The organism is Methylobacter sp. sgz302048, from assembly GCF_052162025.1.
In the GTDB taxonomy this organism is placed as follows: domain Bacteria; phylum Pseudomonadota; class Gammaproteobacteria; order Methylococcales; family Methylomonadaceae; genus Methylobacter.
This window is the reverse complement of the sequence record NZ_CP197401.1, coordinates 1,019,440-1,134,782: the sequence shown is the minus strand read 5'-3', so window position 1 is coordinate 1,134,782 and position 115,343 is coordinate 1,019,440. Positions and strand designations below refer to the sequence as shown.

At 48.3% G+C, this 115,343-nt stretch carries 99 protein-coding genes, 3 tRNA genes and 1 riboswitch (2 of these 103 only partly in view); of the genes, 35 read left to right on the top strand and 67 right to left on the bottom strand.

Features of this window, described 5'->3' with window-relative positions; translation table 11 throughout:
* Positions 1-322 carry the 5' portion of a UvrD-helicase domain-containing protein gene (locus ACTNE6_RS05505; RefSeq protein ID WP_442498898.1) on the bottom strand. Its footprint begins 2,603 nt before the window's first position, so only the first 322 of its 2,925 coding nucleotides appear in the window; it begins with the start codon at positions 320-322; the stop codon falls past the left edge of the window.
* Positions 323-735: 413 nt separating this feature from the next.
* Here ACTNE6_RS05505 and ACTNE6_RS05500 point away from each other — a divergent pair, with 413 nt between their 5' ends.
* Positions 736-1,974, top strand: coding sequence for an aminotransferase class I/II-fold pyridoxal phosphate-dependent enzyme (locus ACTNE6_RS05500; protein WP_442498897.1), 1,239 nt, complete (start codon positions 736-738; stop codon positions 1,972-1,974).
* A gap of 77 nt (positions 1,975-2,051) precedes the next feature.
* Here ACTNE6_RS05500 and ACTNE6_RS05495 read toward each other — a convergent pair whose 3' ends face one another.
* Both ACTNE6_RS05495 and ACTNE6_RS05490 read right to left on the bottom strand, forming a co-directional pair.
* A complete protein-coding gene (locus tag ACTNE6_RS05495; RefSeq protein ID WP_442498896.1) occupies positions 2,052-2,240 on the bottom strand; it encodes a DUF6726 family protein in 189 nt (62 codons plus the stop codon).
* A gap of 359 nt (positions 2,241-2,599) precedes the next feature.
* The gene (locus ACTNE6_RS05490; RefSeq protein WP_434482991.1) at positions 2,600-2,821 is read right to left on the bottom strand and encodes a hypothetical protein; all 222 of its coding nucleotides are present in this window, start codon (positions 2,819-2,821) and stop codon (positions 2,600-2,602) included.
* 374 nt (positions 2,822-3,195) lie between these two features.
* On the opposite strand from ACTNE6_RS05490, the gene ACTNE6_RS05485 reads away from it, so the two are divergent.
* Positions 3,196-4,509, top strand: coding sequence for a hypothetical protein (locus ACTNE6_RS05485; RefSeq protein ID WP_442498895.1), 1,314 nt, complete (start codon positions 3,196-3,198; stop codon positions 4,507-4,509).
* Between the two features lie 2,095 nt (positions 4,510-6,604).
* Complete coding sequence (locus ACTNE6_RS05480) at positions 6,605-7,468, top strand: right-handed parallel beta-helix repeat-containing protein (protein WP_442498894.1); 864 nt, start codon at positions 6,605-6,607, stop codon at positions 7,466-7,468.
* Between the two features lie 340 nt (positions 7,469-7,808).
* Here the strand turns inward: ACTNE6_RS05480 and ACTNE6_RS05475 are convergent, their stop codons facing one another.
* The 25 genes from ACTNE6_RS05475 to ACTNE6_RS05355 form a co-directional block, all read right to left on the bottom strand.
* Positions 7,809-8,726 (bottom strand): DHHA1 domain-containing protein, encoded by a 918-nt coding sequence (locus ACTNE6_RS05475; RefSeq protein WP_442498893.1) that lies wholly within the window; start codon positions 8,724-8,726, stop codon positions 7,809-7,811.
* A 252-nt stretch (positions 8,727-8,978) separates the two neighbouring features.
* Positions 8,979-10,445, bottom strand: a complete 1,467-nt coding sequence (locus ACTNE6_RS05470; RefSeq protein WP_442498892.1) for a GTPase — start codon at positions 10,443-10,445, stop codon at positions 8,979-8,981.
* A 2-nt stretch (positions 10,446-10,447) separates the two neighbouring features.
* Positions 10,448-11,686 carry a YcjF family protein gene (locus tag ACTNE6_RS05465; RefSeq protein ID WP_442498891.1) on the bottom strand — a complete coding sequence of 413 codons (1,239 nt, stop codon included), beginning with the start codon at positions 11,684-11,686 and terminating at the stop codon, positions 10,448-10,450.
* A gap of 354 nt (positions 11,687-12,040) precedes the next feature.
* Positions 12,041-14,440, bottom strand: coding sequence for a tetratricopeptide repeat protein (locus ACTNE6_RS05460; RefSeq protein ID WP_442498890.1), 2,400 nt, complete (start codon positions 14,438-14,440; stop codon positions 12,041-12,043).
* Positions 14,441-14,775: 335 nt separating this feature from the next.
* Positions 14,776-16,326, bottom strand: coding sequence for a VPLPA-CTERM-specific exosortase XrtD (gene xrtD, locus ACTNE6_RS05455; protein WP_442498889.1), 1,551 nt, complete (start codon positions 16,324-16,326; stop codon positions 14,776-14,778).
* 15 nt (positions 16,327-16,341) lie between these two features.
* Positions 16,342-17,442, bottom strand: coding sequence for a WecB/TagA/CpsF family glycosyltransferase (locus ACTNE6_RS05450; protein WP_442498888.1), 1,101 nt, complete (start codon positions 17,440-17,442; stop codon positions 16,342-16,344).
* 165 nt (positions 17,443-17,607) lie between these two features.
* Positions 17,608-18,846 carry a glycosyltransferase family 4 protein gene (locus tag ACTNE6_RS05445; protein WP_442498887.1) on the bottom strand — a complete coding sequence of 413 codons (1,239 nt, stop codon included), beginning with the start codon at positions 18,844-18,846 and terminating at the stop codon, positions 17,608-17,610.
* A gap of 21 nt (positions 18,847-18,867) precedes the next feature.
* Positions 18,868-19,797 carry a glycosyltransferase gene (locus ACTNE6_RS05440; RefSeq protein WP_442498886.1) on the bottom strand — a complete coding sequence of 310 codons (930 nt, stop codon included), beginning with the start codon at positions 19,795-19,797 and terminating at the stop codon, positions 18,868-18,870.
* Between the two features lie 62 nt (positions 19,798-19,859).
* Positions 19,860-20,882 (bottom strand): acyltransferase family protein, encoded by a 1,023-nt coding sequence (locus tag ACTNE6_RS05435; RefSeq protein ID WP_442498885.1) that lies wholly within the window; start codon positions 20,880-20,882, stop codon positions 19,860-19,862.
* Between the two features lie 58 nt (positions 20,883-20,940).
* Positions 20,941-21,084, bottom strand: coding sequence for a hypothetical protein (locus ACTNE6_RS05430; protein WP_442498884.1), 144 nt, complete (start codon positions 21,082-21,084; stop codon positions 20,941-20,943).
* Between the two features lie 273 nt (positions 21,085-21,357).
* Positions 21,358-22,341 carry a glycosyltransferase gene (locus ACTNE6_RS05425; protein ID WP_442498883.1) on the bottom strand — a complete coding sequence of 328 codons (984 nt, stop codon included), beginning with the start codon at positions 22,339-22,341 and terminating at the stop codon, positions 21,358-21,360.
* A complete protein-coding gene (locus tag ACTNE6_RS05420) occupies positions 22,328-22,885 on the bottom strand; it encodes a serine O-acetyltransferase (RefSeq protein ID WP_194971573.1) in 558 nt (185 codons plus the stop codon). The genes ACTNE6_RS05425 and ACTNE6_RS05420 overlap by 14 nt, the downstream gene beginning before the upstream one ends.
* A gap of 8 nt (positions 22,886-22,893) precedes the next feature.
* Complete coding sequence (locus ACTNE6_RS05415; protein WP_442498882.1) at positions 22,894-23,841, bottom strand: glycosyltransferase; 948 nt, start codon at positions 23,839-23,841, stop codon at positions 22,894-22,896.
* Between the two features lie 146 nt (positions 23,842-23,987).
* The gene (locus tag ACTNE6_RS05410; RefSeq protein ID WP_442498881.1) at positions 23,988-24,590 is read right to left on the bottom strand and encodes an acyltransferase; all 603 of its coding nucleotides are present in this window, start codon (positions 24,588-24,590) and stop codon (positions 23,988-23,990) included.
* 258 nt (positions 24,591-24,848) lie between these two features.
* Positions 24,849-25,946: a glycosyltransferase family 4 protein gene (locus ACTNE6_RS05405; RefSeq protein ID WP_442498880.1), complete on the bottom strand. Its 1,098-nt coding sequence runs from the start codon at positions 25,944-25,946 to the stop codon at positions 24,849-24,851.
* Between the two features lie 82 nt (positions 25,947-26,028).
* Positions 26,029-27,426, bottom strand: a complete 1,398-nt coding sequence (locus tag ACTNE6_RS05400) for a hypothetical protein (protein WP_442498879.1) — start codon at positions 27,424-27,426, stop codon at positions 26,029-26,031.
* Between the two features lie 56 nt (positions 27,427-27,482).
* A complete protein-coding gene (locus ACTNE6_RS05395; protein ID WP_194971567.1) occupies positions 27,483-28,424 on the bottom strand; it encodes a glycosyltransferase family 2 protein in 942 nt (313 codons plus the stop codon).
* Between the two features lie 153 nt (positions 28,425-28,577).
* Positions 28,578-29,936 (bottom strand): oligosaccharide flippase family protein, encoded by a 1,359-nt coding sequence (locus ACTNE6_RS05390; protein ID WP_442498878.1) that lies wholly within the window; start codon positions 29,934-29,936, stop codon positions 28,578-28,580.
* A gap of 454 nt (positions 29,937-30,390) precedes the next feature.
* Positions 30,391-31,665, bottom strand: a complete 1,275-nt coding sequence (locus ACTNE6_RS05385) for a right-handed parallel beta-helix repeat-containing protein (protein WP_442498877.1) — start codon at positions 31,663-31,665, stop codon at positions 30,391-30,393.
* 318 nt (positions 31,666-31,983) lie between these two features.
* The gene (locus ACTNE6_RS05380; protein WP_194969419.1) at positions 31,984-32,913 is read right to left on the bottom strand and encodes a CpsD/CapB family tyrosine-protein kinase; all 930 of its coding nucleotides are present in this window, start codon (positions 32,911-32,913) and stop codon (positions 31,984-31,986) included.
* Between the two features lie 784 nt (positions 32,914-33,697).
* Complete coding sequence (locus ACTNE6_RS05375; protein WP_442498876.1) at positions 33,698-35,413, bottom strand: GumC family protein; 1,716 nt, start codon at positions 35,411-35,413, stop codon at positions 33,698-33,700.
* A gap of 8 nt (positions 35,414-35,421) precedes the next feature.
* Positions 35,422-36,675 carry a hypothetical protein gene (locus tag ACTNE6_RS05370; RefSeq protein ID WP_442498875.1) on the bottom strand — a complete coding sequence of 418 codons (1,254 nt, stop codon included), beginning with the start codon at positions 36,673-36,675 and terminating at the stop codon, positions 35,422-35,424.
* A 30-nt stretch (positions 36,676-36,705) separates the two neighbouring features.
* On the bottom strand, positions 36,706-37,248 hold the full coding sequence (locus tag ACTNE6_RS05365; protein WP_442498874.1) for a polysaccharide biosynthesis/export family protein: 543 nt from the start codon (positions 37,246-37,248) through the stop codon (positions 36,706-36,708).
* Between the two features lie 111 nt (positions 37,249-37,359).
* On the bottom strand, positions 37,360-37,905 hold the full coding sequence (locus ACTNE6_RS05360; RefSeq protein ID WP_194969415.1) for a VPLPA-CTERM sorting domain-containing protein: 546 nt from the start codon (positions 37,903-37,905) through the stop codon (positions 37,360-37,362).
* A gap of 41 nt (positions 37,906-37,946) precedes the next feature.
* Positions 37,947-38,035, bottom strand: a riboswitch (cyclic di-GMP riboswitch).
* Between the two features lie 336 nt (positions 38,036-38,371).
* Positions 38,372-39,787 (bottom strand): undecaprenyl-phosphate glucose phosphotransferase, encoded by a 1,416-nt coding sequence (locus tag ACTNE6_RS05355; RefSeq protein ID WP_442498873.1) that lies wholly within the window; start codon positions 39,785-39,787, stop codon positions 38,372-38,374.
* Positions 39,788-40,491: 704 nt separating this feature from the next.
* On the opposite strand from ACTNE6_RS05355, the gene ACTNE6_RS05350 reads away from it, so the two are divergent.
* Together ACTNE6_RS05350 and ACTNE6_RS05345 are read left to right on the top strand one after the other, a co-directional pair.
* Complete coding sequence (locus ACTNE6_RS05350) at positions 40,492-40,728, top strand: hypothetical protein (protein WP_194969414.1); 237 nt, start codon at positions 40,492-40,494, stop codon at positions 40,726-40,728.
* A 149-nt stretch (positions 40,729-40,877) separates the two neighbouring features.
* Positions 40,878-42,821, top strand: a complete 1,944-nt coding sequence (locus ACTNE6_RS05345) for an acetoacetate--CoA ligase (protein ID WP_442498872.1) — start codon at positions 40,878-40,880, stop codon at positions 42,819-42,821.
* 147 nt (positions 42,822-42,968) lie between these two features.
* On the opposite strand, the gene ACTNE6_RS05340 is transcribed toward ACTNE6_RS05345, so the two are convergent.
* Positions 42,969-43,880 (bottom strand): hypothetical protein, encoded by a 912-nt coding sequence (locus ACTNE6_RS05340; RefSeq protein ID WP_442498871.1) that lies wholly within the window; start codon positions 43,878-43,880, stop codon positions 42,969-42,971.
* Between the two features lie 146 nt (positions 43,881-44,026).
* Here ACTNE6_RS05340 and hppD point away from each other — a divergent pair, with 146 nt between their 5' ends.
* Genes hppD through maiA form a run of 4 tightly spaced genes read left to right on the top strand, consistent with a single transcriptional unit; the run spans position 44,027 to position 47,812 of the window.
* Positions 44,027-45,079, top strand: coding sequence for a 4-hydroxyphenylpyruvate dioxygenase (gene hppD / locus ACTNE6_RS05335; RefSeq protein WP_194969412.1), 1,053 nt, complete (start codon positions 44,027-44,029; stop codon positions 45,077-45,079).
* Positions 45,079-46,194: a homogentisate 1,2-dioxygenase gene (locus ACTNE6_RS05330; RefSeq protein WP_442498870.1), complete on the top strand. Its 1,116-nt coding sequence runs from the start codon at positions 45,079-45,081 to the stop codon at positions 46,192-46,194. The genes hppD and ACTNE6_RS05330 overlap by 1 nt, the downstream gene beginning before the upstream one ends.
* Complete coding sequence (locus tag ACTNE6_RS05325) at positions 46,164-47,171, top strand: fumarylacetoacetate hydrolase family protein (RefSeq protein WP_442498869.1); 1,008 nt, start codon at positions 46,164-46,166, stop codon at positions 47,169-47,171. The genes ACTNE6_RS05330 and ACTNE6_RS05325 overlap by 31 nt, the downstream gene beginning before the upstream one ends.
* Positions 47,162-47,812 (top strand): maleylacetoacetate isomerase, encoded by a 651-nt coding sequence (gene maiA / locus ACTNE6_RS05320; RefSeq protein ID WP_442498868.1) that lies wholly within the window; start codon positions 47,162-47,164, stop codon positions 47,810-47,812. The genes ACTNE6_RS05325 and maiA overlap by 10 nt, the downstream gene beginning before the upstream one ends.
* Positions 47,813-48,144: 332 nt before the next feature.
* Here maiA and ACTNE6_RS05315 read toward each other — a convergent pair whose 3' ends face one another.
* From ACTNE6_RS05315 to ACTNE6_RS05290, 6 genes are all read right to left on the bottom strand, one after another.
* Entirely contained in the window at positions 48,145-49,797 is a 1,653-nt protein-coding gene (locus tag ACTNE6_RS05315) for a hypothetical protein (protein ID WP_442498867.1), read from the bottom strand.
* A 12-nt stretch (positions 49,798-49,809) separates the two neighbouring features.
* Positions 49,810-51,555 carry an alpha/beta fold hydrolase gene (locus tag ACTNE6_RS05310; protein WP_442498866.1) on the bottom strand — a complete coding sequence of 582 codons (1,746 nt, stop codon included), beginning with the start codon at positions 51,553-51,555 and terminating at the stop codon, positions 49,810-49,812.
* An 18-nt stretch (positions 51,556-51,573) separates the two neighbouring features.
* Positions 51,574-53,331, bottom strand: coding sequence for a GMC oxidoreductase (locus ACTNE6_RS05305; protein WP_442498865.1), 1,758 nt, complete (start codon positions 53,329-53,331; stop codon positions 51,574-51,576).
* Positions 53,332-54,075: 744 nt separating this feature from the next.
* Positions 54,076-54,510, bottom strand: coding sequence for a hypothetical protein (locus ACTNE6_RS05300; RefSeq protein ID WP_442498864.1), 435 nt, complete (start codon positions 54,508-54,510; stop codon positions 54,076-54,078).
* A gap of 142 nt (positions 54,511-54,652) precedes the next feature.
* Positions 54,653-57,085, bottom strand: coding sequence for an SAM-dependent methyltransferase (locus ACTNE6_RS05295; RefSeq protein ID WP_442498863.1), 2,433 nt, complete (start codon positions 57,083-57,085; stop codon positions 54,653-54,655).
* Positions 57,086-57,721, bottom strand: coding sequence for a protein-L-isoaspartate(D-aspartate) O-methyltransferase (locus ACTNE6_RS05290; protein ID WP_442499672.1), 636 nt, complete (start codon positions 57,719-57,721; stop codon positions 57,086-57,088). It lies immediately after the preceding gene.
* 392 nt (positions 57,722-58,113) lie between these two features.
* On the opposite strand from ACTNE6_RS05290, the gene ACTNE6_RS05285 reads away from it, so the two are divergent.
* Together ACTNE6_RS05285 and ACTNE6_RS05280 are read left to right on the top strand one after the other, a co-directional pair.
* The gene (locus tag ACTNE6_RS05285) at positions 58,114-59,478 is read left to right on the top strand and encodes a cryptochrome/photolyase family protein (RefSeq protein ID WP_442498862.1); all 1,365 of its coding nucleotides are present in this window, start codon (positions 58,114-58,116) and stop codon (positions 59,476-59,478) included.
* A gap of 17 nt (positions 59,479-59,495) precedes the next feature.
* Positions 59,496-59,999 carry a lipocalin family protein gene (locus ACTNE6_RS05280; RefSeq protein WP_442498861.1) on the top strand — a complete coding sequence of 168 codons (504 nt, stop codon included), beginning with the start codon at positions 59,496-59,498 and terminating at the stop codon, positions 59,997-59,999.
* 63 nt (positions 60,000-60,062) lie between these two features.
* On the opposite strand, the gene ACTNE6_RS05275 is transcribed toward ACTNE6_RS05280, so the two are convergent.
* From ACTNE6_RS05275 to ACTNE6_RS05255, 5 genes are all read right to left on the bottom strand, one after another.
* Positions 60,063-61,109: a methyltransferase domain-containing protein gene (locus ACTNE6_RS05275; RefSeq protein ID WP_442498860.1), complete on the bottom strand. Its 1,047-nt coding sequence runs from the start codon at positions 61,107-61,109 to the stop codon at positions 60,063-60,065.
* Between the two features lie 191 nt (positions 61,110-61,300).
* Positions 61,301-62,098, bottom strand: coding sequence for an ethanolamine ammonia-lyase subunit EutC (eutC, locus tag ACTNE6_RS05270; RefSeq protein WP_442498859.1), 798 nt, complete (start codon positions 62,096-62,098; stop codon positions 61,301-61,303).
* A complete protein-coding gene (locus ACTNE6_RS05265) occupies positions 62,095-63,477 on the bottom strand; it encodes an ethanolamine ammonia-lyase subunit EutB (protein ID WP_442498858.1) in 1,383 nt (460 codons plus the stop codon). The genes eutC and ACTNE6_RS05265 overlap by 4 nt, the downstream gene beginning before the upstream one ends.
* Before the next feature lie 250 nt (positions 63,478-63,727).
* Positions 63,728-64,117, bottom strand: coding sequence for a DUF427 domain-containing protein (locus tag ACTNE6_RS05260; RefSeq protein WP_442498857.1), 390 nt, complete (start codon positions 64,115-64,117; stop codon positions 63,728-63,730).
* 67 nt (positions 64,118-64,184) lie between these two features.
* On the bottom strand, positions 64,185-64,565 hold the full coding sequence (locus ACTNE6_RS05255) for a VOC family protein (protein ID WP_442498856.1): 381 nt from the start codon (positions 64,563-64,565) through the stop codon (positions 64,185-64,187).
* 274 nt (positions 64,566-64,839) lie between these two features.
* Between ACTNE6_RS05255 and ACTNE6_RS05250 the strand changes: the two genes are divergently transcribed.
* From ACTNE6_RS05250 to ACTNE6_RS05240, 3 genes are all read left to right on the top strand, one after another.
* On the top strand, positions 64,840-65,400 hold the full coding sequence (locus ACTNE6_RS05250; RefSeq protein ID WP_442498855.1) for an arsenate reductase ArsC: 561 nt from the start codon (positions 64,840-64,842) through the stop codon (positions 65,398-65,400).
* 325 nt (positions 65,401-65,725) lie between these two features.
* Positions 65,726-66,601 carry an IS982 family transposase gene (locus tag ACTNE6_RS05245; protein ID WP_442498854.1) on the top strand — a complete coding sequence of 292 codons (876 nt, stop codon included), beginning with the start codon at positions 65,726-65,728 and terminating at the stop codon, positions 66,599-66,601.
* Between the two features lie 301 nt (positions 66,602-66,902).
* Entirely contained in the window at positions 66,903-67,637 is a 735-nt protein-coding gene (locus ACTNE6_RS05240) for a DUF4410 domain-containing protein (RefSeq protein WP_442498853.1), read from the top strand.
* Between the two features lie 123 nt (positions 67,638-67,760).
* Here the strand turns inward: ACTNE6_RS05240 and ACTNE6_RS05235 are convergent, their stop codons facing one another.
* Positions 67,761-69,086 carry a hypothetical protein gene (locus ACTNE6_RS05235; RefSeq protein WP_442498852.1) on the bottom strand — a complete coding sequence of 442 codons (1,326 nt, stop codon included), beginning with the start codon at positions 69,084-69,086 and terminating at the stop codon, positions 67,761-67,763.
* 421 nt (positions 69,087-69,507) lie between these two features.
* Here ACTNE6_RS05235 and ACTNE6_RS05230 point away from each other — a divergent pair, with 421 nt between their 5' ends.
* From ACTNE6_RS05230 to ACTNE6_RS05220, 3 genes are all read left to right on the top strand, one after another.
* Entirely contained in the window at positions 69,508-69,921 is a 414-nt protein-coding gene (locus tag ACTNE6_RS05230; RefSeq protein WP_194969392.1) for a hypothetical protein, read from the top strand.
* Between the two features lie 140 nt (positions 69,922-70,061).
* A complete protein-coding gene (locus ACTNE6_RS05225) occupies positions 70,062-70,394 on the top strand; it encodes an ASCH domain-containing protein (protein WP_434484120.1) in 333 nt (110 codons plus the stop codon).
* Between the two features lie 93 nt (positions 70,395-70,487).
* Positions 70,488-72,227: a L,D-transpeptidase family protein gene (locus tag ACTNE6_RS05220; protein ID WP_442498851.1), complete on the top strand. Its 1,740-nt coding sequence runs from the start codon at positions 70,488-70,490 to the stop codon at positions 72,225-72,227.
* Positions 72,228-72,245: 18 nt separating this feature from the next.
* Here the strand turns inward: ACTNE6_RS05220 and ACTNE6_RS05215 are convergent, their stop codons facing one another.
* The gene (locus tag ACTNE6_RS05215; protein ID WP_442498850.1) at positions 72,246-72,761 is read right to left on the bottom strand and encodes a YcbK family protein; all 516 of its coding nucleotides are present in this window, start codon (positions 72,759-72,761) and stop codon (positions 72,246-72,248) included.
* A 295-nt stretch (positions 72,762-73,056) separates the two neighbouring features.
* The gene (locus ACTNE6_RS05210; RefSeq protein WP_442498849.1) at positions 73,057-73,752 is read right to left on the bottom strand and encodes a metal-dependent hydrolase; all 696 of its coding nucleotides are present in this window, start codon (positions 73,750-73,752) and stop codon (positions 73,057-73,059) included.
* A 116-nt stretch (positions 73,753-73,868) separates the two neighbouring features.
* Between ACTNE6_RS05210 and ACTNE6_RS05205 the strand changes: the two genes are divergently transcribed.
* Together ACTNE6_RS05205 and ACTNE6_RS05200 are read left to right on the top strand one after the other, a co-directional pair.
* A complete protein-coding gene (locus ACTNE6_RS05205; protein ID WP_442498848.1) occupies positions 73,869-74,273 on the top strand; it encodes a CoA-binding protein in 405 nt (134 codons plus the stop codon).
* A gap of 656 nt (positions 74,274-74,929) precedes the next feature.
* Positions 74,930-75,082, top strand: a complete 153-nt coding sequence (locus ACTNE6_RS05200; protein WP_194969386.1) for a hypothetical protein — start codon at positions 74,930-74,932, stop codon at positions 75,080-75,082.
* 108 nt (positions 75,083-75,190) lie between these two features.
* Here ACTNE6_RS05200 and ACTNE6_RS05195 read toward each other — a convergent pair whose 3' ends face one another.
* The 4 genes from ACTNE6_RS05195 to ACTNE6_RS05180 form a co-directional block, all read right to left on the bottom strand.
* The gene (locus ACTNE6_RS05195; RefSeq protein WP_442498847.1) at positions 75,191-76,339 is read right to left on the bottom strand and encodes a methyltransferase; all 1,149 of its coding nucleotides are present in this window, start codon (positions 76,337-76,339) and stop codon (positions 75,191-75,193) included.
* 48 nt (positions 76,340-76,387) lie between these two features.
* Positions 76,388-76,954 (bottom strand): elongation factor P-like protein EfpL, encoded by a 567-nt coding sequence (efpL, locus tag ACTNE6_RS05190; RefSeq protein WP_194969384.1) that lies wholly within the window; start codon positions 76,952-76,954, stop codon positions 76,388-76,390.
* Between the two features lie 176 nt (positions 76,955-77,130).
* Positions 77,131-77,439 (bottom strand): (2Fe-2S) ferredoxin domain-containing protein, encoded by a 309-nt coding sequence (locus tag ACTNE6_RS05185; protein ID WP_194969383.1) that lies wholly within the window; start codon positions 77,437-77,439, stop codon positions 77,131-77,133.
* Between the two features lie 67 nt (positions 77,440-77,506).
* Positions 77,507-77,950, bottom strand: a complete 444-nt coding sequence (locus ACTNE6_RS05180; RefSeq protein WP_194969382.1) for a ferritin-like domain-containing protein — start codon at positions 77,948-77,950, stop codon at positions 77,507-77,509.
* Between the two features lie 135 nt (positions 77,951-78,085).
* Here ACTNE6_RS05180 and ACTNE6_RS05175 point away from each other — a divergent pair, with 135 nt between their 5' ends.
* Positions 78,086-79,246 carry a PQQ-dependent sugar dehydrogenase gene (locus ACTNE6_RS05175; protein WP_442498846.1) on the top strand — a complete coding sequence of 387 codons (1,161 nt, stop codon included), beginning with the start codon at positions 78,086-78,088 and terminating at the stop codon, positions 79,244-79,246.
* 107 nt (positions 79,247-79,353) lie between these two features.
* Here ACTNE6_RS05175 and ACTNE6_RS05170 read toward each other — a convergent pair whose 3' ends face one another.
* Together ACTNE6_RS05170 and ACTNE6_RS05165 are read right to left on the bottom strand one after the other, a co-directional pair.
* Complete coding sequence (locus ACTNE6_RS05170) at positions 79,354-80,649, bottom strand: dicarboxylate/amino acid:cation symporter (RefSeq protein ID WP_442499671.1); 1,296 nt, start codon at positions 80,647-80,649, stop codon at positions 79,354-79,356.
* A gap of 32 nt (positions 80,650-80,681) precedes the next feature.
* The gene (locus tag ACTNE6_RS05165) at positions 80,682-81,188 is read right to left on the bottom strand and encodes a C40 family peptidase (protein ID WP_442498845.1); all 507 of its coding nucleotides are present in this window, start codon (positions 81,186-81,188) and stop codon (positions 80,682-80,684) included.
* Between the two features lie 245 nt (positions 81,189-81,433).
* Here ACTNE6_RS05165 and ACTNE6_RS05160 point away from each other — a divergent pair, with 245 nt between their 5' ends.
* From ACTNE6_RS05160 to trxC, 3 genes are all read left to right on the top strand, one after another.
* On the top strand, positions 81,434-82,498 hold the full coding sequence (locus ACTNE6_RS05160; protein ID WP_442498844.1) for an NAD(P)-dependent alcohol dehydrogenase: 1,065 nt from the start codon (positions 81,434-81,436) through the stop codon (positions 82,496-82,498).
* Between the two features lie 356 nt (positions 82,499-82,854).
* Positions 82,855-83,355: a HugZ family protein gene (locus ACTNE6_RS05155; protein WP_434484131.1), complete on the top strand. Its 501-nt coding sequence runs from the start codon at positions 82,855-82,857 to the stop codon at positions 83,353-83,355.
* A gap of 77 nt (positions 83,356-83,432) precedes the next feature.
* Positions 83,433-83,864, top strand: a complete 432-nt coding sequence (gene trxC / locus ACTNE6_RS05150; RefSeq protein ID WP_442498843.1) for a thioredoxin TrxC — start codon at positions 83,433-83,435, stop codon at positions 83,862-83,864.
* A 147-nt stretch (positions 83,865-84,011) separates the two neighbouring features.
* On the opposite strand, the gene ACTNE6_RS05145 is transcribed toward trxC, so the two are convergent.
* The 5 genes from ACTNE6_RS05145 to cysS form a co-directional block, all read right to left on the bottom strand.
* A tRNA-His gene (locus tag ACTNE6_RS05145) sits at positions 84,012-84,087 on the bottom strand.
* A 23-nt stretch (positions 84,088-84,110) separates the two neighbouring features.
* Positions 84,111-84,187, bottom strand: a tRNA-Arg gene (locus tag ACTNE6_RS05140).
* Positions 84,188-84,191: 4 nt separating this feature from the next.
* Positions 84,192-84,268 (bottom strand) — tRNA-Pro (locus ACTNE6_RS05135).
* A gap of 206 nt (positions 84,269-84,474) precedes the next feature.
* Positions 84,475-85,104, bottom strand: coding sequence for a methenyltetrahydrofolate cyclohydrolase (gene fchA, locus ACTNE6_RS05130; protein ID WP_442498842.1), 630 nt, complete (start codon positions 85,102-85,104; stop codon positions 84,475-84,477).
* Between the two features lie 98 nt (positions 85,105-85,202).
* Positions 85,203-86,597 (bottom strand): cysteine--tRNA ligase, encoded by a 1,395-nt coding sequence (cysS, locus tag ACTNE6_RS05125; protein WP_442498841.1) that lies wholly within the window; start codon positions 86,595-86,597, stop codon positions 85,203-85,205.
* A gap of 186 nt (positions 86,598-86,783) precedes the next feature.
* Between cysS and ACTNE6_RS05120 the strand changes: the two genes are divergently transcribed.
* The 5 genes from ACTNE6_RS05120 (at position 86,784) to ACTNE6_RS05100 (ending at position 92,062) form a co-directional block, all read left to right on the top strand.
* Complete coding sequence (locus tag ACTNE6_RS05120; RefSeq protein ID WP_194969374.1) at positions 86,784-87,362, top strand: peptidylprolyl isomerase; 579 nt, start codon at positions 86,784-86,786, stop codon at positions 87,360-87,362.
* Positions 87,363-87,438: 76 nt separating this feature from the next.
* The gene (lpxH, locus tag ACTNE6_RS05115) at positions 87,439-88,164 is read left to right on the top strand and encodes a UDP-2,3-diacylglucosamine diphosphatase (RefSeq protein ID WP_442498840.1); all 726 of its coding nucleotides are present in this window, start codon (positions 87,439-87,441) and stop codon (positions 88,162-88,164) included.
* 459 nt (positions 88,165-88,623) lie between these two features.
* The gene (locus ACTNE6_RS05110) at positions 88,624-90,477 is read left to right on the top strand and encodes a methanol/ethanol family PQQ-dependent dehydrogenase (protein WP_442498839.1); all 1,854 of its coding nucleotides are present in this window, start codon (positions 88,624-88,626) and stop codon (positions 90,475-90,477) included.
* 145 nt (positions 90,478-90,622) lie between these two features.
* Positions 90,623-91,099: a hypothetical protein gene (locus ACTNE6_RS05105; protein ID WP_434484138.1), complete on the top strand. Its 477-nt coding sequence runs from the start codon at positions 90,623-90,625 to the stop codon at positions 91,097-91,099.
* Positions 91,100-91,192: 93 nt separating this feature from the next.
* Positions 91,193-92,062, top strand: a complete 870-nt coding sequence (locus tag ACTNE6_RS05100; protein ID WP_442498838.1) for a quinoprotein dehydrogenase-associated putative ABC transporter substrate-binding protein — start codon at positions 91,193-91,195, stop codon at positions 92,060-92,062.
* Between the two features lie 45 nt (positions 92,063-92,107).
* Here the strand turns inward: ACTNE6_RS05100 and malQ are convergent, their stop codons facing one another.
* From malQ to glgC, 3 genes are all read right to left on the bottom strand, one after another.
* Positions 92,108-93,568, bottom strand: coding sequence for a 4-alpha-glucanotransferase (gene malQ, locus ACTNE6_RS05095; RefSeq protein ID WP_442498837.1), 1,461 nt, complete (start codon positions 93,566-93,568; stop codon positions 92,108-92,110).
* 21 nt (positions 93,569-93,589) lie between these two features.
* Positions 93,590-95,284 carry a glycoside hydrolase gene (locus ACTNE6_RS05090; protein ID WP_442498836.1) on the bottom strand — a complete coding sequence of 565 codons (1,695 nt, stop codon included), beginning with the start codon at positions 95,282-95,284 and terminating at the stop codon, positions 93,590-93,592.
* A gap of 96 nt (positions 95,285-95,380) precedes the next feature.
* Positions 95,381-96,661, bottom strand: coding sequence for a glucose-1-phosphate adenylyltransferase (glgC, locus tag ACTNE6_RS05085; RefSeq protein WP_194969367.1), 1,281 nt, complete (start codon positions 96,659-96,661; stop codon positions 95,381-95,383).
* Between the two features lie 107 nt (positions 96,662-96,768).
* On the opposite strand from glgC, the gene glgB reads away from it, so the two are divergent.
* The 3 genes from glgB to ACTNE6_RS05070 are packed head-to-tail and all read left to right on the top strand — an operon-like array spanning position 96,769 to position 101,274.
* Positions 96,769-98,946, top strand: a complete 2,178-nt coding sequence (glgB, locus tag ACTNE6_RS05080; protein ID WP_442498835.1) for a 1,4-alpha-glucan branching protein GlgB — start codon at positions 96,769-96,771, stop codon at positions 98,944-98,946.
* A gap of 19 nt (positions 98,947-98,965) precedes the next feature.
* A complete protein-coding gene (gene glgA, locus ACTNE6_RS05075; protein WP_442498834.1) occupies positions 98,966-100,411 on the top strand; it encodes a glycogen synthase GlgA in 1,446 nt (481 codons plus the stop codon).
* Positions 100,412-100,464: 53 nt separating this feature from the next.
* The gene (locus ACTNE6_RS05070; protein ID WP_442498833.1) at positions 100,465-101,274 is read left to right on the top strand and encodes a hypothetical protein; all 810 of its coding nucleotides are present in this window, start codon (positions 100,465-100,467) and stop codon (positions 101,272-101,274) included.
* A 277-nt stretch (positions 101,275-101,551) separates the two neighbouring features.
* Here ACTNE6_RS05070 and ACTNE6_RS05065 read toward each other — a convergent pair whose 3' ends face one another.
* Positions 101,552-101,851, bottom strand: a complete 300-nt coding sequence (locus ACTNE6_RS05065; protein ID WP_442498832.1) for a hypothetical protein — start codon at positions 101,849-101,851, stop codon at positions 101,552-101,554.
* 357 nt (positions 101,852-102,208) lie between these two features.
* Positions 102,209-102,520 carry a hypothetical protein gene (locus ACTNE6_RS05060; protein WP_194969362.1) on the bottom strand — a complete coding sequence of 104 codons (312 nt, stop codon included), beginning with the start codon at positions 102,518-102,520 and terminating at the stop codon, positions 102,209-102,211.
* A 400-nt stretch (positions 102,521-102,920) separates the two neighbouring features.
* Here ACTNE6_RS05060 and ACTNE6_RS05055 point away from each other — a divergent pair, with 400 nt between their 5' ends.
* The 3 genes from ACTNE6_RS05055 to ACTNE6_RS05045 are packed head-to-tail and all read left to right on the top strand — an operon-like array spanning position 102,921 to position 108,699.
* A complete protein-coding gene (locus tag ACTNE6_RS05055; RefSeq protein WP_442498831.1) occupies positions 102,921-104,396 on the top strand; it encodes a TolC family protein in 1,476 nt (491 codons plus the stop codon).
* The gene (locus ACTNE6_RS05050; protein WP_442498830.1) at positions 104,393-105,580 is read left to right on the top strand and encodes an efflux RND transporter periplasmic adaptor subunit; all 1,188 of its coding nucleotides are present in this window, start codon (positions 104,393-104,395) and stop codon (positions 105,578-105,580) included. Before ACTNE6_RS05055 ends, ACTNE6_RS05050 begins: the two co-directional genes overlap by 4 nt.
* Positions 105,577-108,699 carry an efflux RND transporter permease subunit gene (locus ACTNE6_RS05045; RefSeq protein ID WP_442498829.1) on the top strand — a complete coding sequence of 1,041 codons (3,123 nt, stop codon included), beginning with the start codon at positions 105,577-105,579 and terminating at the stop codon, positions 108,697-108,699. Before ACTNE6_RS05050 ends, ACTNE6_RS05045 begins: the two co-directional genes overlap by 4 nt.
* 281 nt (positions 108,700-108,980) lie before the next feature.
* Here the strand turns inward: ACTNE6_RS05045 and ACTNE6_RS05040 are convergent, their stop codons facing one another.
* The gene (locus tag ACTNE6_RS05040) at positions 108,981-109,643 is read right to left on the bottom strand and encodes a protein-L-isoaspartate(D-aspartate) O-methyltransferase (protein WP_434484150.1); all 663 of its coding nucleotides are present in this window, start codon (positions 109,641-109,643) and stop codon (positions 108,981-108,983) included.
* A complete protein-coding gene (gene surE, locus ACTNE6_RS05035; RefSeq protein WP_194969356.1) occupies positions 109,640-110,395 on the bottom strand; it encodes a 5'/3'-nucleotidase SurE in 756 nt (251 codons plus the stop codon). Before surE ends, ACTNE6_RS05040 begins: the two co-directional genes overlap by 4 nt.
* Positions 110,396-110,469: 74 nt before the next feature.
* On the opposite strand from surE, the gene ACTNE6_RS05030 reads away from it, so the two are divergent.
* Positions 110,470-111,036 (top strand): Smr/MutS family protein, encoded by a 567-nt coding sequence (locus ACTNE6_RS05030; protein WP_442498828.1) that lies wholly within the window; start codon positions 110,470-110,472, stop codon positions 111,034-111,036.
* Here the strand turns inward: ACTNE6_RS05030 and ACTNE6_RS05025 are convergent.
* From ACTNE6_RS05025 to eno, 6 genes are all read right to left on the bottom strand, one after another.
* Positions 111,033-111,860, bottom strand: coding sequence for an undecaprenyl-diphosphate phosphatase (locus ACTNE6_RS05025; protein WP_194969354.1), 828 nt, complete (start codon positions 111,858-111,860; stop codon positions 111,033-111,035). The genes ACTNE6_RS05030 and ACTNE6_RS05025 overlap by 4 nt on opposite strands.
* 14 nt (positions 111,861-111,874) lie before the next feature.
* Positions 111,875-112,903, bottom strand: a complete 1,029-nt coding sequence (gene truD, locus ACTNE6_RS05020) for a tRNA pseudouridine(13) synthase TruD (protein ID WP_442498827.1) — start codon at positions 112,901-112,903, stop codon at positions 111,875-111,877.
* 50 nt (positions 112,904-112,953) lie between these two features.
* The gene (gene ispF / locus ACTNE6_RS05015; protein WP_442498826.1) at positions 112,954-113,427 is read right to left on the bottom strand and encodes a 2-C-methyl-D-erythritol 2,4-cyclodiphosphate synthase; all 474 of its coding nucleotides are present in this window, start codon (positions 113,425-113,427) and stop codon (positions 112,954-112,956) included.
* Positions 113,424-114,116, bottom strand: a complete 693-nt coding sequence (ispD, locus tag ACTNE6_RS05010) for a 2-C-methyl-D-erythritol 4-phosphate cytidylyltransferase (RefSeq protein WP_442498825.1) — start codon at positions 114,114-114,116, stop codon at positions 113,424-113,426. Before ispD ends, ispF begins: the two co-directional genes overlap by 4 nt.
* 71 nt (positions 114,117-114,187) lie before the next feature.
* Positions 114,188-114,457: a cell division protein FtsB gene (gene ftsB / locus ACTNE6_RS05005; RefSeq protein WP_442499670.1), complete on the bottom strand. Its 270-nt coding sequence runs from the start codon at positions 114,455-114,457 to the stop codon at positions 114,188-114,190.
* 68 nt (positions 114,458-114,525) lie between these two features.
* Positions 114,526-115,343 carry the 3' portion of a phosphopyruvate hydratase gene (gene eno, locus ACTNE6_RS05000; protein WP_442498824.1) on the bottom strand. 463 nt of this gene lie beyond the right edge of the window, so the window shows 818 of its 1,281 coding nt (coding positions 464-1,281); its start codon lies beyond the right edge, outside the window — the gene reads right to left on this strand; its stop codon occupies positions 114,526-114,528.

Sequence of the window (115,343 nt, the reverse complement as noted above, 5' to 3'; positions counted from 1 at the left end):
GAATAATGGTCTGATAGAAACCTTTGATGTAGTTTTGGGTCCGCCGGTTTAATTCGACTTGGAGACTGCCTGCCTTTTTCTTTGAAATGCCGCCAAAGCGAATAATCTGACCGTCTTCCAGATGAATTGCCAAGGCATCCCAAAAATAGCCTCGCTCAATTGCTATGCCGGGCGCGATCTGCAGGAACGGGATTGTATGGATCTCATTGCCCGATAACACGATGCCCTGCCTGGCGACCGACAATGAACGGTAAGTCAAGGCGTGCGCGGCGAATGTCCTGGCTAAAAAGCCGGTTTGATAAGGTGTGAGGTTATTATCCAAGCTTGATTTAAATATTAAAAAATTCAACTAATTACTATTATTTCATTGGATAGTCCTTATTAACAGTAATAGGTTGTCTTTATTCGATATAACCGGCTTCATTCAAAACACGGTTATTTCCTCAATCCAGAGTGATTGTTAAGTTTGAGTTAAGTTTCATGACTTAACCTTGCATCTGTCACAGTCCTCTTCCGGGCTGCCTATCACACTCCAAAATTTTAGTTCAGCCGAAGTTGACTGTGGCGCAATCTTAACAATCCGTTGATCTCAGGAAAAACCTGATGCTGCAGCAGATCAGCAAAGTTATCTTCATGCCCCTGCCTATGTTTGAAGTTTGTCACAAAAAAGCAAATTTACTATACCCTCAGACCGCAGGATCAGTAAAAATAATGCCCTTCAGTTAGGACTATGTAATGGCTATTAAATCAAGCTGGGTCACCGATTTTGACGAAATAATAACAGCAGGCGCTCATCATGGCCTGGCTCAACATACGACTGAAGACGCGTTTTACAATGGCAGGACTATCTGCCTGAACGGCAGGCATCTGGTCAATTTCGCGCTCTGCAGTTATTTGGGACTGGAACTGGATAAGCGGCTTAGACAAGGCACTATCGATGCCGCTATGCGCTTTGGCACTCAGTTTGCTGTTTCAAGGACCTATCTCTCCGCCACGCCTTATCGGGAACTGGAATCACTGCTGGAGCAACTGTTCGAAGGCCATGTGCTGGTCACGCCCACGACGACACTCGGCCATATAGCCGCCCTCCCCGTCCTCATTCAAAAAGGCGATGCGATCCTTATCGACCAGATGGCGCACAACAGTGTTCAAACGGCTGCGAAACTCGTGCAGGTGCAAGGCGTTCCGGTCGAAATCCTGCCCCACGGCAACCTGGAGTTCCTGGAAGAGCGCATTAGCGCGCTGAGTTCTGAATACAACCATATCTGGTATCTGACAGACGGCATTTACAGCATGTTTGGCGATCTGGCCCCCGTGGGCGCCTTAGGCGCGCTGTTGCAGCGCTACGAGCAACTGCATCTGTACTTTGACGACGCGCATGGCATGAGTTGGACCGGCAAGCATGGCCGGGGTTACGTCCTCGATAAAATGCCCATTCAGGAACGCATGGTAGTCGCCACGTCTTTGTGTAAAGGATTCGCGGCCGGAGGCGGCGTGCTAATCTTTCCATCGGCCCAGATGCATCGCCAGGTTAAAAACTGCGGCGGCCCCATGATTTTCTCGGGCCCTATGCAGCCGCCCATGCTGGGCGCTGCGATTGCTTCGGCCCGCATCCATCTGTCGCCTGAAATTCAACGCCTGCAGAAGGAGATAAAAGATCGCATTTCGCTGTGCAACCTTCTGCTCAAGGAATACAATCTGCCTTTAGCGCCCCCATCGCAATCGCCCATTTTTTACATCAAACTGGGGCATCCTATTGCCGCCGGTTACATGGCCAAACGTCTGCAGGAAGAGGGCTTTTACACGAACCATGCCGTTTATCCGGCCGTCTCGCATCGCAAATCGGGCATCCGATTTACGTTGACAAGACATCTTGCTGCCGAAGATATTCACAGTTTTGTCAAGGCGGTCGCCCGCAATCTTCCGCTGGCGCAGGATAAAGAAACCATAAAGAGGTTGAGTCAGGAGTATTAACCCCGGTTATTAGGGCCAATACTCCTCCTGAAACTTGTGTTGAAATCAGTGCTGTCAAATACTGTTTCAGCTATGAATCAAATTGGAACATCATCAACAACTTCGGCCGCTTCATCGATCCCATCATGCGCAGTGTTGCCCACAACCGGTACGATCGAAACCACGGCGGCGCCTAAACGCATCGGTACCGACACTATTTTAGTCAAAACACAGCCTTGCATAACACTCGCCATGGCCAACAATAATACGATGTTCTTTATACTCATTTTTAGTCTCCAACGATTTATTAATGATAGTTTTCCATTCTTGATTTTCAGCAAAGAAAAATAGTTCAGATTTGAATTCATTTAAATTTTAAGTAGATATGCTTGCGCAAGTCCTGTCAGTACAGCAGTTGTAAGTTGAAGGAAATTTATCAGCTGCGCAGTCTAATGTATTTTTGGCGGTTCTGTTGCAATAATGTTTAGCCTGACGGTTTTGAACGCTATGGAGAGAAATTGACTAGCCAACTTTGGCCAGGTTGCCTTCGAAGCAAAGGCTTCTGCATTTGTTTTAGATTCCTTCCCGAGTGCCTGTCTTTCAGCTTTTTGACAAAAAACAGGATAAAAATATGCCAGCGTTATCATCACCATCGCTCGTCAGCCCATTTTTTTATCCCGGCTTCCGCATCGTCCAGCAGCGCTTCAATGGAATCGTAGCCTCTTTTACCCTGCCAGATAGCTCCGCCCTCGTCAAATGCAAAAACGATGATTTTCATATCAACGATATACTCCAGGCTTAATCCGCCGCCATTGTTAATCAGATCGGTAATATAAGGATATTTATAAGCATTTTTAATATAGCTCATGGCTATCGCTCCTTGTTGCACTGTTTTAGGAATTAACCTGAGACCATTGGCTTGTCATATTTTGCATAGTCGGCTGCCGGTATTTTTTTTGCCGGCCGTCCGCTCCAGTTCTTCAAAACTGGCCGGATAATGATGCTGTGACTGGCTTTTTTGCAACTGGCGCGCTCACCTTTTTTGGAGCGCATCGGCTACGGCTTGACGAAACGCTAACAGTTACACGATGTCGATAGAAGCAGATAACTTGATCATAGCAGCACTCTAGCAGCCACCTCGCTCCCGTTAATTGGGGGCTTTTTTTGCGGCCAACAGATAAGCTTGGCTTAGTGCTGATATGGAATATCAAACAGTAAAGACACCGTAGGAAAGCATCGCCGATGCGCAGTTTTGCCTGCCTGATGATCTTATTTCTTGCACTCGCGACGGCGGTTGCAAATCCGCAAGAAGAGGCCAGAACCATGCCGGATTCCCGTGTACGAGAAGCTATCGAGCTGATGACCGGTTTTGCGGAACGCACAGGGCTGAGCTCCGAGCGCCCTCAGCGGCGCTACCTGTGGACAGACGCCTTCGCGGTTTGCAATTTTCTTGGCCTGTCGCGGGCGACCGGGGAAAAGCGCCACACAGAACAGGCTCTGCGCCTGGTTGATCGCGTGCATCACACGCTGGGACGACACCGTGCTGATGATTCGCGCGCGGGCTGGATCGGCGGATTAAACGAGCGCGCGGGGGAGGAACATCCGACCCGCGGCGGGCTTCGGATCGGCAAAGAGCTTCCCGAGCGCAGTCCCAATCAGTCCTTCGACGAGCGACTGGAATGGGACCGCGACGGCCAGTACTTTCACTATCTGACCAAATGGATGCACGCGCTCGACCAATTGACGCGTTCGACAGGAAATCCGCAGTTTAATGACTGGGCACAGGAACTCGCTGAAGCAGCGCACCATGCTTTCACTTATCTCCCCTCCGCAGGCGGTCCGCGACGGATGTATTGGAAGATGAGCATCGACCTGAAGCGCCCGCTCGTCTCCTCTATGGGCCAACATGATCCGCTGGACGCATATATCACATACATTCAGCTTCAATCCACTGCTGCCGGGCTCCCGCAAGCGGGCGACGGCCCCAGGCTCAACGATGAGATCCGGCAGGCTAAAGCCATGATTGCAGCGGATGATTTAAGAACAACCGATCCGCTCGGGATTGGCTGCCTGCTAATGGACGCCTACCGCCTGGAGCAATTGCTGCGGCAAGGAAGTATGGCGGACCTGCACCTTCTTGAAGCCATGCTCGAGACAGCGCTCAAAGGTTTGCAATATTACGCCGCGAGCGGCGAATTGCAGCTACCGGCGGCGTATCGGCTCGCCTTTCGCGAACTCGGCCTGGCGATCGGGTTGCAAGCAGTGCGCCTGATGGGAGAAGCGGCCAGCCGCGATCCGATTCAGCCGCACACAGCCGATGGCGTGCGCTTACGGCTGCATAAACTCGTGCGCCTGCGGCTGCGTGAGCTGATGGAGTACGTGCCCTTTGGCGAGAGGATCGAGTCTTTCTGGCGCGATCCCGAACACAGGCAGTCCCTGGCCTGGTCCGAGCATCGCGATATCAATGAAGTGATGTTGGCGACCAGTCTGGTGCCCGAGGGGTTCCTTGTCTTGCCGCCGCCCGATTTAAGCAGCCTCGACCGCGGCGGCCGGTAAAAGACAAGACTTGCGCCTTATCGTTTTGCCTCTCCGTCGTTTCTTAAGTGCATGCTGCTCAATATAAAATAAGCCACAATCTAACAATGGCGCCTTCTATGAAGATTAATTCGGTTGTTCTCAGAAACTGAATCCGGTACTCATCTGAACACCATCCTTAGCTTTATGAAAAATCGAAATTGGGATTGACTGAAGAAGTGAAGCTCAACTATCACTGCATATAAACCCGATACTTATGCAATAGCGCTTCTTTATGAATTCTTTGCAATGCTGGATCAGCTTATGAAATCCAGCATAAACTCAGCACTAAGAGAGCACAGAAGCATAACGGCGTAACACTCGAAAAAAGGCCGATTAATTTTTTTTCTTTTGTATTTAGCGATCAGGAAACGGAGCAACACGGAGAATTGACGGTACATAAGCTGGCATTTTTAAACTACTAATCGTCTATTATGTCTGCCAATAATTACATTTTGATGACAGTTGTGAGCCCACAGATAAAAAGTGCAACGGTAATTCCAATAACTTTTCTTGTTTTGTTTATGTCTTGAAGCCTTGATACAAAGGTTCGTAGCTAATCCGACACCCCATGCTGAATCCTAACGGCGCCGGCATGGTTCGTTTTTAAGATCAACCGGGCTCACTATATTTGTCAAAAAATTACATTGTTATCAAACTGTAACAAACTCACTGTAATATATAAATCGAAGGCTTTTGAAGTCGCCATGGATTGACTAAGCATTTGCTTTCAGACCTACTATTTAGCCCCGATCAGGGGCTTTTTTTATCTTGACTTGGTTATGCCGATATAAGTAGCAATGGTTAATTGGGCAATTTTAAAAATTCTCACAATCAATGTTCTTGTGTGTTGGATTGTTCTTATTGGGTCTTGTGTTGCACTGGGTGAGATCGATGTTATTGCATCGTTTGTAAATCAATCTTCTTTGCCAGATCGCCAGCAAAATTACTTGTTTTAGTCTACGGTCCCCGATTTTTTTCTCCCTCCGATAGCAGTGGCAGGCACGGACCACGGCTTGATGGCGTCTTCGCCGCCGCGATCGGCCGAGGATATGCACGACCTTGTACGGAATACCGCCACAGTCATTTCCAGGTATCGCCGGTGAGCCAGGCAAACGGCACTTGAGCTACTACGACTTGCTCGGTCATGTGCTGTGCCAACCAATGGGGCTGAGCGGACTTGTTATCCAATTGATTACCCGCTACTGCATGGCTTGTCGGCCAAAGTGCCGACCGACCTTGGCAAACCCGGCCTGGCCGGGCGCGAACTGTCTGGTCAGGGTGTCCACCATGCATCTCGTCAATATACTGAAGCAAAGGACATTTCAATTATACAGGCAGCGTCAATATTCCTTAATTTGCAACTGTAAGATTAGCACTATTGCCGCGAAAAGTTTTCAGACAGCAATTTATCGTTCAATGTACGGTTGCGCACAGACCTCAGCAATATCCGCATTTTATCTTCTGATCGTACTCGGGCTCATCGCTAGGTACACATCAAGTTACATACTGATTTTAGTAGCCAAACCTAGACCACATGACAATGTGCAGTTAGACACTGTTTTTTCAGATTACATTGACCCAATGATATTTTTATATAGAGGAAACAATTATGAAAACAATTGGAAAAGTATCGAATACGGTAGCTGCAAAGCCATTGACGGTCATTGATATGAATATGATTGAGCTTGCCATTCTTAAGCTGATTCGGATTGTTATAGCAAAGAAACATCTATTGTCTTTTAAGGCAGGCTTATTGTTGCTTTGCCTGTTTTCCAGCCCAGCCCATGCACAGAATTATTACGTCTGCAATAATGGCTCAGACAGTAATACAGGTTTATCGATTTTTGAGCCATGGGCGACGTTTGATTTTGCCATGTCAAGATTCGGCACCTTGAACGCCGGGGATAGTATTTTGTTTTGTAGGAACGGGACATTCACTTCATCCTTTCCCAGATTATTCAATCAACATTGTGCTTTGGATGCGCCATGTACCCTAGCTGACTATATACCGCCCAGAATAGCTCCTACATCCGCCCGATTACCTGTTATTAAAAGCAGCGGCGCCAATGGGGTATTGAATTTTCAGGATGGCGGCAATGCCGATCATGATGAAGGCTATGTCGTTAGAAATCTGTCGCTCAAGGGAACCGGTACCGGAAATGGCATTTTCCTGTTCAACGACGTGGACTATGTCACAATTGAGGGCGTTACAATTGATGGCTTTGATATTGGCATATACTCGGCGAGCGCTAATCCGCCCAATCCCGGCGCCAACAAAGTCAATGAGAATATCGTGTTAAGGAACTCGACGATTATTAACAATAAGAACCAAGGCTGGCTGGGCGGTTGTGATGATTGTGTCATAGACAATAATAAATTCACCAATAACGGCTTTGGCCAGAAAATATTTAACCATAACATTTATATCTCCGGGGCCAATAACTCCGGCATTACCATTTCTAACAACATTTTAAACAAGTCGGCTTTCGTTGCCGGCAAATGCGCGGGCGTATCCCTAGTGGTTCATGGGGTCGTGCAGGATCTGACCATTAAAGACAATACGGTTTTTGAAGCTTTCGGCGCAGCTGAACAGACCTGCTGGGGCATCAGTGTCGATCCCGGCTATGCGACCGAAGAGTCTTTCAGCAATGTGATAATTACAGGCAATAAGGTGACCAATGTCGGCAATGTCGGTATCGGTTGCGCTTCCTGCACGGATTTACAAATTTTAAACAATATCATTACGCACTCTCAGGATTTTAGTTTTACAGGCATTAAGGTGCCCGTCAGAGCCGAGGATACCGTTAAATCGGATCGGATCCTGATCACTGGCAACTACATTGAACTTCAGGATCCCAATCAAAGAGGCAAGCAAGGCATCGTAGTGACTTCTACCGGCGATGTGAATGTCGGATCTAATGAAGTTATCTTTCACTGATATGGTTCTCGCTTGATGCGGGACAAACGCTTTTTCAACATTTTCTTGTTTGCTCTAGTACTCAGTCAGTATTGATATGTCTGTAAATAGGCTTGACGTAAATCCACTCATCCTTCGACAAAGCCTTTAGTCCTGAGCGTAGCCGAAGGGGCAGGACGAACGGATTTACTTTTACCCGTCAAGTAAGGATTGACTGAGTACTAGGCATAGGTGAGATGCATGATGAACGCCATGACCAGACAATTCGCGCCCGGCAGGCCTGGCTTGCCAAGGTCGGCCAGCACTTTGGCTAACAAGCCATGCGGTAGCGGGCACTAAGTTACATATTGGCTTTGTAGTATTAACTGCCCTTCCTCTTGATAAACGGATTGTCATCCAATACAAAGCCGGCGGCATTCTTATGCCCGCCTCCGCCGAAAGCTTGCGCCAGATGACCGACATCGTAATCGCCGATGGAGCGAAGTGAAAACTGCCATTTTTGCTTTCTGCCGTCATATTGATAAGTCATGCCGAATGTCCCCGATTTCTCGGCCAAAACGTGCCCGAGCTCGCTGGAGAAAGAGGATGACGCATTAACGGCCAGCCCTTTTTGCCCGTTCAACATGACCGGGTGCGCAATTTTCTCCAGCCTTTTTACTATCTTCTGGTGGAATTCGACGTACATTCTGCCAATTTGCAGAAGCTCATCCAGATCGATCGTACCCATTTCGGGCAACGTCATCGGCATCCGTTCGTAAAGCGCACTGGTTATTTCGCGTGTACCGGCTAATTTGAATTTCCAGAGGTCGCGATCCTCGATGTGCAGCAGGACTTTTGGCGGCTGACGTTCCGGGAAAAAATGTTGCCACGCCAGTACGCAGCCGCTTCGGGCCATATCAAAATATAAGGCAAGGTTTTCCGGCAGAGGCTGAGCCATGACTCTAGATTCAGACCGCGTCTCATGGGCTTTCGAAACGGAAGGGTCCGCGGAGAAACTTCTGTGAAAAAAAACCTCGCACTGCTCCATGGCGGTAATATGGTGATCGATCAGGATAATCTGGCCGGCCTGCCTCGAGGCAGCAAGCAATTGTTCGGGCGGATAGGAGAAATCCAGTATGTAAATCACAGCTCCCGCTTCAAAGGCCGGGAACTCATCACCATGGCGTGCAGGAATGTAACGGGCATGGTTGCCCAGCTTGCAAAAAGCGCTCCAGGCGGCGCCTAGCCCATCCAGGCAATCGGCGTGATAAATGACCAGGGTTTCGTATTTTTCTATCATTATTGTTAGTTAAAAACTGCTAAAACCTATATGAAGCCTCGGAGGCGCCTTTATGCTGTTGTTGCGCCGACGCACTCACACCCCTGCCCCAACGCCCACTTCTGTTAAGGATAGGGCGAAAAATAACTTCCCTGAATTTTGACGCGTAACCTGTTGGAAGTCGCCCAGGGCGAATGAATTCGCCCCTACATAAGCGCCGGCAAGTCGGGAAGTTGTTTTTTAACCGAATCCTAAACATCAATCTTCACTTTATTATATTCTGATCAAATTAGCCATCTGCATCCATATCAGGCGTAATTTCTCTTTGCTCCTGCCTTCGGGCAGACAGCGCAAATACTGGGCCCGTTTGCTTTCAGGCCATTTATCCGCAAGAGCCGCCCAGATAGCGTCAATGTTATAGACGCCGCTCGTTTGCAGGCTGACCGGTATACAATCAGACATGGCAATGTGCAAGGCTTCAGACACTGTTTCCAGCGCATCCCGGATATTGCGCGCTTTCTCGTTTTGCGGCGCCTGCACATCATAGGGCGGTTGCCATTCCCGCAGGGGCCGCAATTGATCGATGTGCGTAACTATGGCTAAGGCCGGCGGCATGCTGCGGTGCAACCGTTGATCAAACCAATTGCGCAAATCGGTCAAAAACTGGGCATCGGCTTCGCGCCCTGCCTGTGTTGCCGAACAAACCAGCAGCACCAGATCAAAGCCACCCAGCGCGCGTTCCGGCTCCTTCTCGAACCAATGAATTTTATCGCCATAGCCTGGACTGTCGAAGATCAACAGTTCACTACTGTCATCCGGCGCCAGCTTATAGATTGTCAATTCGTCAGTGAGAGGCAGCACATTCGTCGCGGCACGCAATTCGCCAAGCAATGCATTGATCAGGCTAGATTTTCCCGCTTTCAATTGCCCGGCTACCAGAATACGTAAAGGCTGCTTCGTTTCGGGTGCCGATTCAGGGGACGGCCCAGACTCGGTTAATACCGGCGGCGCTAACTGTCCGCTATACAGCGCAATGGCATAGTAACCGGTCTTCTTTATCAGCGTCCGCAGCAGCCACTGCTCCAGGAGTCCTTTCGGATATTGCGCAACCTTGCCCTGGAAAAAACCGGAGAGCTCGGCCGGTATGGCCGTGGCAGGGCTGAGCAGCATTCTGCCCATACGGTAGATGAAGTGGCCTTTTTCCAGCCTTTGTTTCCATTTCCAGAGTTTCAGGCCTTCATCGATGGTCAGCAAATGGCTGAACGGGATCCTCTCATCCAGTAACTGCCGCATATCGCGGCTGACTTGTTCGGTAATGAACAGGATATTGCGCAACGGGATATCGAGTTCGGCCTTACCCGCTTTGGGCCGGAAATGCCGCGCCACTTTGCGGATGACCTGCTGCGCCAGCAGCAGCAAACGCGCGCTATCGGTCAACGGATAATCGGCCGGATTGATCTCGTCCGCCATCTTATCAATTTCAGCCCAAACAGTCTCTGCGGCAGGCGACCAACGCTGATCCGCCTGCACATCCGGCAGTTGGAACGGCTCTATTTGCTGATGTTTCAACCAGTGGTTCAAAAGTGTGGCTGCGCCGTAAAACGAAGCCAGTGTTATGAACCCTGTGACCAGATAGTGGTGTTGCCACAACCAAAAAATGCCCAGCCCGATTAAGGCAAGCCACGGCAAAATCAACAGCAGGAATACAATGGTCCAAAGCCAGTTTGTAGGAAAGCGCATTATTAAACCTGTTTCTTTATGGAACTGCGTAGCAGTTCCCTGCCGCGGGCTAATTCCGCATTGAATACTTCACGCAGCTTATCTGCGCCTAAAACCTTGCCTTGCTGAGTTTTGCTGAAATAAAAACACAGCGTTTTACCCAAGGCATAGGTAGCGGCAGCCGTATAAACACCGGCAACACTAAGCGCGACTGTCTGCCCGTAAGCCGGAATCAGCTTGAGCAGTTCACGTCCGCCCATACGTGCCAGCGCCCCCATGCCAACAGCACTGACGATTTCCCTGATACTCTGCTTAGTTAGCGGCAAGCCATACACATGGGCAATACTGTGAAAAAGTTTGCTCTGAATTGCAACCACGGTGCCCAAACTGGCTGCCGGCACCGGAATAGCGGCGGCCAGCCCGGCTGATATCGCATAGCCGATGACATGAGGATGCGCGGTCTGCCAGTACACATCATTGATATCGCCAATATGGTCTTCCAGCATGGCCCGAAGACCCAATGGCAAGGCCTGTTCTATAGCGGCCCATAAGGCATCCAGGCCATAATCCGACGGCGCATAGTCATCTTCCGGCAAGGTGAAGTCGAGCGGCACAAATGTCGCATTAATGCCGGCAAAGTACTCGCGCTGCTTTAACAGCGAACAGCGCAGATCGGCAGGCACCGACTCGCCGATTCGGCCGTCAGCAAACGGATAAGGCTGGATATGCGCCATGGCCCGGTTGGGATAGCCTTCATGCAAGGCTGTCTGGGCCACGATGACCGGCCATTTCGGATGCACTTTATGAACTTGTTTTAGTGCAGCCAGGACCGCTTCCTGCTGATGATCCATGGCCTTGATCACGACGATCACAAGATGCGCCTGCTGTTCGCACCATTTCATATCTTCGCTGGCATCATAACCCTTCTCGGATAGCCCTCTGGTATCGAGAAAACGCAGAAATGCAGTTTCGGCATCGGGAAAATCGAACAACATGGCCGTGCGAGTACACGGCTTAAAGCCATTGCCGATCTCCGCGGCGGATGAGCCGGTTAGTGTCCTGATGATGGAGCTTTTGCCGCTCTGCGTCTTGCCCAACAGCCAGAATACCGGAACCGGCAAACGTTCATGGATGGCTTTTATTTTATCTTCCGCAGCCTTATCGACTTGAGGCTTGACGATCTTATCTATGTAGGCGGAGGCATTCGAAAACGGGTTGCTGATTTTTCCCGACCAGGATTTCCAGTTGGTGAATTTGGACATAAAACTTTAAGAAATGTATAAAAAACTCATGCGAGCACCCATCTTTCGCATGCTTTGTTTTTCCAGCAAACCCAATGGGAATCATCCATGAACAATCTACGCTCTTTTCTTTATGATCGATAATTTTATTAACCAGTTCAATTCATCTGTCGAAGCGAGGCTGCGGCAGGCGTTTCAGAATGGTGGCAAAGCAGTTCTTGAGCTTTTTCAGCCGAAAGCGGGCAAAGTTCGCGTAGGTGCGAATTTATTCGCACTTCCCAAGCGCTATAAGCCGCTATACAAGTGCCTCGGGTCGAATGAATTCGACCCTACACATGGAAATAACGGCGATACTGGTAAACCAGTGTTGTTCAGCTACACCGGCTTTTCAGCCTTAATTTCTTTCAACAAATTCTCCACGGCCTCTTTCTCGACAAAGCTTTTTTGTTTCTCGCCTATCGCCAGCGCTTTTTCCAGTTCGGCAGTGGCGGCAGAATTATTGTTTAGCTTATGATGAGCAAGGCCTAAATGATATTTGAAAACAGGAACTTCGGGCATTTTGGCAACAACATCCTTAAACACCCTCAGCGCCTCGTCATTGCGATCACTGTTTAAGAGCGCCCATCCGTAAGTATCATGAAAATAGGGCTGTTCGGATTTCTCAAAACGTGCAGCCAGTTTTACGGCGCGCTCAATATTTTCCTTGGTTTTATAGCGATCAAGCAGCAATGAAACCAGATTGTTCACCGCAATATCAACATTCGGGTTCTTGGCAATCACCGCTTCGTAATTTTCCACAGCCTTATCATAATCGTTGCTTTTCTCATAGATAGCGGCCTGCATCATTCTTAAGCTGATATTGTCAGGGTCATTTCCCAAACCTTTTTGAATTACTGCAATAGCTTTTTCACGTTCTTGATTTGCGGCATGAATACCAGCCATAGCTTCATAAAATCCAGTTGCCTTGGGCCACTTCTCAGTCGCTCCGGACAACAGTTTAAGTGCTTCATCCGGGCGCTTATCAAGCACATACAACTGGCTTTTCAAAATCAATGGATAAGAATTTTCCGGATTGGCCCTGATAAATTCGTCCAGATATGCAAACATGTCTTTGCGCTGTTTTAATGCCTCGTAACTGCGCATCAATCCCACCAAGGCATCAGACAATCCCGGAGAAACAGCCAGCGCCTCCTTATACTTGGCGATCGCGTCCTGATACTGCCCTTGTCCTTCCGAGACCTTGCCGCTCAGATATTTGGAGAAGCCATCGCCCTTTGGCTTGGTCGAAATCACATCAGCGACTTTCTGGGTTCCCGACCAATCCTTCTTCATCAATCTGACCTGGGCCAAAGCCTGTAAAGCGCCCGCATGATCCGGCTTAACCGCCAGTGCTTTCTGCAAAACTTCGTCAGCCCGGGCAATGTCTTTGCTTTTGATCATTTGCGCTACCACCGGCATGACGGCATCAAAATTGCCGGGATTTATATCGAGCGCTTTACGGAAGTGCTCATCAGCAAGCGCATGGGCATTTTGTTTGTTATAAGCGTGAGCCAGCAAAACCATTGCTTCATCTGACTTCGGATAATCGCGCAATATGCCGCGTAAATCGGAAACAGCCTGATCGGTCTGCTCATTGAGCAATCTGATTCTGGCCCGCAGCAACAAGGCGTCATAGTCTCCGGCATTGACCGACAGCACCTCATCAATCAGCTTCTGCGCCGAATCGCGGTCCTTGTCACTAAAGGCTACTTTTGCCAGCAGCACCTTAGCCGCCAAACCTTCCTTGTCTTCCGGCTTGTTATTGATCAGCCAATTGAGCGACTCTTTTGCCTCCGCCCATTTATTCTGGCTGATCAACAACTTGGCGAGCGGCAGATAATACCCGGCAGTATCGGGCTGTTGCGCGATATAGCCCTGCAGCACCTTAACCGCTTCGGCAGGGTCTTTAGTATGCAGGTAATCGACCAAAACCAGTTTTGATTTCAAATCATCGGGATGTTCGTCAATCACTTTTTGCAAAACCGACCTGGCATCGGCATCTTTTCCCGATTCATCATAGTATTTGGCCAGCGCATACTGGAAATCCAGTTTATCGGGATTGCTCTTAATCAAAGTTTGATAATCCGCTACCACCGCCTCCGGTTTATTGGTTTTGATATCAATCTGCAATTTCAGCATAGTGAGCGCCAAATCATTGGCATTGACTTTAAGCGCATTCTCCACAATGGCCAGCGCCTGGGTAAAATCCTTGCCTTCCATGTACACAACGGCTTTTAAATTAACGGCATCGCTATTGTCTGGAGCCAGAGCCAGTGCTTTATCCGCCTCTTCCAAAGCCGCCTTCTGGTTGCCTTGCCGTAATAAAACCGTTCCTTTCAGCACATGAGCATCAGCATTGTCAGGTTTTAACTTCAGGATAGCTTCCGCTTCAGCCGCTGCCTTATCGGTCTGGCCGGACAACAATAATAGCTGTCCCAATTTTTTATGGCCTTCAACATGATCAGGCGTCAGCTTGACCACTTGCGACAAATTCTCAAACATCCCTTTCCAATTCTGGTTTTTTTCATCCATTAACGCCAGATGAAAGTAGGCATCCGAAAGATTATTGTTAATTTGCAACGCATTTTTAAACTCGACCCGGGCCTTTTCATAATTTCCCTTGCCGTAAAATTCCTTGCCGCTGTCCAAATAATGCTGCGCTTTTTCAGTCGCGTCGCCGCAGGCCTGGAAACCCAAAGCCACTCCGGTCAATAACAGAGCTCTAACTAATTGCATCACTTAACCTTCTTTTAAAAAATTGAAATTTATTCACTGATATTACGCATGGACTGTATACACACGCCGGTGCAAATTTATTTATATCCGAAGTATATTTGCACTGCATCGAACTGCTTCCGATCGAATTAATTTTGCGCAGTTGCAGGGTCGAATTCACTTGTGCCCCTGTGGGTATTCGACCCGGAGCAAACGCCAATGTACCAGCCTATGCAGTGCGAATACCCGCAAGGGGCACAAGTGAATTCGCACCTACACGGCAGATATGAATCAAACACCGGAATGTTCGCACTAAAACTAAAACAGAACATAAATCGATTCTTGCGCAACATCAGTTAATCAGGAATATATTGCGGCAGAACCGGCAAAACCTCTTTGGCAAACCCCTGTAAACGCTGATCAGCAAGATCGAGGCTTTCACCGGGATTAACCATCGTAGTCAGGCGTACCAGCGCCCCATCGGTTCTGTTTAACAACAGCGCATCTTTGAACAAGTACCATTTCATTAAATACTCATTCGCCATCTTTCTGCCTCTCTGTTGAAACCAGTAGTAAACCAACTGCGTCATTTCGCCTTTTTTGATCACAATCCGATTGACGTCGAGAAGCCCCAGATTTTTTCGCTCAATATCGGCAATCTGCCAACCGCCTCCCGGGATACAAACGCGCGGCGAATGCGGAGAAATTCCTTTCCGCTGAGAAGCATAATAAGCCGCATATAAATTCACCGGCGCGCCCTGGGTTTTTTTAAAGTCGGCCAGAATATAATCCGACAAACCTAACTTATCGATAACGGTATTTTCCATGCTGGCCTGCTGTCCTTGCCAGTCTGACAACTGCATCGGAAATAACGGGAAATTTTTGCGCTCGGGAAAGACCTCTGCCCGCTTATCGATTGAAAATACCGTAATAGTGGTCACAACCAGACCGGCAATGATCGCAAAAAAAGGGCGTGATAACGGCCTGACTTTTGCCTTTGCCATATCACCAACAGATGGGTCGACCGCCAGACCAAAAATTTCGGCAAAAGGCCGGCGATCCGCATCAAGCCTGGACAATAAAATCATTTCCGCTACTAGAATCCCCAAACAAGCCATAAAAACGACCCAGCCTTCAAAGTCATGCAGAAAGCCTTCTGCCATGCTTGAGCCCCAGTTATCAACCAGAACACCAATCACCGCTATGCGGAAGCTATTCATGAACAAGGTGATCGGAATAGTCGATAAAAACACCAGAGCGCGCTTCCAGAAAACCGTGTTATACATATAGGCGCAGATAAAGCCCAAGCTCATCAGCGGAAAAAGATAACGCAACCCGCTGCAAGCTTCCACAACCTGCAATTTATAGCCGCCTAAATCAATAATGTTGCCTTCCAGATAAACTGGAATCTGGCACCAGCGAATAAAATACACGCCCAGTTTTGAGGATAACAGCTGTAAATTGGCGGAAAGGCTGGCTTCAAGAAAATAAGGCAGCGGAATGGCAAAGGCCAGCAGCAGAATAGGCACGATGACCGGCTTGACTGCCGGCCAGCCCATAATGGACAAGGCAATGCCTATCAATACGGCGATAAAGGCATACTGAATCAGTATAAAAAGCGCGCTGATCTCGCCCACCATAAATACGGCCAGCGCCAACAAAACAATGCCGAATCCCACCCAGGAAGGCGAAAAATCGGATTGTTGAATGAGATTCCTGCGCTGCCAGATAAAATACAGCGTAATCAACGGAAGCATATAGCCATGGCTATATTCCTCCTGCTTTTCCCAGCGAACAAGCAACTCCTGTAACCCGCCGGCAAATGCTGTCAATAACAGTAATAAAGCAAAGCTGATTAACGCCAGATATCGATAATCAAATTTCCAGATGGCAAGCGCCTTATTCATTATATTTTTATAGCGTTAAAGTTGTGGAATTAGATACTGGGCTGAGTTCCATTTAAAAATCCTGATATTTTGCTGATTAATATTCTGGAAATTCAACTGGCATTCCTGTTGATTTAAATGCTTATAAAGCAACAGACAAAGTCCTAAAAAAGCCCCATCAATTGTCGGCACAGCTTGTAAATCAATTGTTACATTTTTCTTTTTTGAAACACACGCTTTAAAAACCGGCCTTAACGCGGCAATTGTCTTATCAATGCAGGTTCCGATCAAATAAATTTTAATCGTATGCCCGTCTTCTTCAGTATTGATAACAACCGGTTTGCTTTCATTTAACTTTCTCTGATTTAAACGTATCCAAATAGCATAAGGAATCACATTGTTCGATAATAATTTTGCAAACCGTAAACCATCGAAAAAATAGCGTTTCCATAGCAAGGGCTCTTCCAGAATACGCCATAACCATTCCAACCCGACGCGCTGCATCCAGACCGGCGCACGCTTTACCGTGCCGGCAAAAAAGTTAATAACCGCTCCCAAATGACTGATCACCGGCGCCTTTAATTGATGCCTGTTTCTCTCAATCCAGGCCTGCCCTTTCTTGGCGCCTAAAGAAACAATCAGAAAATCAATCTCATGCCGGTTGATTTCATCAATAATATCACTGGTACTCATTCCTTCGATCGAGCCAAACCCAGGACAATAATGCCCTACGGCCTGTAAGCCTGCATTAGCCTGATTAATGATCTGGCAAGCCTTCTCACCGACCCCAGGCTCTCCGCCAAAAAAAAACACGCGTATGGGAGGCGTGTTTTTTTCAGCAAATAAAGCTTCGATCAAATCCGAGCCTGCTACCCGCTCAGGAATAGGAATGTTTAACAATCTGGACATCCAGATCAGAGGCATGCCATCAGCAACCGATAAATCGCTGTTTATAACGGATTCTTGAAAAGCTTTATCCGTTTGCGCCGCTATCAGAAAATTAAGATTAGGGGTCGATAAGAAAAACGGCCTGTCTTCCTTTATGGCCAGTTTTAAAACTGAAATTGCGGAAGACGCATTCACCGCGTCGAAAGGCAAACCGCAAAGACACCATGATTGACGATAAAAAGCATCCATTGAATAGTTTTTTAGTAAGTAATAAGCATGAAATCAATCTAAAGAATGTAGATGCGAATTTATTCGCACTGTTGGTAGGCGAATCCGCACCTCCACCAGAAAATCATCCGTACACGTTAGGAAATTATTTTATGCCCATTCCTTAACTAATGGAAAATTAAAAGCTCAAGCTGAGATCACGTATTTCTGAAAGAGCTTTGCAAGTTGAGTAGCATTATCCTTTAAATTAAACTCCTTTTTAACTTTGGAAATAGCATTAATAGTTAATTGTTTGGTTAAAGCTTCATCCTCAATTAAAGCCTGTATGGCATTTGCAAGCTGTATTTTATTTCCAGGCTCAACCAATAAACCCGTTTCACGGTCAACAACCAGTTCCGGGATTCCCGATAAATGGGTGGATATTACAGAAACCCCGCTCAACATGGCTTCCATCAACACTATAGGAATACCATCCATATCCCCGGCGTTATCTTTTTTGCAAGGCAACACAAAAACGTCTAGCCCATTGAGAAACTCAGGTATAGCAGAGTGGGCAATCGCCCCTGCAAAAGAAACACAGTCATCAAATAGACCTAGCTCCCTGGCTAATTCTGCCAGATAACCTTCTAACGGCCCCGATCCGGCAATTACCAATTTAAAATTTATGCCCAGCTTTTTCAGTTCTTTTGCGGCACCCAACAGATCATCAGCCCCTTTTTTTTCCACCAGTCTACCGATAAATCCGATTCTAGGCACATCGGATAAGCCTGATTTTTTCTGGCAGTTAAAGTGTTCAACATCGACACCGCAACGTACAACAACAATCTGACCAACATTACATCCCTGCCGACGAAGAAATTCCCGATTGAATTCAGAAATAGTGACAAAAAACTTTGCCCTATTCACTTTCTCAGCCAATAGCCATGCCCTTTCGAATAAATCATTGGCGTGAGCCGTCACACTGAAAGAGATGCCCGATAAGAAAGCCGCATACATAGCAATATCGGCAGGCACATGGGCAAAATGCACATGGATATGCTGAACACCGGTTTTTAAAAGCTGTTTGGCAAGAATAACCGAATAAAAAAAGCGAAAAGCCAGTCCCATCGCCGTTCGAGACAAAACACCCACCTTGAACATATCCGACAACAGCATCTTCAGCGTATTTAGATACCGAAGTGGGTGCTTCAAAAAAAACAGGACATTCTCTTTAAGTACAACGTGTTTCTTTTGCGCATACAAATGAAAAACGCTTGCTTCCAGATCAGCCAGTTTATTACCGACTGCGGGAATACTTGGCCGGTGAACAGAAAACGGTATGACCGCATAACCTAATTGCTCCAGCTGAAAAATTTCATTGTAAACAAAAGTCGCTGATAATGCCGGAATCTCAGGGGCAAGATAGGCTAGCTTGATTTTTTTCATAGTTATAGTCAAATTATTAAATCAGCCTTTCCAGACCACAGCTTGCTGGTCATTTAGCTCGGCAGTAGCCCGCTCCTTGCCTTTTAGTAAACAAGCCCACTGATATTTCCTTATAAACTTGACCAATTCCTTATCTTCGAATCTCGGCAATCCCTTTATCAAACTGCTCAAATAGCCCCAGAACATAGCCAATCCGCCGGTCACATAAGGAGGATGCGCCATGCGATACACGGCTGAAGCCAACATATAGATCAATCCGGTCCCCATGAAATACTGACCAAACCCATGCCGCATCCGTCCTGTAAAAATGTTTTTCTGGCTTGAACCCATAGGGCGTAAATGAGTAAACCTTAAATCAGGCTCATCCCAGCTTACGGCAATCCAGCCCAGTTGCCGGCAACGATGGCCATCAATACCATCCCACATTACCTGTCTAACAAAACCACCAATCTGCTCGAAACACTGTCGCCGATAAAACTTTGAAGCTCCGATGGCATTCTCATCGCCACAGCCTTCGCTCACCAGCTGACCGCTGTTCTTATCTATGAAATAAGGCTTACCACTACAATTGCCCAATCTGGGATTTTCATTCATACGCTGAATCAAAATCTCAAAATAACGGGGAGGCATAATTAAGTCCAGATCCAGTTTGCAGATAAAATCGAATTCACTCAAATTAACCGTATCAAGACCGGCATAAAAAGCCTCGATCACACCCGGTCCTACACTACGATGTCCGCGATCTGTGCGCTTAACAATTTTGATAAACGGATAACGGCTCGCATAGTCAGCCAAGATAGCCGGCGTTTCATCCGTAGACCCATCATCGACTATTATCCATAATTTTGGTTGAATCGACTGTGCAACAACGCTATCCAGCGTTTGCTTCATAAAGTCGGCTTCATTGCGACATGGTGATATTATTAGATAGCTAGAAACGTTATTACTCATACATGCCCTATTCAGAATTTATATCGCGAAAAACCTTAAGCAAGTCATTTTTTTAGTCAATATTAAGTGGCTACTACATTGTTCGATCTCTTTTGTACTTTTAAAGAAAGCGCCTTCCCGAATGAAATAAATTTCTTCTCGTAATAAAATGTTGACAAATGAGCAAGCACAATCAGAACAGTAAATAACAGTGGTCGCTTTATATATTTTTCCAATATCTCACCTTCACCAAGCCATGTGTATCGCATCCCGCCATGAATAACATAAAGTGCATATGAGATTGAAGCCAAGTAGAAAAGAACCTTACTATTCATTAGTCTGGATATATGATTAGATGAATATCCAAATAATGATGACCCAATCAGCATAGCTGCTAAATATGGCCTGAAGTAGTTCATAAATCCACTTTCAGGATGGCAGGATAATAAAAGAAGAGCAATTAATACCCATTGATTTAGCCATCCCAATAATTTTTTTGGATAGACTCCTAACTTGTCATTAAAGGAAAGCGCTAAAATTCCACCTGCAAGAATTTCATCCACTCTATACCAGGTGTTAATAGCCACATACACGCCGTCGTGAACTCGATATAGCGTCACAATTAGGCAGAGCGCAGGAATTAACAATAGTCCACGCCCTTTCAAAAGAAGCACAAGAAAAGCAATCCCTATATAAAATTGCATTTCTACGCACAAACTCCAGAGATGGCTCGTGGCATCAGTTAACTGCATAGGCGGCCAATTAGCATAAAAGAAAATATGCGCCAAATACTGACTTATATTAGATTGAGTTAAAGATAATACGATAATGATATATAACCAAGCTAACGGAACAATACGAAATAATCTTCTAATTAGAAAATCCAAAACATTTTGTTTTCTCAGTAGAAAATTTGTTATTAAAAATCCCGATAGAGTAAAGAATAAACTCATTCCTAATGGCCCAGCCGCATCATTTAACTGCCAAGATTTTGGTCCAAGCGGCAATAAATGTGCAGCTAGCACAATTAATATACTCAGACCACGCCATCCATCTAAAACTTGATAACGATCCGCTTCTGCCTGCGCTATTGTTACGCTTGCCATATAGCTTTTTCTTCGATTTTACAGATTAAGCGCATCATTATAATCATCAAATTATTGACTACGATCGACCATCAACCTGATCGGATGGCAGCAGATATTTAATATCATAAATAACGTGATTAGCTTTACCTAAAGCTCTTATTCTTTGTGCTTCAATTTTTTTACGCTGTGTATTTTCAATCACTTTAGCCGTCTCAGCCACTTTGATACTACTCGCCTTACGTGTTCCAGCTGTAATAATTAACTTATATAAATCATCAACAATTGTGGCAATCTCAGACGTTGAGCCTGAAGTTATTTTAAGAATATTAGTCAGCCGACTTTCTTTATCGCCCGGATTGATTCTCTCAGGACTATCCTACATAACCCAGACCAACAATTGCAATTTTATAATTATGACCAATCATCCTCCCCCTTAATGCAATGCAAGATATAACAGAATAGTAAAATGAATATATACGTTCTTTGATTGATCTTATTTATACTCAATAATCTTATAAACTGTATTATTTTTTTTATTCAAAATGAAGTCCATCATCCCATTGAATTGAGGAAACTTAGCCAACATAACAAAACTTGCATATAATAAAGATAAGCGTCTTGAAATTAATTTATGCTTCTTTATTGCAACTTTAATAATTTGCAATAGATAAACAAGCCATCCAAGCATAAACCATTGATTATTAATTGATAAAAACAACAATAAAATTGGAATTATACCTCCCCAAATAAATATACTAATTATTTCTTTTAGCCTATATTTTTCAGGTGACATTCCATACAAATAAGCCCCTTCAGCGAACGCATATCCGGCCCTTTGGCTACGTTTCCACCATTGCCAAAAGCGTGACATTGCTGCATCATGCAATGTCATTTCTGCATCCAGACGATAAATTTTCCATCCAGTTTGCCTTAATCGGATGCATAGCTCCGGCTCTTCTCCGGCAATCAAGCTACCATTAAATCCATTTACTGCTTTCAGTGCATCAACTCGCATCAGAGCATCTCCTCCGCAAGACTTGGTTTCACCTACCGGAGTATCCCATTCGAGATCGCACAATAGATTGTAAATTGAAGCGTTCGGAAAACGTTCTCTACGACGGCCACAGACAACCGCGAATTGAGGATTTGCGCCTAGAAAATCTAAGCCCTGTTGAATCCAGCCTTCAACAAGTTCACAATCACCATCAATAAATTGAACATAACTTAGTGACGGATGTTGAGCGTTTAAAAACTCAAATCCAGCGTTCCTTGCCCTGGCGGCTGTAAAAGGAATAGACAAATCCAGATTAACAACTTCCACGCCTAACTGCTTGGCTAATTCAATACTGTTGTCAGTCGAACCAGAATCCACATAAATAACCTTGTCGGTTTCACGAATGGCCGACTTAATACACCTCGACAGCCTCTCTCCTTCGTTCCTGCCAATAATTACGATACCCAGATTATTTTTGCCCATTTAATACCTTCACCACCCGAGCCGGACTACCCACCGCAACAGAGTGAGGAGGAATATCATCAAGGACGACAGCATTAGCGCCTATGACACTGTCATGGCCTATTCTGATGCTACCCAGCAAGCATACGCCCGCGCCTATATCTACCCGATCTTCAATGATTGGAAGTTCATAATTATGAAATGTTCTAACAACACCCATCGTTGTATTGTGCCGAATGTGTACATCATCACCAATGGACTCAGCGTGCAAAATCATTCCGCTATGATGCCAAATTCTAACTCTGCGCCCTAATCTAACGGTATAAGGCAATGTAATACCGCATGTCCATTCCACTACTTTATAAAGAACTTTGTACAAAATCGAAAAAGGCGCGCGTATCAATTTATATTTTATATCCATGCGCCAGTTACCAAAGCGGTGCACAGCAATAGCCCACAGCCCTTGTTCAAAAAAGTCTTTATCATGCGTCAGAAAATCTTCTCTGATCAGAGAAAAGAACCCAATGTCTTTTGGATTTTGATTGGTTGAGCCACGTTTTTTCATTAAGGTATTCATTTATTAAAGAAATTAAAATTAACAAAATCCCTTAACAAAAATTCTGGTTCATTATCTTGTTTATCCTGTATCTTCTGACGAATACGGAATACCAAAAAAGCCATTCCCCAAACTAAATTAGCCAGCGTTAGATAAAGCCAACCATGATTTTTTAAAAAGTACCTCTGCCTCGATTCGAACCAATATCGAGGGCGTCTTTTTTTACTACCATCAGTCACGCCTGTTGAACTGCCAACGAAATGCACAACGCGGCTTGCCGGCACATACCAGCAAGGCCAGCCCGACTTTTTCGCCTGTAGACAAAAATCCGTTTCTTCAAAATACAAAAAATATTTGTCATCAAACAATCCAATGTCATCAAAAACCTGTTTCCGAATCAGCATACTGGCGCCAGCAACCCAATCTACACTAACAGGCACATCTGAAATCGGCAGCGCAACCTGCCATCTTTGTAGCAACCTGGAAACAATGCCTAACTTTAATCCATTATCCAGCTCGCTTAAAACGGAATGGAAGCGAAATGCAGAGCACTGAGGCTTACCATCAATATATTCAAGCCTTGATCCTGCAATACCCACCAGGGGATTTTGCTGCATAAATGTCAACAAATGTTGTAATGCATTTTCACGAACTACGGTATCAGGATTTAGTAACCAGATAAAATCAGCATCGAGATCCATTTTTTCTATAGCTTCAATTGCTAAATTATTACCACCTGAAAAACCTAAATTGTTTTCTGAACAAATTAAATAAGCATTTTCATTATTTGAAATCCAGTTTCTAATTAAATCAACTGAGTTATTCCCGGAAAAATTATCGACAACAACGACTTTAACAGACTGATTCAAAATTGTTTTTAATGACTCAAGACAATTGACGACCAATTCGCCTGTCTTGTAATTCACGATAATTATAATTACGTTGTAATTTACTTTATTAGTCATTAATACATCCTTTCTACTTCCTTACTAAGTAGATAACATAAAATCGCGTATATTGATATTATAATTGACATAAAATACCAAAACTTAATATCCTGAATAACGAATAAAGTAAATGTTTATTTATTATTTCTCATAACTAAAAAACACTAGTCATTAAAAAAATATTCAGCCCTTAACCTTTTTAATTCAGGCTCAAGAGCCGCATCAAAACTTCCTTCCCTTTGCTGAATTAATTCCGCCCAAGGTAATTCCTTTGTCTGTTTTTCAAGCTTTTCCACAAGATCATACGTTTTGCCAATTGGCTTAGCTGGATTTCCAACAGCTATCACACCTTCAGGAATATCTTTAGTTACGACAGACCCCGCCCCAACAATAGTATTTGGGCCTATTGTTACACCTGGTAAGACAATGGCACCATGACCAATAAACACATTATCTTTAATATCAACCTTGCCGACTCTGTCTAGTTTTTTTCCATATGCTCTGTTTAGCACATCTATTGAACCATCGTGTCCTAAAATAGTACATGCAGTGAGCATAACGTTATTACCCAATCGAGTATATGCAGGATCTGTAATATTGGTATAAGGCCAAATATGGCAATCATTGCCAATACTGTAAAAGCCGCCCCATTTTTTTAAAAAATTAGCATACTCAGAACCTGATGGAGAGCAGATCTTTACATACAATCTCTTAAATCTACCTGTCTTGAATGAAATTAATTTTAATAATCGTCTAAATAATCTCACAAATTTCACTCTTTGATATTTCTATGTCTATATAAAAAATTGTCTCGTAACAAACTATCAATTAATAAACTAAAGCTTTTGTTTTAGCTTGATAATAATTTAATGAGTAATTTATAGCATATATCACAATGATAATAATTCTATCGTTGAAATATGCAATTCAACAAAAGCCGCCTATATTTGACTATGTCCATGCTATTCGGAGTGATAGCCGGACTTCTGCCTTATCTATCAAAATCAATTTTCAAAAATGACTATTTATAATTGAATACTTTGTCGCTCATTAACTGCAAGAATTAATCCTTGTTCAAACAATTCTGTAGCATGATCCCAACTGTACTGGATAGCCGTAGCGTAGGCTTCATCTGATAAAGCAAGCCATTGCTGTTCCGTCGAATTGAGTACCCCCATCACAGTATCAGTCAACCTTTCAACATCATCAATTTCGCATAAAAACCCGTTTTCACCTTGTCTAATGATATCTTCAGGCCCACCAACTTTAGTTGATACGACAGGACAACGACATGCCATTGCTTCTAAAGGCGGCAAATGGAACCCCTCGGATCGGCTACAACACAGCCATATATCACATTGTCCATATATTTCGCGCAAACGTGATTGTTGCGGTTGGTATTCAAACTCAAAATACTTAGGTAATAAATTTTTTAAAGGCTTAATGCTGCCAAAACAAATTACTCGCAGTTCGGGCAATCGCTCTTTTACTTGTTCAATCACCTTTAGCAAGGTATCTATACCCTTGAACTCGACTTTTGAATATAAGAATCCCAATGTTGGCCTGATCTGTTTCTTTCTGGGCGCAGCAAAAAAAAGGTCTGAATCAACACTATTAGGTACCAACGAAACTCTCGGATCCTGATAAGTGTTTCTCATTGTTTGGACCAACCAATTTGAAATCGTTATTTTGTATAATGGTAATAGATAAGTCTGTTTGACTCTTTCAATCGGCTGTCCCTCATGAACTTCATAATGTTGAATGAAATATACTTTAGCTCCTTTGCAAGCAGGAAAATGAGCAACCCATTCTGCCGTTTCCCACCAGGTTGCAATGACCACATCCGCGTCGGGCACATCGCTACCTGTAACAGGGCGATTTGATTCCAGATATGTGACATTAACATCTAATAAATCAAAATGATTGTGTAATTGCTCAGCGACTTTTATCCAGCCATCACCCTTAATCAGCCGTTTTAATTGTTGTTTGAAGGTTAATAATTTTTTTTGCGGGGCAACGACATTGACATGATGCCCTCGCTCGGTTAGTTTTTTTGCATAAATAGCACAGACTCTGTCCCCACCAGTCATAGCTGGATTCGCCATTATTATTGTTATATTCATGATAGACTTTATTAAAATAATATTGTTTTAAAGATATAGTTTAAGAATCTATGAATAATACGAAACAACAAACATTATTAAATTATTGATAAACCTTTGAGTTACTGGATAAATCGAAAGTTGCTTGTTTCCTATTTGCATCAAAAACCGCTTCAGTACGGCCAAGCAACGCTCCCGTCAATAGCCATAACCAGGGCGCCAACGAAGCATTGGGTAATTGATCTATCATAATGATCCCAACAAGAAGTGCATGGGCTGATAGAAATGCCATTTCCTGTTGCGTTTTAACCCACTTAAACACTGATGCGGCACGAAACACTGATAATGACAAAAGCCCAAATTCAGCGATAAAACCTATCCAGCCAAATTCTCCGAAAGTAATAATCCATCTTCCATCCGTTACAGTAATATCATCACCATTCTCTTCACTGTAAACTCGATTACGCCCCCAACCTCCCCAACCAAAAAACAAACGTTGTCGCGCATGCTTCAGCAATATACCTTCATTTTCAAAACGAAAACCCAATGATTCCGCGCGTTCAGCGCTTATAGCTTGCGTCCATTCCATCAAGGTTTGATGAGGGAAAAGATTTATAATGCTCATTGTCGGATAGAGCAATGCCACTAATACCAATACTCTGGCCACTCGAAGCTGAGTCTTAAAAGAAGTCACTTTAATCAATAGAAACGCCGTATAGCCATACATGACGGAAGCTACACTCTTGCAGAGTAGCAAAACTGACATTAAATAATAAGTCATACTTACCGGCGAAAATCTATTTACTTTGATTTTTAACTGCCAAAATACTGTTGCAGCAATGACTGTAACGGCTGAAAAAAAAGCCACCCATAGTCCATGTCCCATAAAAACAACTGGACGAAATCCGTCAAATCTTATCTGCTGAATCCAACTATGTGGAAAATAACCGTACAACCATCTGTGTAACTGAGGACTCATGCGTACTTCAAATAGCATCAGCAATGAATAAAACAATCCTGCCAAAATGAGGATACGAAAAAGAAGAGCATGATCCTCTACGCTCCGAAACAACTGCCGCCCAAGAAAAAATGGCATAATAATAATCAACTGATTAATCACTGCGGATACCGCATCATAATGCTCCATCGGAGGCAATCGATGCCCTCCAACAACAACAGCGTCACCATTCAATTCTGCAGTAACAAAAGGCCCCAATACAAATAACAGCAATAACCAATGCCCCCAGCCACGCTGGCCCCAAAAAGAAATTCTCCGACCTGCTATGAATCTGCATCCGAAAAAAGCAGCGAGCGCAGGAATTGATTCTTTACCAAGGGGGGGTATCATCGGCAAATCTATTTTGGTTCCTACCGGCAAAAACATATGCCCACCGAGTATGGTCCATAAAGTCGCTTCTGTTACCGATTTAGATCGATACAGCCATATAGCAATCAATGGCCATAAGACAAATAAAGCGGCGTAAGCAAACCAATTAGGCATTTAATATTTCATTCCTTACTATTTAGGCAATTGAAAAACAGGCTATCTGTAATAAATTATTTGATTAATAGCATGATATAGCTTTTCCATACCATCAAATTTACCGGATTAATCAAGCATGCCCGAAACCCGCTTTTAATCGCCTTTAGTTTTTCACCTTGCTTATGCAGACGCCAGGCAGTTCCAATTAAAGCACCTTGCAACTGATCCTTAGACTTAAATGCATCCCCTTGATCTTCTGGAACCAAAGGAGGGCAGCCTGATTGCAAATCATCAATTCCTTTCTCAGCACGCTGCTGTCTAAAAAGCCGCGCAGTCTCTTCGAAGAAAATCCTTTTTTTTGAAGATTGGGTATGCACAATTGAAGAATCATTAAGCCGGTAAAAATAAATAACTTCAGGCATATAAAATACTTTACAGACTTCTGCCAAGCGCAACTGTAAATCAATATCTTCAGCCGAAACAAAAAATCCCCGAAAACCGCCTATCATTTCGATAAGTTCACGCTTGATAATAAAAGTACATAAAGAAGTACGCGTTTGTCCAGAGAGAAGCTCTTCAGAGATATCACAAGAACTCTCTCCTGAATCCAAATTGACAATATTGCTACCGATGCAGTCCATCAAAGCAAACTGAGCACAAACTGCTCCTGCGTCTGGATATAATGCAAACCAGCTCAATTGTTTTTTAATACAATCTCTAGCCAATAAATCATCCGCATCACAAAACATCACAAACTTGCCACGGACATGATGTAGACCTTTATTTTTAGCTGCCGCAATGCCTTGAGCATCGCCATGTATCAACTTGACCCTAGAGTCTTTATGCAAAAAACTTTCAACAATTTTGTAGGATTGATCTGTTGATTGATCATCGACAATTATCAGTTCTAAATCCTGAAAAGACTGACATAAAATTGAATCAACCGCTTCTGCAACATAATTTTCTGCATTGCGCATTGGCATAATGACAGAAACAGTTGGAGAATTTTTTTTCATATAAATTTAATGGGGTAATGGCTGTAACAAAACATAAACAAGCATCAGTCTTACAATTTTTATAGTATTAGATTAATGGTATTGACACCTTATAATAAAGCTGTACGGTCTCAAAGAAAGACGAAAGTAGTATATACCCCATAAATAGACTATCTACGAATTAATAAAAACCAATAGATATTTACCAAATCCGTATGATAGAAATAATATAGGCCACATCTTAAACTCATCTTTCCAACTGAGTAATTCATACTTATTCATCTTGTATAAGATCAATGGAATCTCCACTACAGTATTTAAAGCAATAGCGACAACAGCTCCATAAAGACCCAAAAAGCTATATGCTATAGGAACTGTACTAAATAAAAAAAAAGTTGATATTGCTGTCAGAATCATAACAGTCTTTGAATCACCTAGTGCCATGAAACAAACACCAGCCATCGTTGTTCCCAAGAATACAATCGAAAATGAAAGAATTTCTAACATCCAACCTGCATCTTGGTATCGCTCATCATAAAGCAGGTCAATAACCACATGACCTGTACTTGCCAACCCTCCAACAACAATCATTACTACTATATCTAAACGAGAGCGCATTCGGTAATAGACATTTTTTAAGTCTTCCGGCCTAGTTCTAGCAACCTCGCTCAGAACTGGATAAAATACCGATGACATTACTTTTCTCACAACATCTTTGAAAGCCGTTGCAAGAAAAAAAGCAATCCCATAAACACCTAATTCATTAGGTGAAATCAGACCACCTAAAATAAGTCTATCTCCTTGAGCAATCAGAAAAGTAAATATCGACGACCCAAAAACCCATTTGCCAAAATGAAAAATTTCACTGACCGCCTCACTATCCCAGCAAAATCGACAGCGTCCCCCTATATCTGAAGCGTGCGATAAAATCATCTTCATACCGCTGGCAATAATATTACCGAATACTAATGCCCATACATCATGAGCTCTCGATGCCCATAGAATCATAATGACAAGGCCTACTAATTGACTAAAAACCTCTATTGCCACCAACTTTCCCATCATCAACTTTCTGTTTAATAGTGACAATTGAATTGAATTGAAGCCCGAAATCGCTGCCGTTATCGACATAACAGCCAATATCAAGGGTAATTCAGCGTTACCATAAGCAGTATCAGGTGATAAATAGCCAAATTGATTAAGATAATATAGACTTGCACTTATAACTAAAGTGACGAAAAAAATCAGAAAACCTCTGATTATCTGAATTGTCCAGGCCGTATTTAGGTAATCGCGTTCTTCTCCACGCTTGCTCTGCACAATATTCTGAAGTAAGCCGACATCGGAAAACATCGCCAAGCCCGCTAAAATCACATTCACAATGGCCATTACCCCGAACATTTCCGGCACTAGCAAACGCGTCAAAATCAGATTACCGCCAAAGCGCAAGAACTGCGAAAACAAGTGTCCGGTTAGTACCCAACTTCCTGCTTTGAATGTCCGCTTTCTCAAACTAATAGTCTGGGAATTCATTTTTCTTTAATTACCTATATGTTCTATTAGCTTCGTTCTTTGGCATTTATGCATTATTAGGATGAGTTTATGTCAATACTTCTCCGCTCTGTTAAAAGTTAAAAGCATTAAATAGTACTTAGCAATACTTATCCTATAGAAGCGGCGACTTAAAATTTGAACTACTCCACGCAGAAAATCTTAATTGCCAGAGATACTGAATCTGGCAATTAAGATATATGCATCAACAGTAAGCGGTGCATCGTTGTCATCAATCTATTTTTAACGATTATTTTTCATTGCTACTGTTTTAGCACCACATTTTCATTTATAAAAAAGCATGTTTTATTCAACTTCATTGATTAATACAAACACGAATCTTTTGAATAAAGACAAGGCATTTTTCGACAGTTCTATCATCAGTAAATCTCCATTTTAGCCATAGAGATTAATTAATTTAATTTCTTATTGTGGATTACTTTAGAATGATATCATTTGCTCCCACATTCACATCACCGGTAGAAGTCACTACGATGCCTTGCTTGCCTCTTTGATTGGGATCCTGAAGTTCAATGTAGTTGCCAGTGATCAGGATCCGATCCGATTTAACGGTATCCTCGGCTCTGACGGGCACTTTAATGCCTGTAAAACTAAAATCCTGAGAGTGCGTAATGATATTGTTTAAAATTTGTAAATCCGTGCAGGACGCGCAACCGATACCGACATTGCCGACATTGGTCACCTTATTGCCTGTAATTATCACATTGCTGAAAGACTCTTCGGTCGCATAGCCAGGGTCGACGCTGATGCCCCAGCAGGCCTGTTCAGCTGCCCCTATGTCTTCAAAAACCGTATTGTCTTTAATGGTCAGATCCTGCACGACCCCATGAACCACTAGGGATACGCCCGCGCATTTGCCGGCAACGAAAGCCGACTTGTTTAAAATGTTGTTAGAAATGGTAATGCCGGAGTTATTGGCCCCGGAGATATAAATGTTATGGTTAAATATTTTCTGGCCAAAGCCGTTATTGGTGAATTTATTATTGTCTATGACACAATCATTACAGCCGCCCAGCCAGCCTTGGTTCTTATTGTTAATAATCGTCGAGTTCCTTAACACGATATTGTCATTGACTTTGTTGGCGCCGGGATTGGGCGGATTAGCGCTCGCCGAGTATATGCCAATATCAAAGCCATCAATTGTAACGCCCTCAATTGTGACATAGTCCACGTCGTTGAACAGGAAAATGCCATTTCCGGTACCGGTTCCCTTGAGCGACAGATTTCTAACGACATAGCCTTCATCATGATCAGCATCGCCGCCGTCTTGAAAATTGAATACTCCGTTGGCGTTGCCATTTATAATAACTGGCAGTTTGGCATTTATAGGTGTTACATCTGGCGGTATGTAGTCGGCTATTGTACATGGCGCATCCGAAGCACAATGTTGATTGAATAATCTAGGAAAGGATGAAGTGAATGTCCCGCCCCGACAAAACAAAATACTATCCCCGGCATTCAAGGTGCTGAATCTTGACATGGCAAAATCAAACGTCGCCCATGGCTCATATGGCGACAGACCTCTATTACTGTCTGCCCCATTGTTACAGACATAAAAATTCTGTGCCCAGGACGGATTGGAAAACAGGCAAAGTAACAACAAGCTTATCTTAAAAACAAATGTATTTTTTTTCATTATCCTAGAGCAACTCAATTTAATTTTAATATTTCCAAAAACGAATATTTTCAATATTCACATACACTGAGTGCGTCATAGAAGCATCAGTGGCTATCAAACAATCCCGTAAGAGAAAACTAAAATTTTTCCATAAATTTACTCAACTACACCAAAACTGCCAGAAACATCACTAACTATGAAAATACAACTATTGAATATCAGCATAGTAAATTTAAAACTAATATCCATTACTATTTCGAAGAAACTCTGGCAATAATAAATATTTTATGGAAAACCTTAACTTGCTGTTAATAGCTAGCGATAGGTTCTTTAGAAAAACTCAGCCCCACAGCGTATTGAGCAGTAAATAAATTTACTGCTCAACACTAGTTAATAATAGCCCTGATGATCAGGCATGGTTTCCGATTTATTTAATACCGTTCCTAGCAATTGAGTACCAGACAGCATCCGCAATGCTTTAGTAACTTCTTCGGGTGTATTGCCGCCTTCTTCAACCACAAGTAATGCCGCATCGAAATAGTCCATGCTGACCAAAACATCATCAGTGACCAGGACGGGCGGCAAATCAAATATTATAATTCTTGATTCGTAGTGGTTTTTTATATCGTTGATCAGACTCTTCATTCTGGGGCCGGACAACATTTCCGAAGATCCTGTCACCTGGCCTTTGCCTGGCAGCAGTACTAAACGCTCAAATCCAGGATTAACCAGGATATCGGATAAGGGTATATCGTTTTCTAAGTTCTTAATACCACTCAACCAGTAGCCTTCTGGATTGACCAGAATATCGGATAAGGGTATATCGGACGTGAGGTAATCGCTCAGGCCCTGCTCGACTTGCAGATCGAAATACCAGTGAATTTTTGGAAATCGTAAATCGAGATCGACAAGCAAGACTGTCTGATTGACTTCCATAGACATTGCGATAGCTAGATTAGCGGCAATCATCGATTTTCCTGCACCTTGCGTCGGAGCAGTTATGGCAAAACTGTTCCAGTTGTTTTCCCGCAATTGTTTGAGGACTTTTGTGCGCAGCATCCGAAACACTTCCGCTACCGGATCATGTTTCAGCATGGAGACTACTCTGCGCTCTTTCAACACTTCCTGATTGGCAGCATGTACTTTGGTTTTAGCATAGACAATGGCTTGCTCATCGGGAAACTTTTTTGTTTTCTGAGTGGCGACCTTGGCCTCGGGTTGTTTAGATTTTCTATATTTATCTAAAGCTTGCTGTATGTGTTCCAACTTTATTGCCCCATGTTCACTGTTTGCTCGTTTATTCTGGAATTCTACATCCATGCTCATCTTATGCTTGAGAATATAGATGTAATTACATAAGTGTAGCTTCTTTTATCGCTATAAAAAGCCTTAGATAATAGGCTTAAGCACTGATACCCTGAACTTGTGCTGCTTTTATCTTGCTTGTTTCTTTGAGCGCTTACCGCAGCTTTTGAATCTTTCCTTGCCAAAGACGATACAGGTGTTCGAGTGTATGCGGATTCACTTACACTACCTAACTAGTGCAGATATTCCATGCTGTCTCGGTCGAGTAAATTCGACCTTACATTTAGTGGTCCAATTTGAATAATCATGGTGTCAGCGGCACTTATTAAGCCGACATAAATTCAACTAAACGTATAATATCAGTTAAAACAGTATTGCTCCTTATCTTCCCTAAATATTCTACGCCGGATAATTATTGTAATTTTTTATTGTAAAAGCTTTTTAAACGTTTTTTATTTAAATAACTGATTATAAATTCCAACCATATAATCAGTTATCAAATCACCATAATAATTTACCGATGTTACGCATGGGCTTTATTTTATTCTGGCTGCGCGCTGACGACAGGTTGTGAGACCGATCTCACAGCAGAACTCGTCGCATGAATAGTGATGCGTACGCGTAGGTGCGAATTTACTTGTGCCCCTTGCGGGTATTCGCACTATTTATTAATGCCCATAGCTCGTGGAAGCGTTTCGGGTCGAATTAATTCGACCCTACAGTTGAATTCAAACAACCTTTCGCGCTGGCGATACTTTTTAAACTCGCCTCAATTCAATTGATGCGTAACATCAGCGATTTATATAAGCCCCAAGCGGTTCCAGGTTTTGTACCATAAAATATCAAGCGGCATATAAAGCATGTGTACTGATACTATCATGCCTAGCAGCAATACGCCTGCTATTATGCTGAAATTGATAATGTTTCTTCTGGTTCGATCGATGTCTTCCTGACTTTTAATATAGGGCACCACGACTAGTGGTTCCGCACCGACAATATGCGCCAAGGAACGGTGGCCTCTGATGCTATCGTCCATCATTTCTCTCAAAAGACCCGCTCCAAAACCGCCCCCTATCGAAGCTATAAAACCTATGAATAATAGTTTCAACCGATTAGGTTTAATAGGTTTGTTAGGCAGAAGCGGCGGCTCTATCAAGCTGAATTTTTCAGCCTTTTGCTCTTCTTCCAGCGTCTGCGCCAATTTGGCCTCAAGCTGTTTTGCCTTGAGTTCATTGTATTTAGCCTTGTTGTTATCCAGATCTCTCATCAATTCATAATAACCGCGCTCAACCTGATGAGTTTGTGATATGTTGACTTCCAACGCTTTTAATTTTTCCTGCAATTCGGCCCGGTGTATTCTGATGTTTGCCAGCTCAACCTCGGCCACATCAATTTCACTCTTAATTTGCAAAAGCGTTGGATCACTAATAGTTTGATTCGCCGGCTTTTTTGCAGCGGATGGACTCTGCGCGCCTGTCAACTCGGCAACTTTGCGCTGAGCAACCTTGACATCAGGATGATTATCGGAATATTGCTGACGTAATTTCGCCAGTTCCTGTTTCGCTTCCTGCAATTTGCTATCTGCCTCTGACTGCTCAGGGTTTTGTCCTGATTCAAGTATCTCGACTTGCCGTTTAACCCGCATGACATCCGGATGAGTGGCCGAATACTTGCTTAGTAGGCGTGCCTGTTCCAGTTTTAATTCAGCGAGTGATCTCGGTGCGCTTCCATCGGAGGTTGATGCAAGCGAATTTTGACCGGCTACAGCCATTTGCGATCTTAAGCTGATTTTCCGTTCATCAAGCATCTTTTCCCGCAAGTCCAATTGCTGAATTTCACTTTCGATACGGCTGACCGCTGATAAATTGACAGGTAATAGCTCGGGCAAGCTATCTCTGTATTTTTCTTTATATTCAGCCAGTTCATTCTCAATTTTCTGAATATCAATTTTAAACTTCTGCGCCTCGGCTTCCAGAAACACGGTTGTTTCTTCAGCCCGCTCAGTCCGGTTGCGGACGTTTTCATTTAAAAACAGGGTAACCAGTTCATTGGTTACTTTTTGTGCCAGCAATGGATCTTTATCATCAAACAACAATTTGAATGCGAGTGTCGCCTTGCTGTGCCTCCCTTGACTGATTACGTCGGCATTCACAAGTTCCAGATGAGCGTTCATCCGGAATTGTTCAGCCAGTTCTGCTGGCGTCAATTTTTCCTTCTGCTCGTGATACAGGTTAAATTTGTCAATTATTTTTGTCAGATTATCGGTCGTCATGACCCGCTGCTGAATCAGGCTGATACGCTCATCCGCATAACTGGTGACTGTTGATTTAACCAGATCGGTTGGAATTTGCTGCTGTTCAATCAGAATGGTGGCCTGGGATTGATAAACCGGCGGTAAAATCAACGCGACCGCAATGCTGGCAACCAATAATAAGAGCGCAGTGGCGGCAATCAGGTACTTTCGTCTACGCGCTATTTGCAGGTAATCTTTCAGGGTTTTAACGTTTTCTTCCATTACAGTCTCTATCTTGAAATACTTAAACCGGGCCAGTTGTAATTAATGGTCAACATGAATATATTTGAGTCCGCTGTGCTGTCCGGGTTTTTTCTGTCCTGGTTTCTGTAGGCGTAAGATGCCGATAATAACCAATCCTGGGTCAATTCCCAGTTAATATTAGGCGAAACCCATATATTTGTTCGGCTCTGCCCAAATCCGCCATTAATACCACTGACTGAATCCGTCTCGCGATAACTGGTTGTCAACCCGCTGGAAAACCTTTCGGTTATTTGATATAAAAAATCAAGGCTGATCAGGGTTTGCTCGGTTAATTGCCCTTGGCCTGAAGGAACCAAAGATCGGCTTAAGCCGAAATCTGACGACAGACTTTCTCCTTTGTAGTGCACACCGATATCTGTCAGGAAACCTGCCGATGTATCCTGATTTGTCGCCGTCAATAGCCCGGGAATGATTACTGTATCTATGTTTGTGTCCGTGATTCGTCCGCCGATGGTGCCGTTGAATTGCCATTCTTCCGATAATTGATAGGACGATGTCAGGTTTATCCCATAGCTGTTGCTTTCCGAGTTTATTTGCCCTGTCGAGTTGTAATTCGAATAAAATGTGGAAATGGACTGCGAAAATAATTCGCTCCACTGCCGTTGCCAGCCCACATTGATCGATTTAACTTCGTTGTCATTAAAGTTATTAATGACAGTGTCGTTATCACCAGAACCGGGGTTGGAATAGGTTGATTTTGAGTAGGATGCTGAACTGATCAGGCTGTCCAGTTCCGTGAATCTGTAAGAATAAGTCGGCGTGACTGTCAGGTTGTTGCGTCTTGCATTGGTTGCAAAGTTACCAGTGTCCTGCTCTGCAAAGTTCTGGCTGGGCACGACAGAATAACTCGCACTTAACCCCGTAAGGCTGCGTTCGGTCCTGTACTCGGTGCTTAAGCCATAGTCCTGTGGATTCTGATCGAGCTCTTCTATGTCTGTATAATGCTGGACACCATAACTGGCTCTACCTTGCACATCCCACGCTTCTGTCTTACGGGCAAAATTCAGCGTAGGCGTTAAATAGTAAATGAGGGACCCTTCCGGATTTTCGGATAACATCCTGACATTGTCGTTATAAGATAGCGACTGATTAACAATGCCATCAACTATCCATTCTGCGGCATCAAGACTGGAACAGAAAACGCTCGCGCCAACAATCAGCGCAATCCTTTTGCGATAACCGCGACATTTTCTTCCCTCTTGTTGAGATATGGTTTTCATGTGCTCAATATACTCTTAAACAGAGCGCGGTCACGGCACTACAATTACATCGCCACTCCGCAACAAGTGGTTGTTTTCCAATTTGTCGCCGTCTTCTACTTCGCCGTATTTAAATGCGATCGATTCGGATTTGTCGCCATTACGGCGTAGAATGACAATATCGTTAGCCTTCGCAAACGCTGTCAGGCCGCCGGCAAGACTCAACATCTGCATGACATCCATCGGCTGATACATAACGAACTGGCCCGGTTTTTTCACTTGGCCGATGACATAGATGGAATTACCTTCAGCTGACTTGACCGAGATATTGACTACTGGATCGGCAATAAACTCTGCGAGCCTTTCTTTCAAAATAGCCTGTATCTGGCTTATCGATTTGCCGGCGACTGAAATACTTCCCGCTAGCGGAAAACTTATGCTGCCATCGGGTAAAACCCGCACTTCCTTTTGCAAGGCTTCTTCATTCCAGACCGAGATATCAAGGATGTCACCGGAATTAACCGTATATTGGTTAGAGTCCGCATGCGCAGTCTGAAAAAAAATGGAAACTGCCAACAACAAAAAAATTCTCATAAAAAATAACATAATTTTTTACTACTATTCTGTGAAATTAAAAAAAGGGGCACTGAGCCCCTTTCAGTATAATGGAAAAATTAATTTCCTTATGCAACAGATTGTGCTGAACTAGCTTTTGCGACGTGAAAACCCGACTAAACCCATGATTGCAGAACCGAACAACCAAATAGCAGCTGGCACAGGCACCGCAGAAACGGCATCAAGTTTTAATTCGGAAGACAATCCAGAGTCGCCAACATTAGCTATGCCGAATATTACAGGACCGAAATAAGTCTCTGCAACTGTGTATGAAAATTTATTCCATCCGCTGTTGCCATAATCACCAACTGTGGCGACATCAGATAATTTAAAATATTGATCGCCTACGAAAAATGCGAAATCATTGTATGGCAAATAATCATTTGCTACAAATTTCCACATAAATTCAATAGTTTCTCCACCAAAGAAATCTGTGGATTGTATTAAGGAGCTATTGCCTGTAATTGAGCCGTAATACTGACCTTCAGGATGATCAGAATCATTTTTGACAGATCCCGTTCCTACTAAAGTCCAATCAGAAAAATCTCCCGTTTCGAATCCAATATTCAATAATGCTGCATTTGCATTTGAAATTGAAAACAGGAACAACAGACCTGCTAAAGATATTTTTTTCATAAATAACCTCTGAAACAACAAATTATAAATTAAGTATCATAATTTGCAGCCCGACTATCTTGGCAAACCCACCTAACCAAGACTCGTGGTTTTCCGCCCCTGCTTCACAACAGGTTTAGCCTTTATCATCCATGAACCGTGCCAACCGGGCGGTTGGTCACGAAATTAACAACTACCGTTCCAATTCGTTGATAGCATCCAGCGGTCAATTGCAACGCGCCAGAAGATAAACATAATAAAAACAGTTATCTATATAACCTTGAACAAAAAATTACTATGTATTTTAAAAAAGGTTTTTGACGTTACATAACGATAAAACATTATATCGTCCGGTACGGCAAATAAGACAATTAAGTTATGTTTATGAGCCCTATTCTATAAAAAACTTCTTATTTGTCTATATAATTTTTCACATTTCTTCTATGTAATTTTTTACATCTTTCAAATAACATTCTATACCATAGAGCTAATAAGCTTTCGCTCCCAAAAAACCTTTAAAGACAGTCAGTATTACAATTTTAATATCCAGCCACAAAGACCAGTTTCTTATATAGGCCAGATCATATTGTATTCTTTTTTCCATTTTGTCTAAGGTATCCGTTTCTCCCCGATAACCGTTTATCTGCGCGTATCCGGTTATCCCCGGTTTTACTATATGCCTGAGCATGTAGCCTTTTATTTGTCCGCGATACCATTCATTATGCGCTACCGCATGGGGCCTGGGACCAACGATTGACATTTTCCCCTGTAAAACATTAATAAATTGGGGCAATTCATCCAGTGATGTACGTCTTAAGAAAGCGCCCAGTCTTGTTACTCTGGGATCATTCTTTCGAGCTTGTTTAATATTGTTGTCGTCTTCGCTGACAGTCATCGTTCTGAATTTCCAAACGACTATTTCCTCGCCTCCAATGCCGTATCGACGCTGTTTGAATATCACCGCTCCAGGCGAGCTTATTCTGACACTAGCGCTAATAATTAGTAACGGAATTGCAATTAATATTAGAATAATCAGACTGACCACTATATCAAAGGCTCTTTTTATAACGCCATCAACCCCGTAAAAAGGGGTATCACGAATACTTATGACAGGTATACCTTTTATATGATGCAAACTGGATCTTAACAGATCGAACACAAATAAATCAGGGACATAATAAACTGAAACAGTCGAATCCGATAATTGCTCTATCAATTCTTTAATTTTTAGCTCTGTCCGCAAGGGAAGTGTAATATAAACAATATCAATAGCTCCGCCTTTGGCATCTTTAATTAATTGTTGAAAACTACCTTTCAATTTATTTTCGGCTAAGGCGCCTCCATCAATTTCTGTTTCCTGCTCATCATCATAAAAGCCGACAAAATGCAGCCCCATCGATTCTTCTTCGGCAAATATATTTTTTAACTCAACACCTAACCGGTTTGCTCCGACAATCGCTGCTCGGCGGGTATTTCTTCCCTTTTTTCTGATTATGCCGGCAATACTGCTGACGATAATGTGCCAGGAGACTATCTCCACAGGCACTGCCCCAATCCACATCCAAAAATAATATCTGTAAACAGGATCCACCAAGGGGTAAGCCTGATCAATCCCCATTATTACAACCAATACCCAGAACCATGAAAAAAGAATACGCTTTATTTCAATGTGGATAGATAGCCCTCGGCTTTGCCGATACAACTCGTTGAATTCTGCAAAGATACCGAAAACTACGATCGAAATCAGAAGCCACCAAGTTTGCTTGCGGTCCCACTCAGTAGCGTTGAGATCAAGAATGGCCCATAAAGTCAATCCAATAACAATAACGTCCAGCAATCGCGCCAATGCTATTAACTTATTGCTATGAGGGCGGATAATTCCGAATTTATGAGTGCTGTTCACTTTAAAGCTATTGAATTTTAAGAGGTAATAAAAAAACGGACACCAGATATCCTAATGATTCTAAGGCATTTCAAATATCGCTACAAGATAACTCTTGGAAATCTGTACCTATTTAATAAGTTAACCTACAGGTTTAATTTCATTTTTATGCCGTATCGAGCCAATCGACTTTTTTGAATTTAAAATTATGTTTTTTAATAGAAAGTTGATGAGTATCAAAAAATATTCTGCTACTTGGTTAATTAATAGCTCTCATTTTTAGGTGTATCAATTAGTTCATAAAATGATGGGCCATTATATGTACAAATGCTGATTCAATGCTCGCCCATCATACCTTTGGGAATTATCGATGAGCCGAGTGCTCTATAAGAAGGCGAAAGATGTTATTACTGCAGGAAGTCGCATTTTTCTGAATGTTTGCTTTGGATATATGGCAGCATGGAGCACTCTGTCGTCCGGATCAGGCAAACAAATAGAATCATGCGACTACTATTGCCGGCAATGCCTCCAGTCGCCTTTTGTTTTCCCGGCCAGAGGCTACAGACATCATTCCATTTATGCGCTTATGGATACAAATGGCACTACGCGATAGCGGATGCTTTGCATTTTTTCTTTGCGATATGAAAAAGCGCCTGGCCCTATCGCTTCCGGGGACTATTAGTCATGGATGATTAGAAACGTTAGTAAGGTATTGGAGGTGACAAATGAACAAAGGCAACGCTGTACCTGCAAAATCCGCCGCCGTTGTGGTTGTCGATTTTCAGAACTACAAACTTCGGAGCATCGCTCACGAATATGTCAGACTCTTAGCCGAATACGGCGTAGAAGCCGCCTCGTTATGGAGCATGGATAAGTTGGCGAATAATATAGAAAAAAAACAATTTAACCAGTTTGTCCAGCAGGAAATGCGCAAGTACGGTTTTGTAGCTCGTGAGCACTAGTACTCAGTCAGTATTGATATGTCTGGTAAATAGGTTTGGCGTAAATCCGCTCATCCTTCGACAAGCTCAGGACGAACGGATTTACTTCCCCCCCTCAAGTTGGGATTGACAGAGTGCTAGCATAGAAAGGTGACGACTTGAATCCGGTCATGTGGCAGCCTTCATTAAAAAGACGGGAAAAAGCCATTATCACCGCTTTTATAGCCAGAGTACGAGAAAGCAGCGGGGCTAACGTCACAGACTATGAAAGCCTATACCGCTGGTCCATTGCTGAACCGGCGGCGTTTTGGGATCTGTTGTGGCAATTTGCCGACATTATCGCTAGCCATAAAGGGATGCAAATTGTAGCGGATGCCGGCAAAATGCCCGGCGCCAAGTGGTTCCCCGAGGCGCGGCTTAATTACGCGGAAAATCTGCTGCTTAAAGGCTATGAAAACCAGTATGCCATTATTTTCCATGGCGAAAACGGGGAAAGCCAACGCTTGTCTTATGGCGAGCTTTACCGTCGCGTATCACGGCTCGCGCAGGCACTGTATTGCGATGGTGTTAGACCGGGTGACCGGGTTGCCGGCATTCTGCCGAACCGGCCTGAGAGCATTATCGCGATGCTGGCCACAGCGAGTCTGGGAGCAATCTGGAGCAGTTGCTCACCGGATTTTGGCGTGGCCGGCATCGTGGATCGCTTCAGCCAGATCACTCCCAAAATATTGTTTATCGGTGACGGTTATTTTTTTAACGGCAAGGTCTTTGACCGCTCCGGCCAGATAGCGCCGCTGCTCCAGGCCATGCCATCCATTGAAAAACTGGTATTGATTCCCGTGCTAAACAGTTTCGAGGGAACGGATGAAGATCGGGTGGTGCTTTGGCAGGATTACCTGGCCGGTTTTCCGGATGACCGCCCCATTGCCTTTGCCCAACTGCCATTTGATGCGCCGCTTTTCATTCTTTATTCCTCGGGCACAACAGGCCCTCCGAAATGCATTGTCCACAGCGTTGGCGGCACGCTGATCCAGCACATCAAGGAACACAGGCTGCATACCGATATTCATGCTGGCGACCGTCTGTTTTATTTCACGACCTGCGGCTGGATGATGTGGAACTGGCTGGTTTCAGGACTGGCATCCGGCGCCACGCTGGTGCTCTATGACGGCTCGCCGCTTTACCCTGCCGCCGATGCCCTGTTTGATTTAATCGATGCGTACCGAATTAATGTTTTCGGAGTTTCCGCAAAGTATATCGACGCGCTTAAAAAAGCATCTGTAAGGCCCCGGAAAACACATAACCTGGCCTCACTCAGAACGATCTTATCGACCGGCTCGCCGCTGGCGCCGGATAGCTTTGATTTTGTCTATCAGTCGATCAAATCCGATGTCTGCCTGTCTTCGATTTCAGGCGGTACCGACATCATTTCCTGTTTTGTGCTGGGATGCCCGATTCTGCCTGTGCGGCGCGGTGAAATTCAGTGCCGGGGCCTGGCCATGAAGGTCGATGTCTTCAATGATGAGGGGCGGTCGCTGCAAGGGCAGAAAGGCGAACTGGTTTGCACGGCGCCCTTCCCGTCCATGCCGGTGGGTTTCTGGAATGATCCGGAACAACGTCAGTATCATGCGGCCTATTTTGAAAAATTCCCCGGCGTCTGGAGCCATGGCGATTACGTTGCCTTAACCGATCAGGGCGGCATGATCATATACGGCCGATCCGATGCCGTTTTGAATCCGGGAGGCGTCAGGATAGGCACGGCGGAAATATACCGGCAGGTAGAACAAATCGATGAAGTGCTGGAGAGTGTAGTCGTCGGGCAAGATTATCATGGAGATTGCCGGCTTATTTTGTTTGTAGTTTTACGTCCTGGGATACAGCTAACCGATCAGTTAACAGCAGCCATCAAGCAGCACATCAGAGAGAACGCCTCGCCTCGCCATGTGCCTGCCTTGATCCTGCAAGTGACCGATATTCCGCGCACCAAAAACGGCAAAATTGTTGAACTTGCGGTGCGCGATATCATTCATGGCCGTCCTGTCAAGAATCAACAGGCACTGGCCAATCCCGAGGCGCTTGATCAATTTAGACAAGTTATTTCAATGATTAACTGATGTTGCGCAGTTTGCCTGTTCAAACCGCCGAAACGAGAGGTTTAGGACCTGTGGGGGCGCCTTAGGCGAAGTCGCCCCCACAGGCTTGCAAGTCTGATCAACCGAATTTGATAAGCTAAAGCGCTGCGCCACTAACCGCCTTAACCGTTATTGGACAGCCGCCAGTTCACGCCGTTGTTTATCTAACCCGTCCCAAAACGCCGCAACGCCGTCAAGCATTTCACAACCGTAATGAATGAACTGGTCTTCATCCAATTCCTGGGTGAAATAGAGTTCTTCCAGTTCTTCCTGCGTGTGCGTGGCATGCTGTGCTTCCAGTTTATCGTGCCAGATAAAAAAGCCTAATGGCAGCTTAACGCCAGTCCGCTCGCTGAAACGTTTAAAACCAGTGATCAATTGCCCCCAGAATCCGGCGGCGGCCCAGTTTTCTACCGCGTAACTGGCTGCCTGAGAAATCTGGTAGTTATCGCCGCCGTATAGCCGGATCAATTCATTACAGAAAAACAGCGTGGCGTCGGTGCCGTGTTTCGGCTGCCCTATATCGGCAAAATTCAGATCCAGCTTCTTGGCAATGGCATATAACCATTCAAAATGGCCTGCGGAAAAATGAAATGTACTACCCTCTATGCTGCCTTCGGTAGACCCCAGATCATGAACATCGGTTTTTTGCACAGTGGATTTGAAGCTGACGCCCAGTTCATTCGCCAGGATTTCTTTCGATGCCCGCATGGTTTCCAGCGTATCGGCATGAATCATCTTGTTGAGTTGAGCGATCAGAAACTGGTTGGAAAATACTGAAAACTGAATGATAAACGCTTTAATCTGGTTCAGGTTTTGATCGCCTTGCTCAAACCATAACGTGTAAGGGTTATGCATGATCACCCGGTGCTGGAGCAGTTCCTTATTGATGCGCTGCTGAAATTTCAGGAACTGCCTAGCTTTATCGATTGAATACCCGATTTGGTGTTCATTGAGAGCCGCCAGGGACGACAGACTCAATCCTTCGATATGGTGTTGTTGTGCAAGGCTTTTCAACGATTCACAAGCAACGTCTCGCATGATGCACCTCTGAATATTAAAGTGGTTGTCACTTAAGACTAAATCTCTATGAGATAAGTTGCATGCCATAACGGCGTCCAACGGCCTGGAAACTAATGGCACTTAAGTTAATCTTATGGTGTATAGATTGCGAGGGAGATAGTGCCATGAATAGTGCATCCAATCCCGTCGGCACCGATGGTTTTGAGTTTGTGGAATATACAGCCCCGGACACCCGAGAGCTGGAAAGTCTGTTTATGCAGATGGGTTTTACCGCCATCGCTCGGCATCGGTCCAAGGATGTCGTACTGTACCGGCAGGGCAATATCAATTTTATTATCAATCACGAACCCAGCAGTTTTGCCCAGGCTTTTGCCAAAGTGCACGGCCCGTCCATTTGCGCGTTCGCGATTCGCGTCAAAGATGCCGCCGAATGCCTGGCCCACGTGATTAGCCTCGGAGCGGAACCCCAGCGCAGCGATATCGGGCCTATGGAACTGAACATTCCAGCCATCCGGGGCATTGGCCGCAGCCTGATCTATTTTGTCGACCGTTACGGCGATCATTCCATTTACGATGTCGATTTCGTGCCGTTCGAAAATGTCGAGTTAAGACCTGCCGGCCTCGGGCTTACCGATATCGATCACCTGACCCATAACGTCTACCATGGCGGTATGGACAAATGGGCCGAGTTTTACCAGCGGCTATTCAATTTCCGCGAAATCCGCTATTTCGACATTCACGGCAAAGCCACCGGCTTAAAGTCCAGGGCCATGACCAGCCCTTGCGGCAAGATACGCATTCCGGTCAATGAGCCGACCGATCCCAAATCCCAGATTCAGGAATACCTGGATGCCTATCATGGCGAAGGTATTCAGCATATCGCCCTGCATACCGATGACATCTACGCCACCGTGGAACAACTGCGCGCCAACGGCATTGACTTTATGGATGTGCCCGATACTTATTACGAGGCCGTTGATCAGCGCGTGCCGGGCCACGAAGAAGACCTGGAACGGCTGCGCCGCGACCGCATACTGATCGATGGCGCACCGGAACGCGGCATCGGCTTGTTGCTGCAAATTTTCACCAACACCGTCATCGGGCCGATCTTCTTCGAAATCATTCAAAGAAAAGGCAATGAAGGCTTTGGCGAAGGCAATTTTCAGGCGCTTTTCGAAGCGATTGAACTCGACCAGATCAAACGCGGAGTCATCTGATGAGCTGGATACGCATACCCAAAACAGAAGGACGAGCCTCACGGCAGGCGCATGCCGATCTGCCGGCCAGCACCTTCGAACGCGAGCTGGGCAAAGAAGGCTTTTACGGGCCGGCGACGCAAATGCATCATCGCCACCCGCCCACAGGCTGGAAATCGATCGAAGGCCTTTTGCGGCCGCGCGCCTTCGATGCGAAGAAGCTAGCCTCGCTTACCGATTGCCCCTGGCGTGCGAGCCTGTTGTTCAGCAATGCCCATGTGCAGATCCGTTTTTTGAAATTGCAGGCCAGCATGGATCATTTGGTGCGCAACGCTGACGGCGATGAGCTGATTTTTATCCATCAGGGCTCAGGTGATTTGTTCTGCGATTACGGCCATTTGAGTTTCCGTGAAGGCGACTACCTGATGCTGCCGCGCGGCACGCAATGGCGTATGAACGTGATGGAATCGATCCAGGCGCTGATGATCGAGGCCACCAATGACAGCTACCGGCTGCCGGACAAAGGTCTGGTCAGCCAGCAGGCGATTTTCGACCCGGCGGTGCTGGACGTGCCGGCCATTGATGATGCCTTTATCGACCAGCAGGATAACGAGGAATGGCGCGTCATCGTCAAGCGCCGGCAGCAATTGAGTACCATCACCTACCCGTTCAACCCGCTGGATGCGGTCGGCTGGCATGGCACGCTGATGCCGGTGCGCCTGAACTGGCTCGATATCAGGCCGTTGATGAGCCATCGCTATCATGTGCCGCCGTCGGCGCACAGCACGTTTGTCGCCAGCCGTTTCGTCGTCTGCACGTTTGTGCCGCGACCGTTCGAATCCGATCCCCATGTCCTGAATGTGCCGTTCTTCCACAGCAATGACGACTATGACGAATTGATTTTTTACCATTATGGCCAGTTTTTCTCTCGGGATCATATTTATCCGGGCATGCTGACGCTGCATCCGAGCGGCATTCCGCACGGCCCGCACCCGAAGGCGTTAAAGAATGCCGACAGCAAGCGCAGCGGCATGACCGACGAAGTGGCCGTCATGGTCGATACCCGCGATGCGCTGACCGTATCCGAGCAGGCCGCCGCTGTCGAATGGCCGGAGTACGTGGATTCCTGGAAATGAAACTGGGCACGCTTAAAACAAGATACCGGGACGGTACGCTGGTCGTAGTCGACAGGGAGTTGAGACGCTGCGTCATGGTGCCCGATATCGCCTTGACGCTGCAGGCGGCGCTGGACGACTGGCATGACATCAGGCCCAGGCTGGAAGCGGCGTATCAACTGCTGAACAGCGGCGCCTGCGCCTCCATGCCGTTTGAACCGGAGCAAATGGCCGCTCCGTTGCCCAGAGCTTATCAATGGCTGGACGGCAGCGCTTACCTGAGCCATGTCGAGCGCGTGCGCAAAGCCAGAGGCGTACCTTTGCCGCCCAGTTTATACGACGACCCGCTGATGTATCAGGGCAGCTCCGATATTTTGCTCGGCCCGCATGACGCTGTCGTTGCCGCCAACGAGGATTACGGCATCGATTTTGAAGCCGAAGTCGCCGTCATTACCGATGACGTACCGATGGGGGTCTTGTCAGCTGATGCCGCCGCCCATATCCAGCTGGTTGTGCTGGTCAATGACGTATCGTTGCGCAACCTGATTCCCGACGAGCTGGCCAAGGGATTCGGCTTTCTGCACGGCAAGCCTGCCAGCGCCTTCTCGCCTGTCGCCGTGACCCTTGATGAACTGGATGGCGCCTGGCAGGACAATAAACTGCATAGGCCGCTGACCGTACACTGGAATAATCAGTTGTTCGGCCAGGCCGATGCCGGCGCCGACATGCAGTTCGATTTTGCGCGCCTGATTAGCCATGCCGCCAAAACGCGGTGCCTGGGCGCCGGCACGATTGTCGGCTCGGGCACGGTCAGCAATTATGATTGCACAGCCGGATATTCATGCCTTGTAGAGAAGCGTGTCGTTGAAATCGTTGAATCCGGTACGGCCGTGACGCCGTTCATGCGTTATGGCGATCGGGTAAGAATAGAGATGTTGACCCCGCAGGGACAGTCCATTTTTGGTGCTATCGAGCAGGTCGTTAAGCCATGTCCATAATCTTGTACAGCTATTACAGAAGCTCCGCCTCGTTCCGGGTACGGATTGCGCTGAACATCAAACGGATCGATTATGAAATCCGTCCCGTGCATCTGTTGAAAGGCGGCGGCGAACAACACCGTGAGGATTATCTGAAGATCAATCCCCAGGGTCTGGTACCGACTTTGATCGATGGAGGCACCGTTTTGAGTCAATCCTCGGCGATTATCGAATACCTGGAAGAAGTTTATCCAACCCCTGCATTACTGCCCAAGTCGGCTGTTGACCGCGCCTATACGCGCTCACTGGTACAACTGATCGCCTGCGACATCCATCCGCTGAACAATCTGCGCGTGCTGCAATATCTCAAGGAGACGCTGAATTACGATGATGCGCAGCACGCTTGGTATTGCCACTGGATTCAGAAAGGCTTTTCGGCCCTGGAACTGCTGCTGGAACAGCATGACTGCAATGGCTTGTCCTGCCTGGGCAACGGTCCCGGCATGGCCGATGTGTTTCTGGTTCCGCAGGTTTACAACGCCTTGCGCTTTAACTGCCCGATGCATGAATTCCCGCTGATCAGCCGTATTTATGAAAACTGCATGCAGCAGTCCGCTTTCCTGAATGCCGCGCCTGAAAATCAGCCTGATGCGATGAAATAAGCGTTTTGGATGCGCTTCGCCTTTGTGCGCCTCACTTTTAATAATGCGGTGGCTGGGTTGGAGTTTTAACGGAAACCCGGCATGGGCAGCTCCGAAATGCGGGGTTTAGCAACCCAGCCTACCCCGCTGCCCAACCAAGATCAAGGCAAAATCCACGGTAGGGTACGCATCGCGTACCTGTTCAGGGCTTTTCGGCACACTACAAGTCCGGAAAGGTATGCGATGCGTACCCTACAAAGATCGGGAGACTCCAAATGCTGGGTTCATCAACCCAGCCTGCCGCTGGTGCTCAGCTCGGCAAACGGGATAAAACCGCCCGTGCGTAACATCAGTTATAGTTTATCCTGACGATCCCCCCAGCTTACAAGATCCTGAACCCAGTAAGAGAAATCGCGCGGACCGTTTGGGCCTTCAGCGGCTTTATCGAACAGTATCAAAGCCCGCCCGATCCCTCGGCGCCGATATCCATCTTTCTGCTTGGGCAACATCTGGTCGCGCCAGGTGCCGAAATTGATATAGGTATAGTTCTGCGACTTCTCCGGCATATCAAAATCCAATTCCTCCTCTAAGGGAATATGGGTATGTCCTTCGCCGTGAATACGGAAACCGTAATTGCGGTATTCGTCCAGAAATGACGGAAACGCCAACATTTCCTTATAAGAAGGCGCAGACCGTTGCCACTTCTGCAATTTGGCCAATAATCGCATGACCACGTAGATGAATCCCAGCTCGATCCTGGCGTTGAGCAGCTTCAGCACATTCATGACCGGCTTGGCAGTGCGCAGTATCCAGCGGCGGGTCGCTGGGGCACTGTCAAATGTAAAGTCCCAGCTGAGCCAGCCATGGACCGAATTCAGCAATTCGTCTTCAATGATCTTTCTGACCTGACTTAGGCATTTATCCTCCTTTCTGAGTTTCTGCGTCTCCTCGATAATGCGTTGTATCGCCGTAAAGGTAGGCCGGTAAAGATCCAGCTCTTCCAGAACCTTCTCAAGCCTGCGGATGCTTTTTTCCTGGTCCGGATTCAGCGCGTGCAAATCTATTTCCATTGCGGCCAATCTTTTCTTCGCGCGGAAAATGAATCCCGACAATAATCCGGCGGCGACCGTATCGCCGAAGCAAGCTTCGGTGAACGGCTTATAGGCCATGCTTCGCCATACATCGAGCTGCCAGCCGTCCCCGGCAGTCCAGCCAGGCTCCGGACCTTGAACGCTGAAAGAGCGGCTGTTGTCTTGATCCCGCCATTGGCCGTGGGTCACAAGCAGCCGAAATCCGCGATCCGCCCAATAAAACGGCAGCCAGGGAACGCTGCTGCGGTCGAAATAATGGTTTTCATTATCGAAATACATCTTGCCGATCCAACGCCGATAATCATCCGACAAGGTTTCCACAGGCTGATTGAGACACTTTTCGTAAAACAGTTTCAGCGCTTCGTCATCGGCGAGGATTTCCTTATCATGGTTTCCGAACAGAACCAGTGTCCTGACCTTTGCCCGGCAAGGCTTGTTTTCGTGCTTTTCACTTTTAAAGGAATATTGCTCGGGCGCGCCTTGAAATTCCTTGAGCAAATGGAAAAAACCGGTTTTCTTACCGGGCGTTCGCGGCCGGGTGTGGACTTCTATGATGCCCTGCAGAATCTCGTGCAAAATCTTTTTGAATTGAGGATCTTGGCGCTGCCAGGGATATACGCCATGTTCGGCCCATCGCTGGGTACGGATCATATCGACCACATCGCCCACCAGTACGATGGTCAGTTCATCAATATCGAAATGCCCGCAGAGATCGACGATGTTGTCGAAAACCTCTTCCCAGACAACATCGTCAGCGCTCTGGTTGCCCACAGTGCCGTCAGTGAAATGCAAATCGCTGAAGCAGATGCATAACCGGTTAGGACGGTTTGGATCATCCGGATCGGAAGAACCGGCTTCTTTCAGCAGATAGAACCCTTTAGGCAGATCAATATTTTCTGCAGGAATAGTGCCCATAACGATAATCTCCTAATTTCTCTGACTTTCCAGGAATTCCAACAGGCGCGGAAAAATGTCTACATGGACATTCTTGCCCATAAACACATCCTGATGGCCATAGTTGGGAAATACCTGCAGCTGGTGCCGTCCTGGAACGATTTTTTCCAAGCGCTCATGACAGACGATATTCGAGTCGGTGAACACGCGGTTCTGCTGGCCGGTCATGAACAGCACCGGCGTTTCGATCTCGTCCGCATAAGCGAAGTAATCGTCGGGCAGGTTTTGATACTTGGGATTGTCGGTTTCAAATTTCACGGCGGTATTATTGGCGTTCACCATCTTGAGCACATGCCGGTAGTAATGCACGCCGACGCCGCCGTACAAGTCGCCTCCGCGCCGATGAGTCACATCATGCAGATTGTCGTGGTTGTACAAGGCCGGAAAGCCCGTTCCCCACATGAAGCTCAGTACATGGCATTCAGGTGAGTCGCATTCGCGATGAAAAGCGGAAATCAGCCAGCCGAGGGCTTTTCCCAACGACCAGCCCGGCTCGCGTCGCCAGTAAGGATTGATGTACTCGACGCTGAGCAGATAATCGCAAAGGAAAGGCCCTGCGTTAAGCTTGACTTTCGACCAGGCCGGCACGCGCGGCGTCAGCGATACGCTGTTGGCGATGACGCTGCGGATACCGGTGACCGCCTTGCCGAACAGGCTCATCATGAACGATACCGACCCCAGGCAATGGCAGATGACATGGATGCGCCGCCCCTCGCCGACGGCCCGGCGTACCGCAGCGATGGCCGCGGGATGGTCGAACTGGGCGATGTCGTCCATGTTATAGCGATTGCGGTGAAGATTGTAGGAATAGCGGTTGCTCATCCGGTAATCCAGAGTCCAGACATCGGTAAAATTGTTGTCCAGGAGGTACTGCACCAGATTGTAGTGTTCCGGCATGATGAACATATCGCTGGAAGTGGTCAGCCCGTGAATGATGACCACGACGTCGTCGCAGGGCGCCTTCTGGAAACGCAGAAGGCTCAAGCCTAAGCCATCGGCCGTAGTGAAAGGATGTGTGGTGATCTCGGCGCCCTGCACGCCTTCGGTGGTATAAAGCGGAATTTCGCGTTCGAAGGCGCCTGCCTTTGGCATCAGTGACGGCGCATAGGTTTCCCAGAGCGCGCCGAAAAAAAACCGGCCAAAACACTCCACCGCACCCAGCCGAGCCGGAAAAGTAGGCGCATCGGCGCGCATCGTGGTCAGCTGGTGCATGAAATCGGCCAGCTGAATGTGCAGAATGCCGGAGGCGTAAGGTGTCGCGCCGGCTTCCTGATCCGCCTGTAAATGGCCCTGATAAAGATTGGTGAACAAGGTCGTGGTGTCGCCCCACACATCCGGACCGACGTCGTTCTGTATGCTTTTGAAGCCACTCAGCGTGAACGGTTTGCCTTCAGCATTCTCGAAAAACAGCCGGTAGCGCATTTCCTTGCGGTTTCTATCGCTGGTGTCCACAAACAGGTTGAATACGCCGAGAAGCACCGGACGGCGTCCGCCGACCAGATCGCCCTCGACATAACCGATCGCCTGCGCCCGATGCTCCGGCGACGCCAGAAACTGATCCACATCGTCAGTCTTGATCGTCAGATGGAACATGAAGTAGGAGTCGTCGGCCTGTCCTTGCGTGTAACCATCGTCGAAAGAAGTCTGACCCACGGCGAGATAGCCTTTCATCTCCTCAGTGAATTGAAAGGCAATAGGAGCTTGTGTATTCGTATTCATGATGGATATTCCTGTGGCTTAGCGTTGGTTGATACCGAGGTCATCGGTGGGTTTAAGGCCGGTAATACCTTCGGCGATCCATTCCGATACGGCTGAAATCGTCGCTATCGGGTTAGAACCAACGGCACTGGGCAGCACCGAGCCATCTGCAATATACAACCCCTGATAGCCAAAAACCTGGCCGCGGTCATGTTCATTGGCGCTGACGACGCCCTGCTCCGGACTGTCGGCAAGAATGCAGCCGCCCAGCGAGTGCACGGTGATGTTGTTGCGCATCGGCCAGTTCCAAGTGGGCAACGCCGTAAACAGCCAGGACTTGACGAATGACTTGAATTTTCTGCCGGCGTCGAGAATGGCCTCATACAGCGGCATGCTGGTCGTTTGGGGCCAGTCCAGGTCCAGTCTGCCGTTCTTGAGTGCCAATACACCGTCCCCTTTATCCAGCCCCATGCATAATAAAACGCTGCTGCGGTAAGACACATCGTCCTTGAGCACCTGGTAGAACAAATTGCCTACGGACCCTGTCCACTTGCCCCCGCTCAGGTTCTGCCAGATATAATTCCACAGTGTTTCCAGGATGCGCCCTATTCTTTTCAGCATGCCGATCGGATTCAGGCTCGGCTGCAGGCCTTCCACGAGCCATGCCGCAAACGCCGGATAGCTGGCATCCTCCAGCACGAAGGCCCGGTCGGGATCATGCTGCTTGAACAGGTTGTAATCAGTGTACTGGGTAATCACCGGCCCATAATTGGGATTGGCCGGAGTTTTCCCGTCCACAACGAATGACAGAAAGTCGCCATTGCCGGAAAAACGCTTGCCTAACTGCTGGCTGAGGCGAGGCAGCGTGCCGTGTTCATCGCGGCAGCGCAGCAGCAGCTCGGCGGAGCCCAGCGTACCGGCGGAAACCACGATGCGCTGGGTATCGACGTAAGCGGGACCATCGTCGAGATGGCGATAATACACACGGTAACCATGCGCGCCATTGGCGGTGGCATCCTCCTCGCCCCGTTCATTCAACGGCACGATTTTCTCCGCCAGACAATCGGTTTGTATCTGCGCCTTATGCACATGCTCGGCAACATAAAGATAATTGAGATCGAGGGTATTTTTTGAATGGGTGTTGCAGCCTACGTCGCATTCTCCACAGTAAGTGCATGAAGTCTGCACAGCGCCATAGCGGTTTTTTTCTTGGAGTCCAATCTGAGTCGGCTGTTGGAAATCGTTGCCGAAGAATACGCAAAGATCGGCCAGTTTTGAATCACGTCCTTGATTTTGGGCAAATTGCTGGAACAGTTCAGTGCGGATGACGCGGCGGCGCGGTTCATCGCTCCATGCCGGAATCGGACGCGCCCCCAGCACGGACTTGGCAACGTCATAATACGGCTGCAGGAAGGCTTTATTGAGCGATTTCGGCCATTGCCGTTCGAATACCTGCTCCGGCGGCTCAAGAAATACATTGGCATAAATCAGGGAACCGCCGCCCAGTCCGGCGCAGACCACCGCGTCCATTCGGTTGAATGCACGGACATCGAACAGTCCGCGCAAATCGCGCTTTTTGATGGGATCGGGGCGTTGCGCCCGATCATCGGGCAGATTCCAGAAATTGGTCGCTATATCATGAGGTGAGCGCGGGAACGATCCCATCGGATAGCGCTTCCCGCGCTCCAGAAGTAATACCTGGCCCTTCCATTTTTGCGCCAGCCGACAGCAACTGATAGCCCCGCCGAAGCCGCTGCCGATGATAACCGCCTCATATTTCTTATTTTGCATACTCATGATATCTCCATAGTCGCTTATGCAATGCGTTTCGCGTTGCGTTTATTGTTATTCTGCGTAAATTTCCCTGTGAGATCGGTCCTTGAAATGCCATTGCTTGGAGAAGCAATATCCCTTACTTCCATAAAAAACGATATAACCTCCTGAGCAAGAGGCTATGAAACTGGTTTGACGGCAAATACTTGCAATCGAATTAAAAAACATTCCGCAAGCTTTAACTGCAGATAATCGATTGGCCGGCTGTTTGTAACTCTGGAGACGCTGCGATTCTGACTTATGATGACGAATCCGCGCTGAAGCAAGCCCCATGAACTAAAACGGTATTTCCTTTGAAATTTTCTCGTTGTAATTTCCAGATAAGCTTAAGAGACTTCTAGTGTAAAAACCTGATGGCGCTGATTCATCCCCATGCCCGCCAAGGGCTTTGAGATGTTCATAATTTAGATAGCCTCTACTTGATCTTTGGATTATATACTCATTCTCATCAATAAAAAAAGCTATTCGTAACCCACTGATTTAACGGATATTTACTTTATATCCTATGGTTTTTCGCTGTTTTATTGATCAATGCAAGTCTTGCCAATTTATCAAAGCGGGCAGATAGGGCGGTGTAGTTGCCTGAGCCGATTTCATGGCCAGACAATGCTTAGTCTGACGTTTTTCAGTGTGATGTCGACCTTATTGCTAAATAAAAAAGGCCGGATAAACCGGCCTTTCTGTTCATAGTAAATCTGATGACAACAATCAGCGCAAAAATTCGAGCACCTTCTCGGCCGCTTTCTGCTTGGCTTTGGTCTTGGCCGCCTCGGCAGCCTGTTCGGTCGCTTGAGGCGCGTTATCAACCTGAACTTTCAGTTGCTGTACGGTTGCCGCGCCGTCCTCTATGGCTTTAATTTGTTCGGGCTTGGCCTGCTCCAGCCTTTGCCTGGCCGTTTCCTTTGCCGCATCCAGCGTTTGCTCTTGAACGGCCTTCGGCGTATTTTTAACATTCTCTTTTAACTGCTGAGCCTGTTGCAGTAGCTGCTGGGCTTCAGCCGCTCTTTTGGCCTTCTCCGGCTCCGCCGAGTTAGCCGCATCCACGGCCAATTGCTTGGTCACCGCTTCCAGTAAATTGTCTCCAGCCAGCGCCGCGCCGGACGCCATCAACAAGGAACCGAATAAAATTGCTTTGTTTCGCATGAGTCTCACTCTCAGTAAATAATGATCTGAAACAGTAACATAGTACCGTAAATCTGAACCATTGATGAATTTATTGCAGAGGGCGAGTCGGATGCTAAGATCAAATTTAATGTCAGGCAGGGAAAAAAGCGCTTGCCTTCATTCAGGGAAAATTGAACGCCGCAGCCACATACAGCAGCAGGGCCATAAAAACCAGTACGGTAAAACCGAATTGCATGGCGATCAGCGTCGCCAGTATGGCGCTAATGACGGAGGCGCAGCCATTGATGCCCCAGGCCCACGGAATCAGCGCCGGCGCGTTCCGGCCGAGGCTGTCCATCCCCATCGGAAACGGCATGCCCATGAAAAAGCCCAGCGGCGCGATCAGCAGTATCGAAAACACCAGCCGGCTACTGCCGCCCAATTCCAGCAGGACGCCGGTCAAGGCTTCAAAACCAAGGATATAAATCGCACTGAACAGGGCAATACCGGTTACCGGCCATCGAACCATCGATTTTGCTTTGTGATCGCATAATCTTTTTGAAAACAGGCTGCCCGCGCCGGCGCTGAGCAAAAACGTACACAATACCGCCGTAACGGCATAAATCGGATGATGCAGAATCAGGATAAATTTCTGGATGAAGGCTATTTCAATAAAGAAAAAAGCCAGGCCCAGGCAGACAAAATAAACCACAACCTGCCGATAGCCTTGGATGCCGGATTTTATGCCCAGCCTGTCCCTGCCCAGGACCAGCGGCAGCGCAATCAGAACCAGGCTGGCCAGCACGGCCTGCAGCAATGCGGCGACCAGCAGCAAATAGCCGCTTTCCAGCAGCGACATGCCACCCTGCCCCAATAAAGGCACAATCTCCGGCAGGGTTTGCCATTTGAAAAAATGGAAGAAATAAGGCCGATCGTCCGTCGCCGGCTCGATATTGAATTTGTAATCATCTATGAAAGCTTCGCCGTCAGCGCCCAACAGGGCTGTTGCCGCCTGATAGAAATACGGCTGCGACAAGATATTGAAGCGATTGACCTCTTCGGGCTTGATGCCGGGATAATAAGCCAGGTCGAAACTGCGTTCGTTGCTGAACTGCTTGAGATTACTGATTTCCTGATCTGAAAAAGGCCCGTTTTTAATCAGCAGCGTGCTGGTCTGCCAACTGCGGATCAGCACAATACGCTGCTCGGGATCTTTTATCTTTAACGCCTCGCACGCATTCACGACCGTCGCCAACAGTTTTAACGTATCCCGCGGCGGCATCTTGATCCAGCGGGTGATGCTCAGATAGCCGCCCGGCGACAGATGCCGCAGATCAGCCTGTATCGCCTGTTCGGTATAAAGATAACTCTCGGACAGCGCATAAAGCCCCGCCGCCGAGGCCCCGAACGCATCCAGCAGGGAAATGTTGATCAGATCGTAGCGTTCATTGCTGGTAGCCACAAACCCGCGGGCTTCGCCTATGTGCAGGTTGACATGCGGATTCTGGTAAATACGGCCTGCGAAATCGGCGTATTTTTTTTCGACCAGATCGACTACCTGAGGATTGAGTTCAACCGCATCGATACGGTCGATGGCATGATAGTGCGCCTGCAGGATATCGCTGCCGGTGCCCGCCCCCAGGATCAGGACATTCTGCAACGGGCGCAGGTGATAAGGCAGCGCCGAAGTAGTCTGGTCCAGATAACTTAATGTTTCCGTATTGCCGCCGTAGCGATCGATCGCGGTCATATTGTCGGCATCGGTAAAGACGGCCAACTGTTCGGGCGGTTCGGTCGTGGCATTGAGGCTTAATCCCGGCGCATGGCGCAACGGCGTAATGGCGCTCTTGACCACATCTATCAAGCCCAACGGGCTGGAATAGCGATCGATGACTTTGGTGCCCGGCACCCTCAGCATCTGGCTCTCGCCTTTGTACGGCGAAACATTCAGTCTGAGCCAGCCGGTCATCGCCACAGTCGCCGCCAAACCAATAATAATGCCGGCGCTGAACCGGAATTTTGTCTCTTCCGGCTGCGCCCGAAAACTGTAATGCGACACGATGACCGCCGCCGCAATGCCCAGCACGGTTAAAACGGTCAGAATCTTTTCGGGGAACAGCAGAAACAGCAGCAGGATGATGCCGATGCTGCCGGAACCGGCGCCAAGCAGGTCTGCCCCGTAAATGAACGATACGCGGGTCTGGTAATGATAAAAAGACAGGCCGATCACATTGGCCGCGAAAAAGAACGGCAACATCAGCAGCAGGTACAATAAAAGTAAATAGAACAATTGCACCGGCGCCCACAGAATCTCTTCGGGATTGAATGGAATCATCTGAGCCAGAGCGAAGCAAACAGGCACCGAAAAGCTGAACAACAGCATGTTGGCCGTGATCGCGGCCGGGAACCGGCGTTGCAGCGCATCGCGGTTCAGCGCCAGAAAGACGCCGCTGACGCCATACCCGAGCAGCGCCAGACTGATGATCATATAGGCGAAATGATGCCACTGGATGATCGAGAACAGGCGCATCAGCAATACCTCATACGCCAGCGCGGATGCCGAGATAATGGCTATCGCCAACAGATATGAACGGGCCGGTTTTGCTTCGGTCATTTAGTGCTCACCGGTCAGCGGCACAAAGGAAACCGGCAGAATCTGCCGGGTCGTTACCTTGCCGTCTGCATCCTTGGCCACCAGCACCAGATGCTGCACCATGAAGCGACTGCCGACCGGTATGATCATGCGCCCTCCCGGTTTCAGCTGCTTAATCAGCGGCGGCGGAATGTGGCTGGCCGCGGCAGTGACGACTATCGCATCGAAAGGCGACTCGGACGGCCAGCCGTAATAGCCGTCCCCGACCAGTGTCTGCACATTGCTGTATCCCTGCTTCTTCAAATGTTCCTTTGCCTGCCGGCCCAGCCCCTCGATAATCTCTATGGTAAATACCGCATCGGTCATCTCGGCCAGAATGGCGGCCTGATAACCTGAACCGGTGCCGATCTCCAGCACCCGGTCGCCTTTCTCAAGGTTCAGCATATCCGTCATGACGGCCACGATATAAGGCTGGGAAATGGTTTGCCCGTAACCGATAGGCAGCGGCCTGTTGTCATAGGCATAAGGGATCTGATCTTCCGGCACGAACTCATGCCTGGGCACCTTGAGCATGGCATCCAGCACTTTTTCATCGAGCGCGCCCTTGTCGAGAAACCGCTGGCTCCCCCTGACGCCGAGCTTGATGACATCGATCATCTCCTGGCGCTGCTTCAGGAAACTCTCTTCGGCCATGGCAACGGCGCTGCACAGAGACAACAGGCAAGCCAAAGCGAATCCTTTGGGAACGGAGCGATAGGTTTTTGACATGCAGACAACCTCCGGATGCAATCTGTATCAAATAAAGCGCTCATGGGCTCCTGGCAAATCTGATGATCCCGGCCCGTTTCTTAAAGGATTTTCGGTTATTTTGCCCGCTTGTCCATGATTCGAATCATTTGGCCACTAATGCGGCGGTCCGAACCGCTCCGGGCTTTCATATGCCGGCCGGCAAGCAGCGCTTTTTATTCGCCAAAAACTATTTTGACCGCCAAACCTCTAAATGCAGCAGAGATCAGCTTAACTTTTTACCTAAAGCATAGGTTCATCACATGCCGCGCTATCGAAAATCCCTGTTCATCTTTCGCCGTGATTTACGCCTGTTCGACAATACCGGCCTAAACGCGGCGCTGGCCCAATCCGAACAGGTTATGCCGGCTTTCATTTTCGATCCGCGGCAGATTGAACCGCATGCTTACCAGAGCCAGCCGGCCTTGCAGTTTATGCTGCAGGCTTTGGAAGATCTGCAGCAGCAAATCGCCGGACTGGACAGCAATCTGTATTGTTTTCATAACTTGCCTGAAAATGTGATCAGCCGGCTGCAAATCGACGAATCGATCGAGGCCGTCTTCGTCAACCGCGATTACACGCCATTCAGCCTACGGCGCGATGCCCAGCTGCAGCAGCGATGCCGGCAGCTTGGGCTTGATTTCCATAGCGCCAGTGACCTGCTATTGACTGAACCTGAACAGGTTCTTAAAGATAATCAAAAACCCTATCAGGTATTTACGCCGTTTCATAAACGGGCCCGGCAGTTTCCTGTCGCTCTGCCGCAGTCCTTAAGCTCCGGAACGCTAATCAAACCAACGGCTACTAATAATCATCCTGAACTGATCAGTACGTTTAAAAAGCCGCATCATAATGTGCTGCAAGGCGGACGCAAGATTGCGTCGGCGCTGTTGAACTGCATGGATCAGTGCCGCGATTATGCCCGGCAACGCGATATTCCGGCGCTGGCAGCGACAACCGGCCTGTCGGCCTATCTGAAATTCGGCTGTTGCTCGATACGGGAGGCTTACTACGGCATCGTGGAAGCCCTGGGCGATGAACATCCTTTACTCAGGCAGCTGTACTGGCGCGATTTTTTTACCCATATCGCCTTTCATTTTCCGCATGTTTTCGGTCAGGCTTTTCACCGGCAATATGATGCGATTGTCTGGCGCAATGATTCCGATGAATTCGAGGCCTGGACCCGTGGACTTACCGGCTTTCCGATTATCGATGCAGGCATGCGGCAGCTGAATGAGACCGGCTGGATGCACAACCGCGTGCGCTTGCTCACTGCTTCGCTCCTGGTCAAAGACCTGCATATCAGCTGGCAATGGGGCGAGCGTTACTTTGCCCGGCACCTGATCGATTACGATCCCTGCGTGAACAACGGCAACTGGCAATGGGCTGCCTCGACCGGCTGCGATGCGCAACCGTATTTCCGTATTTTCAATCCCTGGCTGCAGCAGCAGAAATTCGATGCCGATTGCGTTTACATCAAGCACTGGCTGCCTGAACTGCGGCCCTTCCCTGCCGCGGTTATCCATCGATGGTACAGGCAGGCGCAGCCGGGCGATTATCCGGCGCCGATCATCGATCACGCCCAGCGCAGCCAGGAGACCAAAGCGCTGTTTCGGCACATTCACTGAAATCCGGAGGTTCAACCATGCCTTATTTATCCCTGCTGCTACTGATGCTGGTTTCCGGCTGCATCGGCCTGCCGTCCGGCGTCAAACCCGTCACCGGCTTCGAACTCAACCGATACCTCGGCAAATGGTATGAAATTGCCCGCCTCGACCACAGCTTTGAACGCGGCCTGACCGATGTCACGGCTGAATACAGCCTCAAGGGCGATGGCGGCGTCAGCGTGCTGAACAGCGGTTTCAATGCCGAGACCGGTCAGCGCCAATCGGCCGAAGGCAAGGCTTACTTTGTTGAATCGCCTGATGTCGGGCGCCTGAAAGTTTCGTTTTTCGGGCCGTTCTATGGCGCTTATAACATCATTGCCCTGGATAAAGCCAATTACAGCTACGCCATGATTGCCGGACCTGATCGCGACTACTTATGGATCCTGTCGCGCACGCCGACACTGGACCGGAAAACCCTGCAAACCCTGATTGATCAGGCGCAATCGCTGGGCTTTGCCACCCAAAACTTGATCTATCCCTGATCAATAACTTTAATCAATATTTCGGAACTGAAATCAGCCGTAACTGATCCAGTCGCTCAGGCATCAGCAACAGGCCGCCCCGGAGTCAATCGACAGGCTTTTGTTGGGCGGTGCGCAATCGAACAGGCCGAAATGCGTGGATTTATCGCCCCAAATTTCAAAATGCTCGGCAAAACGGCTCATGCCGAGCATATCGGCCGTATTGCCGCAGACGCGCAAGGGCCGGCCGGTTTCAAAATGGTGGTGATCGTCCAGATCAAAAAAGTGAGGAGATTCCGGCAACGTGCCTTTATAGACGGCGACCTGCCCGAAATCCTCGCACCGATCTTCCAACGGCATCTTGAAAGCCCTGACCGTTGCCGAGCGGAAATTGACCATGCCGATTTTGGCTATAACCTCCGGATCATCCAGCGTGATCGGATTGCTTTTTATGGTGCGGACATCAGGGCAGCCGAGGTCATGCATGATGCGGCGAAAGTCTTCCCAATACAAAGCGCCGCCCAGGCATTCGCCCAACAGCACCGGGTCCAGTCTGAGCGCGGATGGAATGCGCCGGTCGGCATAGACATCGGAAAAATAAAGCTCGCCGCCGGGCTTGAGCACGCGGAAGACTTCCGCCAATACCTGTTTTTTATTGGGCGACAGATTGACAACGCAATTCGACACCACCACATCAATAGAATTGTCGGCAATGCCGATAGCCGCGAGATCCTCGATGTGTCCCCGAAGAAATTCGACATTGGAACGCGCATAACCATACCGTTCGACGTGCCAATCGCAATGGCGCCTGGCGACATCGAGCTGCGCTTCCGTCATGTCGATGCCGATAACGCGTCCGGTCTCGCCTACTAATCTGGACAGCAAATAACAATCGCGTCCGGAACCGCACCCCAAATCCAATACGGTACGGCCTTTAAGCGCTGGAGGCAGCGGCGAGCCGCAACCGTAGAAACGGTCAACCACTTCCGGATGCAGATCGGCAAGCAACGGCCGCAGATGCCCAGGCATGGCATCAAGCGTGCAACAGGCGCTGGTCTTTAAATCCTGACTGGATTTAAGCACTTCACCGTAATAATTTTGTACAGATTCACTGATGGCGGCATCGGTCATGTAGGCTCCGGATATAAAGCAGGTTATTTTTTATGAAAACGCAAAAGAATGGAAAGACCATTGCGTGTTTAGTTGCGGACTCGTTAAAAATAAAATTTCTTACAGCGGTTTGCAAAACATTTCGTATACATTGACCAAATGGACAGACAAGCAAATTGAGCGAGCGGCATCAAAGCTCGACAGCTTCTTTCTTATCGCAAAAAAGCTGTCGAAATTATTGATTTTGATCCTGGAGTGGAATCGTCGGGTTCGAGCAGCCATTTCGGCATATCATCCTTGAGCTGTACGCCTGAAAGCCCCCTGCGTAATGCTTCATGAGTCAAATACGCCAGTTTGGCGGCCGCAGCCTGATAGGACAGGCCGTCAGGCGGCCGGATGTTGGAGATGCAGTTGCGCTCGGCATCGGTATTACCGATCCGCGGCGCGTACGTCAAATAGATGCCAAGGCTGTCGGCGGCGCTGAGTCCGGGCCTTTCGCCGACGATGATCACAGCTAGGCGCGCATTGAGCAGTGCGCCGATTTCATCCGACAGCGCCACCCTGCCATTGGCCGCCAGGCAGATCGGACCGAGACGCAGAGAGCTGCGTTGATAGGTATCGATAATCGTCCGCAGCAGCGCCAGGCCATGGCAGTCCACGGCCGTCGACGACAAACCGTTGCTGATGATCAAAGCCACATCGATGGCCTCAGCAGTGCGTGATTTGAGCAGCCGGCGGCTTGCTTCATCCAGGCAGCGTCCCTGGTCGGGCCGTTGCAGATAGTGCACCCGGCTGGCGACCGGCGTAGACAGGCTGAGCGCCTCCAGCCCCAGCGCTTCGACCTCCTTCGCGAATCGATCGATCGACCAGGGCTGATGCACCGCGTCGCGGGCCGCCGCATGGGCGATCTGGAAATCAAGCAGAGCCGAGGTCGGCAGGCCGCAACCGGAACGACCTTGAGCAATTCTGGCCTGGGTAAACTGACGCAATGGATGCCAGGGATCGTTCATGCCTGTATGCCTGCAAATCCTGAAAAATGGCTCAGCAACGGAGCGGCGATGCGGCTGTCTGACAAACTGTTCCGGCCGTCGAAGATGCCCATCCTGTCCAGCCAGGCTTCGAATTCCGGCGCGGGCCTTAAACCCAGCACTTGCCGCAGGTAGAGAGCATCATGGAAAGAAGTGCTCTGATAGGCCAGCATAATGTCGTCAGCGCCCGGAATGCCCATGATGTAATTGCATCCGGCGACGCCGAGCAGGGTCAGCAGATTGTCCATATCGTTCTGGTCCGCCTCGGCGTGGTTGGTGTAACAAATGTCGCAACCCATCGGCAATCCCAGCAGCTTGCCGCAGAAATGATCTTCCAGGCCGGCGCGAATGATCTGCTTGCCGTCATAAAGATATTCAGGACCGATAAAGCCGACGACAGTATTGACCAGCAGCGGCGAAAACTCTCTGGCAACGGCATAGGCGCGCGCTTCGCAGGTCTGGGCATCGACGTCATGATGGGCATTCGCGGACAGTGCGCTGCCCTGGCCGGTTTCAAAATACATGAGATGGTTGCCGCCGCGCCCCAATGACTCGGCCATGGCCTTGGCTTCCCGCAGCAGGGCCAGATCGATGCCGAAACTGCGGTTGGCCGCCTCAGTGCCGGCAATGGACTGAAAGACCAGATCCACCGGAGCGCCGCGCCGTATCAGTTCCATGCTGGTCGTGACGTGGGACAGTACGCAGGACTGCGTCGGTATTTCGTGGCGGCTGATGATCTCGTCGAGCTGGTTTAGCAGGATGAGAACGTTATCGAGATTGTCAGTCGCAGGATTGATGCCGATAACGGCATCGCCGCTGCCGTAAAGCAGGCCGTCCAGAATGCTGGCGGCGATGCCGCGGGGATCGTCCGTGGGATGATTCGGCTGCAGACGGGTGGAAAGGCATCCCGGCAAGCCGATAGTGTCGCGAAAGCAAGTGACAACCCGGCAACGTCGAGCCACGGCGATCAGGTCCTGATTACGCATGATCTTGCTGACGGCAGCGGCCATCTCCGGCGTCAGCCCGGCCGCCAGCGGCGACAAATCACCGGTATCGGCCAACAGCCAATCGCGGAATTCCCCGACGGTCAGCGCCGCGACAGGCGCAAAGGCTGCAGCATCGTGCCGATCCAGGATCAACCGGGAGACTTCATCGTGTTCCGGCGCAATCAAGGGTTCCTCGATGAATGCCTTTAACGGCACTTCAGCCAATACCCGTTGAGCAATAGCCCGCTCGACTTCGGAGTCCGCCGCCAGGCCTGCCAGTTCATCGGCCGCTCGCCGAGGCGAGGCCTTGGCCATCAAGGTTTTTAAATTGCGGAAATTAAAATTCCTGCCCTGTACGGTCGCGGCATAGTTCATGTTTTGGCTCGATTTCCCATATTCGCTTTGTCATTTAGCCTGTGTAGGCTGGGTTGGAGCTTAGCGGAAACCCAGCATGGGCGGCCGAAATGCTGGGTTTATCAACCCAGCCTACCGCTCTGTCATTTAATAATCTTTCAAGTATATGACAAGTATATGATGCAAATGTGACAATTTTGCCGATTCTGCCTGACGGCCTTTTGGGCGTATCTGAAGCTAATGTGAGCCAGCACGGACGATATTCGAGCGGCTACGCTTTAAGCCCTGGCGCAATATAAATTTCTGGAAACTTGTCGTCATCAAAAGCGAGCCGATCCTTCAATGCGTGATGCTCTTCATAAGGCTCCTCATAGGTCCAGACCGCATCCTCCAATACCTGACCGCCAAGCTTGAGATGGTAATAATGCGCGGTGCCTTTGAACGGGCATTTAGTCACGGTATCTGACCGCTCCAGTTTGTCCATGCTGATATCAGAACGGGGAAAATAATAGCGAGGCGGATGCTGGTCTTCGTCGACTTGAATGACATTGCTCGAATCAGCGATCACCTCGCCGTTGATCGAAACCTGAACGGGTTGATCAAGACGCTTTTCCTGGACTTTATGATCAGGCCATTTCTGGTGGCCGGGTGATTTGCTCATACTGACCTCCTGAGTGATGCTGTTTGTATTGATGCTGCTGAAAGAATCGCGTTTGCGGTTCGCCTGCCTAGCCCCCGCCGTAAGGGCGGGTGATGATTTCGAGGAGATGGCCATCGGGGTCTTCGAAATACACCCCGCGGCCGCCGTCACGGTGATTAATCTCGCCTGCCTGATGCTGGCCGGGATCAGCCCAGTATTCAAGCCCTCGCTCGCGGATGCGGCCGAAGATTCGGTCGAAATCGTCTTCACTGATCAGAAAAGCGTAATGCTGCGGCGTGATCTTGCCGTCTTTCTCGTAGAAGTCGAGCGAAACGCCGTTACTGAGTTCAACGACCAGAAACGGTCCGAAGGGTTTCGGGGCCGGCAGCCCAAGGAGCTCTGTCAGAAATGTTGCCGAACGTTGCTGATCGCGGCAAGAAACGATGGTGTGATTGAGTTGTATGCTCATAGGGATGCTCTCTGACATCGGGTTTGTTAATTCAGTGACCGCGGCGAATGCCGGGCAGTTCAACCCGATAGAATGGCGCTATCAAGCGTCGGCATGGATCGTGAAACTCTGGACTTGACTGACAGTCACTGAAATTAGTCTCACTTACTTCAGGCATTGACTGTCTAAATCATAATGAAATACTTGCCTGTTAATGTTCCTGTAAAGACAAACACTATCAGTAAAAATGCCGCTGATAAGGCGACACGATGATTGCTAACCTTGGGGATTAGTTATGGGCGATAAAATTTATAACGTTCTGATTTTATCTGTCAGCAATTCGGGGCGCAGCATCATGGCAGAAGCGCTGTTCAATAAGCTTGGCAAAGGCCGCTTTAATGCTTATAGCGCCGGCAGTCAGCCAACCGGCCAAGTGAATCCGTTTGCCATCGAACAAATCCGGAAAATGAATTACCCAACCGATGAACTGCGCAGTAAGAGCTGGAATGAATTCTCGGCGCCTGATGCGCCAAAAATGGATTTCGTTATCGCAATACGCGATGACATGGCAAATGAAGTTTGGCCCGCCTGGCCAGGCGATTCAATTACCATGTGCTGGGTATTTGAAGATCCTGCAGCCGTGCAAGGCAGCGATGAAGAAAAGCGCCTGGCATTTGAAAAGGTGTTTCTTTACCTCATGAATCGCGTGCGAATATTATCAGAAATGTCACGCGCCAATTTTAATAAACTGGCTTTCAAACGAGAAATGGAAGATATCCTTCGCGGAAGGGACACTATCTTTCACAAAATAAAATCAGTTGCGTCACGGTCGAAGTCAATGCAAAGCGATCAATGAGCTATGCCGCGCCAAGCAAGCCCGACACACTTGGCTTTGCTTCGCCTATGAATGGGAATTTTTGTGGCCGAACTAAGACTATCAGCGTCAGGTTTGATCCAAACAATATAAGTAAAATTTCTTTTTAACCATTCGACATCGGCAATTTACTCATTCCGGGGCTGATAGTCGAACGCCGCACTGAAACTGGCTGAGAGCCTTCAATATATAGGCATTGATACTTATTGATAACCTCAGTTCGGGATAAGAAAAGTAGGCAGATTTTTGAAAAACAAGAGAAATATAGACTCCGACCTCCATTTTTTTCCTCAAAAACCTGCCCACCATGAAATTAACACAATTGTTCTGCGATGTAGATGATTTTTGCCGGACTTTTATTCCAGTCTGGCAAGAAAAACAGTTGACGAACGGCGACCGGAAGCGTAACCGCGCACATCGCATGAGTTATAGCGAAATGATCACGCTGTTAGTGTCTTACCATCAGTCAGGCTACCGAACCTTCAAGTGGTTTTATCTCAATCATGTTCGGAAATATTGGCGATCAGCGTTTCCTAGCCTGTTGAGTTACAACCGGTTTATCGAGCTTCTGCCGCCTATCATCATGCCTTTGACGGCGTTCATGAACAGCCGTTGCGGTACCTCGCAAGGCATTGCTTTTATTGATTCTACGCCCCTGAAAGTCTGCAAGAATATCCGTATTCCCCGGCACAAAACCTTCGTCAAGGAAGCGGGGCGCGGCAAGTCATCGACGGGCTGGTTTTATGGCTTTAAACTGCACCTGGTCGTCAATGACCAGGGCGAAATCCTGTCATTTTGCATTACGGCAGGCAATGTCGATGACAGAAAACCGGTACCCAAACTGGTGAAATCATTGACCGGCAAGCTGTTTGGCGACCGAGGCTATATTTCGAAGCCATTAGCTCAACTGTTGGCCAGCCAGGATATTAAACTGATGACTACCTTGAAAAAGAACATGAAAGCTCAAGCCATCGATGCCTTTGATAAACTACTGCTGCGCAAGCGCAGTATCATCGAAACCATCAATGATCAGCTCAAGAATATTGGCGATCTCGAGCACTCGCGACATCGCTCGTTGCCCAATTACATGTCCAATATCATCGCGAGTTTAGTCGCTTATTCCTATCAGGATAAAAAGCCAGCTCTTCAATTACGTGAGGCCGATCTATTACCTCTTTTATAGAACGCTTAAACCGAACTCAGGTTATTGATAAGGTATGCGGGGCACTGCACACTTCTTAATAATGAGTTAGCGCTTTTATCGGCTCCGTTTGCCTTACTTTATTCAATCTGAGCGGGACAATTTTTCATCTGCTCTAAATCGCGTTTCAATCGCAGTTTATGGATAGAGGCTTAAAGCTTGCGAATGCCCTGGCTCGCTCTCGGCCCTGTAGATTTTTAAACGGATCGATATAATGCTATAAAGACAGTCCGATCCATTATCTAATTAGCGAGACAATGCTATGGTAAGCCGCAATTTCAGTATGTACTTTGTGGGCCTGATAGGCTGGATGGCCTTGATTACCGGCTGTCAGATGCACCGCGATACCGATTCCCGCAATGTGCTGGGCGCTGTTGAAATCCGCGATGAACAAATTAAAGGACAATGGCCGGCCAAGCTGCCCAAAACAGTTTATGTCAGCGACTTTATCCTTGATGCACAGCGCATCGAAGGCGATCAGGGCGTCAAGGGCGTTCTGCCCGGTGGGCGTTTAGGTCAGATCGGACAGCGATTGCCGCACCCGATGGCGGTCTCGGATCCTCAAGCGCGGGCCAGGGAAATCGTTAATGATATGAGCCAGAGCCTGATCAGGAATCTCAGGAATAAAGGCTTCACCACTCAACGCCTGTCCGGCACGCAGGCAACGCTGCCGCGCGACGGCTGGCTGTTGCAGGGCATATTTACCGAGGTCGATGAAGGCAACCGTATCAAACGAGCTGTGATCGGCTTTGGCCGCGGCGCGACCCGCATGAACGTTCAGGTCGGCGTCAGCAATCTGGCCAGCGCGCAGCCGCAAACGCCTTTTATCCTATTCGGCACCATCAAAGATCCCAAAAAAGTACCCGGCGCTGCCGTCACCGCGAATCCTTATGTGGCCGCTGCCAGATTTGTCATGGAGAAAAACGCGACGGAAAAGGATATCGAAAAAACCGCCGAACAGATTGTCAACGAGATTCTGAAGCATACACAAAAATTCAAAGAACAGGCACGCCAATAGAATCAAATTATCAGTTGATCGCTGTTTATCGGCAGAGCATTTTATACATTTCCGAAAGCACAAGCTCAGCCCGTGAAGGCTGCAATAAGCCCGGGCAGGCCAAGGCTTATTGCAGGATCAGAATTAAAGCGATTTCAGATACTCGACCAGGTCTGCTTTTTCCTGATCGGTTAACCCCAATTTTAAATGATCGTTATAGTGATTCACCACGTCAAGCAGCGAGGCGAAGCGCCCGTCATGGTAAAAGCCGCCTTTGGTGTGGGTCCACAGGCCTTTCAAGGGCGAAGTGCGATAACGCATATCCGGCGACCGGTTGGCTTGAAAATCGTCAATGCCGATCTCTTCGGCAGTATGCATATTCCATCCCGGCTCGCTATAAGTCGGCGGCACATGGCAGGTTGCGCATTGGCCTTTGTCTTCGAAAACCTGTTTGCCGCTGGCTGCAGCGGATGGATTGAAACTGCCTTGCGGCGCCTTTGGCGCGGGAATCGCCAGTTGATAAAAATGCAGCGACGGCAGTTTTGAACTGACGAGATCAGGTTCATTGCGCACATCGTCGAAACCGGCTTTGGCCGCGATCGGGAATTGTGAGGCATCTTTCAGGCGCGGATCGAAGAAGGTGCCTTTTCCGTGCATTTCCAGCACGGCGACGAAGGCATTCCAGTGCGGCACGGAACCCCAGCCGGTCCAGGTGTGCAGATTAACGCCTGCCAGACCAAATGCGGGCGGAATGAGCGTAGCGGCCGACTTGCCATCCGGACGGAAGGCTTTGCCGTCGAGGACAAGCTCGGCATCAAACTTTCCAGGCCCCCAGGACGCCAGCACCTTGCGCACCGTATCCTCGTCGACTTCGAGCAACGTCGTAAACGCGCTAAGGTCAGGAGCCAGACTGATTATCGCGCCGACATTGAGATCGCGATTGGCCCAGCCGTCGAGCCTATGGCCAATCCCGGGCGCCAGTGAATTATCCACTGTGGAATGACAGAGCGCGCATTGTATGCCGATTGAGCTCAGGTCATTTCCGGTAAAGAAGCCCTTGACGCCGACAACGGCATTGAGGCGCAGCAATTCAAGCGTACCTGCCGGATCATCGAGGTTTACGCGGCCGCTTTTCAGGCTGGATAGGATACCGGCCGGAAGCGCATCCACATCAACCTTGAGGCCAACCCCCAGCGCCGCCTTCGGACTCACGCCCGGGCCTACGCCGCCGAATCTGGCGCCCTTGATTGCCCGATGCAATTTCAGCGTATCGCCCCAGAAGGCCTCGTCGCCGAATGTATCGCGACGAAAAATTTCCCTGCCGTCATCCAGCATTTGCTGCGCTTGTTTATTAATTTGTTTATCGAGTTTTGTGAGCCTGCGATGATTGTCATCGGAAAAGGCCGTACCGGCTAATACGGAAACGGTCAATACGGGAATTACTAACATATATTTCCAATATTGTTTCATGAATAATCTCCATTTCTTAGTTGAGAAATTGGGATATAAACATCAGATAAAAGAATACTATCCTCTACTCCATCAATCTGAATGCTAGGTTTACTCTTAAGAGCAGAGCTCTGTCTGTACGTTAGCGTACGTAAGAGGCTCTGCATGATGCTTATTTATTGCACATCATAAGCCGGCGCTTTGTCTTTTAGTCCAATACTTCTGGAACTGTAATGCGGCATATACGGCAACCGGCATCTTGTCCTGCCAGATACTTTTGATACGCCAACGTGGCCGCTAACACGGCTCTGCTCATGAAAAAAGAAGCATGAGATAAAGTTCCTGCGGCCTTCTTCAAAAGGAACTTTTGGTTCTGGCAGTGTTTCTAATTTTTTGAGTATGTTTTTTTGCTTAAAACCAAACCACTACAAGGTGACTACCAATGAAACATATCAATCAATTGATGGCTGCTTTTTTACTGTTAGTTTCCTACAGCATGATGAGTTCCGCCGTCGAACCCACGAACAAACCCGAGTCCCAAGGCATGGGAAGGGGCATGGGCGGAATGGGTGGAGGCATGGGCGGTATGATGGGTGGAGGCATGGGCGGAGGAATGGGCGGCATGACCGAAGAACAAAGAGATCAGCATATCCGTTCTATGCAGGAGCATATGCTGCAGATGCATGAACTCTCCGATCAAATTTTGAAAGAAAAGGATCCCGCCAAAAAAGAACAATTGAAAAAACAACAGTTTGATCTGATAAAAGCCCATCATAATCAGATGATGGAACATCGTCAGCAATTGCGGCAAGAACATCAAAAAATGATGCAGCCGGAACCCAAAACCAAACAATAAGTTATCAGGCGGCTGGCATCAGCCGCCTGGCAATCAAGCCCTCGTCATTGCCTCAGATTTCTGAGCAGTTGCCATTAACTATTTCTGATTGTCATCAGGTTGAGGTATCGTATCCTTCTTTTTAAGCTAAGGATTACCTGATGAACAACAATTACCCTGAGAAAACTTGCCATATTGACCGTCTCGTAACCCACCCCAAACTGGTTGCCGCCGCACTGAGCGGGCAAAAGACCCAACAGCGCCGTGATGGCATCTACGCTTATCCGGGGGAAACTTTTGAACTGGAAGGCACGACATTTACCGTTACGGCGGTGGAGCGCCAAAGCCTGGGCGATATGACTGATGCAGATGCGCAAGCCGAAGGCTATCCGAATCTTGACGCTTATAAAGATATAATCCTGAGAATGCACGCTGGCATGACCTGGAACAATGACAGCCTGGTCTGGGTCCATTCTTTTAAACGCAACGACTAGTCTACGTCGGCATTTTTCACATTCATGTGCAACTCCGGCAATAACCGAGTCGCCTAAATCTGCGCATCATCTTTATGGAGTTTGTCATACTAAATGTTTTTACATATGATTCATCCAGGTAATCTGAGCGTTTACAACAAATGGACGGTCATTGTCTGGTTTATTCTGGGGCTGATGTTTTCTCCCTTGTCCCGCTCGGCAGAAGGTACAACCGATCCCGTGCTGGTTGAAGTCATCAGTTCCCTGCTGACTTCAAACCGGCATCCCTACCTGCCGCATAATGACATCTATGACCAGCATGAAGACATTCAGGCGCTGTACCAGTTGAATAACTATCAATTGGTCTGGTTAAAGAACGGCGCTTTAGACAGCCAGGTGGATGATGTATTAGCGCTGTTGGCAAATGCAGAAGAAAACGGCTTGGATGCGCAGAATTATGATGCGGCTTATCTTGCTCAGAAATGGCTGCAGATCAAGGCCGGCCAGAATGCATCGCTACCGGCCCTGGCACTGTATGATACGGCGTTGAATATAGCGCTGCTGCGTTATCTTTCCGATCTGCATTACGGTCAGGTCAAAACTCATAATGTGAAACTGGGCGCCGATATTATCCTGGAGCAGATCAGTCTTGCCGGCTTGATTGTGGAAGCCGCCGTTCAGAAAAAACCGTCCGAGCTCGTTGCCAAGGTTGAGCCTGTCATGCCTGTCTACCGGCATTTAAAAGAAGCCTTGTCCAAATACCGGCAGCTCGCTCGAACACATGCTTTTCATCAGTTCACGTTTACGCAAATGTTAAGGCCGGGCCAACGTGATTCGCAAATAGTATTTCTGCGCGAGCTACTGACGGCTTTGGGCGACATGGCTGAGCCGGCGGAGCCCCTCGATGCGAAAAGCGGCAAACTTTATGATGCCGCCTTGGCCGATGGCGTCAGGAATTTTCAATTGCGGCACGGACTTGGCGGTGACGGCGTCATTGGCAAAAGCACAGTCGCCGCCCTCAATGTGCCCCTCGCTGACCGGGTCCGGCAAATTGAACTGTCCATGGAACGATTCCGCTGGCTGCCCAGATTGAAGGAAGGTTCGCTGATTATCGTCAATATTCCAGCTTTCCAGTTATGGGCTTATGAATCGATCGGCATGGAAACGGCGCCGACTTTGAACATGAAAGTGATCGTCGGCAAATCGTTGAACAAGCAGACGCCTGTATTCATGGCCAACATGAAATTTCTTGAGTTCAGACCTTACTGGAACGTGCCGAGAAGCATCGTCAAGGAGGAATTGCTGCCTAAACTGCGCCTGAACTGGTCTTATCTTGCCAGCCAGAATATGGAACTGGTCAACGCCTTCGGTCCGAATGCAACCGTGATGGCAGTCAATGGCGAGACGATAAATCTTTTAAGTCAAGGCGCTTTAAAAGTCAGACAGCGCCCCGGCCGTTTGAATGCGCTGGGCAATGTGAAATTCATGTTTCCGAATGATTACAATGTGTACCTGCACGATACGCCTACCCAAAGGTTGTTCAAGCGCACAAGAAGAGACTTCAGTCATGGCTGCGTTCGGGTCGAAGACCCTGAAGCATTAGCCGAATTCGTGCTGAAATCCAAGGATGGCTGGGATCGTCAAAGAATCAGCAATGCCATGCGTCGGGACAATCCCAGATACGTCCCATTGGACAATCCCATCCCGGTCATTATTTTCTATGCCACGGCAATGGCTACTAATGATCAGGTGTTATTTTTCGAGGATATATACGGACTCGATAATCCGTTGATTCAGGCGCTAGCCAATCCGGTTCAAAAGAAACCAGCCGATACGGCCGCCCTCACTGAATAAAAAACAGTCGCTTAAAATTTACCAGGTTCTGACCCGGCCCGTGTCGAGATGCACGAAGTTCGAACGCCGGTAGTAGCCGACGCCGCCGGATTGCATGGCAATCGCGGCATTACGCAAATGCTTGGTATTAAACCCTTCAATACGAATATCGATGGCTCTGCCCTGCATATGCAGACTGTGGGTGGCCACGCCGCTGCTCCGCTCCTGCAACAGCGCATTGGTATAAGGCGAGCGATAACCGGAAATAATGTGGAACGGTTTGTTTACGCCCAGCATGGTCCGTAGATTGTAAAGCTGATCCAGCAGAGCCGTATCGATGTCGTAGACATCATCGGTTCTGTGATCCCTCAGCAGATAATTAACTTCCTGCAAGGCATCTGAAAGATACCGGCCTTGTTCAAAATAAGTTAATGCTAATCTTTCGCCGGTATGGGTGTTTAAAAAAGCGAGGTTTCGGGCGGACTGAAAAAACTTTCTTGGTGAAGCCTCAACGAGACTGGGAAAACCTGCAACTAATGAGCCGCAGGCTAACATCTGTAAAAATCTTCGCCGATTAATTTGACTCTGAGATTTATCGATTGTTGACATATTTTTTACTGATTCCTCTTGCGCGGATCGATAACAACCATACAGACATAACACTGATCCGCTACCGATACTTTAAAAAAACCAAAATACCGGAGTTACGTCCAAAAAGCGGCTATTTTATTGTATTTGGCAGTTATCTGACAATTAAGCCACAAATTGAGCCACTGTTTTCTTATCTTCAAAAAGTATAGTCTATTAAATATCAACAGGCTCGGAATTAAACCTGAAGCGTTTTCTTATTTTACTGGCAAAGCTTCGCTTGCGTTAAATACTGATTCCAGTGCGCTGCCTGCCAAACCTTCAGGAAAGGCGCCGGCGACGGCGCCAGCCAGTAAAGCGTTATCGTACAGACTGTCATTAACACAGAGGCTGGAATATTTTTATAGCTGAACAATTTCAACGCCGTGCCAAATGATTTTTTTATTCTGGTATTGGATAAATCGACACTGTACAGTTCATCCAGCAACAGATGCACAATAAAGCCGATAGCTATGAACGAGCCATTCAGCCAAGCGTGTAAGATATCCCACTCAAGGAAATAAAAACTGATACAGGTCATTAAACAGGCGAAAAACGCGGCGGCCAATAATGAATGAAACACGCCACGATGCTCGGTAAAACTGTTAAACAGGAAAAACAAGCCATAACGTATCCCCAGATAAGTGGCCACAACGCCCAGCAACAACTGCTGTTGAACATAGCTATCCTTGAATGCCATCCATACACCGGACACGCCCAATAAGGCCAAGACATTGAACAACAGCTTGACCGGTTTGGAATTGCTGGCATCGATATCAGGCAGCATGCCGCCGACTATGCCTAAAAAAATAAGCCAGGGCGCATCGGCGCCATCAATCAGCTGCACATTAGCAGCAACTAGGGCGGCGCCACTGCTGGCAGCAGCGGCGATGAATACATGGGCTTTAAAATCCGCCATACTAAGCAATGATCTCCTAATTATCAGAACAAAAAGGCGCGTATGACATCATATATCTGTGTATATGGCAACTTGGCTCAACAATTATTCGTAACCCTGACTTTTTCGGAGCGCTTATGCCGGATCTGATTTCACTCCTGGAATATCCCGATACGACAATCGCCATTGTTGGCGCCACCGATAATCCCGCCAAATTCGGCAATATCATTTATAAAGATCTGAAGCGTAAGGGCTTCCGATTGTTTCCGGTCAACCCTAACAAGCAAGTGGTAGAGCGGGATTTGGTTTATCCATCACTAGCCAAAATTCCCGAGAAACCGACAATCGTCGACTTTGTGGTCCCGCCAGAAGTCACCCTGGCTGTGTTAAAACAATGCCTTGATCTGGGCCTGATGAATGTCTGGCTGCAACCGGGTACAACCAACCCGGCAGTCATGGATTTTTTACAACAAAACCGGTTTCACTATCTGGCGGCGTGCATCATGGTAGAAACCCGATTTATTTCAAGAAATAAAACTTGACAGAATGTTGTCAAAGTTATTTTTCCCACAGCTGAGGGTAGCGATTTTTTTGCGTCCAATTATTGGACTTGTCAATCACTATTTAACTGACAAAATCATATCAAATGACAGTATTGACATTTTTATCTCATTGATAAATAAGAATAATGATTCAAATTCGGAATGATTGTTCAAAAGCTGAACAATCTGACAAAAAGACTTTAAAAGTGGCTAGTTAGCGAATTTATTTTCAAGTTACTCACAAAGTTATCCACAGAAAATGTGGATAACTTTATCAGACTTGATCTGCTTTTTTGTACCTGAACGAGAGCAATATACAATTTACTCTCCTAATAAGTCTGCTTCTGACGTTGCGCTGGTGCAACAGAGTCATTGAGATAACAATTGTACCGCACAGAGGGCGGCGGATAATGAATGGCAGAACTTGTCCACCATTAAACGTCATATCAACTGATTCGAATTTCTAGCTGAAAAAAGGAGCTTTGCTTGGCTTGATGATGGGATTCCTGCCGAATCAGGACAATCAGCTCCATAATTATTTCAAAATAGGAAATTATTAATTAATAATTAGCCATATTGTCAACTAATAAGTGCGTCTGTATAGTATGCCTCAATTCACTTATTTCCTATTCTCAACATACTAACGGATCTTCAAAATGACTGATTTTCAAAGAGATGTTTTAATTGGCCTGATGTTCATCACCGGCGTTTTCGGTTTTATTTCCGGCGAATTCATTGTTTCTACCGTTCTGTTCGCAGCATCGGCTATTTTTAGCAACATATTCTTCAATCGCAAGCTGCACAGCTAAGATTTTTTACCATCTCCTGGTATTGCACTCCAGATAGTGACGATTGATTGTCCTGTTTGACCTCTCATACTCCCAATGCTCTTTTCGGCATTGGGAGTTTTTTTTGCCCTAAAGTTGCTGATTGCTGATACGGGCCCACAAAATCACAAATTTCGCATTGGCTGCGACGACCGAACAGGTGCCGAACAGCCGTTTAAGCGCGACGTGATAATCCAGATGACGATTGCCGATCACCCATAACTCGCCGCCTGGCCGCAATATCCTGCGCGAATGCTTGAACATGCTCGAAGCGATCTGATCGCCTACGGTATGCTGCTGGTGAAAAGGGGGATTGCAAAGAATCAAGTCGGCCGAATTCGGCTCAAAATCCGTCAGTCCATCGCCGGTGCGAAATATCGCCAGCCGCTTCGCTCCCAAAGCGCGAAGGAAATTTTCTTCGGCGGAAGCCACGGCCATAAAGGACTCATCAACAAAGTGAACGGTCGCCTGCGGATTGCGTACAGCCGCCATCAGGCCGACTATCCCATTGCCGCAGCCCAGATCAACAATATCGCGCGCTTCGGGCTTGACCGGCAGATGCTGCAGAAAAAAGCGCGTACCGATGTCGAGGCTGTCGCGCGAAAACACGTTGGCATGATTAGTAATCAGATAATCGGTGCCCTCGAGCCGATAGCGAACCGGATAAGGATTGGCCGGCACCATCCGCTTCGGGTCCGGCGAAGCGAAAATCAATCGCGCCTTTTTGTGGGCCAGAGATGTTGTCGTCGGCCCGACCAGACGTTCCAGTATTTTCCAGACCGAAGCCGGCAATGCCTTTATCATGCCGCCCACGATAATCTGCGTCGATGAGGTCAAATGCGGCTGCAGGCGTATCAGTTCATCCTCCAGCAAAGCCAGCGTCTTGGGCACTTTGATCAGAACCCGATCGAAAACGCCGCCCGGTGCGTCCAGGCTGCTCAGCAGCCTGACGCTGTCTTCGGCCAGGCCATTCTCGGCCAGATTCATGCGTGTCGCCTGCTGCGACAGATAGGAATCGGAAATCGCCTGCGGTCCAAAACGGCTCAACGCCACGGCCAGCGCGCCGAATGTGTCGTTGAGAATTAAAATCCGGGCATCGGCCGGCAGTTTCCCGTCTTCGGCCAGATAATCGAGCAGGTATTCATCGGCTGCGTCCCAGGCGCGCAGCAATTCGCGCGCACGCAACGGCAGGCGATTCAGTTTAAATTCGCCCTGAGGTACGGTTAAGAGATTGTCCACACGAGGTCTGTCATAGGGGCAACCGCGGGATTGCCCAATTCAATAGTATTAAGCGCGCGACATGAATTTGCCGGTCAGGGTATTGATTCTGATCAGCTCTTCATTTTCCAGGTATTCCGGCACCTGGACTTCCAGGCCGGTTGTCAGGCGCGCCGGCTTGGTGCGGCCTGTCATCGTCGCGCCTTTAATGCCGGGCGCCGTCTCCACGATCCTGAGCGCAACCGATCCGGGCAATTCGATAGCCAGCAAGGCGTCATCTATCAGCAAAGCCACTATGCCTTCGAGACCTTCGGTCAGGTATTCCTTCTGCCCCTCCAGATCTTCGGCACTGAGGCTGTACTGGGTATAATCTTCCATATTCATGAAGATATAGTTGTCGCCATCGATATAAGAAAACTGCACTTTGGCGCGTATGCAGTCGGCGTCCTTAAAGAAATCATCGCCCTTTAAAGACTCGTCCAGCTTCTGGCCCGTCTTGAGATTGTTAAAGCGGACTTTATACAACGTCGTTGCGCCGCGGGACGAAGGGCTTCTGACTTCGACTTGCTTGACCACATGCGGGACGCCGTTGATTTCGACAACCATACCTTTCTTTAAATCACTGGCCTTTGCCACAAAATTCTCCTTACGATAACCCCTGCCGCCGTACAACAAGGTTATGGATTAATAATCAATGAAGGCCGCTCAAACCGATAGCGGCAATTTTTATATTGGGGCAGACATTATATCGCAGAAGCGCGGCTTGACGCAGTTCGTCAAAGACAACCAGTAGGCTGGACGGGTTTGTTCGCCTAAATCTTCAAGCGCTCGACGATCCGTCCATGCTGCAGATGCTCTTCAATAATCTCATCGATATCGGCCTTATCGTGATAGGTGTACCATACCCCTTCCGGATAAACCACCAGCACGGGACCTTCAGCACAGCGATCCATGCAACCGGCATTATTGACACGGCACTTGCCCGGGCCGTTCAGTTTCAATTTTTTAACCTGATCCTTGGCATAATCGCGCACAATCGATGCGCCGCGGTTCGCGCAGCAAGCACTGCCATTCTCGCGCTGGTGGGTACAGAAGAATACGTGGTATTTATAATAGCTCATGGCAATTCACATCATAGTCTTGTCAGCCGCCTATTTTATCGCGGCCTGAAAATTTACACAGATTTCTTTACTGGCCGGGTTTTCTGAGCATTTTGCGTACTTCGCTCTGATGCGTTTCCTCCTGTGCGATCAGGCGCCTGGCATACTCCTCCAGCATCACGTTGCGGTCCTTCACCAACTCCAGCAATTCATAATAAGCCGATAAAGCCAGCATTTCATGCTCCAGCGATTCTCTCAGGATGTCGCCGATGTCATGCCGGTGCGACTCCAGCAATGGGCCGATGCCGAGGGAAGGATGCCCGCCCAAACCGGTGATCAACTCGCCTGCTTGATTGGCATGACCCAAAGATTCAGTTGCATGACTTCGCAGCCACGAAATGATGGGGATACGATTATAGCCATATATCATCAATGCGTAATGCGAATAACAAACAACACCGGCCAGTTCGGTTTCCAGGATTTTATTCAGCACGGCCACCACTGCGTCATTATCGATTCCGGTTTCAGCCATAGTAATCTCCAAGAAAATGTTGATGAACGTCTTACTCATTTGAAAAGAAACTTCCTGATTGGTGCCCGCTCAAATGACAAAAATGGGATTTAACACAGCCTCGAAAAGAATTTTGATAATCGGACGGACATTCCTATGCATAAATCTCTTTGGACACTGGCGCGTATCATTGTCATAGGAGCCATTCTAGGGTTCCTGGTTTCCCGTTTGTTCGGCATCAATACACCTGTTCTGAAGAAAAATCCGCCGGCTGAAGATCTGCTGACTACGCGCTTACGCCTGCCGCCGGGCTTTTCGATTTCGATCTATGCAAAAAATTTACCGGGCGCCCGCATGCTGCGTTTTACTGAAGCGGGCGATCTGCTGGTAAGCCTGCCCTCTGACGACCGGGTCGTATTGCTTGAGCGTGATGACAATCATGACGGCGCGCCGGATGGCAGACGGGATCTGCTGACCGGGCTGAAACGGCCGCACGGCCTGGATTTCTATCAGGGACGTTTGTATGTTGCCGAAACCGATGCAATCGGGCGCGTACGCTTCGATGCCCGATCACGCGCGACACAAGGCGAATACGAGCGTATCGTCACCGATATTCCGGGCGGCGGCAATCACTGGAGCCGCACGGTGCGGTTCGGCCCGGATGGCCTGATGTATGTATCGATCGGATCGAGCTGCAATGCCTGCCTGGAAAAGACTCCGAAACGGGCAGCCATGCTGCGCTATGACCCGAACGGCGGGCATGAAACGCTATTCGCAACAGGGCTGCGCAATACGGTCGGCTTTGACTGGCACCCGGTCACTCATGAACTGTTCGGCGTCGATAATGGCCGTGATTTTCTAAGCGATGACTTCCCTCCCTGCGAACTTAACCGGATTGAACAAGACAAATTTTACGGATGGCCTTATGCCAATGGCAATAAAGTCCCCGATCCCGATTTTGGTGCCGGCAATGAGGAAAGAATAAGCGGCAGCGAGGCCCCAATTCATGAATTTGCCGCCCATGCCTCGCCTCTTGGCATCACTTTTCTTCGCAGTAAAAACTTGCCGTCAAAGTTTAAAAACTCAGCGTTAGTGGCTCTGCATGGTTCCTGGAACCGCACCCAAAAAATCGGCTATAAAGTTGTATCGCTGCATTTCGAACCCAATGGTGCGATCAAGGAACGCGACTTTGTCACAGGTTTTGAGCGGCAAGGCGATGTCATAGGCCGACCAGTTGATGTTGCCGAAGGGCCGGACGGCGCTATCTATATTTCGGATGACTTTACCGGCAGTATTTACCGGATTTACCGGCATTAATAAGGCGTAACAGTCAGCCCCAGAAAACACCCCGAAGCACAAAACTTCGTGGCCTTTGTATTATTCGAGGTAAAAATCCATGGCCATTACGTGACATGAGAGAGGAATTATTCAGGAGACTGCTGCTCAACCGCTTCGCCTATACCGTTAAGCTCTGCATCAAGCTGCTTCCCGTCCAGTTCATTTTCCCATTTAGAGGCAACCACGGTCGCAACGCCGTTGCCGATGAGATTGGTCAACGCGCGCGCCTCGGACATAAAGCGGTCTATGCCGAGAATCAATGCCAGTCCCGCCAGCGGAATGGTCGGAATGGCTGACAGCGTCGAGGCCAGGGTAACAAAGCCGCTGCCGGTGACGCCCGATGCACCCTTCGAGGTCAGCAGCAAGACGCCCAGAATCGTCAATTCCTGGGTCAGCGTCAGCGGCGTATTGGTGGCCTGTGCGACAAAAATCGCGGCCATGGTCAGGTAAATCGATGTGCCGTCCAGATTGAATGAATAGCCGGTCGGAATCACTAATCCCACGACCGGTTTCGAACAACCCAGTTTCTCCATTTTCAGCATGATGCGCGGCAATACCGATTCTGAAGAAGACGTGCCCAGCACGATGAGCAATTCATCCTTGATATAGCGTATGAATTTCAGAATACTGAAGCCCGCCAATCGTGCGATCAGTCCCAGCACGATAAAAATAAACAGCAGGCAGGTCAGATAAAAGCTGCCCATCAATTTCGCCAAAGGCGCGAGCGATGCGATACCGTATTTGCCGATAGTAAAAGCCATGGCACCGAAAGCGCCAATCGGCGCCAGCTTCATGATAGTTGCTACAATGCCGAAGAGTACTTGCGAGATCTTGTCGATGAACAGCTTTACGTCTTCGCCGAGCTGTCCCAGCGCAGCCAGCGAGAAACCGAACAACAACGCAATCAGCAGCACCTGCAGAATGTCTCCCTTGGCGAAGGCATCGACAACACTGGCGGGAATGATATTGAGCAGGAAATCCACCGCGTTTTGCGATTTCGCCGCCGTAGTATAGGCCGTCAGGCTTTTGGTATCGAGCGTGGCGACATCAATATTCATGCCCGCGCCGGGCTTGATGACATGGACCACGATCAATCCGATGACCAGCGCCAACGAACTGACGACCTCAAAATAAACCAGCGCCTTGATGCCGACGCGTCCAACCTTGTTCATGTCCCGCATGCCGGCGATACCGGAAACGACAGTACAGAAGATGATCGGCGTGATAATCATCTTGATCAGCTTGATGAAGCCGTCGCCCAGCGGTTTCATGGCGATGCCGGTTTCAGGATAGAAATGGCCAAGCAAAATGGCCAGAGCAATAGCCGTCAATACTTGAAAATAAAGCTGCTGATAAGGTTTCTTTCGGTTTTGCGCCTGCATGAATAACTTTTTCTCAGGATAAAAATTCCAGTTTAGCGCCATTGTATGGGACGGCGTGCGCCAATCAAATGCTGGCGCCAGTATTGATTATTCAGACTGGATACCAACACTCTGCCGGTACGTTGACTGGGTGCATGGATGAAATTATTATCGCTGATATACAGGCCGACATGGGAGAACGGGCGGCCATTGGTGTTGAAAAAGACCAGATCGCCTGAGCTGAGATCATGTATTGAAATTGAAGGCAGCGACCGAGCCATCTCGCGTGTCGTACGCGGCAAAGAAAGACCCTGCCGTTCATAAACGTGTTTGATGAAGCCGCTGCAGTCAAAGCCTTCCTGCGGCGAGTCCTTGCCGTAGCGATAAGGCACGCCTTGCAGGCTTAGAGCATAATCCACAACCGGCGGCCGTTGCGACTGCATGGGCCTTGCGGGAGCGACCTTAGGCTCATGGGCGCAACCGGCAAACAAAACAGCCACCAGCACCAAGGCAAGCCGGATGGAAAAATACAGATTGTTTAACCCCGCGGAATTTTTCAATGGCTATTATGCTAGAAACAGTTAAAGATTGTTAACAGAAACCATTTATAACTAAATGATTACGCTATCATAGCTGAATCCAATTATGAGCGCATATAGTCCTCTTGAAAAATCTTTTGATGATTTTAAGAGCCTAAACTGTCCCAATTCTTTGAATTGCTTTATTGTGAATTGCAAATGTGTGCGGCAGTGCGCCGCTCGATACCGGCCGGCTTACACGAAAATCGCTAAACAGGAGCATTATTATGCAGAAAACTATCGGCTATGCTGCCCATGATCACCATTCTCCGCTCGTACCATTCCGCTTTGAGCGGCGCGATCCCATGCCGACTGATGTCCAGATCGAGATTTTATTCTGCGGCGTCTGTCATTCCGATCTTCATCAGGTTCGTAATGAATGGGGCGGTTCGGTTTTCCCGATCGTGCCGGGCCATGAAATCGTTGGCAAAGTAGCCGCTATCGGCAGCGCTGTAACGGATTTTAAAATCGGTGAACTGGTCGGCGTTGGCTGTCTGGTCGATTCATGCGGAACCTGTCCCGATTGCCATGATCATCAGGAGCAGTTCTGCGATGCAGCCACCTTCACTTATAACAGCCCTGATCCGCATATCGGCCACATGACTTATGGCGGCTATTCCAACCGGATCGTTGTCGACCAGCGTTTTGTACTGCATATCTCGGATAGCCTTGATCCGGCAGCGGCAGCGCCCTTGTTATGCGCGGGCATTACCACTTACTCCCCGTTACGGCACTGGCAGATAGGGCCGAACGACAAAGTCGGCATTGTAGGCCTGGGCGGGCTCGGCCACATGGCGGTAAAATTCGCGCGTGCGTTTGGGGCTCATGTCGTGTTGTTCACGACCTCAGCAAGCAAAATAGAAGATGCCAGACGTTTAGGTGCGCATGAAGTGGTCATATCGAAAGATCCCGAGGCGATGAGCAAGCAACGCGCCAGCTTTGATTTCATCCTGAATACTGTGGCCGCATCGCATAATCTGGATGACTACACGGCATTGCTCAAGAGGGATGGCACTTTATGCCTGGTGGGCGTACCGGATCACGCGCATTCCTCCCCGAACGCGGCCAATCTGATCTTCAAGCGCCGCCGCATTGCCGGCTCTCTCATCGGCGGTTTGAAGGAAACGCAGGAAATGCTCGATTTCTGCGCCCAGCACCAAATTGCGGCCGACATCGAAATCATTCCGATCCAGCAGATTAATCAAGCCTATGAGCGCATGCTGAAAAGCGATGTGAAGTACCGTTTCGTTATCGACCTGGCCAGTTTGAAGCGCGATGCAGAAAGCGGTTAGCCTTCTTTTTTCAACAAAAAGCAAATGACTGGACTAGAAATACATGCTTTCGAAACGGATATAGCTGAGGATTGTCTTGAATATATTTATTCCCCAATCAAAAAAACTTAAGTTTCGCTTATTTTTGAAACCGATATTTTTGGTAAAGTTCGAAGAAGAAAAACTTTTGATCATCCAGTTAACAGATTGATATTCGCCGCCGAGCCTGCTCAATAGTAAACAATACAGATGAAATACAACAACGGGCGTAATTCTGCAGTTAAATCAGTCTGACTCAATACTGCTCAAAAGACCATAAAAATTGGATGTAAAAAAATATCCGACAATGGCGAATACAAACATAGGACATGCCTGACATGAACGAATCCGAAAATCTTGACGACATAGCCCTTGATTGTCACAAACTGATTGCGTCTCAGCAGACATTATTGCTATCGACCGCTACAGCGAACGGCGCTCCCGACATTAGTTATGCGCCTTTTGTACAAGATCAGGCGGGATGCTTTTATGTCTTTGTCAGCGAACTGGCCAGCCATACCGCCAATTTGCTGCAAAATCCGCAGGCATCTGTGATGTTTATCCGTCCGGAATCCGAATCTCATAATCTATTTGCGCGCGAGAGGGCTGTATTTGGATGCAAGGCCGAGGAAATACCGCATGATGATGAAATCTACGCTGTCCAGTTGCAAGCCCTGAGCACTAAATTCGGCGAAGTCGTCAACTTGTTACGCTCACTATCCGATTTTCATCTATTTGCTTTGCGCCCTGAAAATGGACGATACGTAATCGGTTTTGGCCGCGCTTATATTATCGATATGAACGACGGAAGCGTCCGTCCCGTCAACTCAAAAACATAACTATAGCAGCGCATATTGATTTTCAGACGTGATGGCCTTATATCAGGCCTGTCTAAACTTTAAAGAAGATCTTCAGCATGGGCTCTCTGCATATTGTCTGCCCTTTTTGCCATACCATAAATCGAATTCCTTCCGAACGCCTGGATCATCATCCTCATTGTGGCAAATGTAAACAAATTTTATTCGCGGGACAGCCGCTGGAATTAAACGGCAATAATTTCCAACGCCATATTTCGCGCAATGATATTGCTGTCGTTGTCGATTTCTGGGCGCCCTGGTGCGGGCCTTGCAAGATAATGGCCCCGGCTTTCGCCCAGGCTGCGGCTCAGCTTGAACCTCGGGTACGTCTGGCCAAGCTCAATGCTGAACAGGAACAGGGCATTGCCGCTCAATTCAACATTCGCAGCATTCCTACGATGATATTGTTTAAAGCCGGCCGTGAAATTGCCCGTCAATCAGGCGCTATGGGTGCAGCAGACATTGTGCGCTGGATCAGCAGCCATGCTTAAACTCATCCTGGCCTATTGAAATAGGATATGAAAATGTGATTGATTGCAGAAATAATTGTGGCACGCACGGCTTGAACTCTACATTCAGCATGAGAGCTAAGAGTGTGTGCAAATAATGAAGGTAAAACTGAAAAATAAATTAGGGGATGGGGTGAACGATGGGGCTCGAACCCACGACAACCGGAATCACAATCCGGGGCTCTACCAACTGAGCTACGCTCACCATAATGTGGACTTCTCAAGAAATGGCGCGCTTGGCAGGACTCGAACCTGCGACCCCCGGCTTAGAAGGCCGGTGCTCTATCCGGTTGAGCTACAAGCGCAAATTGGTCGGGGTAGAGGGATTCGAACCCCCGACATCCTGCTCCCAAAGCAGGCGCGCTACCAAACTGCGCTATACCCCGACGACCTTCTTTGTTAATGGCTTGCTAAACTTCTCAACCACCCTTGAAGAGATGACTATGATAAGGGGGATTCCCTATCTCGTCAACCATTTTTTGATTATTTTTATAGTTATTTTTCAAATAAAACATAAGTCTTTGAAATTACAAAATTTTATTATCACATCCAAATCACACCCGACCGCCTGCACGACGGCCGAATTTGATGATTACAATTTGGTTTTAACAAGCTGATAAATCTCTTCAGCAGCTACATCAGCGCCTTTCATGATCTGTTCCAATTCCGCCAGCTTTGCCTCGGCAAAGTCTCTGTCCTTAAGACTGCCCGCGTTGATGCAGACATTCAGAGCCGCACTTTTTAAGGCTCCGTAACCGGCCATGGCAGCCACGCCGGCATCACTGATCACGCCCAGATTACCCTTTTCTGCGGCAATACGGCTTAATTCGATCGCTTCTCTACAAGCACGGGCGCAAGCCAAAGGCACTTCAGTCGCTTCTTTCAATACGGACTGAATGGCCGCGCTGCGCGCTGCCTTTTCCTCTTCTGTTTCTTTCGGCAAACCATAGGTAGCCATTAAACGATCAAAGACATCCACATCGGCTTTAATCATGGTGATCAGTTTTTCCCGCAGCGCTTCCGATTTCAACAGTAGCGCCTGCATTTCAGCTTCAACCTCGGCGTATTTGGGCTTGCCGATAGTCAGATTGCACACCATGCTGGTCAGAGCGGCCGACTGCGCTCCCATCACGGCGGCGGCACTGCCGCCGCCGGGCGTAGGCGCTTTACTGGCCAATTCATCAAGGAATGTCTGGACTGATTTATCTTTTATTTCGCTCATTACTATCCTTCTTTAATCATTAACTCTGTTTCAGGGACAAGCCATGTGTCCTGAGATGATATTTCGGCTTTACCGTGAGCCTAAATACTTTTGCTATATTATTCCCGACGCCAGTTCGTACCGCCCGGCACATCTTCCAGAATAATACCCTGTTCTTTTAATTCATCACGGATACGGTCAGCGGTTGACCAGTCTTTATTCTTTTTAGCCTCAAGGCGAGCCTGGATTTGCTGTTCAATCTGCTCATTCGATAAGCTCAAAGTGCTTGAACCGGCTATTGCCCCGCCTTTTAGAAAAGCATCGGGATCATCTTGCAGTATTCCGAGTAAACCGCTTAGATACTTTAGCGTAGCCGCCAACTGCACCGCCTTTTCCCGGTTGTTTTCCTTGACCTTGTTCAGTTCTCTTGCCAAATCGAATAATACCGATAGCGCGACAGGCGTATTGAAATCATCGTCCATAGCCTGTTCAAACCGTGCTTTGTAATCGGCTTCTATTGCCGCCTCTGCCGTCTCGACGCCGCGCAGAGCAGTATAAAGCCGCGTCAAAGCCGCTCCCGCCTCATCCAGATGCTCATCGGAATAATTCAATGGACTGCGGTAATGGCTGGAAAGGATAAAAAACCGGATGATTTCCGGCCGATAGCGCTGCAGCACTTCCCGAACGGTAAAGAAATTGCCCAGCGATTTGGACATTTTCTCTTCATTGATGCGCACGAAGCCGTTATGCATCCATAAATTGACAAACTTTTCGCCGGTTGCCCCTTCCGACTGGGCGATTTCATTTTCATGATGAGGAAACTGCAGGTCCATGCCGCCGCCATGGATGTCGAAATGATTTCCCAGGCAGCAGGTCGACATGGCTGAGCACTCGATATGCCAACCGGGACGCCCCAGGCCCCAAGGGGATCCCCAGGCCGGCTCATTCGGCTTGGCCATTTTCCACAATACAAAATCCATCGGATTCTGCTTGGCCAGATCCACATCGACGCGCTCGCCGGCTTGCAGTTCATCCAGGTTCTTGCCCGACAATTGACCGTAATCTTTGAATTTATTGACTGAATAGAACACATCACCATTGCTGCCGACATAAGCCAGTCCTTTAGCCACCAAGGTCTCAATCATGGCGATAATCTGCTCGATGGATTGTGTGGCTCTGGGCTCGATATCGGGCGGCAGCACCGACAGCGCGCGCTCATCCTCATGCATGGCCTCGATAAAACGCTCTGTCAGCTTGCCGAATTCTTCGCCGTTTTCATTGGCACGCTGAATAATCTTGTCATCGATGTCGGTAATATTGCGCACATAGGTCAAGTCATAACCCAAATGGCGAAAATAGCGTGCAACCGTATCAAACACGACCATGACGCGGGCGTGGCCGATATGGCAGTAGTCATAAACTGTCATGCCGCAAACATACATGCCGACCTTGCCGGCTTCGCGCGGCTGAAACAATTCTTTCTTTCGAGTCAGGGTGTTATATATTTTTAACATTGAGTTACCATGCCATATCGTTGAAGAATCCGCCCAAGTGCCTGTAATCGACCTCTACAAGACAGCCAGCCGGATGAAATTTATGTAGATTTATAAACAAAACCGCACAATTTACCAAGCACATACTTCTCTTTCAAGATAAAAACACATAGAATCTGCCCTTTGCATCACCCACAAGGAAAATCCATGCGCATCCTTATTCTTTCCATGATGCTGTCTCTAACAACACTTTCTTTTGCTAAGGAAAACAAAATGCCTGACACACAACCAAAAGTTAAATTAACGACGACACTCGGCGAAATCGTCATTCAGCTGAATTCTGAAAAAGCGCCTGCTTCATCGGCAAATTTTCTGACCTATGTTAACGAAGGCTTTTACAACGGCACTATTTTCCATCGCGTCATCCCAGGCTTTATGGCACAAGGCGGCGGCTTTGATACCAGCTTCAACCAAAAAGCCACCCATGCACCTATTAAAAACGAAGCCAACAACGGTCTGCCGAACAGCCGCGGCACTATCGCCATGGCCCGTACACCAGACCCTGACTCTGCAACTGCGCAATTTTTTATCAACTACAAAGACAATTCATTCCTGAACTACACCAGCCCTACGCCTAATGGCTGGGGTTATGCCGTTTTTGGCGAAGTGGTTGAAGGCATGGAAGTAGTCGACGCCATGGCCAAGCAACCGACAGGCAATCGCGGCCCGCATCAGGATGTACCTAAAACCGACATCGTGATTGAAAAAGCTGAAGTCATTAAATAATCGCCAAACCAAGAGGAATGACTAGAAGCCCAAGGCAAAACCTAATACTGCCTTGGGCTTTTTGCACTATTTCTTCATGAATAAAGACATCCTATTCATATCAGATCTCCATATCTCTCTGGATAAACCTGAAATCACGCGCCGATTTCTAGACTTTCTTGAACAGCGGGCCACCAAGGCGAAAGCTATTTATATTCTGGGTGATCTTTTTGATGCCTGGATAGGCGATGACGACCCTACTCCGCCCAACAGCAAGATTCGGAAACATCTGAAGCAATTGGCCGGTTCGGGCGCGAAAGTCTATTTACAGCAAGGCAACCGCGATTTCCTGCTGGGCGATAAATTCTGCCAGGAGACCGGCGTGACTTTGATTGATGATTATGCGGTTATTGATCTTTATGGCATGTCTACCTTGCTCACACACGGCGATTTGCTCTGCACCGACGACCTGCCCTATCAGGCTTTTAGAGCCAAATCACATACGCCGGAATGGAAACGCTATGTCTTATCGAAACCGTTGCTCCTGCGTTTACTGATGGCGCGCTGGTACCGTTTTCGTAGCCACTTTCATAAACGTAAAAAAACGCAGGAAATCATGGACGTCAATCAAGACACGGTAGTAACCGTCATGCGGGAACACAACTGCTTGCGCCTAATTCATGGACATACTCACCGGCCCGGCGTTCATGACTTCGAAATAAACGGTCAGCCGGCCCAACGCTTTGTACTTTCCGCTTGGCGAAGGGATGCGGCCGAGGTGTTGTGCTGGAACCGCAATGGTTATCGCATAGAAACCATTTAACCTAACGATTAAGTTAAATAAGGACTGACATTCAGATCTAGGTATCGACCTTTATTAGATTTCCTAGTCAGGTGAGGCTCCGCTAAATTCAAGCCCATCAATGCAAGCCAATCGCAAAAGCAGGCTGTATATCGAGATAAAGTTGCCACGTACGCCAAGCCGACATTCTCAAATAATCATTGAGTTTCCAGTATTTTTATGGGATATGTGTTTTATTTTGAAGAAATTAACATTGACTACTTTCCGTAATTTTATCTCAGACAAGCACACAGAAAAGACCTTATAATCACCTTAAAAGTTGACTTTTGGGGCAAAATCATTAAATTTAAGCACCTGGTGTGGCCAGGAAAAATTCCTTTTAGAATAAGAAAAGTCACCCTAATGCTTTAAAACTAATATTAGTCTTAAAAAACATAATCAGTATTCTGTCTAATTAGCAGAATATCAGGAGAAATATATATGAAGAAGCCTTTAAAAAGTTGGCTGCTTGCTTCAAGTGTGGCTGCTATATTAGCTGCGCCGGCAGTTTCAACTGCTAACACCGAAGTTGAGAAATTGACTCAAAACCCAGCTAACTGGGCTACTTGGGGTGGCAACTACGCAGGTACTCGTTACAGCAAACTGAATCAGATCAACGTTAACAACGTTAAAAATCTGCAACCTGCATGGTCTTTTTCTACAGGTGTATTACGTGGTCATGAAGGCGGCCCACTGGTAGTTAATGACATTCTTTACATCCACACGCCATTCCCTAACACTGTTTACGCGATTGACCAAAAAACTCAATCTGTAATTTGGGAATTCACACCTACACAAGATGCTGACGTTACTATTCCGGTTATGTGCTGCGACACTGTTAACCGCGGTTTAGCTTATGGTGACGGCAAAATCTTCTTGCAACAATCTGATACCGTTTTAACAGCTTTGGATGCTAAAACCGGTAAACGCGTATGGAGCGTACAAAACGGCGACCCTAAACTGGGTATGACCAACACGCAAGCGCCATTAGTTGTTAAAGACAAAGTTATAACTGGTATTTCTGGTGGTGAATTCGGTGTTCGTGGTTTCTTGGCCGCTTATGACATCAGAACTGGCGAACTGGCTTGGAAAGGCTACAGCATGGGTCCAGACGGCGATACGCTGATTGATCCTAAAAAGACAACAACCTGGAAAGACGGTAAAGTTACTCCGGTTGGCGAAAACTCAAGCACAAGCACTTGGGAAGGCGACCAATGGAAAATCGGCGGCGGTACAACCTGGGGCTGGTACAGCTACGATCCTAAACTGAACCTGGTATATTACGGATCAGGCAACCCATCTACTTGGAACCCTGTACAACGTCCTGGTGACAACAAATGGTCCATGTCTCTGTGGGCTCGTGATGCTGACACCGGGGAAGTTAAATGGGTTTACCAAATGACTCCTCACGATGAGTGGGATTATGACGGTATCAACGAAACAGTTCTGGTTGACCAGGAAGTCAAAGGCAAAATGCACAAAACTATCGTGCATTTCGACCGTAACGGTTTTGGCTACACGTTAGATCGTGAAACTGGTGAATTGCTGGTTGCTGAAAAATTCGACAAATCTGTTAACTGGGCTACCCACGTTGACATGAAAACAGGTCGTCCTCAAGTTGTCTCTAAATACTCTACCGAACAAAACGGTGAAGACGTAAACACTGAAGGCGTTTGCCCTGCTGCATTAGGTAGCAAAAACCAACAGCCTGTGTCTTACTCTCCTGACACCGGCCTGTTCTACATCTCTGGCAACCACTTGTGCATGAACTATGAGCCATTCGAAGTTTCATACACAGCTGGCCAACCTTATGTAGGCGCCACATTGACCATGGAACCTGCTGGCGCAGACGTTATAACAGGCAAACCTGATGACTCAACCAACCTGGGTCAATTTACAGCGTATGACGCTAAAACCGGTAAAATCGCCTGGTCTAACAAAGAGCAATTCTCTGTATGGTCAGGTTCTGTTGCTACAGCCGGCGGCGTTGTATTCTACGGCACTCTGGAAGGCTACCTGAAAGCGGTTGATGCTAAAACCGGTAAAGAATTGTACAGATTCAAAACACCTTCCGGCATCATCGGCAACGTTAATACCTGGGAATACAACGGCAAACAATACGTTGGCGTTCTGTCAGGTATCGGCGGCTGGGCTGGTATCGGTATCGCTGCTGGTCTTGACACCGGTGAAGAAAACTCAAACTCTGAAGGTTTAGGTGCTGTGGGCGCATACAGAAGCTTGAGTTCTTTCACTAAATTAGGTGGTACATTAACTGTATTCGCATTACCTAATTAATAAATCGATCTGATTTTTTAGATTGATCCCAAAAGCCCTGGCCGATTACCGGTCAGGGCTTTTTTTTGCTGTTCCGTTTCCTAAGCTAGACATAATATAAACCTGAGCTATAGTTAGATTTTTCTATCCCTTATAAGGAAATTCTATGTCACCGCAATATGCATTCGATCAATTAATGAACGAATTCAATCTGCGCCCTGCCGATTTTTATTTTCTGGATTTGATGCCATTGATTGAAATCATATGGGCCGATGACGATAATCAGCCAGGAGAGTTAAGACTTCTCTATAACTTTCTTATCGAGCATATTGCCTTCTTGGACCGCATAGCAGGCATTCAGGTAGTCACTTCTGAAGATGCCGATGCTTTTCTTGATCGCTTTGCGCATAACCGGCCTTCGTCCCGCTTGCTGACAGAATTGAGATCAATTGTCTCTAAGGCAGTGCCCACGCATAGACATCCAACCATTTTTGAATACTGCCTGGACATCGCCGCGGCCTGTACGACCCAGTATCCTTACGGATTAAGAGACAGAATTATTGATGAAGAAAAAAAGCTATTAACGAAAATCTTCGCCGAACTTAACATTAAGCCGGATACAATTCTGCCTGACCAGGTCTAAATACCTGCATTGAACTAACTTTTTGTTTAAATAACAATTCGTTATACAGTAAACTAGTTGTTCTTATTGTTCAATTTACACAAGGAGAACTTAATGCGGGCTTCGCATCAGATTCATAGAGTACTTGCCGGGTTATTTTTAACCGCAATGACGTTTTCGGCCGCAGCAGAAGAAAAATTCAAAGTCTGCGCAGATCCACTGAACCCGCCTTATTCGACTAAAAGTCAGGACGGCTTTGAAAATAAAATCGCCGAACTGTTCGCCAAGGAACTCGGACAGACGCTTGAATACACATGGCTTCCTCAACGTATCGGCTTTGTTCGCAATACCTTGAACGCGCCATTAAAAGAAAACGATGCAGACAGTAAAGAGTTTAAGTGCGATGTCATTATGGGAGTTCCTGCCGACTATGACCTCACGTCAACGACAGTGCCCTACTACCATTCAACTTATGTGCTGTTGATTGCCAAGGGCCGCGGCTGGGATGACATAAAGGATGCTTCTCAGTTGGCCGATCTTTCGCCGGAGCGTCAGGAAAAATTGCGGATTGCCATGTTTGACCGCGGCCCAGGAACAGCCTGGCTGCAGCAAAACGGCCTGCTTGACCAAGGCATTCCCTATCAATCCATGTCAGGCGATGCGGAAAATAACGTAGCCATGCAGATGCTCAAAGATCTGAACGCGAAAAAGATTGACATGGTTATTCTTTGGGGCCCGATGGCCGGCTATGTCATTTCCGAAAGCCCCAAGAACAGTTATACGATGATTCCGATGCAGTCAGCCCCCGGCATGAAGTTCGACTTCTCGATGGCGATGGGCGTGCGTTTTGGCGATAAGACCAGACAGGAAACACTCAATAAACTGATTGCCGCCAACGCGGACAAGATTCAAGCGATCATTAAAAGCTACAACGTCCCTTTATTGCCGATACCGAAACAGGTGAAGCATGAAGATGATGATTAAATTATCCTGATAAAGGCAAAGGCGACCTCTCAAGGTCGCCTCGTCTTAATTACGATTGAACAATTTAACAAGATGAGCCAATCTGGCAGCCCGCTCATGTGACAACTGGTCCCACTGGAAACGCCATTGCCAATTGCCTTCAACAGTGCCGGGAACGTTCATCCGATGACTGGAATCCAGTTCCAGAACGTCCTGCATAGGAACGATCGCCAGATTGGCGACCGAGGCCAGCGCGGCGTGTATCAGAGCACAATGCAGAGGCATTGAGGGATTGCCGAGATATTCGTAAGCGAATCTTCTTTCCTCCTCGCTCAATGCTTGCGACCAGCCTAAAGTCGTATCATTATCGTGAGTGCCGGTATAAACCACGCAATTTTTTTCATAATTGTTCGGCAGATACGGATTATCAGGTCCGCTTCCGAAAGCAAACTGCAGAATCTTCATACCCGGCAGCCCAAATTCATCGCGCAGTTCCACGACTTCCGGGGTAATCACGCCCAGATCCTCAGCAACCAACGGAATTGATCCATGTTCGGCTTTTATGGCGTTCAGCAGCTCTTCTCCTGGCGCCTTAACCCATTGACCATGAATCGCCGTCTCCTCCTCGGCCGGTATTTCCCAGGCAGCCTCAAGTCCTCGAAAGTGATCTATACGTAGAATATCGAACAGCTCAAGCTGGGTATGCATACGCTCAACCCACCAGCGGAATCCGGTGTCCTTAAGATATTCCCAGTCATAATGAGGATTTCCCCAGCGCTGCCCCTTGGCGGAAAAATAATCGGGCGGCACGCCTGTCACTACGGACATTTGACCGGACTCGTCAAGTTTAAAAACCTGACGGTTAGCCCAGACATCGGCACTATCGTAAGAGACGAAGATGGGAATATCGCCGAACAACAGCACGCCGCGCTGTTTAGCGTAAGCCTTTAATTCCAGCCATTGCCTGAAAAAGACGTATTGTTCGAATTTGGTTTTCTCAATTTCCACGTTCAGGCGTCGGCAGGCTTCTTTGATCGCTTTTGTATCTCTTTCCTTGAAGTGCTCCGGCCACTGAATCCAGCACAGCTGATTAAACTCATTCCTGAGCGCGATAAATAGGGCAAAATCATTGAGCCAGAATGCCTGCGTCTTGCAGAAACGCGCAAACTGCTCCTTCTCCTGTGGATCGGCACGCTCCAGAAACCCTTGAAGGGCCATTGCCGTCAAGTAGGTTTTGTCGGAATTTGAAGCGTTTTGATAGTCCCGCGCGGATAATGGCAGCCAGCCTTTATTGGCCAGCCAATCCATGTTAATAAATAACGGATTGCCTGCATGCGCCGATAAGCACTGATAAGGTGAACGATCCGCATGGGTCATGCCCAAGGGCAGCGTTTGCCATACGGTGATGCCGGCATCCGCGAGAAAATTGACAAAATGATACGCTTCCTGACCCAAATCCCCCTGAATGCCGCCGCCTGGCAACGACGAGATATGCAATAATATGCCGGCACGGCGTTTGTTTAACATGTCATTCCTGTTTAGTATTTTTTAGATATGTTCAATACCGGGTCGCATTGCGCCGCCCATAGCCGGAGCGCCTGAACCCTGTGTAAATGACATAGACAGATAAGCCGGCGGTTCCTCACCTAATAATCTGTACAAATTGGTCAAATTAAGCCGGAACTGTTTTTCAAAGTTACTAACCGCTTCTCCGGGATTGTAATCGCCAAACCACCAGAACCAGTCGGAGCCTTCGCAGACAGCCAGCTGAAGCTCGGCCTTGAGCACCTGATCGTCAGTCAGGCGTCCTGTGGAAATAACCTTATCGAACGCCCATTTCGCATCACCGAGCATATCCCAGCCTCGATTTTTATCGGAATCCCCTATCCAGGTCGAGAAAGTGCCATAGACCCAACTGCCGGCCACCAGTCTGGGCAAAGGCTTCACATCCACTTTATTTTTCAAGCATTCCGAAAAAGTAGTTAACTCAATTTCCGGATGACTGGATAATCGTTTATACAAAGCGCTGAGAAAATAGTAACCGTTAGCAGGAAAATATTCCCAGGCGTTTTCGCCATCCATAATGATAGAAACGACCGTATCCCCCGGCTCATGCTTGGCAATATTTTCCAGATGATGGATCAAATCGCTGACCGCATCATCGGCATGCCATTTGGAATACTCAAAACCGATCAGGTCGGATAATCCGTCATCACGGAAAAAACAGGCAATATCGGTATTTTGAAGCTTAAACGGATGATGTATGCTCGGCTTTTCCGCGCCCTCAATCAGATTTAAACTGTTATGCGCCACTGAGCCGCCGCTTGCGGCCCAGTCAAAACCGACATCATCCAGTATTCTCAACGTCTGTTCGCTGATACTGCCCTCCGAAGGCCAGCATCCTTTCGGCTTAAAGCCAAAAAAGCGTTTAAAGGTCTGCACGCCTTTTTCAAGATGCCATCTGACTCGCTCTTCTCCGCCCGGATAAGCATCCAGTTCCGGCAGCGGCGCATGAGGCATGGCCTCATGCGTAGAATTCAAATCCAGCAAAAGCGGCATGATCGGATGCGCATAAGGCGTTACCGACAGCTCAATCTGGCCTTTTCTGGCCAATACCTTATATCTCAGAATGACGTTAGCCAACTGCTCGCCTATGATTTCCAGGATTTCCAGTCTTTCATGCAGCGTATAACCGGCACCTTTTTCTATCAAGCGCTTTACTCTGATATCCCCTAACTTGACGGTTTCTCCTATCCAGGCCAGGTGATACCAGACCAGAATGTCGCTAATAAATTGAGAATTGACGTAATTTAAAGACTCATAATGGTGTTCAAGCCACTCGGCCATCTCAACCAGCTTTTTAAATGCCGGGTAACGATTGATTTGCCGCTCCCGATTGGCGCGCATGCAATCCTTGATCAATTTCAAGCGAGCTTCGGGATCGGCAGGGATGCTGGGTTCAACCAGCGCCGCCAATAGCGGGTCAGTAATTGAAATACCGTCGTGCAAATAACTGCTGACTTGCTTGGCATAGTCCTCTATCTGTTCCAGCAGGATAGGCGCAAAATTTACCACGGCCTTGGCTTGGGGCGCCGCCTCCAGATGCGCCGCCATATCAACGTAGTCTTTAATCACATGCAGATACGTCCAGGGCAGTTTATATTCGCCGGTTTGCAAATCTCTGTATTCCGGCTGATGCATGTGCCAGCACAATACCAATTTCAATTTCTTTTTATCAACCATAATGTCGTCCGCTTTGTCCTTTACTGTCCGGCGTAATCAAAATCACCTCATCTGAAATATAAAATGTTTCTTCTCGAGACCTTCACGACACTTCGCCTATCTCACGTAGTGTCTTCGAAGCCCCAGCATATCAGGCGTCACTAAAACAACCCCGCCGGGGCTGACATAAAATCTTTTTTCATCTTCTTCCCTGTTTTCGCCGATCACGGTGCCTTCCGGTATTTCACAGCCTTTTTCTATAATGGCTTTCGTGATGCGGCAATGGCGGGCAATATTGACTTCAGGCAGAACAATCGTGTCTTTCAAGGTGGTATAGGAATTGACCCTAACATTAGAAAACAGCAAGGAATGCCTGACTGTCGATCCGGAAATAACACATCCGCCAGACACCATGGAATCGACGGCCATTCCGCGCCGCTTGTCATTGTCAAAAACAAATTTGGCCGGCGGCGCCTGTACCTGGTAAGTCCAGATCGGCCAGCTCTTGTCATAGAGATTCAGATCCGGCTTAACGCCAATCAACTCCATATTAGCGGCCCAGTAGGCATCTATCGTACCCACATCGCGCCAGTAACTTTGCTCACCGCTTTGCAAATCCAGGAACGGATAAGCATTGACCACATATTTATCAATGACGGACGGGATAATATCCTTGCCGAAATCACGGCTTGACCCCCGCGTATCGGCATCTTTGATCAATTGTTCATACAAAAACGCGGCGTTGAAAATATAAATCCCCATCGATGCCAGTGCCGTATCGGTTCTGCCCGGCATGATCGGCGGGTTTTTCGGTTTTTCTACGAACGACTTAACGCGCCGGTTGACATCGACGTCCATGACACCAAAAGCCGTCGCATCCTGCAGCGACACTTCGATGCAGCCTATCGTTAAATCGGCATTTTTTTCGACATGATCGGCCAACATGGGGCCGTAGTCCATTTTATAAATATGATCGCCGGCCAGTACGAGGATGAATTCAGGCCTGCGGCTACGCAGAATATCGATATTCTGGTAAATCGCATCGGCAGTCCCTGCGTACCAGGAGCCTTCCTCATGCCTTTGCTGGGCCGGCATCAGGTCGACATACTCGCCGAACTCGCCGCGTAAAAAACCCCATCCCTGCTGAATATGGCGAATCAAGGAGTCGGCTTTGTACTGGGTCAGAACGCCTACTTTACGGATGCCGGAATTGATACAGTTGGACAGCGGAAAATCGATGATCCTGAACTTGCCGCCGAAAGGAACAGCGGGCTTGGCGCGCCAATCCGTCATATTCTCCAATCGCGAACCACGACCACCGGCTAGGATTAAAGCAATGGTATTACGTGTTAAATGACTGACAAAACGATCATGATGCTGATTACTGGTCGCTGACATTTTTGATCTCCATGTGGAATAGGCTCACAACTGTTATTTAATTTTTGGTAATATTTACGCATTCATTATCACGAAATCATTATCTTACTATTCCGAGGGCATTCAAAGTGAAAAAGCAGTCGACCAGTACGCTTGACTCCGATTCTATTAAAATCATAGAAGCCAGGCATCATGACCCTTTTTCTGTTTTGGGCCGCCATCAAAAAAACAAGTCAACTCAGATTAAAGTCTACCTGCCTTACGCCGAATCAGTGCGCTTGGATAATGATGGCCCTGCGTTCCAGAGAATAACCGGTACGGACTTTTTTGAATATACCGCCGAAAGTGAAGAATTACCAAAACATTATAAGCTCTCCTGGATAGATAAGGACGGCTATGCGCACGAGAATTACGATCCGTATGATTTTCCTGTGCAGTTATCGGAGTTTGACCGGCATTTATTCGGAGAAGGCCGCCACTGGCACATCTATCAGAAACTGGGCGCTCACTTGCATAGCACTGACGGCATTGAGGGCGTGCTATTCGCCGTCTGGGCGCCCAACGCCGGCCGGGTCAGCGTTATCGGCGACTTCAATCTGTGGGACGGCCGCTGCCACCCGATGCGGAACCTAGGCAGCAGCGGCATCTGGGAGCTATTCATACCGGGCCTGACGACCGGCTGTTTATACAAGTTTGAAATAGTGAACCGGCAGAGCAATGAAGTTCTGATCAAGACCGACCCTTATGGGCAGCAATTTGAATTCCGCCCCAAAACGGCATCCATTGTCGTGAATGAAAAAGGCTATGCCTGGCAGGACCACCAATGGATGAACCAGCGCAGCACAAGCCGCGATTGGCTGCATGAACCCATGTCGATCTATGAAGTCCATCTGGGCTCGTGGAAACGTGATCCTCGAGGCAATTTCCTCAATTATCGTGAACTGGCGGCACAGCTCGTCGACTATGTGAAAGAAATGGGCTTCACCCATATTGAACTGCTGCCCGTGACCGAACATCCTCTGGATGCGTCGTGGGGTTATCAAACCACCGGCTACTTCGCGCCGACCAGCCGCTACGGAACCCCCGATGACTTCCGCTATTTCATCGACACTTGCCATCAAAACAACATAGGCGTCATCCTGGACTGGGTGCCTGCGCATTTCCCCAAGGATTACTTTGCCTTGGCCCGCTTCGACGGCAGCGCGCTTTATGAGCATGAAGACCCGCGCAAAGGCGAACACCGCGACTGGGGCACGCTGATCTATAACTACGGCCGCAACGAGGTAAAAAACTTCTTACTGTCCAGTGCCATCTTCTGGCTGGAAGAATTCCATCTCGATGGCCTGAGAGTCGATGCCGTCGCCTCGATGCTCTATCTGGACTATTCTCGCGGCCCGGACGACTGGATTCCGAACATCTATGGCGGCAACGAGAACCTGGAAGCCATCGACTTTCTGAAAGAGCTCAATACCGTCACGCACGACCAGCATCCCGGCACCGTCATCATGGCCGAGGAATCCACTTCCTGGCCGCAGGTGACGCGGCCGACCTGGACCGGCGGGCTGGGCTTCTCCATGAAGTGGAATATGGGTTGGATGCACGACACTCTGGCCTATATGAGCCAGGAACCTATCCACCGCCAATATCATCATGACCAGCTCACCTTCGGCATGCTTTACGCATTTACCGAAAACTTCACCTTGCCTTTCTCTCATGACGAGGTCGTGCATGGCAAAGGCTCTCTGGTCAACAAAATGCCCGGCGACGAATGGCAACGCTTTGCCAATCTGCGGCTGTTATATACCTATATGTACACCTACCCGGGCAAAAAACTGCTGTTTATGGGCTGCGAATTCGGACAAGGCACGGAATGGAATTTCAACCGGGCTCTGGACTGGTATGTGTTGGATTATGCGCATCATCGCGGCGTGCAAAAACTGGTAAAAGACTTGAACACACTCTATAAAGATCATCCGGCTTTATACACGCATGATTTTGACCATCACGGGTTTGAATGGATCGATTGCCACGATGTACAACAGTCCATCATCAGTTACCGCCGCAAAAGCGATCATGAAGAACTGTATATCATCCTTAACTTTACCCCGGTCGTCAGGGAACACTACCGGATCGGCGTTCCACAAGCCGGCACTTACACTGAAATCTTCAATTCCGATTCCACCTATTATGACGGCGGCAACGTCGGCAATGGCCAGGTTACCTCGGAGCCTATAGCCTGGATGAATCAGCCTCATTCCATCAGCCTTACTTTACCCCCTTTAGGAGCCATCATCTTAAAGCCATAAAGGATTGCAAAAACAAGCTATGAAAAAAATACTTTTTGTCACCAGCGAAGCCCACCCTTTGATCAAAACTGGAGGCCTCGCTGATGTTTCAGGCAGCCTGCCCAAAGCACTGGCCGAGTTATCGCAAGACGTACGCCTGGTCATGCCCCATTATCAGGCCATCAAAACGCATGGCGATGTCCGCTTTCTTTGCTCCGTGCGCGTCGATAACCGCGATGTCAACATTCTTGAAACGCGCATGCCGGATAGTCCGGTCATCGTCTGGCTGGTCGATTATCCCGAGTTTTTCGATTATCCCGGCAATCCTTATCACGATGAGCAAGGCAACGACTGGCCCAACAATGCCGAACGTTTCGCCTTGTTTTGCCGCATTGCCGCAGAAATCGCCATGGACCGGGCTCACCTGAACTGGAAGCCCGATCTCGTGCACTGCAATGACTGGCAAAGCGGTCTGGTTCCGGCGTTGCTATCCCTGGAACACGACCGGCCGGTTACCGTGTTCACTATACACAACATGGCTTATCAGGGATTATTCCCGAGCAGCAGCACAGCCCCATTGAATTTACCGGGCCAGTTATGGCAGCCTTACGGGCTTGAATTCCATAGTATGTTGTCTTTTATAAAAGGCGGCCTGGTTTATGCCGATCGCATTACCACGGTCAGCCCGACTTACGCCCAGGAAATTCAAACACCGGAGCTAGGTTACGGCCTTGAAGGACTTTTGACTTATCGCAAGGAGTTCTTAAGCGGAATTATCAACGGCATTGATGCCGAACAGTGGAATCCGGCAACCGATCCCCTCATTGAGCAGCACTATCAGGCCGAATCGCTCCAGGACAAACAACTCAACAAATTCGCCCTGCAGAGAAGACTGTCGCTGCCGGTTGACGAGCATGTTCCGCTCATTGGACTGATCAGCCGTTTGGTTGAGCAAAAAGGCATAGACCTGTTGCTGGAGTGTCTGACCGAAATGGCCGCCATGCCCTTGCAATTTGCACTGCTCGGCAGCGGCGACAAGGTCTTTGAACAACGACTGCTGAATTTTGCGCATTCATATCCCGACAAGATCGCAATCACTATCGGCTATGATGAATCGCTGGCCCATCTTATCGAAGCCGGCGCCGATATTTTCCTGATGCCGTCACGGTTTGAGCCCTGCGGCTTGAATCAAATGTACAGCCAACGCTACGGCACTTTGCCGGTCGTCCGCAAAACCGGCGGCCTGGCCGATAGTGTCGTTGACGCAGTCCCTGAGACAATCGGCAATGGCACGGCCACTGGCATTGTTTTCAACGACGCCAGCGCCGGCTCTCTGATGGAAGCGATCAAGCGCGCGCTGATTTTATACAGCATGCCCGACATCTGGAAAAAACTGCAGATTAATGCCATGAAAAAAGATTTTTCCTGGCAGCGCAGCGCCGAGCAGTATCTGGAATTATATCGGAGCATCTCGCTCCATCCTTGAAAAGGCGGCCATCCCGGCCGCCTTTAACCGCTTGTTAGCCCGTGGAGGTTGAGTTGGATACAACACGCCTGCTATTGATCTTCATGCTGCTGTCGGGCAAGCTCGCCCTGGCGGAGCAAACCGTTATTGAAGTGATCCCGCTGGCTAACCGGCCAGCCTCCGAGATACAGCCCCTACTCGAGCCCTTGTTGGAATATACCGACCATGTGATTGCCAACGGCTCCAACCTGGTGATCAAAACCACGCCGGAACGGTTGACTGAAATCAGGGCGCTGGTCAGCGAACTGGACACCCGACTGAACAATCTGGTCATTACCGTTATTCAAAGCCGGCAGCTGACCGTCGACGAGCTCAACGCAACGGCCAGAGTCAGAATCAGCGGTCCGATCGATGATCCATCAAAAGCCCGCGCCAGCGTATATGGCCACTACTCTCAAAATCAGAATCAGTACGCCAGCGAAAGCACGCAAACTATTCGGACCCTGGAAGGCAATACGGCTTACATTCAAGCCGGCGACACGTATCCAATGGAAAACGTGCAGATCTACGATTCGGGCTATGGTCCTACATTATCCACCACGACCGAATTTATCGACACGACGACGGGCTTTGCCGTCACGCCAAGGCTTGCAGGCGAACAGGCCATTCTGGACGTCTCGCCCTGGTCGGACAAACTCAACGCGCGCGGCCAGATGGAAATCCAAGGCGCACAAACCACAATTCGGGTCAAACTGGGCGAATGGGTGGAACTGGGCGGCATCTACGAAGACAACCAAAGCAGAGGCGGTGGAAATTTGGCCCGCAGTCAACAGAACGGCCAAAACAAACTGCGTATTTTTGTGAAAGTCGACAAGACCGATTAGAAAAAAGCGCTGGAACATAAAACCAAATCAAATCTGGACATCTACGGCTTAAGTTACAGCAAAAGCGGTCCATCGATTAAAAATAATCCGTAAGATAAGCAGATTGCAGGGCGGCTACGAGTTTGCCCGCATCTGCTCGAGCGGGTTAGCGAACAGAAAGGTGGCCAGCAACACAGGACTCCAGCGATTGAATACCGCCTTCCGCTCAGCATCAGCTAAGCGCGCTCGACGTGTCCTATGAAGTGCACAATCAAGAACGATACCGCTGTCAATGATATTATTGACCTTCGGCGCCGTTGATCAAATCGTCGCCATTGCTGCCGCCGCAAACCGCTTCATTCCCGCCGAGTTCATCGGCAGAATCGCCGTCCCCCAGCTCGAAAATGGCATCGTTATCTTGCATATCGTACTGAAGGTCGGACTCAGCATTTTCCTCTATTCCTTCGAGAGGCGGAGATCCGGAACAGCGAAAATCCACTGCGACATCCGCTTTTAGAATGGAAGCACTATTCGGTTCTATTCCGTGAGATGTAATAGCGTAAAAAAACAGTATAGCGGCCAATGTATAAATTTTCATAACCTAACTCCTCTTTTCTTGCGCAATCACGCCTTACCTTAACTGTTGCCCCTTCCTCAAGTCATGCCGGCTGGATTGGAGCTTTAGCGAAAGACCGGCCCTGGTGACGTTCAGACCTCTCTTCGTCAGTCACTTATTGCAAGCCAATTGTGATATTCGGACGGTTCAGGAGAAATTGCCGGGGCAAAGTGATCTAAAAACCACGACGATTTATTCCCATATGGTTCGAGGCAGAACTTTAAAACAGGCACGAAGCCCGCTTTATTTTTACCACAATTAAAAATACTGCGAAAACAAAATTAAGACTTACCTGTTCTTTATCCTTTTCCTACCCAGAGAAGATTGGGATGAAATGGGCTAAAAGAAAGCTATTTTTAAAGCCTGTGAAGGCGATTTGGTTGCTATCACAAGCCTAACACTTAGGCTGTGTTCGTCTTCCAGCCAGCTCTGCAATTCCTTCAGCGTCATCGATAGGCTATGTGCTAGCTGTTCCTTGATAGCCGCTTCATACGGCTCCAGCCGCGAGCATTTGCAGCCGCCGGAGGGCTCGCCCTGGACGGCTCCAGTTTCACGCCATAAGACGTGCATCCTGCAGACGAAGGCCAGGCTGACCCCGTATTGCAAAGCCACGGTCCGCACGGTGTGGCCTGCAGCAGCGGCTTCAGCCACACGGCTGCGTAAATCTTCTGAACAAGGTTGGCATGATAAAAAACTGGCTTATAGCGTTTAACAAATGGTCAGTTTATAGCCTATATCTAAACGATAACTTCCCTAGCCTCAATTCATGGCTTACCTGCTGCGAATCGACAACTGAATCTACGGACGAGGTTTCTGAGGACCAGCTAACGCCTCAGCCAGCAGGAAAGCAGCAGCGAAGAGTCAATCATATGATGAATTTTTTATGGTTCGGTTGAACTTGAGCATGGTTGGTGATTGTCAGATGCAGCAGAACGACCGGCGCTCTGCTGCATCCCAACCCCTACTGAGCGAAGCACCCATAGCACGCAGCAGTATATAAGGCTTAGCAATGCTGTTCTGGTCAACGCAACAGAATCTAAATCATTCGTCTATGAAAAGAATAATAAAAGAATGGATTAAGCACCATGATTGCCATTTTCACTTAGCCTCTCCATTTATTAATATTTCATGCAGATGGTCTTTGTGCATTCTTTTATTGTTAAATGGCTGCTCAATTCAAGATTACAGGCCGACTCCTCTGCCTTTGTATATGAATGAATCCGGACCACCTATTGCCGACGCGCCTCCACCAAATGCGTTTTCTGCCGAAACTAGAGCTACTTCAGTTCCCTCCGAAACATTAGTTGAGCCTAAGGAACTCACGTTGAACCAGGCGGTGCAAACCGCTTTGAAATCTGATCCGCGAATCAAAGCCGCCTTAGAAAACATCAGTCAGGCCGAAGCTGATCTGATTACGGCAGGATTGATACCCAATCCTCAGATAAACACCGATATACAGTTAATGCCTTTGAATCGGTCATTTACAGCCGACCGGCAAGGCGGGCCTCCGCAATTTGATTTTAATGTCGCCATGCCTGTCGATTGGTTTTTGTTTGGAAAAAGAGCGGCTGCGATAACGTCCGGGCAATATGGGGTCGAAGCGTCAGCGGCTGACTTTGCCAATACCGTCCGGCTTAGGATCGCAGCAACTATTGCAGCATTCTATGACGTTCTGGAGATGCAGGCGATGCTGGATCTCGCCTATGAAAACCAGCGCAATTTAATCAAAATGGAGCAGATTATTCTTAAACGGGTGGCTCTCGGAGGAGTCGGCACCATCGAAGCGGACCGAATCAAGCTCTCTATTTTCAGTAGCCACCGTGAAGTTCATGCGCGAGAACTGGATTTAGCCTCCGCGTTTAACCGGTTACGTACCCTGTTAGGTATCAAAGACAATATTCCCATTAAAGTAAAAGGCACATTGGAAATCAACACATTGGCAAAGCCGATAGATGCTGAAACCGCCTTTAGATTAGCCGAGGAAAACAGGCCCGATCTAAGCGCCTTGCATCGCCAATTAGATAAAGCCGACTCAGATATAACGCTGGAAGAAAGAAAAGCCTATCCGCAAGTAATACCTGGCATTGGCTATACCAGACAATTCCAACAGCAGGCCATCGGCTTTCCCGATGCCAACTCGTGGATGGCAGGAATCAATCTCACCGTGCCTATTTTTGATCGCAATCAGGGCAATATAGCCAAAGCGAAGTCTATTAAAAATCAAACACAGTACAATTTACAGGCCCAGCTTGTGGATTTGCGCGCGGAAATTGACCAGGCCGCGAAAACTTTTGCATCTTCGTATCAATTTTTAACCAATGATGATCCAGGACAACTGGAAGCGGCAAGAAATGTGCGGGACAAAATCACCCAAGCCTACGAGCTAGGCGGTAAAACCCTGATAGAAGTATTGGATGCACAGCGGGCCTACCTGGAAACCTATCGAGTCCATATCAATGGGCGATCCAGCTATTGGCACGCATTGAATCAACTTAACGCAGTTATTGGCAAAGAAGTATTACGATGATCCATTCAACTTTTTTGTACAGTTACCTCAAACGCTCTGGCCGATCAAAAACAATACTGGCGGCCGGTATGGTATTGACTATCTTGATAGGTAAATCATGGCAGGAAGCGGCGTCGGATCAAAAAAAATTCACCGCCGCGGGAGCGCCAAAAGTCGTTCAACTGATTGAGCCGGGGCTGATTGAAGTCAAACCCGGAAGCTTGCTGGAAAAGAAATTCGACATCTCGACTGTACAGAAAAAGCGCATCAGTACGCCTTTACTGGTTGTGACCGGAGCCGTTGTTGCCCACCTGCCTATCGGCCCGACGCCTAAAGAAGACCGCTGGCAGTTTAACAGTATTGAGTTGTCCGGCGTTTATGCCGACTGGCTAAGAGCCCAGGCTGAAAAAGAATTCAATGCCAAACGTTTGGTGAAAATCCGTGAACTTACCGCAACGCAATTTAACTCCCAAAAATTGGTCGTCGAGCGTCTACGAAAACTGGTCGCCACCGGTACGGAAGCAATTCGCGACCTGACCGCTGCAGAGGCCAACTTGCTCGAGGTTCAATTGGAAGGCCAAAAAGACGTCTATGAGGCTGAAACGGCGCTCACTGTAGCCACTCGCAATCGTGCGGCGCTCGAGAGAAAGCTGTTGCAGGAAGGCGTAGACCCTCTTCTATTGCAGAGCTCCAATCCCGGCGTTTCTTTGATTATGGCTGACGTGCCCGAATTGAAAATCGGCCTGGTATCGGCAGGCCAGTCCTGTGTCGCACGATTTTATGGGATTCCCAATCAGGCGTTTTTCGGCAAGGTACGCAGCCTGGCGCCCACCCTATCGGCTGAAAGACACACACTAAGGGTGTTTTTTGAATTGAATGATCAGGCCAATCAATTTAAACCGGGCATGTATGCTGAAATCGGCCTGGGCACCGACCCGCGAGAAGCCATTATGGTCCCGGTCGATGGCGTCCTTCACAGCGGAGATGCCGATTATGTATTGATTGGGGCCGGGCCTGGCTTATGGCGCATCACTAAAGTAGAAGTCGGCGAAAGTATTGATGATCGCATTGAGATTCTTAAAGGCCTGCAAGGTGGCGAGCGTATTATCGGCAATGGCGCCATTTTGCTAAAACCGATGCTGGTGCAGTCGCTGCAGGGCGCAGAGACCGGCAGTACCCCCGGCTCTGCGGGAGAGACGCGATGATTCCGCAATTAATCAATAAGGCGATGCATTATCGCTTGATGATTTTAAGCGGTGCCTTCATAGTGATTATTCTGGGCCTGTGGTCATTTTCAAGAATGCAGGTCGACGCCTATCCGGACATATCTTCACAAATGGTTCAGATCATTACTGTCTATCCTGGCCGTGCACCCGAAGAAGTGGAGCGCCAGGTAACCGTACCGGTAGAAATTGAGATGCGCAACGTCCCCCGCGTGGTAAACATACGTTCTCGAACGATTTTCGGTCTGTCGGTAGTTCAGCTGACTTTCGAAGAAGGCGTTGAGAGCTATTGGGCCAGACAGCGCGTAGAGGAAAAACTTGCCAATATCGATCTGCCTGATGGCGCGTCGGCCGAATTGGGCCCGCTAGCGACAGCATACGGCGAAATACTGCGCTATGAACTGGTATCGGATGGTCGCTATGACCTTATCGAGCTTCGATCGATCAATGACTGGATAGTCATCCCTCACCTGTTGCGCGCCGCCGGCGTCGCTGATGTTACCAACTTCGGCGGTTATGAAAAACAGTACACAATACTGCTGCATCCATCGCAGTTAAAACGTTTTGGGCTTTCTCTTAACGATATTGTCGACGCCATACAGTCTAACAATGAAAGCGCCGGCGGCAGCGTGTTGTCACGCGGGAGCATGTCTTTTGTCATTCGGGGTAAAGGCGCTTTGCAAGATATATCGGAAATTGGCAACATTTTCGTTAAATCCGTCGGCGGCACCCCAATTTATGTGCATGACGTAGCCGATGTGGAAGTCGGCTCCAAGATACCGTCCGGAATTCTGAGCAAAGATAACAAAGATGAGTCCATTGAAGGCATCGTCCTGATGCGCCGGGGAGAAAACACTTCGGATACGCTGGAGCATACCAAAGCGGTCATTATTGAACTTAATCAGGTTGATTTGCCGGAAGGCGTCAATCTGGTGCCCTTCTATGATCGCTCCCAGTTAGTTGATACGACACTGCACACCGTAGGCCATAGCGTGCTTTTAGGAATATCGCTGGTGACCGTGGTATTACTGTTCTTTCTGGGGCGCCCTTCTCTGGCCTTAATAGTGGCCTTGACCATTCCTTTTTCATTATTGTTTGCCCTGGTAATGATGAATGCTTTCGGCATTCCGATCGGCTTACTCTCAATCGGCGCCATTGATTTCGGTATCATCGTTGACGGCTCTGTCATTATGGCGGAAAACATCGCCCATCGTTTACATGACTCGACGCAAAAAAATGATCATGTCGGTGCGGCAAAAACGGTATTGCTTGCGGCTTTGCAGGTAGAGCGCCCTGTCTTTTTCTCGATCCTGATGATAGTAGGCGCTTTCTTGCCGTTGCTGACTCTGACGCATATAGAGGGACTGTTATTTCGTCCTATGGCTTTAACCATCCTGTTTGCCTTGTTTGGCGCCATGTTATATGCGCTGTTTGTGGTGCCTGTTCTCTCCAGCCTATTGTTTAAAGAGGGCTACCGTGATTGGGAAAATCCGATATTAACCTGGCTTTATCCTCGTTACGCTGCCGCGCTCAACTTTTTATTGCGTTTTCGCTGGCAGTCAATCGGCGTTGCGGTAGTTGTGCTTGCCGGCATTCTGGTATTGGTTGTTCCTCGCCTTGGCACGGAATTTCTGCCTTATATGGATGAAGGCGTCATCTGGGTGCGTGCGAATTTTCCTGAAGGTACTTCTTTACAGCAATCGTCAAAATTCGGCCAACGGCTGCGCGAAATTACGGCTGAATTTACCGATATAGATTTTATAGTCGTTCAAGCAGGCCGCAGCGATAGCGGCACCGATCCTTTTCCGCCCAGCCGGCTTGAAATGCTGATCAGTCCGAAGCCGCGGGACCAATGGGTCCAATTCAAGCGTAAACAGGAACTGCTTGCCGCCTTGGGAACCCGCTTTCGTGCAGAGTTTCCAACCACTCGCTTCAATTTCACCCAACCGATCATAGACAGCGTGACGGAAGACGCCAACGGCACCTCGGCCAATCTGGCGGTTGAATTTTCCGGCGCCGATTTGAGCGTTTTATTGAATCTGGCGAGAAAAACTCAAGCGCTGATCAGCAAAGTTCCAGGCGCAGTGGATGTCGCTATCGAACAGGAAGGCCCTCAGCCGCAGTTGGTCATAAGCCCCGACCGAGCCCTGTGCGCACGCTACAATGTCAATGTAGAAGATGTCACGCAGCTCATTGACGTGGCTATCGGCGGCGCGCCTATCGGCATCCTGTTTGAAGGTGAACGGCGCGTTGATATTGTTGCCCGATTCGCGAAAGAAGTTTTACGTTCACCGGCCGCGATCGGGCGTCTGCCTGTCTATAATGCTGACGGCATACCTATCCCGCTAGCCCAGGTTGCTCATATTGATATTATCGATGGGCAGACATTAATTGCCCGAGCAGATGGAAGACGCCGATTGACCGTGAGGACGGATATCGTCGGACGCGACCAGGGCGGTTTCGTATCCGATGCACAACGGTTGTTCAAACGGGAAATTGAAGCGCCCAGCGGCTATCGCATAGCCTGGCTGGGGATGTTTGAGAATCTTGAACGGGCTGCCCAGCATTTCAAAATACTTGTGCCTTCAAGCATCGGCGTCATATTTCTTCTGCTGCTGGTGACATTCGGCTCGTTGCGGGCATCGCTGTCGCTACTGTTTGCGATTCCTTTCGCCTTCGTGGGCGGTGCCACTGCTCTTTATCTTCGGGGCATGAATTTGAACGTCTCCTCAGGCGTCGGCTTCGCAGCGGTTTTTGGCGTTTCGCTTATGAATGGCGTGCTGATCATAAGAACCATTACTGAATTACGCCTTGCCGGCATGCCTATGGATCAAGCCATTACCGAAGGCTCTGTGCGCTGCATCCGACCCATTCTGGTGGCATCATTAGTCGCTATTCTCGGCCTGGTACCTGCATCGCTCGCTACCGGGCTGGGTTCGGATGTGCAGCGCCCCTTGGCTACCGTGATTGTCTGGGGGCTATTCAGCGCTACCGTTATGACGGTTCTGCTGGTGCCTATTCTCTATCGGTTATTCGAGCCGCGCATCAAATCGCCTACTCCGGAAGAACAAGAACTGGATACGATAGCACCGCCTCATTAAGAAAATTGTAGTGCCAGCAATAATCGCGGAAAATATTGACTCCCGCAAACATCAACCCTACTGCAACAGTTTAAATGCCGGCACCCGCAATCACTAACGCGACGGTTGCCCAGAACCGAAACGATCGGGGCCAACGTTGCCAGTCGAAAGGCTCTATGGGGCTGCGATAGCGCCATCGGCGCCAGCATGATGGAAGGCGGTATCGGAAAGAATGAGGATTCGGCAAAACTTAATGCCGATGTTTAGGCCATGGCAGCGCTTATCATATAATTTCTGGAACATCACATTTCCGTTCCTGGCAAAAAAGGCACAAAACTTACCGGCTCCAGTTCTTCAACTTCAAATCCGCCTTGTATGCGGATAACCCGTTGCAACCTCTGATTGCCTGCCTTGCCGACCGGAACGATCATGACGCCGCCCAACGCCATCTGCTGCAGCAGCGTATCAGGAACCTCAGACGGTGCAGCCGACACAAGGATGCCGTCATAGGGCGCATGTTTCGGCCAACCCAGGATGCCGTCGCCATGCAGAAAACTGACGTTCTTCAGTTTTAAATCCCACAAATGGCTTTTGGCTTTTCTCTGCAAAGGCCAGATTCTTTCTATGGAATATACGTGATCGACCAGCTGCGCCAGAATGGCGGTCTGATAACCGCAACCGGTACCGATCTCAAGCACTTTTTCCAGACGGCCGAACTCGAGCAGCAATTCCGTCATTCTGGCGACGATATAAGGTTGAGAGATAGTCTGATTATAGCCGATAGGCAAAGCGACATCTTCATACGCCCGGCTCGACAATGCCTCATCCATGAAAATATGCCGCGGCGTATTGCACATCGCATCGAGGATTTTATTGTTTTTAATGCCCTGTTGCGATAAGCGGCTGACCATGCGCTCCCGGGTACGCCGGGAAGTCATGCCGATCCCTTGCAATCGTTGCATCATAAGCCGTTCTCCTTAGGCAACCATTCCTTTATAGCATTTATGCGCTCATACCGGGTTAAATCGACTTGTAAAGGCGTAACTGACACATAACCTGTATTAACGGCATAAAAGTCAGTTCCGGGCCCGGCATCCTGTTCTGTTCCCGGCGGCCCTACCCAATAAATAATGCGCCCGCGAGGGTCATTAGTCTTGACCACCGGTTCGGCCTTATGCCGCTGGCCCAAGCGCGTAGCCTGATAGCCTCTCAGATCTTTTATGGTCACATCGGGCACATTGACGTTCAGGATGGTATCCTGCGGCAAAGGGTGCTTGATCAATTGCTGCAGCAGCGTCACTGCCACATGCGCGGCTGTATCAAAATGGGTCGGATTGCTTGAGGCCAGAGAGATGGCGATGGCGGGAAGCCCCAGAAAGCGGCCTTCGGTTGCCGCGGCGACGGTTCCGGAATAGAGCACATCATCGCCCAGATTTGCGCCATGGTTGATGCCGGCAAAAACCATGTCGGGCTCATGTTCCAACAGTCCCGTGACAGCCAAGTGCACGCAATCGGTCGGCGTGCCGTCCACTCGAACGAAACCGTTTTCAGCAACGGCCATCCGCAAAGGCCTTTCCAGTGTCAAGGAATTGCTTGCAGCGCTGCGGTTCCTGTCCGGTGCAACCACTGATAAGTCGGCATGTTTGCGCAATACATCCGCCAGCGCACAGAGCCCTTCAGCCAAGTACCCGTCATCATTACTTAACAAAATGTGCATTATCAGTCGCCCTGAAGCAAAATAAGCTATAGAATTTCACATCTTAGCAACAATACTCTTCAAAATCAGCTTTCGTGGTAAAAAAAAATCTCACTCCAGAAGACAGCCATTTATTTCGCCAGACGGTCGGAAAGGTAACGACTGTAAAAGACGATAAGGTACTGTTTACAGAAGATAAAAAACCCAAGCCTTTTCCCAAGCCGGCCTCTGTCGATATGGAGGCCTATTTAATCGATAAGGCTGAAATAGATCTTGAAAGCGTGAGTCTTGAAGACACAATGAGCTTTCTTTCGCCGGGCCTGCAAAAAAATGTCTTAAAGAAACTGCGTCGCGGCTATTTCGGCCTCGACGCCGAAATCGACCTGCATGGGCTAAGCAGCAATGAAGCCAAGCGCCAGTTGCTCAGATTTCTGCACATGTGCGTAGAAGACGGCTGCCGTTGTGTGCATATCGTGCACGGCAAGGGCTATCGCTCGCCCGATAATCTTCCTGTTCTGAAAAACAACCTTAACCTATGGCTCAGGCAGCACAAGGACGTTCAGGCTTTTTGCTCGGCGCCGCCCAAAGACGGCGGCGCCGGCGCGGTTTTTGTGCTATTGCACGTCACCGAGAAATACCGGAACGATAACGAGTTCTTTTAATCCACGGTCCATTGTACTAAGCCGCTATAGGCCGTGCCGATGACCAGCACGCCGAACACGATCCTGTACCAGGCAAACGCAGTAAAATCATGATGGCTGATATAGCGAAGCAAGGCGCGCACGGCTAACAAAGCGCTGAAAAAAGCCGCGACCAAACCGACGGCAAATACAGGCAAGTCTGTGCTGTGCAGCAATTCGCGGTGCTTATATAAATCGTAAATGCTGGCGATAATTAAAGTCGGTATGGCCAGGAAGAAAGAAAACTCGGTCGACGCCTTGCGCGACAAGCCGAATAATAAACCGCCGATAATCGTCGACCCGGAGCGGGACGTGCCAGGAATCAGTGCCAGGGCCTGCGCAAAGCCGAGCTTTAACGCATCCATCGCGGTTAAATCCTCAACTTCATGAATGCGGATCTTATGCTCTCTTTTTTCGGCCCAGAAAATGATGAAGGCACCGATAATGAAAGCTGACGCGACAGGAATCGGTTTGAACAGATGCGCTTTAATCAGGCTGCCGAATAACAAGCCCAAAATCGCCAGCGGCAAGAAGGCAATCGCCAGATTGACAGTAAATTTGAGCGCCTCGGGCTGCCATTTCAATAAGCCAGCGATGGTCCTGCCGATCTTGGCCCGGTACTCCCAGCAGATCGCCAGAATGGCGCCTGTCTGAATCACAATTTCAAAAACCTTGCCGGTTTCATCGTTAAAACTCAGCAAATCGCCGACCAGGATCAAGTGTCCGGTACTGGAGATAGGCAGAAATTCGGTCAGTCCTTCGACGACACCCAAAATGAAAGCTTTTAAAGCGAGTATTAAATCCATTGTTGTCTCTTCGTTTATACTTCTTCGATAATTTCGCGTAATACCGCCGTCGCGTAACTGCCGGCCGGTAAGGTAAAACTCAGCGCCAATGCCTGGTCATCGATAAACTGCCATTGCAGATTCCGGACGTTCACCCGTAGCGCGCGCCGGTCGCACTCCACATCGGCATTAACCAGGCCCTGAGCCAGATCTCCGTATTTATCGGCAACGGCTTGCTCAATCGCCCGAGCATCGGCCGATACACCCGGCTCACCTTTGCCCCACAAGGCACCTGTTGGATGTATTTCTTTCGCCTGCAGCCGCCGGATGATGTCCTGATCGGGCTGATCCGATTTGAAACAGCTGTGCGACTGGTCGAACATATAAGTATCGCCGGCCATCGCCTGATCCCAGGTTTGCTGCGTGACTCGACAGGCCAGAATCTGATTGAACAGGTAAGAGCGAGCCGCCGATAAATAGATGCTGCGCTGCTCGCGCTTGACTTTCATGCCCTGAAGCAACGCCAGAGCCTTGCTGACATTGCGGCCTTCATGGCCGAAACGCTGGGGGCCGAAATAATTGGCGATGCCGCCCGCTTTGATGGCTTCCAGCCGGGCAAGGGTTTGTTCCTGATCGCCCTGCCATTCCCGCACGACGATTTTGAAACTATTGCCGGACAGAACGCCGCGTTTTAATTTTTTGGCATGGCGGACAGATTCAAGAACCTTGACATTATCGGATGCAAACTGTGCCCAGTCGGGATCTGCCTTGCCCGGCAGCCAGACGCTGAACCACTGCGTCGTGACGGCATGCCGGTCTTTCAGGCCGGCATAGCTGACATCGCGCTGCCTGACATTGGCAAAACGGGCCAATTGCCTAGCTACGTAGTCGGTGTTTTCATCCTTTTTTTCTATGCGCAGAAACACATGCTCGCCGGCCCCAGTCGGCTCAAAGGACAGATGTTCGTCGACGATAAAATCTTCCGGTACTGTGCGGATGTTGCCGCGGCCGGCAGGCCCACCGTAAACACAGGGCCACTCAGGTATTTCAATCAATTGCGTCAAATTCGGCTCGGCTTATTAATAAGGCTTGGTAGCGGCATGCGCCATGAGTGTTATTTTTCTATCAAGACGACCGACTGAACGGCTATGCCTTCTTTGCGGCCTTCGAAACCGAGCTTTTCCGTCGTGGTTGCCTTGACATTGATGCAATCGACGTCGACTTCCAGGTCATCGGCGATATTGCGGCACATCGCGCCGATATGGGGCGCCATTTTCGGCGCCTGAGCGATGATCGTGATATCGGCATTGACCAGGCTATAACCTTTTTCCTGCACAATGCGGTAGACATGGCGCAGCAGCACGCGGCTGTCGGCGCCTTTAAACTCGGGATCGGTATCGGGAAAATGCTTGCCGATATCGCCCAGCGCCGCCGCGCCTAACAAGGCATCGCTTAAGGCATGCAGCACGACATCGCCGTCGGAATGCGCTTCCAGGCCTTTTTCATAGTCTATTTTTACGCCGCCTAAAATGATGTAGTCGCCTTCTTTAAAGCGATGCACGTCGTAACCTTGTCCAACTCTGATCATTGTTGTTCCAAATAAAATTGTGCTAAGGATAAATCTTCGGGCCGCGTGATCTTGATATTGTCGGGGCGGCCTTCGACGATTTTCGGCTGCAGCCCTTTCAATTCCAGCGCGCTGGCTTCATCGGTAATGGCCGGATTGCCTTCGGCTTCTTCCAGGGCGGTTTTTAATGTGCCGTAGCGGAACATTTGCGGCGTCAGCGCCCGCCAGATATGGTTCCTGTCCAGCGTGCCGGCAATTCGGCCGTCCTGTACATTTTTTAAGGTATCGTGCGAAGACAAGGCCAGTATGCCGCCCACGTCATCATGGATCAGGCAGGCAATCAAGTGATGAATATCGGAAGCGGCGATGCAAGGCCGGGCCGCATCGTGCACCAGAACCCAATCATCATCCGATGCTTTACCGCTTATGGATTTCAATGCCGAAAGCACTGAATCAGCGCGCTCTGTACCGCCGGCCGCGGCCAGAATCTTTTCATGCTTTGCTATCGGCAATTGCGGCCAATAAGGATCGTCACTGGAGATGGCAACGGCAATCGCTTCAAAAACATCGGCTTGCAGCAATCGCGATAGCGTTTGCTCAATCACGGTTTTGCCGGCCAGTTCAAGGTATTGCTTGGGCCTGTCGGCCTGCATGCGTTTGCCGACACCGGCCGCAGGCACAATGCCCCAGAATTTTGTGGATTCGGTCATTTATTACTAGTCAAACGATAGGATTTTATCCAGGCCGGGCCATATTCAAGCCCGCTACTATAATGGAATTATTATTCCAAAACCTGGAAGAATGTCTCATCTTCTCTAATCATGCCTAACTCATAGCGGGCTCTTTCCTCTATGGCTGCCTGCCCTTTTCTCAAGTCCAGCACCTCGGCGTAAAGCGCTTCATTGCGCGCTTTTTTCTCCTCCACTTGTTCCTTCAGCTCGTCAAGACGATGCTGGTACGCGTGAATTTCCCGAACGCTGCCATCGCCATACCATAAACGGTATTGGAGATGAATGGTCAGCAAGATGATAATTACGATAAGACTTTTGATTGGCTCACCCTCGGAACGGATAACGGGCGGCTGTTAACCGCCCTGCATCATTCCAGAATCCAGCTGAATTACAGCATTTTGAATGCGCTACGGCCAGCGTATTTGGCCAGGCTGCCCAATTCATCCTCGATTTTCATCAGACGATTGTATTTGGCCACACGATCGGAACGGCTCAAAGAGCCGGTCTTGATCTGGCCGGTGCCGGTCGCCACAGCCAGATCGGCAATCGTGGTGTCTTCGGTTTCGCCGGAACGGTGCGAAATAACTGCCGAGTAACCGGCAGCCTGCGCCATGTTGATCGCATCCAGCGTTTCGGACAGCGTGCCGATCTGATTGAGCTTGATCAGGATGGAATTGGCGATGTTTTTGTCGATGCCTTCTCTCAGGATGGCCGGGTTAGTCACAAACAGATCATCGCCGACCAACTGGATTTGGTTGCCTAATTTTTCGGTCAGCACTTTCCAACCGGTCCAGTCGTTTTGATCCAAGCCGTCTTCGATCGAGATAATCGGATATTTTTTGACCCAATCCATGAAAAAGTCAGTCATTTGGGCCGAATCGAAGCTTTTGCTTTCCGCCGACAATTCATAACGGCCGTTTTTGAAATATTCGGAGCTGGCTGCATCTAGGCCCAGGCAAATATCAACGCCCGGTTTGTAACCGGCTGCTTCTATCGCTTCTAGAATAACGGCAATCGCTTCTTCGTTAGAACTGAGGTTCGGTGCGAATCCGCCTTCATCGCCGACCGTTGTGGCCAAGCCTTTCGATGTCAATACTTTTTTCAGATTATGGAACACTTCTGCACCATAACGGATCGCTTCACGGAAGGAAGGCGCGCCTACCGGCAAAATCATGAACTCCTGCAGATCGACGCTGTTGTCCGCAT

Coding starts and splice junctions, on each gene's coding strand:
- ACTNE6_RS05460 (WP_442498890.1), bottom strand. CDS start 14,440: ATGCAATTAGTTAGAGCTCTGTTATTGACCGGAGTGGCTTTGGGTTTC.
- ACTNE6_RS05475 (WP_442498893.1), bottom strand. CDS start 8,726: ATGATAGAAAAATACGAAACCCTGGTCATTTATCACGCCGATTGCCTG.
- ACTNE6_RS05435 (WP_442498885.1), bottom strand. CDS start 20,882: ATGGCAAGCGTAACAATAGCGCAGGCAGAAGCGGATCGTTATCAAGTT.
- ispF (WP_442498826.1), bottom strand. CDS start 113,427: ATGATCAGAGTTGGACAAGGTTACGACGTGCATCGCTTTAAAGAAGGC.
- surE (WP_194969356.1), bottom strand. CDS start 110,395: ATGCACATTTTGTTAAGTAATGATGACGGGTACTTGGCTGAAGGGCTC.
- lpxH (WP_442498840.1), top strand. CDS start 87,439: ATGAATAAAGACATCCTATTCATATCAGATCTCCATATCTCTCTGGAT.
- ACTNE6_RS05470 (WP_442498892.1), bottom strand. CDS start 10,445: ATGCGCTTTCCTACAAACTGGCTTTGGACCATTGTATTCCTGCTGTTG.
- ACTNE6_RS05155 (WP_434484131.1), top strand. CDS start 82,855: ATGAACGAATCCGAAAATCTTGACGACATAGCCCTTGATTGTCACAAA.
- ACTNE6_RS05395 (WP_194971567.1), bottom strand. CDS start 28,424: ATGAAAAAAAATTCTCCAACTGTTTCTGTCATTATGCCAATGCGCAAT.
- ACTNE6_RS05450 (WP_442498888.1), bottom strand. CDS start 17,442: ATGGATGCTTTTTATCGTCAATCATGGTGTCTTTGCGGTTTGCCTTTC.
- ACTNE6_RS05245 (WP_442498854.1), top strand. CDS start 65,726: ATGAAATTAACACAATTGTTCTGCGATGTAGATGATTTTTGCCGGACT.
- ACTNE6_RS05110 (WP_442498839.1), top strand. CDS start 88,624: ATGAAGAAGCCTTTAAAAAGTTGGCTGCTTGCTTCAAGTGTGGCTGCT.
- ACTNE6_RS05175 (WP_442498846.1), top strand. CDS start 78,086: ATGCATAAATCTCTTTGGACACTGGCGCGTATCATTGTCATAGGAGCC.
- ACTNE6_RS05375 (WP_442498876.1), bottom strand. CDS start 35,413: ATGGAAGAAAACGTTAAAACCCTGAAAGATTACCTGCAAATAGCGCGT.
- ACTNE6_RS05495 (WP_442498896.1), bottom strand. CDS start 2,240: ATGAGTATAAAGAACATCGTATTATTGTTGGCCATGGCGAGTGTTATG.
- ACTNE6_RS05260 (WP_442498857.1), bottom strand. CDS start 64,117: ATGAGCAAATCACCCGGCCACCAGAAATGGCCTGATCATAAAGTCCAG.
- ispD (WP_442498825.1), bottom strand. CDS start 114,116: ATGACCGAATCCACAAAATTCTGGGGCATTGTGCCTGCGGCCGGTGTC.
- ACTNE6_RS05225 (WP_434484120.1), top strand. CDS start 70,062: ATGAACAACAATTACCCTGAGAAAACTTGCCATATTGACCGTCTCGTA.
- ACTNE6_RS05380 (WP_194969419.1), bottom strand. CDS start 32,913: ATGGATGTAGAATTCCAGAATAAACGAGCAAACAGTGAACATGGGGCA.
- ACTNE6_RS05050 (WP_442498830.1), top strand. CDS start 104,393: ATGATCCATTCAACTTTTTTGTACAGTTACCTCAAACGCTCTGGCCGA.
- eutC (WP_442498859.1), bottom strand. CDS start 62,098: ATGAACGATCCCTGGCATCCATTGCGTCAGTTTACCCAGGCCAGAATT.
- ACTNE6_RS05040 (WP_434484150.1), bottom strand. CDS start 109,643: ATGATGCAACGATTGCAAGGGATCGGCATGACTTCCCGGCGTACCCGG.
- ACTNE6_RS05440 (WP_442498886.1), bottom strand. CDS start 19,797: ATGAGTAATAACGTTTCTAGCTATCTAATAATATCACCATGTCGCAAT.
- ACTNE6_RS05425 (WP_442498883.1), bottom strand. CDS start 22,341: ATGGGCAAAAATAATCTGGGTATCGTAATTATTGGCAGGAACGAAGGA.
- fchA (WP_442498842.1), bottom strand. CDS start 85,104: ATGAGCGAAATAAAAGATAAATCAGTCCAGACATTCCTTGATGAATTG.
- ACTNE6_RS05310 (WP_442498866.1), bottom strand. CDS start 51,555: ATGAATACGAATACACAAGCTCCTATTGCCTTTCAATTCACTGAGGAG.
- ACTNE6_RS05100 (WP_442498838.1), top strand. CDS start 91,193: ATGCGGGCTTCGCATCAGATTCATAGAGTACTTGCCGGGTTATTTTTA.
- ACTNE6_RS05400 (WP_442498879.1), bottom strand. CDS start 27,426: ATGCCTAATTGGTTTGCTTACGCCGCTTTATTTGTCTTATGGCCATTG.
- ACTNE6_RS05305 (WP_442498865.1), bottom strand. CDS start 53,331: ATGAGTATGCAAAATAAGAAATATGAGGCGGTTATCATCGGCAGCGGC.
- ACTNE6_RS05265 (WP_442498858.1), bottom strand. CDS start 63,477: ATGAACTATGCCGCGACCGTACAGGGCAGGAATTTTAATTTCCGCAAT.
- xrtD (WP_442498889.1), bottom strand. CDS start 16,326: ATGAATAAGGCGCTTGCCATCTGGAAATTTGATTATCGATATCTGGCG.
- ACTNE6_RS05235 (WP_442498852.1), bottom strand. CDS start 69,086: ATGAAACAATATTGGAAATATATGTTAGTAATTCCCGTATTGACCGTT.
- ACTNE6_RS05370 (WP_442498875.1), bottom strand. CDS start 36,675: ATGAAAACCATATCTCAACAAGAGGGAAGAAAATGTCGCGGTTATCGC.
- ACTNE6_RS05120 (WP_194969374.1), top strand. CDS start 86,784: ATGCGCATCCTTATTCTTTCCATGATGCTGTCTCTAACAACACTTTCT.
- hppD (WP_194969412.1), top strand. CDS start 44,027: ATGAATAGTGCATCCAATCCCGTCGGCACCGATGGTTTTGAGTTTGTG.
- ACTNE6_RS05090 (WP_442498836.1), bottom strand. CDS start 95,284: ATGGTTGATAAAAAGAAATTGAAATTGGTATTGTGCTGGCACATGCAT.
- ACTNE6_RS05240 (WP_442498853.1), top strand. CDS start 66,903: ATGTACTTTGTGGGCCTGATAGGCTGGATGGCCTTGATTACCGGCTGT.
- ACTNE6_RS05500 (WP_442498897.1), top strand. CDS start 736: ATGGCTATTAAATCAAGCTGGGTCACCGATTTTGACGAAATAATAACA.
- ACTNE6_RS05255 (WP_442498856.1), bottom strand. CDS start 64,565: ATGAGCATACAACTCAATCACACCATCGTTTCTTGCCGCGATCAGCAA.
- ACTNE6_RS05315 (WP_442498867.1), bottom strand. CDS start 49,797: ATGGGCACTATTCCTGCAGAAAATATTGATCTGCCTAAAGGGTTCTAT.
- ACTNE6_RS05180 (WP_194969382.1), bottom strand. CDS start 77,950: ATGGCTGAAACCGGAATCGATAATGACGCAGTGGTGGCCGTGCTGAAT.
- ACTNE6_RS05405 (WP_442498880.1), bottom strand. CDS start 25,946: ATGAATATAACAATAATAATGGCGAATCCAGCTATGACTGGTGGGGAC.
- ACTNE6_RS05300 (WP_442498864.1), bottom strand. CDS start 54,510: ATGCGAAACAAAGCAATTTTATTCGGTTCCTTGTTGATGGCGTCCGGC.
- ACTNE6_RS05230 (WP_194969392.1), top strand. CDS start 69,508: ATGAAACATATCAATCAATTGATGGCTGCTTTTTTACTGTTAGTTTCC.
- ACTNE6_RS05350 (WP_194969414.1), top strand. CDS start 40,492: ATGAACAAAGGCAACGCTGTACCTGCAAAATCCGCCGCCGTTGTGGTT.
- ACTNE6_RS05465 (WP_442498891.1), bottom strand. CDS start 11,686: ATGTCCAAATTCACCAACTGGAAATCCTGGTCGGGAAAAATCAGCAAC.
- ACTNE6_RS05390 (WP_442498878.1), bottom strand. CDS start 29,936: ATGAATTCCCAGACTATTAGTTTGAGAAAGCGGACATTCAAAGCAGGA.
- ACTNE6_RS05485 (WP_442498895.1), top strand. CDS start 3,196: ATGCGCAGTTTTGCCTGCCTGATGATCTTATTTCTTGCACTCGCGACG.
- ACTNE6_RS05055 (WP_442498831.1), top strand. CDS start 102,921: ATGAAAAGAATAATAAAAGAATGGATTAAGCACCATGATTGCCATTTT.
- ACTNE6_RS05360 (WP_194969415.1), bottom strand. CDS start 37,905: ATGAAAAAAATATCTTTAGCAGGTCTGTTGTTCCTGTTTTCAATTTCA.
- ACTNE6_RS05280 (WP_442498861.1), top strand. CDS start 59,496: ATGCCTTATTTATCCCTGCTGCTACTGATGCTGGTTTCCGGCTGCATC.
- ACTNE6_RS05185 (WP_194969383.1), bottom strand. CDS start 77,439: ATGAGCTATTATAAATACCACGTATTCTTCTGTACCCACCAGCGCGAG.
- ACTNE6_RS05285 (WP_442498862.1), top strand. CDS start 58,114: ATGCCGCGCTATCGAAAATCCCTGTTCATCTTTCGCCGTGATTTACGC.
- ACTNE6_RS05250 (WP_442498855.1), top strand. CDS start 64,840: ATGGGCGATAAAATTTATAACGTTCTGATTTTATCTGTCAGCAATTCG.
- ACTNE6_RS05170 (WP_442499671.1), bottom strand. CDS start 80,649: ATGCAGGCGCAAAACCGAAAGAAACCTTATCAGCAGCTTTATTTTCAA.
- ACTNE6_RS05330 (WP_442498870.1), top strand. CDS start 45,079: ATGAGCTGGATACGCATACCCAAAACAGAAGGACGAGCCTCACGGCAG.
- ACTNE6_RS05490 (WP_434482991.1), bottom strand. CDS start 2,821: ATGAGCTATATTAAAAATGCTTATAAATATCCTTATATTACCGATCTG.
- ACTNE6_RS05160 (WP_442498844.1), top strand. CDS start 81,434: ATGCAGAAAACTATCGGCTATGCTGCCCATGATCACCATTCTCCGCTC.
- ACTNE6_RS05420 (WP_194971573.1), bottom strand. CDS start 22,885: ATGAAAAAACGTGGCTCAACCAATCAAAATCCAAAAGACATTGGGTTC.
- ACTNE6_RS05295 (WP_442498863.1), bottom strand. CDS start 57,085: ATGACCGAAGCAAAACCGGCCCGTTCATATCTGTTGGCGATAGCCATT.
- ACTNE6_RS05200 (WP_194969386.1), top strand. CDS start 74,930: ATGACTGATTTTCAAAGAGATGTTTTAATTGGCCTGATGTTCATCACC.
- trxC (WP_442498843.1), top strand. CDS start 83,433: ATGGGCTCTCTGCATATTGTCTGCCCTTTTTGCCATACCATAAATCGA.
- ACTNE6_RS05205 (WP_442498848.1), top strand. CDS start 73,869: ATGCCGGATCTGATTTCACTCCTGGAATATCCCGATACGACAATCGCC.
- glgC (WP_194969367.1), bottom strand. CDS start 96,661: ATGTCAGCGACCAGTAATCAGCATCATGATCGTTTTGTCAGTCATTTA.
- ACTNE6_RS05045 (WP_442498829.1), top strand. CDS start 105,577: ATGATTCCGCAATTAATCAATAAGGCGATGCATTATCGCTTGATGATT.
- ACTNE6_RS05220 (WP_442498851.1), top strand. CDS start 70,488: ATGTTTTTACATATGATTCATCCAGGTAATCTGAGCGTTTACAACAAA.
- ACTNE6_RS05065 (WP_442498832.1), bottom strand. CDS start 101,851: ATGAAAATTTATACATTGGCCGCTATACTGTTTTTTTACGCTATTACA.
- ACTNE6_RS05365 (WP_442498874.1), bottom strand. CDS start 37,248: ATGAGAATTTTTTTGTTGTTGGCAGTTTCCATTTTTTTTCAGACTGCG.
- maiA (WP_442498868.1), top strand. CDS start 47,162: ATGTCCATAATCTTGTACAGCTATTACAGAAGCTCCGCCTCGTTCCGG.
- ACTNE6_RS05345 (WP_442498872.1), top strand. CDS start 40,878: ATGTGGCAGCCTTCATTAAAAAGACGGGAAAAAGCCATTATCACCGCT.
- malQ (WP_442498837.1), bottom strand. CDS start 93,568: ATGTTAAACAAACGCCGTGCCGGCATATTATTGCATATCTCGTCGTTG.
- ACTNE6_RS05025 (WP_194969354.1), bottom strand. CDS start 111,860: ATGGATTTAATACTCGCTTTAAAAGCTTTCATTTTGGGTGTCGTCGAA.
- ACTNE6_RS05105 (WP_434484138.1), top strand. CDS start 90,623: ATGTCACCGCAATATGCATTCGATCAATTAATGAACGAATTCAATCTG.
- ACTNE6_RS05210 (WP_442498849.1), bottom strand. CDS start 73,752: ATGGCGGATTTTAAAGCCCATGTATTCATCGCCGCTGCTGCCAGCAGT.
- ACTNE6_RS05275 (WP_442498860.1), bottom strand. CDS start 61,109: ATGACCGATGCCGCCATCAGTGAATCTGTACAAAATTATTACGGTGAA.
- ACTNE6_RS05415 (WP_442498882.1), bottom strand. CDS start 23,841: ATGACTAATAAAGTAAATTACAACGTAATTATAATTATCGTGAATTAC.
- cysS (WP_442498841.1), bottom strand. CDS start 86,597: ATGTTAAAAATATATAACACCCTGACTCGAAAGAAAGAATTGTTTCAG.
- ACTNE6_RS05325 (WP_442498869.1), top strand. CDS start 46,164: ATGGCCGGAGTACGTGGATTCCTGGAAATGAAACTGGGCACGCTTAAA.
- ACTNE6_RS05445 (WP_442498887.1), bottom strand. CDS start 18,846: ATGAAAAAAATCAAGCTAGCCTATCTTGCCCCTGAGATTCCGGCATTA.
- ACTNE6_RS05340 (WP_442498871.1), bottom strand. CDS start 43,880: ATGCGAGACGTTGCTTGTGAATCGTTGAAAAGCCTTGCACAACAACAC.
- glgA (WP_442498834.1), top strand. CDS start 98,966: ATGAAAAAAATACTTTTTGTCACCAGCGAAGCCCACCCTTTGATCAAA.
- ACTNE6_RS05290 (WP_442499672.1), bottom strand. CDS start 57,721: ATGATCGATGTCATCAAGCTCGGCGTCAGGGGGAGCCAGCGGTTTCTC.
- ACTNE6_RS05215 (WP_442498850.1), bottom strand. CDS start 72,761: ATGTTAGCCTGCGGCTCATTAGTTGCAGGTTTTCCCAGTCTCGTTGAG.